Origin of the sequence: Bradyrhizobium neotropicale (assembly GCF_001641695.1) — a bacterium.
Classification (GTDB): Bacteria; Pseudomonadota; Alphaproteobacteria; order Rhizobiales; family Xanthobacteraceae; genus Bradyrhizobium; species Bradyrhizobium neotropicale.
Genome location: NZ_LSEF01000091.1, coordinates 1 through 115343, shown reverse-complemented (window position 1 = coordinate 115343; position 115343 = coordinate 1). Strand labels below are relative to the sequence as shown.

General features: G+C 64.5%; 97 protein-coding genes (1 of these 97 running past the window's edge). 43 read left to right on the top strand and 54 right to left on the bottom strand.

Annotated features, from left to right (window positions below; translation table 11 throughout):
• The 5 genes in view from AXW67_RS31495 to AXW67_RS31475 are tightly spaced (at most 33 nt apart) and all read left to right on the top strand, a layout consistent with a single transcriptional unit that may run on beyond the window.
• Nucleotides 1-270, top strand: partial view of a TRAP transporter small permease gene (locus AXW67_RS31495; protein ID WP_027556705.1) — the 3' portion only. It extends 285 nt beyond the left edge of the window; the window shows 270 of its 555 coding nt (coding positions 286-555); the start codon falls outside the window, past its left edge; its stop codon occupies nt 268-270.
• A gap of 12 nt (nt 271-282) precedes the next feature.
• A complete protein-coding gene (locus AXW67_RS31490; RefSeq protein ID WP_063681056.1) occupies nt 283-1572 on the top strand; it encodes a TRAP transporter large permease in 1290 nt (429 codons plus the stop codon).
• Between the two features lie 33 nt (nt 1573-1605).
• Nucleotides 1606-2772 carry an acyl-CoA dehydrogenase family protein gene (locus AXW67_RS31485; protein WP_063681055.1) on the top strand — a complete coding sequence of 389 codons (1167 nt, stop codon included), beginning with the start codon at nt 1606-1608 and terminating at the stop codon, nt 2770-2772.
• Between the two features lie 31 nt (nt 2773-2803).
• On the top strand, nt 2804-4357 hold the full coding sequence (locus tag AXW67_RS31480; protein WP_063681054.1) for a class I adenylate-forming enzyme family protein: 1554 nt from the start codon (nt 2804-2806) through the stop codon (nt 4355-4357).
• Nucleotides 4358-4363: 6 nt separating this feature from the next.
• Nucleotides 4364-5608 carry an acetyl-CoA hydrolase/transferase family protein gene (locus AXW67_RS31475; RefSeq protein ID WP_063681053.1) on the top strand — a complete coding sequence of 415 codons (1245 nt, stop codon included), beginning with the start codon at nt 4364-4366 and terminating at the stop codon, nt 5606-5608.
• Here the strand turns inward: AXW67_RS31475 and AXW67_RS31470 are convergent.
• The 3 genes from AXW67_RS31470 to AXW67_RS31460 form a co-directional block, all read right to left on the bottom strand.
• The gene (locus tag AXW67_RS31470; RefSeq protein ID WP_063681052.1) at nt 5588-6124 is read right to left on the bottom strand and encodes a hypothetical protein; all 537 of its coding nucleotides are present in this window, start codon (nt 6122-6124) and stop codon (nt 5588-5590) included. The genes AXW67_RS31475 and AXW67_RS31470 overlap by 21 nt on opposite strands.
• Before the next feature lie 13 nt (nt 6125-6137).
• Complete coding sequence (locus AXW67_RS31465) at nt 6138-7457, bottom strand: hypothetical protein (protein ID WP_063681051.1); 1320 nt, start codon at nt 7455-7457, stop codon at nt 6138-6140.
• A gap of 83 nt (nt 7458-7540) precedes the next feature.
• Entirely contained in the window at nt 7541-9955 is a 2415-nt protein-coding gene (locus tag AXW67_RS31460; RefSeq protein ID WP_063681050.1) for a hypothetical protein, read from the bottom strand.
• Nucleotides 9956-10466: 511 nt separating this feature from the next.
• Between AXW67_RS31460 and AXW67_RS31455 the strand changes: the two genes are divergently transcribed.
• The gene (locus tag AXW67_RS31455) at nt 10467-11150 is read left to right on the top strand and encodes an RNA polymerase sigma factor (RefSeq protein ID WP_063681049.1); all 684 of its coding nucleotides are present in this window, start codon (nt 10467-10469) and stop codon (nt 11148-11150) included.
• Nucleotides 11151-11291: 141 nt separating this feature from the next.
• Nucleotides 11292-12116 (top strand): flagellin, encoded by an 825-nt coding sequence (locus AXW67_RS31450; protein ID WP_027556714.1) that lies wholly within the window; start codon nt 11292-11294, stop codon nt 12114-12116.
• A 53-nt stretch (nt 12117-12169) separates the two neighbouring features.
• On the opposite strand, the gene AXW67_RS44480 is transcribed toward AXW67_RS31450, so the two are convergent.
• Complete coding sequence (locus AXW67_RS44480; RefSeq protein ID WP_245315784.1) at nt 12170-12337, bottom strand: hypothetical protein; 168 nt, start codon at nt 12335-12337, stop codon at nt 12170-12172.
• Between AXW67_RS44480 and fliD the strand changes: the two genes are divergently transcribed.
• The 9 genes from fliD to AXW67_RS31405 all read left to right on the top strand — a co-directional run bounded on the left by fliD (nt 12264) and on the right by AXW67_RS31405 (nt 20409).
• Nucleotides 12264-13898, top strand: coding sequence for a flagellar filament capping protein FliD (gene fliD / locus AXW67_RS31445; protein ID WP_245315781.1), 1635 nt, complete (start codon nt 12264-12266; stop codon nt 13896-13898). The two genes, AXW67_RS44480 and fliD, sit on opposite strands and share 74 nt — an antisense overlap.
• Nucleotides 13898-14326, top strand: a complete 429-nt coding sequence (locus AXW67_RS31440) for a flagellar export chaperone FliS (protein ID WP_063681047.1) — start codon at nt 13898-13900, stop codon at nt 14324-14326. Before fliD ends, AXW67_RS31440 begins: the two co-directional genes overlap by 1 nt.
• A gap of 159 nt (nt 14327-14485) precedes the next feature.
• Nucleotides 14486-14758: a hypothetical protein gene (locus AXW67_RS31435; RefSeq protein WP_063681046.1), complete on the top strand. Its 273-nt coding sequence runs from the start codon at nt 14486-14488 to the stop codon at nt 14756-14758.
• Nucleotides 14759-14990: 232 nt separating this feature from the next.
• Nucleotides 14991-15656: a flagellar hook assembly protein FlgD gene (locus AXW67_RS31430; RefSeq protein WP_063681045.1), complete on the top strand. Its 666-nt coding sequence runs from the start codon at nt 14991-14993 to the stop codon at nt 15654-15656.
• A gap of 31 nt (nt 15657-15687) precedes the next feature.
• Complete coding sequence (gene flgE, locus AXW67_RS31425) at nt 15688-16956, top strand: flagellar hook protein FlgE (RefSeq protein WP_063681044.1); 1269 nt, start codon at nt 15688-15690, stop codon at nt 16954-16956.
• A gap of 3 nt (nt 16957-16959) precedes the next feature.
• On the top strand, nt 16960-17220 hold the full coding sequence (locus tag AXW67_RS31420) for a hypothetical protein (protein ID WP_027556719.1): 261 nt from the start codon (nt 16960-16962) through the stop codon (nt 17218-17220).
• Between the two features lie 15 nt (nt 17221-17235).
• The gene (locus AXW67_RS31415) at nt 17236-17691 is read left to right on the top strand and encodes a flagellar protein FlgN (protein WP_430648740.1); all 456 of its coding nucleotides are present in this window, start codon (nt 17236-17238) and stop codon (nt 17689-17691) included.
• Nucleotides 17692-17710: 19 nt separating this feature from the next.
• Nucleotides 17711-19486, top strand: a complete 1776-nt coding sequence (flgK, locus tag AXW67_RS31410) for a flagellar hook-associated protein FlgK (protein ID WP_063681042.1) — start codon at nt 17711-17713, stop codon at nt 19484-19486.
• Between the two features lie 11 nt (nt 19487-19497).
• Nucleotides 19498-20409, top strand: coding sequence for a flagellin (locus AXW67_RS31405; protein ID WP_082908109.1), 912 nt, complete (start codon nt 19498-19500; stop codon nt 20407-20409).
• Nucleotides 20410-20411: 2 nt separating this feature from the next.
• Here the strand turns inward: AXW67_RS31405 and AXW67_RS31400 are convergent, their stop codons facing one another.
• The 10 genes from AXW67_RS31400 to AXW67_RS31360 all read right to left on the bottom strand — a co-directional run bounded on the left by AXW67_RS31400 (nt 20412) and on the right by AXW67_RS31360 (nt 26282).
• Complete coding sequence (locus AXW67_RS31400) at nt 20412-21986, bottom strand: AMP-binding protein (RefSeq protein ID WP_063681041.1); 1575 nt, start codon at nt 21984-21986, stop codon at nt 20412-20414.
• A gap of 33 nt (nt 21987-22019) precedes the next feature.
• Nucleotides 22020-22655 (bottom strand): uracil phosphoribosyltransferase, encoded by a 636-nt coding sequence (gene upp, locus AXW67_RS31395; RefSeq protein WP_027556724.1) that lies wholly within the window; start codon nt 22653-22655, stop codon nt 22020-22022.
• 150 nt (nt 22656-22805) lie between these two features.
• Nucleotides 22806-22934, bottom strand: a complete 129-nt coding sequence (locus AXW67_RS44805; protein WP_283806473.1) for a hypothetical protein — start codon at nt 22932-22934, stop codon at nt 22806-22808.
• A gap of 101 nt (nt 22935-23035) precedes the next feature.
• A complete protein-coding gene (locus tag AXW67_RS31390) occupies nt 23036-23440 on the bottom strand; it encodes a hypothetical protein (RefSeq protein ID WP_063681040.1) in 405 nt (134 codons plus the stop codon).
• A gap of 18 nt (nt 23441-23458) precedes the next feature.
• Entirely contained in the window at nt 23459-23650 is a 192-nt protein-coding gene (locus AXW67_RS31385; protein WP_063681039.1) for a hypothetical protein, read from the bottom strand.
• A gap of 114 nt (nt 23651-23764) precedes the next feature.
• Entirely contained in the window at nt 23765-24163 is a 399-nt protein-coding gene (locus AXW67_RS31380) for a hypothetical protein (protein WP_027556727.1), read from the bottom strand.
• Nucleotides 24164-24183: 20 nt separating this feature from the next.
• Nucleotides 24184-25101 carry a 4-hydroxy-tetrahydrodipicolinate synthase gene (gene dapA / locus AXW67_RS31375; protein ID WP_063681038.1) on the bottom strand — a complete coding sequence of 306 codons (918 nt, stop codon included), beginning with the start codon at nt 25099-25101 and terminating at the stop codon, nt 24184-24186.
• A gap of 21 nt (nt 25102-25122) precedes the next feature.
• Entirely contained in the window at nt 25123-25377 is a 255-nt protein-coding gene (locus AXW67_RS31370) for a hypothetical protein (RefSeq protein WP_035688247.1), read from the bottom strand.
• A gap of 135 nt (nt 25378-25512) precedes the next feature.
• On the bottom strand, nt 25513-25791 hold the full coding sequence (locus AXW67_RS31365; RefSeq protein WP_063681037.1) for a hypothetical protein: 279 nt from the start codon (nt 25789-25791) through the stop codon (nt 25513-25515).
• A gap of 23 nt (nt 25792-25814) precedes the next feature.
• Nucleotides 25815-26282 carry a hypothetical protein gene (locus tag AXW67_RS31360; RefSeq protein ID WP_063681036.1) on the bottom strand — a complete coding sequence of 156 codons (468 nt, stop codon included), beginning with the start codon at nt 26280-26282 and terminating at the stop codon, nt 25815-25817.
• A gap of 642 nt (nt 26283-26924) precedes the next feature.
• Here AXW67_RS31360 and AXW67_RS31355 point away from each other — a divergent pair.
• The 6 genes from AXW67_RS31355 to AXW67_RS31330 all read left to right on the top strand — a co-directional run bounded on the left by AXW67_RS31355 (nt 26925) and on the right by AXW67_RS31330 (nt 35220).
• A complete protein-coding gene (locus AXW67_RS31355) occupies nt 26925-27014 on the top strand; it encodes a K(+)-transporting ATPase subunit F (protein WP_063681035.1) in 90 nt (29 codons plus the stop codon).
• Between the two features lie 111 nt (nt 27015-27125).
• Entirely contained in the window at nt 27126-28829 is a 1704-nt protein-coding gene (gene kdpA, locus AXW67_RS31350) for a potassium-transporting ATPase subunit KdpA (protein ID WP_063681034.1), read from the top strand.
• Between the two features lie 24 nt (nt 28830-28853).
• Complete coding sequence (gene kdpB, locus AXW67_RS31345) at nt 28854-30968, top strand: potassium-transporting ATPase subunit KdpB (RefSeq protein WP_063681033.1); 2115 nt, start codon at nt 28854-28856, stop codon at nt 30966-30968.
• Nucleotides 30969-31164: 196 nt separating this feature from the next.
• Nucleotides 31165-31770: a K(+)-transporting ATPase subunit C gene (locus tag AXW67_RS31340; protein WP_063681032.1), complete on the top strand. Its 606-nt coding sequence runs from the start codon at nt 31165-31167 to the stop codon at nt 31768-31770.
• 40 nt (nt 31771-31810) lie between these two features.
• Entirely contained in the window at nt 31811-34534 is a 2724-nt protein-coding gene (locus AXW67_RS31335) for a sensor histidine kinase (RefSeq protein WP_063681031.1), read from the top strand.
• On the top strand, nt 34531-35220 hold the full coding sequence (locus AXW67_RS31330) for a response regulator (protein WP_027556736.1): 690 nt from the start codon (nt 34531-34533) through the stop codon (nt 35218-35220). Before AXW67_RS31335 ends, AXW67_RS31330 begins: the two co-directional genes overlap by 4 nt.
• Before the next feature lie 106 nt (nt 35221-35326).
• On the opposite strand, the gene ku is transcribed toward AXW67_RS31330, so the two are convergent.
• Nucleotides 35327-36211 carry a non-homologous end joining protein Ku gene (gene ku, locus AXW67_RS31325; protein ID WP_063681030.1) on the bottom strand — a complete coding sequence of 295 codons (885 nt, stop codon included), beginning with the start codon at nt 36209-36211 and terminating at the stop codon, nt 35327-35329.
• A 119-nt stretch (nt 36212-36330) separates the two neighbouring features.
• Between ku and ligD the strand changes: the two genes are divergently transcribed.
• On the top strand, nt 36331-39003 hold the full coding sequence (gene ligD, locus AXW67_RS31320; RefSeq protein WP_063681029.1) for a DNA ligase D: 2673 nt from the start codon (nt 36331-36333) through the stop codon (nt 39001-39003).
• 141 nt (nt 39004-39144) lie between these two features.
• Here the strand turns inward: ligD and AXW67_RS41085 are convergent, their stop codons facing one another.
• Complete coding sequence (locus tag AXW67_RS41085) at nt 39145-39309, bottom strand: DUF3309 family protein (RefSeq protein WP_082908108.1); 165 nt, start codon at nt 39307-39309, stop codon at nt 39145-39147.
• Nucleotides 39310-39490: 181 nt separating this feature from the next.
• On the opposite strand from AXW67_RS41085, the gene AXW67_RS31315 reads away from it, so the two are divergent.
• Nucleotides 39491-39808, top strand: a complete 318-nt coding sequence (locus tag AXW67_RS31315) for a polyhydroxyalkanoic acid system family protein (protein ID WP_063681028.1) — start codon at nt 39491-39493, stop codon at nt 39806-39808.
• A gap of 3 nt (nt 39809-39811) precedes the next feature.
• On the opposite strand, the gene treY is transcribed toward AXW67_RS31315, so the two are convergent.
• Genes treY through AXW67_RS31285 form a run of 6 tightly spaced genes read right to left on the bottom strand, consistent with a single transcriptional unit; the run spans nt 39812 to nt 53824 of the window.
• The gene (gene treY / locus AXW67_RS31310; RefSeq protein ID WP_063681027.1) at nt 39812-42595 is read right to left on the bottom strand and encodes a malto-oligosyltrehalose synthase; all 2784 of its coding nucleotides are present in this window, start codon (nt 42593-42595) and stop codon (nt 39812-39814) included.
• 1 nt (nt 42596) lies between these two features.
• Entirely contained in the window at nt 42597-44351 is a 1755-nt protein-coding gene (gene treZ, locus AXW67_RS31305; protein ID WP_063681026.1) for a malto-oligosyltrehalose trehalohydrolase, read from the bottom strand.
• Nucleotides 44348-46426 (bottom strand): glycogen debranching protein GlgX, encoded by a 2079-nt coding sequence (gene glgX, locus AXW67_RS31300; RefSeq protein WP_063681025.1) that lies wholly within the window; start codon nt 46424-46426, stop codon nt 44348-44350. The genes treZ and glgX overlap by 4 nt, the downstream gene beginning before the upstream one ends.
• A gap of 3 nt (nt 46427-46429) precedes the next feature.
• Entirely contained in the window at nt 46430-48577 is a 2148-nt protein-coding gene (glgB, locus tag AXW67_RS31295; protein WP_063681024.1) for a 1,4-alpha-glucan branching protein GlgB, read from the bottom strand.
• Nucleotides 48570-51866 carry a maltose alpha-D-glucosyltransferase gene (gene treS / locus AXW67_RS31290; RefSeq protein ID WP_063681023.1) on the bottom strand — a complete coding sequence of 1099 codons (3297 nt, stop codon included), beginning with the start codon at nt 51864-51866 and terminating at the stop codon, nt 48570-48572. The genes glgB and treS overlap by 8 nt, the downstream gene beginning before the upstream one ends.
• Before the next feature lie 11 nt (nt 51867-51877).
• Nucleotides 51878-53824 (bottom strand): maltotransferase domain-containing protein, encoded by a 1947-nt coding sequence (locus AXW67_RS31285; protein ID WP_063681022.1) that lies wholly within the window; start codon nt 53822-53824, stop codon nt 51878-51880.
• A gap of 205 nt (nt 53825-54029) precedes the next feature.
• On the opposite strand from AXW67_RS31285, the gene malQ reads away from it, so the two are divergent.
• Nucleotides 54030-55991 (top strand): 4-alpha-glucanotransferase, encoded by a 1962-nt coding sequence (malQ, locus tag AXW67_RS31280; RefSeq protein WP_063681021.1) that lies wholly within the window; start codon nt 54030-54032, stop codon nt 55989-55991.
• A gap of 30 nt (nt 55992-56021) precedes the next feature.
• A complete protein-coding gene (locus tag AXW67_RS31275) occupies nt 56022-57824 on the top strand; it encodes a glycoside hydrolase family 15 protein (protein WP_063681020.1) in 1803 nt (600 codons plus the stop codon).
• A gap of 5 nt (nt 57825-57829) precedes the next feature.
• Here AXW67_RS31275 and AXW67_RS31270 read toward each other — a convergent pair whose 3' ends face one another.
• The 6 genes from AXW67_RS31270 to AXW67_RS31245 are packed head-to-tail and all read right to left on the bottom strand — an operon-like array spanning nt 57830 to nt 65344.
• On the bottom strand, nt 57830-58642 hold the full coding sequence (locus tag AXW67_RS31270; protein WP_063681019.1) for a Cof-type HAD-IIB family hydrolase: 813 nt from the start codon (nt 58640-58642) through the stop codon (nt 57830-57832).
• Nucleotides 58639-59196 (bottom strand): gluconokinase, encoded by a 558-nt coding sequence (locus AXW67_RS31265; RefSeq protein ID WP_063681018.1) that lies wholly within the window; start codon nt 59194-59196, stop codon nt 58639-58641. The genes AXW67_RS31270 and AXW67_RS31265 overlap by 4 nt, the downstream gene beginning before the upstream one ends.
• Entirely contained in the window at nt 59183-59932 is a 750-nt protein-coding gene (gene pgl, locus AXW67_RS31260) for a 6-phosphogluconolactonase (protein ID WP_063681017.1), read from the bottom strand. The genes AXW67_RS31265 and pgl overlap by 14 nt, the downstream gene beginning before the upstream one ends.
• Nucleotides 59932-61443 carry a glucose-6-phosphate dehydrogenase gene (zwf, locus tag AXW67_RS31255; RefSeq protein ID WP_063681016.1) on the bottom strand — a complete coding sequence of 504 codons (1512 nt, stop codon included), beginning with the start codon at nt 61441-61443 and terminating at the stop codon, nt 59932-59934. The genes pgl and zwf overlap by 1 nt, the downstream gene beginning before the upstream one ends.
• Before the next feature lie 40 nt (nt 61444-61483).
• Nucleotides 61484-62482: a phosphogluconate dehydrogenase (NAD(+)-dependent, decarboxylating) gene (gnd, locus tag AXW67_RS31250; protein WP_063681015.1), complete on the bottom strand. Its 999-nt coding sequence runs from the start codon at nt 62480-62482 to the stop codon at nt 61484-61486.
• A gap of 12 nt (nt 62483-62494) precedes the next feature.
• Nucleotides 62495-65344, bottom strand: a complete 2850-nt coding sequence (locus AXW67_RS31245) for a bifunctional transaldolase/phosoglucose isomerase (protein ID WP_063681014.1) — start codon at nt 65342-65344, stop codon at nt 62495-62497.
• Between the two features lie 1036 nt (nt 65345-66380).
• Between AXW67_RS31245 and AXW67_RS31235 the strand changes: the two genes are divergently transcribed.
• The 3 genes from AXW67_RS31235 to AXW67_RS31225 are packed head-to-tail and all read left to right on the top strand — an operon-like array spanning nt 66381 to nt 71149.
• On the top strand, nt 66381-68324 hold the full coding sequence (locus tag AXW67_RS31235; protein ID WP_027556755.1) for a PrkA family serine protein kinase: 1944 nt from the start codon (nt 66381-66383) through the stop codon (nt 68322-68324).
• A gap of 18 nt (nt 68325-68342) precedes the next feature.
• Nucleotides 68343-69617: a YeaH/YhbH family protein gene (locus tag AXW67_RS31230; protein ID WP_201723740.1), complete on the top strand. Its 1275-nt coding sequence runs from the start codon at nt 68343-68345 to the stop codon at nt 69615-69617.
• Nucleotides 69614-71149: a SpoVR family protein gene (locus AXW67_RS31225; protein ID WP_027556757.1), complete on the top strand. Its 1536-nt coding sequence runs from the start codon at nt 69614-69616 to the stop codon at nt 71147-71149. The genes AXW67_RS31230 and AXW67_RS31225 overlap by 4 nt, the downstream gene beginning before the upstream one ends.
• Before the next feature lie 16 nt (nt 71150-71165).
• Here the strand turns inward: AXW67_RS31225 and AXW67_RS31220 are convergent, their stop codons facing one another.
• From AXW67_RS31220 to AXW67_RS31195, 6 genes are all read right to left on the bottom strand, one after another.
• Nucleotides 71166-71648, bottom strand: coding sequence for a DUF1801 domain-containing protein (locus tag AXW67_RS31220; RefSeq protein WP_063681075.1), 483 nt, complete (start codon nt 71646-71648; stop codon nt 71166-71168).
• Between the two features lie 34 nt (nt 71649-71682).
• On the bottom strand, nt 71683-71904 hold the full coding sequence (locus AXW67_RS31215; RefSeq protein WP_027556759.1) for a hypothetical protein: 222 nt from the start codon (nt 71902-71904) through the stop codon (nt 71683-71685).
• A gap of 46 nt (nt 71905-71950) precedes the next feature.
• A complete protein-coding gene (locus AXW67_RS31210; RefSeq protein WP_027556760.1) occupies nt 71951-72382 on the bottom strand; it encodes an SRPBCC family protein in 432 nt (143 codons plus the stop codon).
• Complete coding sequence (locus AXW67_RS31205) at nt 72379-72702, bottom strand: ArsR/SmtB family transcription factor (protein ID WP_063681011.1); 324 nt, start codon at nt 72700-72702, stop codon at nt 72379-72381. The genes AXW67_RS31210 and AXW67_RS31205 overlap by 4 nt, the downstream gene beginning before the upstream one ends.
• Before the next feature lie 254 nt (nt 72703-72956).
• A complete protein-coding gene (locus AXW67_RS31200; protein WP_063681010.1) occupies nt 72957-73406 on the bottom strand; it encodes a DsrE family protein in 450 nt (149 codons plus the stop codon).
• Nucleotides 73407-73479: 73 nt separating this feature from the next.
• Nucleotides 73480-74103, bottom strand: a complete 624-nt coding sequence (locus AXW67_RS31195; RefSeq protein ID WP_063681009.1) for a hypothetical protein — start codon at nt 74101-74103, stop codon at nt 73480-73482.
• 320 nt (nt 74104-74423) lie between these two features.
• Between AXW67_RS31195 and AXW67_RS31190 the strand changes: the two genes are divergently transcribed.
• Entirely contained in the window at nt 74424-75980 is a 1557-nt protein-coding gene (locus tag AXW67_RS31190) for an SUMF1/EgtB/PvdO family nonheme iron enzyme (protein ID WP_063681008.1), read from the top strand.
• A gap of 17 nt (nt 75981-75997) precedes the next feature.
• The gene (locus AXW67_RS31185; protein WP_063681007.1) at nt 75998-76441 is read left to right on the top strand and encodes a DUF4399 domain-containing protein; all 444 of its coding nucleotides are present in this window, start codon (nt 75998-76000) and stop codon (nt 76439-76441) included.
• Nucleotides 76442-76659: 218 nt separating this feature from the next.
• On the opposite strand, the gene AXW67_RS31180 is transcribed toward AXW67_RS31185, so the two are convergent.
• The 10 genes from AXW67_RS31180 to pqqA all read right to left on the bottom strand — a co-directional run bounded on the left by AXW67_RS31180 (nt 76660) and on the right by pqqA (nt 86805).
• Nucleotides 76660-77715, bottom strand: coding sequence for a 2-oxoacid:ferredoxin oxidoreductase subunit beta (locus AXW67_RS31180; RefSeq protein ID WP_063681006.1), 1056 nt, complete (start codon nt 77713-77715; stop codon nt 76660-76662).
• Nucleotides 77712-79559, bottom strand: a complete 1848-nt coding sequence (locus AXW67_RS31175; protein ID WP_063681005.1) for a 2-oxoacid:acceptor oxidoreductase subunit alpha — start codon at nt 79557-79559, stop codon at nt 77712-77714. Before AXW67_RS31175 ends, AXW67_RS31180 begins: the two co-directional genes overlap by 4 nt.
• On the bottom strand, nt 79529-81328 hold the full coding sequence (locus AXW67_RS31170; protein ID WP_063681004.1) for an FAD-dependent oxidoreductase: 1800 nt from the start codon (nt 81326-81328) through the stop codon (nt 79529-79531). The genes AXW67_RS31175 and AXW67_RS31170 overlap by 31 nt, the downstream gene beginning before the upstream one ends.
• Nucleotides 81329-81562: 234 nt before the next feature.
• Nucleotides 81563-82240 (bottom strand): DUF4286 family protein, encoded by a 678-nt coding sequence (locus tag AXW67_RS31165; protein ID WP_063681003.1) that lies wholly within the window; start codon nt 82238-82240, stop codon nt 81563-81565.
• 148 nt (nt 82241-82388) lie between these two features.
• A complete protein-coding gene (pip, locus tag AXW67_RS31160; RefSeq protein ID WP_063681002.1) occupies nt 82389-83375 on the bottom strand; it encodes a prolyl aminopeptidase in 987 nt (328 codons plus the stop codon).
• Nucleotides 83365-84582: a pyrroloquinoline quinone biosynthesis protein PqqE gene (gene pqqE, locus AXW67_RS31155; protein WP_063681001.1), complete on the bottom strand. Its 1218-nt coding sequence runs from the start codon at nt 84580-84582 to the stop codon at nt 83365-83367. The genes pip and pqqE overlap by 11 nt, the downstream gene beginning before the upstream one ends.
• Nucleotides 84579-84890: a pyrroloquinoline quinone biosynthesis peptide chaperone PqqD gene (gene pqqD / locus AXW67_RS31150; RefSeq protein ID WP_027556771.1), complete on the bottom strand. Its 312-nt coding sequence runs from the start codon at nt 84888-84890 to the stop codon at nt 84579-84581. Before pqqD ends, pqqE begins: the two co-directional genes overlap by 4 nt.
• A gap of 12 nt (nt 84891-84902) precedes the next feature.
• Nucleotides 84903-85682, bottom strand: a complete 780-nt coding sequence (gene pqqC, locus AXW67_RS31145; protein WP_063681000.1) for a pyrroloquinoline-quinone synthase PqqC — start codon at nt 85680-85682, stop codon at nt 84903-84905.
• Entirely contained in the window at nt 85679-86608 is a 930-nt protein-coding gene (pqqB, locus tag AXW67_RS31140) for a pyrroloquinoline quinone biosynthesis protein PqqB (protein WP_063680999.1), read from the bottom strand. The genes pqqC and pqqB overlap by 4 nt, the downstream gene beginning before the upstream one ends.
• 116 nt (nt 86609-86724) lie before the next feature.
• On the bottom strand, nt 86725-86805 hold the full coding sequence (gene pqqA / locus AXW67_RS41075; RefSeq protein ID WP_007595659.1) for a pyrroloquinoline quinone precursor peptide PqqA: 81 nt from the start codon (nt 86803-86805) through the stop codon (nt 86725-86727).
• A 262-nt stretch (nt 86806-87067) separates the two neighbouring features.
• On the opposite strand from pqqA, the gene AXW67_RS31135 reads away from it, so the two are divergent.
• The 4 genes from AXW67_RS31135 to AXW67_RS31120 all read left to right on the top strand — a co-directional run bounded on the left by AXW67_RS31135 (nt 87068) and on the right by AXW67_RS31120 (nt 89658).
• A complete protein-coding gene (locus tag AXW67_RS31135; protein WP_027556774.1) occupies nt 87068-87325 on the top strand; it encodes a DUF6894 family protein in 258 nt (85 codons plus the stop codon).
• 199 nt (nt 87326-87524) lie between these two features.
• Entirely contained in the window at nt 87525-88925 is a 1401-nt protein-coding gene (locus AXW67_RS31130; protein ID WP_063680998.1) for an amidase family protein, read from the top strand.
• A 2-nt stretch (nt 88926-88927) separates the two neighbouring features.
• Complete coding sequence (locus AXW67_RS31125) at nt 88928-89404, top strand: glutathione peroxidase (protein WP_027556776.1); 477 nt, start codon at nt 88928-88930, stop codon at nt 89402-89404.
• Between the two features lie 11 nt (nt 89405-89415).
• Nucleotides 89416-89658: a DUF3297 family protein gene (locus AXW67_RS31120; RefSeq protein ID WP_035688291.1), complete on the top strand. Its 243-nt coding sequence runs from the start codon at nt 89416-89418 to the stop codon at nt 89656-89658.
• An 88-nt stretch (nt 89659-89746) separates the two neighbouring features.
• On the opposite strand, the gene AXW67_RS31115 is transcribed toward AXW67_RS31120, so the two are convergent.
• Together AXW67_RS31115 and AXW67_RS31110 are read right to left on the bottom strand one after the other, a co-directional pair.
• The gene (locus AXW67_RS31115; protein WP_063680997.1) at nt 89747-91099 is read right to left on the bottom strand and encodes a malonyl-CoA decarboxylase; all 1353 of its coding nucleotides are present in this window, start codon (nt 91097-91099) and stop codon (nt 89747-89749) included.
• Nucleotides 91100-91517: 418 nt separating this feature from the next.
• Nucleotides 91518-92315 (bottom strand): AraC family transcriptional regulator, encoded by a 798-nt coding sequence (locus AXW67_RS31110; protein WP_063680996.1) that lies wholly within the window; start codon nt 92313-92315, stop codon nt 91518-91520.
• A 61-nt stretch (nt 92316-92376) separates the two neighbouring features.
• On the opposite strand from AXW67_RS31110, the gene AXW67_RS31105 reads away from it, so the two are divergent.
• A complete protein-coding gene (locus AXW67_RS31105; RefSeq protein ID WP_063680995.1) occupies nt 92377-93549 on the top strand; it encodes an MFS transporter in 1173 nt (390 codons plus the stop codon).
• A gap of 429 nt (nt 93550-93978) precedes the next feature.
• Nucleotides 93979-96246 carry a cation:proton antiporter domain-containing protein gene (locus tag AXW67_RS31100; protein WP_063680994.1) on the top strand — a complete coding sequence of 756 codons (2268 nt, stop codon included), beginning with the start codon at nt 93979-93981 and terminating at the stop codon, nt 96244-96246.
• Between the two features lie 57 nt (nt 96247-96303).
• On the opposite strand, the gene AXW67_RS31095 is transcribed toward AXW67_RS31100, so the two are convergent.
• Nucleotides 96304-99462 (bottom strand): efflux RND transporter permease subunit, encoded by a 3159-nt coding sequence (locus tag AXW67_RS31095; protein WP_063680993.1) that lies wholly within the window; start codon nt 99460-99462, stop codon nt 96304-96306.
• A gap of 12 nt (nt 99463-99474) precedes the next feature.
• A complete protein-coding gene (locus AXW67_RS31090) occupies nt 99475-100668 on the bottom strand; it encodes an efflux RND transporter periplasmic adaptor subunit (RefSeq protein ID WP_063680992.1) in 1194 nt (397 codons plus the stop codon).
• A 249-nt stretch (nt 100669-100917) separates the two neighbouring features.
• Here AXW67_RS31090 and AXW67_RS31085 point away from each other — a divergent pair, with 249 nt between their 5' ends.
• The 3 genes from AXW67_RS31085 (at nt 100918) to AXW67_RS31075 (ending at nt 104968) form a co-directional block, all read left to right on the top strand.
• The gene (locus tag AXW67_RS31085) at nt 100918-101709 is read left to right on the top strand and encodes an ABC transporter substrate-binding protein (protein ID WP_063680991.1); all 792 of its coding nucleotides are present in this window, start codon (nt 100918-100920) and stop codon (nt 101707-101709) included.
• Between the two features lie 183 nt (nt 101710-101892).
• Nucleotides 101893-103611 carry a phospholipase C gene (locus AXW67_RS31080; protein WP_063680990.1) on the top strand — a complete coding sequence of 573 codons (1719 nt, stop codon included), beginning with the start codon at nt 101893-101895 and terminating at the stop codon, nt 103609-103611.
• 13 nt (nt 103612-103624) lie between these two features.
• Complete coding sequence (locus AXW67_RS31075; protein WP_063680989.1) at nt 103625-104968, top strand: cytochrome-c peroxidase; 1344 nt, start codon at nt 103625-103627, stop codon at nt 104966-104968.
• Nucleotides 104969-105053: 85 nt separating this feature from the next.
• Here the strand turns inward: AXW67_RS31075 and AXW67_RS31070 are convergent, their stop codons facing one another.
• From AXW67_RS31070 to AXW67_RS31055, 4 genes are all read right to left on the bottom strand, one after another.
• Nucleotides 105054-106037, bottom strand: coding sequence for an NAD-dependent epimerase/dehydratase family protein (locus AXW67_RS31070; protein WP_063680988.1), 984 nt, complete (start codon nt 106035-106037; stop codon nt 105054-105056).
• A 121-nt stretch (nt 106038-106158) separates the two neighbouring features.
• Nucleotides 106159-107232: a hypothetical protein gene (locus AXW67_RS31065; RefSeq protein ID WP_063680987.1), complete on the bottom strand. Its 1074-nt coding sequence runs from the start codon at nt 107230-107232 to the stop codon at nt 106159-106161.
• A gap of 96 nt (nt 107233-107328) precedes the next feature.
• On the bottom strand, nt 107329-108822 hold the full coding sequence (locus tag AXW67_RS31060; protein ID WP_063680986.1) for a flavin-containing monooxygenase: 1494 nt from the start codon (nt 108820-108822) through the stop codon (nt 107329-107331).
• 122 nt (nt 108823-108944) lie between these two features.
• Complete coding sequence (locus AXW67_RS31055; RefSeq protein WP_027556789.1) at nt 108945-109394, bottom strand: cupin domain-containing protein; 450 nt, start codon at nt 109392-109394, stop codon at nt 108945-108947.
• 199 nt (nt 109395-109593) lie between these two features.
• Between AXW67_RS31055 and AXW67_RS31050 the strand changes: the two genes are divergently transcribed.
• Nucleotides 109594-110619 carry an AraC family transcriptional regulator gene (locus AXW67_RS31050; protein ID WP_063680985.1) on the top strand — a complete coding sequence of 342 codons (1026 nt, stop codon included), beginning with the start codon at nt 109594-109596 and terminating at the stop codon, nt 110617-110619.
• Nucleotides 110620-110629: 10 nt separating this feature from the next.
• Here the strand turns inward: AXW67_RS31050 and AXW67_RS31045 are convergent, their stop codons facing one another.
• A complete protein-coding gene (locus tag AXW67_RS31045; protein WP_063680984.1) occupies nt 110630-112516 on the bottom strand; it encodes an ATP-binding protein in 1887 nt (628 codons plus the stop codon).
• A gap of 833 nt (nt 112517-113349) precedes the next feature.
• Between AXW67_RS31045 and AXW67_RS31035 the strand changes: the two genes are divergently transcribed.
• Complete coding sequence (locus tag AXW67_RS31035) at nt 113350-113874, top strand: DUF305 domain-containing protein (protein WP_063680982.1); 525 nt, start codon at nt 113350-113352, stop codon at nt 113872-113874.
• 7 nt (nt 113875-113881) lie between these two features.
• Here AXW67_RS31035 and AXW67_RS31030 read toward each other — a convergent pair whose 3' ends face one another.
• Nucleotides 113882-114163: a LexA family protein gene (locus tag AXW67_RS31030; protein WP_063675745.1), complete on the bottom strand. Its 282-nt coding sequence runs from the start codon at nt 114161-114163 to the stop codon at nt 113882-113884.
• Between the two features lie 38 nt (nt 114164-114201).
• On the opposite strand from AXW67_RS31030, the gene AXW67_RS31025 reads away from it, so the two are divergent.
• Nucleotides 114202-115332, top strand: a complete 1131-nt coding sequence (locus tag AXW67_RS31025) for an IS630 family transposase (RefSeq protein WP_063675747.1) — start codon at nt 114202-114204, stop codon at nt 115330-115332.
• The last annotated feature ends 11 nt before the right edge of the window (nt 115333-115343 follow it).

Here is a 115343-nt window from a genome sequence, read left to right as displayed (position 1 = left end):
ACCGCGCTGACCGGTCTGTTCGTGTTCGTCCTGATCTGCAAGGTCGGCTTCGAGCGCGCGCTGGAGAACTACGAGCAGCACGACGTTCTCTCGGGCGCGATTCCCTGGCCGACCTGGATCTCTGCGGCCTTGGTGCCGTTCGGCTGTGGCGTGCTGGTGCTGCGGCTGGCGCTGCAGCTCATCGGCAATGTGCTGAGCCTCTTCAGCGGGCGCGATCTCTATCCGTTGCCGCCGGTCACCGGCGTCGGCGAAGCGCGAACCTTCGAATAGCGGCGGGCACTCATGACTCCTCTGATCGTTCTCGCCCTTCTCTTTGCCCTGCTCGCGCTCGGCACGCCCGTCGGCTTCGCGATGGCCTTCGCAGGCTCGGTCGGCCTCGTCATGGTCGGCGGCTTTGCGACCTTGTCAGGCATTTTGCAGACAGCGCCGCTGTCGACCGTCTCCTCCTACGAGCTCATCACCATCCCGATGTTCCTGCTGATGGCGGACCTCGTGCTGCTGTCGGGCGTCGCGGATGATCTGTTTAAGACGGCATCCGCCTGGGTCGGCCGCGTTCCCGGCGGCCTTGGCATGGCTACGGCGCTCGCCGGCGCCGGCTTTGGCGCGATCTGCGGCACCTCGACGGCCTCGGCCGCGACGCTGTCCTCTACCAGCCTGCCGGCGATGATCCGCCAGGGCTACGAGCCGAAGATGGCGGCTGGTGTCGTCGCGATCTCCGGCACGCTGTCGATGCTGCTGCCGACCAGCGTGGCGCTGGTCATCTTCGGCCTGCTGGCCGAGGTGAACATCGGCAAGCTCCTGATCAGCGGCATCATCCCCGCGATCCTCGTCACCATCACCATCATGGCCACGATCTACTTCCTGGTCTGGCAGGATCCCTCGCGCGCCCCGGCCGCGAAGTCGGTGCCGTGGCGCGAGAAGTTTGCGCTGCTGTGGCAGGTCTCGCCGATGGTGGTGCTGTTCTCGATCGTGACGGGTACGATCTATCTCGGCGTGGCGACGCCGACGGAAGCCTCGGCCTTCGGCGCCTTCGGCGCCTTCCTGCTCGCGATCGTCAAGGGCAAGATCACGCCGAGCACGCTCTACAAGACGCTGCTGCGCGCCTGTCACGGCACCTGCATGATCATCATGATCCTGGTCGGAGCCTCGATCTTCGGTTACTTCTTCACGCTTACCCATGTGACGCAGGACCTTGTCGCCTGGATCGGTAGCTTGCCGACCTCGCGCTGGGTGATCATCACCCTGATCCTGTGCGGCTACATCGTACTCGGCTCCTTCATGGACCAGATCGCGATCCTGGTGCTGACGGTGCCGATCGTGCTGCCGCTGATCAAGACGCTCGGCTTCGATCCGATCTGGTTCGGCGTGATCAAGATCGTCACCGCCGAGGTCGGCATGATCACGCCGCCGGTCGGGCTCAATTGCTTCATCGTCGCCCGCTATGCCAAGCGGCCGGTGGCGGAGGTGTTCCACGGCACCTTCCCGCATTTCATCGCACACCTGATCGCGATCGCGATCCTGGTGGCGTTTCCCTCGATCATTCTCTGGCTGCCCTCGCAGATGGGGCGCTAGCGCTCAACGAGCCTCCAGAAAAGGAGACCAATCATGGATTTCGCGCTCACCGATCAGCAGGAGGCCATTCGCGACGCCATCGCCAAGATCTGCGAAGGCTTTCCCGATGCCTACTGGCTGAAGAAGGACCACGACGGCGGCTTCCCGCACGACTTTCACAAGGCGCTGGCCGATGCCGGCTGGCTCGGCATCTGTGTGCCGGAGGAATATGGCGGCTCCGGGCTTGGCATCACCGAGGCCGCGATCATGATGCGCACGATTGCGGAGTCCGGTGCGGGCATGTCCGGCGCCTCCGCCGTGCACATCAACGTGTTCGGGCTCAACCCGGTCGTCGTGTTCGGCACCGAGGAGCAACGCAAGCGCATGCTGCCGCCGATGGTCGAGGGCCGCGAGAAGGCGTGCTTCGCCGTCACCGAGCCCAACACCGGACTCAACACTACCCAGCTCAAGACCCGCGCGGTCGCCAAGAACGACCGCTACATCGTCAACGGTCAGAAGGTGTGGATCTCTACCGCGCAGGTCGCGCACAAAATCCTGCTGCTGGCGCGTACCACGCCGCTGGAAGAGGTGCGCTCGCCCACCCACGGCCTCAGCCTGTTCTACACCGATTTCGACCGCAACAAGATCAAGGTCCACGAGATCGAGAAGATGGGCCGCAAGATCGTCGATTCCAACGAGCTGTTCTTCGAGGATTTCGAGATCCCGATGGAAGACCGCATTGGCGAAGAAGGCCGCGGGTTCGAATACATCCTGGAAGGCATGAACCCCGAGCGCATCCTGATCGCGGCCGAGGCGGTGGGGCTCGGCAAGCTCGCGCTCTCGCGCGCGACCGAGTACGCCAAGACGCGCGTGGTGTTCAATCGTCCGATCGGCAAGAACCAGGGCATCCAGCATCCGCTCGCGGTCAACTGGGTCGAGCTCGAGGCCGCCTGGCTGATGGTGATGTCGGCGGCCTGGCAGTACGACAAGGGCATGTCCTGTGGGGCTGCCGCCAATGCCGCAAAATATCTCGCGGGCGAGGCCGGCTTCTCGGCCTGCGAGCAGGCGGTGATGACCCATGGCGGCTTCGGCTATGCCAAGGAATTTCACGTCGAGCGTTATCTGCGCGAGATCCTGATCCCGCGCATCGCGCCGGTCAGCCCGCAGCTCGCACTCAGCTTCATCGCAGAAAAAGTGCTCGGGCTGGCCAAGTCGTACTAATCTTGCCCGCGCACTGTTTGGCCGGATCGCCATGAACCTTGCTCAACATCTGCTGCGTGCCGCCAAAGCCGACCCATACGCGCCGGCGCTGCTCAAAGGATTGACGCCGGTTGCCGATTACGGCCGGCTCGCCGTGACGGTGGCCTCGCTGGCCGCCTCGCTGCAACAGCGTCTTGGTCTTGCCAAGGGCGATCGCGTCGCGCTGCTGATGAAGAACGCGCCGGACTATGTCGCCTGCCTCTATGCGTGCTGGCATGCCGGGCTGGTTGCCGTTCCCATCAATGCAAAGCTGCATCCGCGCGAGGTCGCGTTCATTCTGGACAATTCGGGCGTCGCGGTCGTGTTCGTGACCGAGGACATGGCAGGCGTCGCGTCGGAGGCCTTGGCGCTTGGCGCAGGCAAGCCACGCATCATCGAGATCGGCTCAGCCGAGCATCGCGGCCTTGAGAGGACCGATGGCATTGCGATTGCCGATGTCGCGATCACCGACCCTGCCTGGATCTTCTACACCAGCGGCACCACCGGGCGGCCGAAGGGCGCGGTGCTGAGCCACCGCAACCTGCTGGCCATGGCGCTGAACTATCTCGCCGAGATCAACCCGATTGTGCCCGGCGAGGCGCTGCTGCATGCGGCGCCGATGTCGCACGGCTCCGGCCTCTATATGGTGCCGCATGTGTTCGGCATGGGGGCACAGATCATTCCCGAGAGCGGCCGCTTCGAACCGGACGAGATCCTCGAGCTGACGGCAAAGCGCGACGGCATCTCCTTCTTCGCTGCACCCACCATGGTGCGGCGCCTGACGGTTGCCGCGAAAGCGGCGGGCGCGAGCGCGCCGGGGCTGAAGACCATCATCTATGGCGGTGGTCCCATGTATGTCGCCGATTGCAAGGCCGCGCTCTCGGCGTTCGGACCAAAACTTGCGCAGATCTATGGTCAGGGCGAGACGCCGATGACCATCACCTATCTGCCCAAGTCGAAGCATGTCGATTCCGGGCATCCGCGCCATGAGGAGCACCTAGCATCGGTCGGCATTGCGCAGGGCGTGGTGCAGGTCCGCACCGTGGACGAAGCCGGGCGGGACGTCGCGCCGGGCGAGATCGGCGAGATCATCGTGCGCGGCGATACCGTGATGTCCGGCTATTGGCAGAATCCGGAGGCCACCGCGAATACGCTGCGTGACGGCTGGCTCTATACTGGCGACATGGGCGCGTTCGACGCCGACGGCTTCCTCACACTGAAGGACCGCTCCAAGGACGTCATCATCTCCGGCGGCACCAACATCTATCCGCGCGAGGTCGAGGAAGTATTGCTGCGGCACGAGGCCGTCGCCGAAGTTTCGGTGATCGGCCGTCCGCATCCGGAATGGGGCGAGGAGGTCGTGGCCGTCGTCGTTCCCGTCGCTGGCAAGACCGTGACGCGCGACGAGTTGGACCAGATCTGCAACGCCTGGATCGCGCGCTTCAAGCGGCCGAAGCACTATTATCTCACCGGTGAGCTGCCGAAGAACAGCTACGGCAAGATCGTGAAGACGGAGCTGCGCACGCTGTTGAGTGAGTCCTCCACGCACCTTGCGCCGATGGACTAGCCCACGATGCCAGGTGACGCAGCGCCGATCGATTTCACCGGCCTGATCCGGGACGGCGGTCTCGTCGTGTGCGGGCAGGCGACCGCGGAGCCGGTCACGCTGACCGAAACGCTGGTGACGCAGGCGGCGCATCTGCCGCCCTTCTGCATGATGGTCGGGCCGCTGTTCTCGGAGACGTTCTCCACTTGCGCGCCCAACGTCTCGTTCCAAAGCTATGGCGTGATCGGCAATGCGCGGCGGCTCGCGAAAGCCGGGCGGCTGGAGGTCATTCCGAGCAACTACAGCGCCTTCTGCGCCGACTTCGCCGCGCGCCGCCACCGCGCCGACGTGGTGCTCGTGCAGCTCGCAGAAGCCGCCGACGGCCGGCTGAGCGCGAGCCTCTCCAACGACTATGTCATCGATGCCGCGCGCGGCGCGCGCCTCGTCATCGCCGAGATCAATCCGGATGCACCCTTTACATTCGGCGCGGAATGGCCCGCGGACGTGCCGATCCATATGCGGGTGGCGGCCCGGCGTGTGCCGGTCGAGTTGCCGTCGACGCCGCTCGACGACGTCTCGCGGCAGATCGCGGCGCATGCGGCGAGCCTGATTGCCGACGGCAGCACGCTCCAGTTCGGGGTGGGGCGGGTCCCGGACGCGATCCTGTCCTCGCTCTCCCACGCGCGCAACCTCGGTATCCATTCCGGCCTGATCAACGACGCCGTGGTCGATCTGATCGAGCGCGGCGCGGTGACCAATGCGGACAAGGGCATCGACGCCGGGATCACCGTCACCAACCAAGTGATCGGCACGCAGCGGCTCTACCGCTTCGTGCATCAGAACCGGGCGGTCGCGGTGCGGCCGACGTCCTACACGCACGGTCAAAATGTGCTGGCGCGGATCAACCGGTTGGTTGCGATCAACTCGGCACTCCAGGTCGGGCTCGATGGCGCCGTCAATTCCGAGACGCTCAATGGCGTCGCGATTGGTGCGATCGGCGGGCAGCTCGATTTCGTGCGCGGCGCCAATGCATCCAATGGGGGCAGGGCGATCATCGCGCTGCCGGCGACTGCGTCCGACGGCACCAGCCGCATCGTCGTCAATGTCGAGACCGTGACGACGCCGCGCGCCGACGTCGATGCTATCGTCACCGAATGGGGCGTCGCGGAGCTGCGCAGCTGCGGCCTTGCCGAGCGTGCGCGCCGCATGATCGCGATCGCGGCGCCCGAGCACCGCGATGCGCTGGCGGCGTCAGTTCATCATCGCAAGTGAAGGACGCTGGCTCTCATCGGATTCGATGATGCCAGGCAGATCCGCAGCGTCGCCCGCGATCATGCCGGACATCCGCCAGAACAGATGGGCGAGCCGCGAAAACACCAGCCGGTCGCGCTCGGCGACGGCCGTTCCTTCCGGAATCGTCAGGGTCTCGAGCCCGACTACCTTCCTGAAATCCGGCCAGATCGTCATCGACTGCGCGACCACGGAGACGCAGCGCGGATCGTCGTCGTTCTCGTCGGGCGCTGGCGGCAGGCCCGGATATTGCGTCGGTGCGGTGTAGAACTTGTAGGCACCATGGCCGAGCTGGAGCAGGAATTTCTCGGAGACGGCGATGTCGTTGGCAAAGGACACCAGGCGGGCATCGCGCAGCACCTCTGGGGAGATCGCGGCGAGGTCCTGGGCGCGGAGCGCCGAGCAGAAGGCCAGATCGCGATTGTGCTCCCGGAGCAGGTTGGCCAGCGGCTGCTGCTGTTGCACAGTGTCGGTAAGCAGGATGATGGTTTTCAGCATCGTGTGTCGTCCGTCAGGGGAAAAGATGGCGCGCGGTCATGACCGCATCGTCGGATGCGTGCGCGGCGAAGAAATCGTTGGCGATCTTCTGCCCCGGGGCGATCTCCAGGATGCGGTAGCGCGCCAGGGCGGCGGCTTCGCGCGCGGCGCCGACATCCTCCTGCCAGGCGCACAGCGACAGCTCGAACCGGCCGTACCCGCCGCAGTCGGCGGCATAGGCGCCGGTCACGGCTTCGACCGTCGCCGCAACCGCGGTCGCGTCGCTGGCCGCGATGTCGCGCAAGATCACGGCGATGCCGTTGCCAGTCGTAGCTTTCGAGGTCATCACCATGAAGGCGTCGCGAGCGCCGGTGCGGCCGGCGCGGCGGGCGGTGCGCACGAGGCCGGCGAAACCGGGATCGGGCCCGAGCTCCAGCGTCGTCGTTTGCTGATCGTGCAGGATCACGGCGCGGCTCGCGCCGAGATCGCCTTTCAGCGCGTGATAGGATCGCGGCAGCCATACGGTGTCGAGCGGCACCTGCGACGAGGTCAGGCTCCAGGCCTGGTCGAGCAGATAGCCCTCCCAGACCGCGGGATAGGACGCGGCGAGCTGCTGCCAGGCGCGCAGCAGCAGTTCGGCGTGCGCGGTGCGGCCGAGATAGAGCGTACGCGCCGACATCTCCCAGCGGTTCCACTTGTGGAGCGCGACGTCGCAACGGAGGAAGGACGGCAGCAGCGGCAGCTCGCGCAACACGGCGCCGGCTTCGACGAAAAGCAGCGGTTCGCGATATTTGTTCCACATCCGCACCATGAACTCGGCCTTCTCGAAGCAGAGGATGCGGTCGTCAAACTGGGTCCCGATTGCCTCGATATGGCTGTCGAGGCGCAGGCGCTCGAGCGATTGCCTCAAGCCTGAGGAAATATTCTCGCCGCCGCCGCGCGGATAACAGGAGACGATGCGCGGCCGGGCGGCGGAGGCATCAGCGGCGGTCAGGAATTTCGACCAGCCGATACCGCCCCACCATATTTCATGCGGGCCGTCCGCGCCGCAGGGGCCGACGGTGCCGAACTCGGTCAGCTTGGACTTGAGGAAATCGAAGCCGGGACTCTCGCTCCCGGGAATGACGACGGCGCTGGCAGGGGTAAGCGCGCGGTACAACAACTCGGCCGCGGCGCCGCTCGGCAGTTCCTTCAGGAGGATGAGGCCGCCGTGCCGTCCCTCAAGGTTGGCGTCGAGCGTCGGCGCACCGTATTGCCCGACCAGCCAGGTCAGGCGATCGCGCTGGGCCCGGCCAAGCTGGATGCCGCCGGCTTGCAGCAGGCGATCAAGATTTGCGTGCGTCTCGTCCGTCAATTCCGTGTCCCCTCGCGCCGGGTCGGATCGGCGCTTTTCTTAGCCCATGGACTTCAACGACCGGGGCGGCGCGATCAGGCGGACTATTTGGAGCTGGTGCCGAGCGGCGCGATCGCCACGGAATAGACCGCGATGTCCTTCGTCATCGGAGCGACCGGGATCAGCAGGCAGCCGTCCTCGGTCTCGGCGCGATAATGCTCGCCGGTCCGCTGGATGCCGGCGTAGACCAGGCTGGCGTCGGCGATGCCGATCACGTCCTGGCTCTCGGCGGCGTCGCGAACATCCTCGCCTTGCTGGACAGTCACGCGATGGAGAAGGCCTTGGGGCGCGAATTTCGCCAGCGGCAAGGCAATCATGCTGATTGCCATGGTGCGAGACAGGGGAATGCGCAAACGCAGCTCGCCGAGTCCGGTGCGATAGATGGTGACTGTCTCAAGTGCCGCATCGCCGCCGGCGCGGAACAATCCGACCTGAACCGAGCCACAGGGGCGTTCCTCGAAGACGTCGGCGGGCAGGCGATTGGCGCCGAACAGCACATAGAGATAGCCGTAGGACGGCGACAGGCGCGCGAAGCTGCCCGCGAGCCACATCGGCGGCGCGGCCGACGCGCAGGCGGCCGAGAGGCCGCGCGCGGTGATCTGGTCGCAGACGAAGCGGCTGTCGAGCATCGGCGCCAGCGCATGTGTGCCGAGGTTGACGTCGTGCTTCAATCCGCCGAGCAGCGCCAGTTCGTCCTCATCGGGCAGCAGCAGGAGCCGCGCCAGCGTCGCCGCGCTCCAGCGCGCGGCGACGTCGGGTGCGGCGTAGGGATGCAGACCGTAATTGGCCGCGACGCCCACGGCGCTCTCCGCAAAGGCCAGTGCGCCGGCCTGAATCTCCGCGGCAAGCGCGATCTGGCTTGCGGGACGCGGATTGATCTCACGCAGCACCGTGCCGCCCTCGTAGTCCCGCACCGAGCCGTCGGCCGAGCAGCAGGCCTGCTCCAGCAGTGCGACGTTGCGGCTCAGCATGCGCTTGGCATGCGGCGTGATTACGAGGTCGGAGATGAAGCCTTCCACACTGTCCTCTTCGGCGATATCGTCAAAGGCGTCGTCGAGGGAGATCAGATAGGCGCCGTGCAGGCGGACCTTGATGCCCTCCTGGTCGAAGACGCGGCGCAGCGCCTTCTGCACGCTGCCGGAATAGCCGAGATCGGCGAGCACGAGATCGGTGCAGTCGTCAAAGCCCGGGATTGCGTAACGGAGATAAGCGAGCAAGCGCCTGCGCAAGGCCCCGGCGAGCGCGACGATTTCACCGGCGTCCATCAGGTCGGGAAGGGCGGCTGCGAGCTCTTCGCCAGTAGCGATTCCGCCGGGAAACCTCGCAAAGAACGCGACGACTTCCGGCGACGTGATCTTCATCATGTCGTGGAACGTCGTCGCATCGATCTTGAAGACCTTGCTGAGGAGATCGACGAGCGGGTCGATCGTGTCGGCCGAGGCGATCAGGCTGACGCGGCGATTGATCTCGAGATAGGCCGAGGCCGTGCCGTTCAGGCCCTGCCAGATCCGGTGCGACAGGAAGCCGTCGCGGCCGAGGAAGCCGAGGGCAACCTGCCGGGCCGGGCCCCCGACCTCCTTGCATCGTCTCGCCACAAAGGCGTCGAAAGCCGTCATCACCGGGCCGAGGATGGTGAGTCCCAGATGGAATGCGGGAGACTTCTCGGCGCTGCCCGCTGCCACCATGCGTCGCAAGGTACGCGCGCCATCATCGAGCCGCGACGGCGCGTTCTGGCAGAGCAATTCGAACAGCGCGGTCTCGCGTTGAAAGATCGACGCCAGCCGCGGCGTGGCCTGTGGATAGTAGCGCGGACGAATGCCGTGGCGCCGCGCGCCCCTGATGTCGGCCTTCTCGTTGTCGCCGACGTGAAAGGAGGCGGCTGCATCGATGCCTTGCTCGGACAGGTATTTCGCGAACAGGGCTTCGCTCTTGCTGCTGCCATGGTCGCAGGAGGCGTAGAGGAAATCCCAGGTCAGGCCGGGCCAGCAAGCCCGCAACAGCTGCGCCAGCCGTTCGGAATCCCAATAGGTGTCGGAGATGAATCCGACGCAATGGCCGGCGCGCTTCATGTCCAGATATTGCCGCAGCATGTCGGGATTGGCACGGCAGAGCGCGAGCTCCGCGTCGAACTCGGCATCGACCAGATCGTTCAGGTCACGGCGTTCGAGGCCGAACAGCCTGAACGGAAAATAGGAATAGATCTCGGTGACGTGAACTTCGCTCGCTCCGCGCTTGTCCTTTGCAGCCTTGCGTGCGCGCGCTTCGGCCTGGATTCGATGCTGAACGAAACTCGCGGAAACACCCGGAGAAGAGCGCGAAACGCCGGATAGCTCGTAAGTCCTTTCAAATACGCCATCTGGCGTCGTGCAGGCGCGAACGAGAAACGTATCGAAAACATCGAATGACCAAGCAGAAACATTTTGCGTCCGACATTTTGCGCCGACTGTCGCGATCGTCATGTCAAGAATCCCCTTCCAACACGCGATTAACGTGCGCGTGAGTGAACTCAGGCGGCACGACGACGAAAAAAGTTCACGCGCGATTCAAAATCGCGCTCGTCGCGACTGACAGATTCAAAAAAATCGCTAGGTTCGAAAAAGGTGATTCGGAAAAAATTGCCGAGTGAAGAAGCGGTCTCGCGGCCGTTTACACTCAGACACAATTGATCCTCAGGCGCGCGATGCGCGTGCCGTTCGATCACCTGGTGCCGCGTAATCTAAGCGTTTTTCGAGAACACATCTGTTTGGGATCGATGATCCGCAATGGTGCGAGACGATGTCGATGATTGCAGGACGAACGCGCGACATTTGCGTGCTGTCGGCAATTATTGCCTGTTGCCCGGCAAAAGATTCCGGATAACATCTTGAAAAAACTCAGAAAATCTCCGCCTGGATTGTTCTGGTGTCGCGTTCAACGCGTGGAAGCTGCGTGGCATGTGCGCCGCCGGCATTGCGGGTTGGAGATTGCGGGATGAGTTACGCTGCTGATGTCTGGGGTCCCGCCGAGGCGACGGTGTCGGCTGATGCGACCGTGCCGGTGATGCCCTCAGTGGCGCTCGCGCCCGACAATCCGCCGGTCGCCGACGTTGTCTTCGACGAGGACAGCGAGCTCCTGGACAGGCTTGCCACCGGTGATGAAGCTGCATTCCGGATGCTGGTCGAGCGGCATATCGATCGTGCCTACGCGATCGCGCTGCGCATCATCGGCAACGCGGCGGATGCCGAGGACGTGGTGCAGGACACCATGCTCAAGATCTGGACTCATCGCGGGCGTTGGCAGCACGGCCGCGCAAAATTCTCGACCTGGCTTTACCGCGTCATCTCCAACCGCTGCATCGACCTGCGCCGCAAGCCGCGCACCGAGAATGTCGAGACGGTGCCGGAAGTTGCCGACGGCCAGCCGGATGCTGCTGAAATCATCGAGCGCAACGAGCTGAACGACATGCTGGAGCTCGCGATGCAGCGCCTGCCAGAGCAGCAGCGCATCGCAGTGATCCTCTCCTACCACGAGAACATGAGCAACGGCGAGATCGCGCAGGTGATGGACACGACGGTCGCCGCGGTGGAGTCGCTGCTCAAGCGCGGCCGCCAGCAGCTTCGCCAGCTCCTGCGCAAGCACGAACGCGACATCCGAACCGCGTTTACCGACTACTAACCATAAAATTCCGCTCTCGGAGAATTTCCCGCCTGATCTCCTTGCGCTCCGTCGTTTGAGCGAACGGACGGGGCTGCGGTCCGCGTCGTCAATCGTCTTCCACGATGCGGCACGCCATGCCCATCAGCACAGGAGCCTTCAATGCCTGCAATTAACACCAACACTGCCGCGAACTCCGCGGTGCGCTACCTCAATATCAACTCCGCGCAGGAGAGCAGCTCGCTCTCCAAGCTGTCGAGCGGTTCGCGCATCACTTCTGCCTCCGACGACGCTGCCGGCCTTGCGATCTCCACCCGCATCTCGTCGGACGTCACCACGCTGCAGCAGGCCGCGACCAACGCGTCGCAGGCGACTGCGATCCTGCAGACCGCGGACGGCGGCGCTTCGAACATCTCCGACATCCTGGCCCGCATGAAGTCGCTGGCCTCGGAGTCCGCGTCGGGCACCACCACCGATTCAAGCCGGGCCTATATCAACTCGGAATTCACGCAGCTCACGAGCGAAATCGATTCGATCGCGAGCGGCACCCGCTATTCCAGCCAGAGTCTGCTCGATGGCTCCAGCGTGTTCTCCTCCGGCGTCTCGGTCCTGGTCGGCTCTTCGGGCTCGGACACCATCACGATCAAGCTGACGAGTCTCACGGCGTCTTCGCTCAGCGTCTCTTCGCTCGACGTCAGCTCGCTGTCGGATGCGACCTCGGCACTGACCGTGCTGGACACCGCGATCGATACGGTTTCCGCGGCTCGCGCCAGCATCGGCGCGCAGGAGTCGCGGTTCAACTTCTCCTCCGACTCGATCTCGACCCAGACCCAGAACCTGCAGGCTGCGAACTCCGCGATCAAGGACGTCGACATCGCGGCCGAGCAGGCCAAGCTGTCCTCGGCCGAAGTGAAGACGCAGGCCGCGGTGTCGGCCGAATCCGCGGCGAACCAGATGCCGCAATACCTGCTCAAGCTGCTCGGCTAAGACGCCTGACCTAACGACCGTCATGCCGGGTCGGCTTGATGCCGGCCCGGCTCTTACCGGGATGGAGCGGGCAGCAAAGTGACCAGCGTCAGTTCGAGCACCAGCAGCACGTCGACGACCAGTTCGGCCAGTTCGAGCGCCTCCTCGGTGACCACGACCGGTACGACGACGTCGACCAGCATCGACTGGAGCGCGCTGATCACCGCGGCGGTGAACGCCAAGCTCGAGCTGGCGACCACGATCTCGACCACGATCACCAGCAACGAGGCCAAGGTCACCGCCTACCAGACGCTCCAGACCGACCTTTCCACGCTCTACGGCGGGCTCTCCTCGCTCGCGACCTCCGTCGTCAATTCGCTGGCGACCAACGCCTTTGCCACCCGTTCGGCGACCCTCAGCTCGACCGGCGACGTGAGCGCGTCATCCGCGCTGTCGATGTCGGTCAGCAACGGCGCGGCGACCGGCGGCCACACGCTGACGATCAGCCAGATCGCCACCGCGCAGAAGGTGGTCGGCACCTCGCAATCGAGCCAGACCGCCGCGCTCGGCTATTCCGGCACCTTCTCGCTCGGTCTTGGGAGCGGCAGCACCGCCGACATCACCGTCACCAGCACGATGTCGCTCCAGGACGTCGTCGACGCCGTCAACGCCCAGACCTCGACCACCAATGTGCAGGCCTCGATCGTCCAGGTGTCGAGCGGATCCTACGAGATGGTGCTGACCGGAACCGAGGATGCGGCCGACATCACCTATTCCAGCACCTCCGGCGACGACATCCTGAACAAGCTCGGGGTGACCGACAGCTCCGGCGCCTTCACCGACGCCCTGCAGAAGGCACAGGCGGCCGAGTTCTCCCTCGACGGCATCTCGATGACCCGGGATACCAACGACATCACCGACGTTCTCAGCGGTGTGACGTTCAACCTGCTCCAGGCGACGCCCGACGGAGCAACGCTGAACATCAGCATCGGGGCCGACACCAGCCAGATCGAATCCGCGGTCGAGACGTTCGTCACCAACTACAACACCTTCCGCGACGCGGTGATGGCCCAGCAGGCGACCGCTTCGGACGGCACGGCGTCGTCGAGCGCGGTTCTGTTCGGCGATGGCACAATGCGCGACATCATGGATGCGCTGCAGAACGCGCTCAGCAGCACCGTGGGCGGGCTCACCATGGCCGACCTCGGCCTGTCCTTCAACGAGAACAACGAGCTCGAGCTCGACACCTCGACGCTGTCCGGAATCCTCAGCACCAATTTGAGCGGGGTCACCACGCTGTTGTCGGCGCAGACCAAGGCTTCGTCGAGCCAGCTCAGCGTCGTCAACACCGGAACCTCGCCGCAATCCTTCACGCTCGACCTGACCGTGGATTCCTCCGGCAATCTCACGTCGGCCTCGGTCGGCGGCGACTCCTCGCTGTTCACGATCAGCGGCACCACCATCATCGGCAATGCCGGGACGGCCTATGCCGGCATGGCCTTCACCTATTCGGGGACAACGTCGCAATCGATCACGGTGACCTCGACGTCCGGCATTGCCACGCAGCTCTACCAGATCGCCAAGACCTACTCTTCGAGCTCGGGTGCATTGCAGACCTTGATCACAAACCTGCAGGATCGCGACAACGTGCTTCAGCAGAAGGTCGACGACATCGAGAGCGCCGCGACCGCCTATCAGACGCAGCTCCAGACCCAATATGCGAACTACCAGGCCGCGATCGAGAGCGCCAACAACACGCTCACCTATCTCAAGGCCTTGCTCAACTCCAGCTCGAGTAACTGATGATGCATAATCCGATGGCGTACATGGCCAATCAGGCCTATCGGGGAATCGCGACCACCGTCCCGCCGCTGAAGGCGGTATCGATGCTGCTCGGCGGCGCGATCACCTTCCTGCAGAAGTCGCTTGCGGCGCAGGAAGCGCGGCGCTTCGAGGAGGGACACGAGCACCTGATGAAGGCGACCGCGATCCTGCGCGGGCTCAGCCACAATCTCGATTTCACCAAGGGCGGGGCGGTCGCCGAACGGCTGTTCCAGACCTACAATGCCCTCATCCTGGCGAGCCTGAAGGCCTATGGCCGGCCGCATGCGCGCGAGAGTTTTCGGCGCATCATTGCCGGCTTGACCGAGCTGCGTGAGGCCTGGGAGCAGGTCGACGCGACGGTGCGGGGGGGCAAGGCTGCCTCGGCCGATTCGGCCGGCAAGCGTTGAGCGAACTCATCTCGCCGGCCCGGCAGTCGTTCGGACCACGGTTTCGAGCGCATTCCGTAGTGCGTCGGGCGCCTTTGGCGCCTGAACTCGCGGAAATCCGGTTTCCGCCGCGCTCGCAATGCTTTATGACGGGCCCGGGGAAGACGGGACCGGCAGGCGATGGACGTCACCGAGTTTGAAGATCTGATCGATCGGCTGGGCGAGGACCTTTCGCGCTGGCCCGATGATCGGCGCCTGCTCGCCGAAGAGCTGCTCGCCCGCTCCGCCGCCGCGCAGTCGCTCCTGGAGGAGGCGCGCACCTTGCGTAGCGCGCTTGAAGCGCCCCCGGTGCGGGCGCCGGGAGGCCTCGCCGACCGCATCGCCGCCGCGGCCAAGAAATTGAACAGCGACGCCGCCGAGCCGCGCACCGAAGGCGAGACGGCCGGGAGCTGAGAGTTTCCTTCGATCTACTTACGCTTTTCGTAAATCGGAGTTGGGCCTGCTTGCGTTGATGCAGCGTGCCGAACGCGGCGCGTGCGCACGGCAGATCTTGCCGCGTCGAAAGCCGCATTCGCGCGGGCAAATCCGCGCCTGAATTCGCACGCTCACGCGTTTCATCAGCACAGAGATTTCAAGCCGCCCGCCGACATCGTCACGGCCGGCGGCACGAGAACCGGAGTGTTTGATGACCGTTTCCGCGACGAGCTCCGTCTCGACAGCATCAACCACGACGTCCTCGTCGAGCACGTCGTCTTCGTCGTCGCTGACGTCGAGCGACTTCCTGAGCCTGCTCGTCAGCGAGCTCCAGAACCAGGATCCGCTGAATGCGACCTCGACCACCGACTTCATCAATCAGCTCACGTCCTACGCGAATTTCAGCCAGCAGCAGTCGATCAACTCCAATCTCTCTTCGCTGTCGAGCTCTTTCTCGAGCCTCGTGACGCTCAACTCGGTGAACTATATCGGCCACACCGTCGAGGCGAAGACTGATACGTCGACGCTGAGCAACGGCTCGGCGACGTTCGGCTACTCGCTGTCGTCGTCCGCCTCGAACGTCTCGATCAGCGTCAAGGATTCTTCCGGCAACACGGTGTGGACCGGCACCGGAACGGGGAGCGCCGGATCCAACACCTTCACCTGGGACGGCAAGGACTCCAGCGGCAACCAGCTCTCCGACGGCGGCAAGTACACCATCTCGGTAACTGCCACAGATTCCGCCGGCAACTCCGTCCTCAACTATACGACCGTCACCGGCACGGTGACCGGCATCGACACCTCGACCTCGACGCCCTCGCTCACCGTGAACGGCGTCTCGGTCAGCGCCGCCGACATCATCGGCGTCACGTCCTGATTTCACGTCCTGATTTCCCTGGAGCTTCCTCATGAGTCTAACCGGTGCTCTGTCCTCGGCGATCTCGGCGCTCAGCGCGCAGAGCCAGTCCCTGTCGATGATCAGCGACAACATCGCCAACTCCGATACGACGGGCTACAAGACCACGTCGGCGATGTTCGACGACCTCGTCACTGCCTCGAGCAACGCGACCTCCTATGCCTCGGGCGGCGTCACGGTCTCCGGCCGCGCCAACATCACTCAGCAGGGCCTTCTTGCCGCGACCTCTAACGCCACCGACGTTGCGATCCAGGGCTCGGGCTTCTTCGTGGTGACCAGCGCCACTTCGGGTGGCACCACGTCCTACACCCGCAACGGCGCCTTCACGATCGACAATGCCGGCTATCTCGAGAACAACGGCAGCTACCTCGAGGGCTGGCGCACCGATGCGGATGGCAACGTCGTCGGCAGCGAGTCCGCGAGCAACCTCTCGGCCATCAACACCCAGATCGCCTCGACCAGCGGCAGCGCCACCACCAAGACCACGATCGCGGCCAACCTGCCGTCCGATGCCGCCACCGGCAACACCTATACCAGTTCGATGACGGTCTACGATTCGCTGGGCGCGGCGAATACGATGCAGATCACCTGGACCAAGACCGGCACTAACACCTGGAGCGCAAGCTTTGCCAAGCCGACCTCGGCGTCGGGCACCAGCACCTCAACCGCAACCGGCGTCAGCGGTACGGTTGACATCAGCTTCAACACCGACGGCTCGCTGAAGAGTACCAGCCCGAGCCCCGCGACCGTCGCGGTGACGGGCTGGACCGACGGCGCCGCTGACAGCTCGATCACGCTCGACCTCGGCACTGCCGGCAAGACCGACGGGCTGACGCAGTACGCTTCCGGCGAGACGACGCCGTCCGTCAACGTCACCAGCATCAATTCGGACGGCCTGTCCTACGGCAAGCTGTCCAGCGTGTCGATTGGCAAGAACGGCGTGGTCGACGCCACCTATTCGAACGGCGAGACGATTGCGATCTACAAGATCGCCGTGGCGACGTTCGCTGATCCGAATGGCCTGTCGGCGGCTAGCGACGGCCTCTACTCGGCGACCGTGACGTCGGGGAACGCCGCGTTGCAGGCTTCCGGCGAGAACGGCGCGGGCACGGTCTACGGCAGCGAGCTGGAATCCTCGACCACCGACACCAGCAGCCAGTTCTCGAGCATGATCTCGGCGCAGCAGGCCTATTCCGCCGCCTCGCAGGTCATCTCGACCGTGAACAAGATGTACGACACCCTGATCTCGGCGATGAGGTGAGCGATGCGCGGTGAGACGGCAAAGGCCGCGGGCGAAGCCTTGCTGCGGCGGCTGCGCAGGCTGGTGGCGCGCGCCGCTACCGTCGAGCGCAGCGACCGCAAGCAGCTGCTCGCGCTGATCGACGATATCGAGACGACCCGCCACGGTCTCCTGCGGGAATGCGCGGCGATCGAGGGCGAGATGAAGCAGGCAACCACCCGAGCGACGGCGATCGGTGCCTACTTGCGCAACTCGCAAGCCGGCCGCGGCCGGCGGCACAATTAGAAGAAGGCGATGACCATGACTGTAGCTCAAGCCAAGAGGACGAGCGCCGCGGAAGGTGACGCACGGATCAAATCCTTGATCGCGCTCATCGACAACCTGACCGCGCTGGTCGCGGAGGAGAATGCGGAGCTCGCCAAGGGCCTGCCGGCCTCGCGGCTGAAGCAGGTCGACGAGAAGAACCGGCTGGCGGAGGTGTTCGAACGCACGGTTGCCGAATGCGCTGCGGGTACGACCAGCCTGCACGTGCGCGACCGGCTGCTGCGCGAACAGTTGATGGAGCGGATACTGAAGCTGCGCGTAGCGATGGACGAAAACTTGGTGCGCCTGCGCGCGGCGATCGAGGCCAGCAATCGCCGGATCGAGGCGGTCATGCAGGCGATCCGTGAGCAGATCGCGGCGGTGTCGCCCTACGGCGCGTCCGGTCGCGTCGCGGCGCGCGCCGTCTCCAGCGGCACCAGCCGCAGCGCCTGACCAGCCGAGGAGCCGCGCCGTGTCGCTCGACATCGCACGTTTGGTCGCCTTCAGCGGGCTTTCGGCCACGTCTGTGCAGATCAGCGTGACGTCGTCGAACATCTCGAACGCCGACACGACCGGCTATACCAAGAAGACCGCGGCCCAGTCGAGCACCGTCACCAACGGCGTCGGTACGGGCGTCACGGTGACGGGCATTACCTCGACGGTCGACAAGCTGCTCCTGAAGTCGCTGACCGGCGCGACCTCCGATCTCGGCGCTGCCGACACCACCAACACCTATCTGACGTCGCTGGAGAAGCTCTACGGCTCGACCTCGAGTTCCTCCAGCTCCTCGACCGGAACGTCGCTCGCCAACAGCATCGCCTCGCTGGAATCGGCGCTGTCGTCGCTGGCGAGCACGCCGAGCAGCGCCTCGCTGCAATCCAACGCCATCAGCGCGCTCGACGACGTCGCGAGCCAGCTGCGGGAGACCTCAAGCGGCATCCAGAAGCTTCGCGCCAACGCCGACCAGGACATCGCGTCCTCGATCGACGGCGTCAACGACGATTTGCAGCAGATCGCGAACCTCAACGCCGAGATCAAGCAGACGGCGGCGGCCGGCCAGTCGACCGCCGACCTGGAGGATCAGCGCAACACTGCGCTCCAAGACATCGCCTCGAAGATGAATATCAGCTATTTCACGGCATCGAACGGCGATCTCCAGATCTACACCACCTCTGGCCAGGCGCTGGTCGACAGCACCGCACACACGATCAGCTACACGGCGGCGGCCAACGTCACGGCATCCACGACCTACACGGCCGGCTCATCATCGAGCGGCTTCAGCGCGATCACCGTGAACGGCGTCGATATCACCTCCCAGATCACCGGCGGTGATATCGGCGCGCTGATCACGCTGCGTGACAAGACGCTGCCGGCGGCGCAATCGCAACTCGACCAGCTCGCGCAGCAGCTCGCGTCGGCAATGAACGGCGTCTCCAACAGCGCCTCCTCGGTGCCAGCGCCGACCGGCCTGACCGGGACGACGTCAGTCACCAGCTCAACGGCGCTCTCCGCCACCGGCACGGTGCGCGTTGCAGTCACCGACCAGAGCGGCAACCTCGTCTCCTATGGCGATCTCGATCTGTCGTCTTACTCCACGGTCGGCGATCTCGTCACCGCCATCAACGGCATCTCGGGCCTGTCGGCCTCGGTCGATGCGGACGGCCATCTCTCGATCACAGCGACCGGCTCCGGCAACGGCGTCGCCATCAATGAGATGACGAGCTCGGTCGGCAGCTCGGGCGAGGGATTTTCGCGGTATTTCGGCCTCAACGACCTCGTGACCGGAACGAGCGCGTCCGACATCGCGGTCAACAGCAGCATCCTGTCCGGCACCAAAGAGTTGCAACTCGCGACGCTGGACGCCTCGTCCAGCCTGACCGTTGGCAGCACAGTGCTGTCGTCGGGCTCGGCCACCGTCGTCAACGCCTTCTACAACGCGCTGACGGACTCCCGGACGTTCGCCTCGACCGGCGGGCTCGCCGCAACCACCGGCTCATTTGCCGACTATGCCTCGGCCATCGTGGCCGACGTCGCCAGCAAATCCTCGCAGGCCTCCTCCAGTTACACGGCGAAGGAGACGGCGCAGTCGACCTATGCGAGCTCGCTGTCCTCGCAATCCGGCGTCAACCTCGACGAGGAATCGGCGAAGCTGAGCACGCTCCAGAACAAGTATTCGGCGGCCTCCGCGCTGATCCAGGCCATCAACTCCATGTACTCGGCGCTGCTCACCGCCGTGCAGTCGACATAAGGAGCCGCGCCTTGGTCGCGATGCGTGTGGCCACCTTCGCCCAGTCGAACGCGATGATCGCCGACGCGCTGCGCGTGCAGTCGGTGATGGCCAACGAGCAAATCCAGGAATCCTCCGGCGTCATCTCCACCGATTTCGGCGGCTACGGCTCGACTGCACAGCATGTCGTCAACCTTCAGGTCTCGGTGACGCGGGCGCAATCCTATATCGACGCCGCGACGCTTGCCGACAGCAAGGTGCAGGTGATGTATTCGGCCGTCGGCTCGATGACCGACATCATCACGCAGCTCCGTTCCCAGCTCAGTGCCGCCTCGACCGGCAGCACCACTGAGACGAATTCGGTGATCTCGTCGGCGCAGCAGATGCTGCAGGAGATGGGCTCGCTGATGAACACGCAGTATGACGGCCAGTACGTCTTTGCCGGCGGCAAGTCGGACACGGCACCGGTCGATCTCACGGGCTTCTCGTCCGGCACGGGGTCCACGACCACGGCGGACACGAGCTATTATAAAGGCGATGACGAGATCGCCTCGGTACGCGTCGCCGCGGACGAGACCGTGTCCTATGGCGTGACCGCGGACAACTCCGCGTTCGAGGAGGTGATGCGCGTCCTGAAATTCGTCGCGAACAGCACCTCGCTGTCCTCCTCCGATATTTCCAGCGCGCTCGATCTCGCCAGCACGGCGCTCGACGATACCGCAGCGGTGCAGGCAAAGCTGTCGAGCGCGGCGTCCTCGATCGAGACGGCGAGCGCGCGCCAGACCGACTACAAGAGCTATGCGGAGACGCTGTCGAGCGATCTCACCAGCGTTGATGTCGCGGCCATCACGGCGCAGCTCTCGACCTACCAGGCGCAGCTCACCGCGTCCTATTCGGCCATCTCCAAGATCCTGGGCATGAATCTCGCGAGCTATCTGAAATAAGCCTATTCGGCCGCGATCCGTTCCATCGCCATGGTGCGGAGCCGGGCGCGCTGGATTTTCACGCCGTTGGCGCTGTCGGTGACGGGAAAGGCTTCGACGACATAGATCCGCGCCGGGACCTTGTAGCCGGCGAGCCGTTCGCGCAACCGCGCGACCAGTGCCTCCTGCTGCGGGGGCTCTCCGGTCGGGATCACGAAAGCGACGCAGCGCGCCTGGCCCTTCAGGTCGACCGCGACGACCTGGGCGTCAGCGATGCCGGCACAGGCCTTGAGCTCGTCCTCGATCTCGCCGGGCGCAACCAGGAAGCCGCCAAGCCGCATGGCATCGCCCGCGCGGGTCTCATAGACGAAGGAGCCGTCGCCGCGCAGCCGGCCGATGTCGCCGGTGCGGAAGAAGCCGTCCGCGGTGATGGCGTCCCGCGTCGCCTCCGGATCGTTGAAATAGCCGAGGAAACGCGACAGCGCGCTGATCTCGATCTCGCCCGAGATTCCGTTTGCCGCGAGCGCGCCGTTCTCGGTATCGCGCACGCGCACCAAAGCTTCCGGCGACATCGGCCAGCCGCCTCCTTCGATGCGGTCGGCGAAGGCGTCGCTTGCGCGGCCGATCGAGAACAGCGCCTGCACCTCGCTCGAGCCGTAGAGGCCGAACAGCGGCAGTCCGCGCGCCTCGGCCTCCGCGGCGAGCTCGCGCCAACCCGGCTGGAATGCGGCGAAGCCGAACACTTCCGCACTCGGAAACGGCCGGCGCACATCCGTGAGCGCGAGTATGCGGCGGAACATCTCGTCGGAGCCGAAGGCATGCGTGATTCCGTGCCCGCCGAGGATTTCTAGCGCCGGCGCCGCCTCGAAGGCGTCGAGCACATGGATGGTCACGCCGGCGGCGAGGAATCCAAGCAGGCTGGTCATGCCAAAAGTGCCACAAAACGGCAGCATCGCCAGCAGCGAATGCCGCTGTGGCGAGAGCGCTAGCGCCTTGGCGACGGAGCGTGCGTGCGTGGCAAGCGTTGCTTGCGAATGCGCCACGAGCTTCGGCCCCTTGGTCGTGCCCGAGGTCGTGTAGAGCAGCACTGGCAGGTCGACATCGTCCTGTAGCGCTGGTGCCGGCGGATAGGGTTTGTCGAAAGCGTCGAACCGGACGCAGGGCCAGTGCGCCGGGATCGCATCCGCGTCGACCACTGCGAGCTTTTGCAGCGCGGGCACGTCGGCCTTGGCGATATCGGCGAGAATGGCGGCGAAGTCGATCGAGCGAAACGCGGCCTCGACGACCATCAGCTTTGCGCCGGACAGGCGGAGGAGGTGGGCGACTTCCGCGCTGCGGTAGCGGGTGTTGACGGCGGCGGCGATCGCCCCAAGCCGGGCAGCCGCGAACAGAAGTGCGACCCATTCGACCCGGTTGACGAGCCAGACCGCGACGACGTCGCCTCTGCCGATACCCTGAGCCGCAAGCCAGGCAGCAGTCTGGTCGACCTTGCTGGACAATTCCGCACGCGACACGGGTGTGCCGTCGAACACGAAGGCGGGATCGGCGGCGGAGCCGGTGCCGATCAGCGATTGCAGTGATCGATCGTTCTTGCGCATGGCTATCGGAGTAAACCGATCGCGCAGACCTGTCTACTTGGTGCCGAACATCCGATCGCCGGCATCGCCGAGGCCCGGCACGATGTAGCCGTGGTCGTTGAGCCGTTCGTCGATCGCGGCGGTCCAGACCGGTACGTCGGGATGCTCCCGCTGGAACTGCGCGATGCCTTCCGGTGCGGCCAGAAGGCACACGAAGCGGATGTCGCGGGCGCCGCGTGCCTTGAGCAGGGAGGCGCCAGCGCAGGCCGAGTTGCCGGTCGCGAGCATCGGGTCCATCAGGATCACGGTACGGTCGGACAGATCCTGCGGCGCCTTGAAGTAATACTCGACCGCCTGCAGGGTCTCGGGGTCGCGGTAGAGCCCGATATGGGCGATGCGCGCTGAAGGCATCAGCGCCAGCATGCCATCGAGGAAGCCGACACCTGCACGCAGGATTGGCGCCAGCGTCAGCTTCTTGCCGGCGATCTTGGGCGCGTGCATCGGTGCGATCGGCGTCTCGATCTCGACCAGCTCCAGCGGCAGGTCGCGCGTCACCTCGTAGCAGAGCAGCATCCCGATCTCGTTCAGGATTTCGCGAAAGCTCTTGGTCGAGCGGTCCTTCTCCCGCATCAGCGAGAGCTTGTGCTGGACCAGGGGGTGGGCGACGACGTTGACGTTGCTGCTGCTCATGGAAACCGCTCTACACGGTTCCGTGAATTTGCGCCAGATCGGCCGGGGCTTTTCCGCCGGATAGCTGGCCTCAAGCCAGCATCGCGACCGCCGTACACGCTCGGTTGCTCGCCTCTTGGGCAGCCATGGTCAAGCGAAGAGGTGAGGGGCCTAGACCCCGAGCCCACGCGCAAGAAGCGTGATCACGAGCGTCAGGATTGCGCCCCAGATCAGGCTCAGCGTCATGGTCAGGATGGTGACCGTGACCGTGTGCTCGAGGTTTCCCTTGAGGAGCTGCATGCTAGCCCTCCGGGGTCGGGGCCGCGGTCATGCGCAGGCCGAGCAGCAATACGCTCATCAACGCGACCAGGACGATGATCTTGAACTCGATCATGGCATCGCTATCCTGCGAAGAAATGCGGCAGGCGCCGCTTCATCTCCACCAGCAGTCGTGCGCCGAGCGCAACCAGCGGATTGCCCTGGTTTTCGATGTCGAGCTCGAAAATCTCGGCCGGAAACACCAGCGCGCATTTTGCCGGCGCGCTCTGCCGGTTGGCGAAATCGACCGCCGAGCTCTTGAACAGGAAGAGACCGCCGACACGTCCATTCGCTTCGCGCGCGACCCACAGGCCGGCGCTGTTGCGGCCGATGAAGAAGGCGGGAAGGGCGGCGCTGACGATATCGGGATCGAGCGGCTTGAGCGCGGCGGCGGCTGCAACCCTGGACGCCGCCTGCTCAGACCGGCGACGGACCTCTTGAAGCGCGATCGCGGCCATGGCGGCCTCCTCACACATTTGCAAGGTCATGATCCTCTCCCATGCCGGTCAGGCGCGAAGGTGCCAGACATAGATTGCGGTCTTCAGAGCAATGAGCGCGGCGAGCACGCTGCCCATCGAAAGCACGGCCAGCGCGCGCAAAGCGATGCGCTTGAGCTGCGCCCTGCGCGCCTTCGAGATTCGCGCCGGGCGTTCGGCCCAATCAAAGGGTCGTTCAAGGTCATGTGTCAGTAGCGACATTTTCAGCAGTCCTTAGTCCGCGGCGCGGCGAGAGGGCCGCTCCAATCTGCCTCGTATGATGTTCATCGCGCCGTTGGATTGCGAGATGGACGCCGAGGCCGCCGCATAGGAATGTCATAAAGATGCCGTTCGTCGCGCCGGCAGGCCTCTGAACAGGTCGTGGTTCCGCTTCGGTCGCGCGGCGGGCGGGGCCCTGTTCGAACGCGCGATCCCGACGGCTGCAGCAAAAGCAAGCCGCAGCCGCGGTTCGTCGATCTGCTCGCAGAAGTGCTCCAGGATCGCCTCGGAATTCTGTTGCTGCCCATCGATCGCCGCGCAGAGCTGCGAGCTGGTTCGCCGGAAGAAATGAAGGGAATCACCGAGCGTGCGGCCGCTCAACCGATCCAGTTCCGCGGCGATCGCCGCGACGTTGAGTTTGTCGCCATCGTCAAGCGTCACGGCAAAGCGCAGCAGCGCCAATTGCCAGGCGCGAAGCAGCCTCTGCGGTTCCTTGGCTGATGACGGCGAACTCATGCGATACGGCCTTCGAAATATCAGGCCCCGACGCTGTCGATCAGCTCCTCGTCGGCGATCGCGGCGAATGCTTTTGTGACCTCCGCTCGGGCTGCGTGGTCCAGCGGAACGATTGGGAGCCTCGTGTCCGGCCGCATCAGGCCGAGCAGACTCAGGGCGCATTTGAGCGCCGCGGGGCTCTCTTTCGAGAGGCTGCAAATGAGAGGAATGAGACGCTTGTACAGGTAGCGGGCGGATTGCAGCCGGCCCTGCCTCACCTGCGAAAAGATCGTCCGGCAGAGATCCGGGGCGATGTTGGCGACCTCCGAGATCGCGCCGTCGCCGCCGCTCGCGAGAAAGCCGAAGGCGGTGGCATCGTCGCCCGACAGCAGCCGGAACCCGGCGGGCAGATGCCGCGAAAGGCGCATCGGACGCGTGACGTCGCCACTGCCGTCGCGCAGGCCCGCGAATTGCCGGGACTCCGCAAGACGCATGATTGTCTCGTCGGCGAGTGGGCGTAGCGTGCGGGACGGCGCGTCGTGCAGGATGATCGGCACGCCGATTGAAGCGGCGATCGCGCGGAAGTGCGCGACCATGCCCTCCTGCATCGGCTTGTTGTAGGAGGGCACCACCGAGAGTACGGCATCCGCGCCCGCCGCCTCGGCTCGGCGCGCCAGCTCAATGGCGTGGCTGGTCGCGTTCGCGACGGCCCCGGCAATGACACGCACCCGGCCGCGGGCGACGTCGACCGCGGTCCGGATGACGAGCTCCTGCTCGGCCGGCGATAGCGTCGGCGCCTCGCCGGCCGTCTCGCAGACCACGAGCGCGGGAGCGCCGGCGGCGACGTGGCGCTCGCAGAGTGAGGCGAGCGCCTTGAGGTCGACCGCATCCGCTGCGTCGAACGGGGTCGGCAGATCCGGAATGAAGCCCGTGAACCAGGCGGAAGGAGGGATGAACATGGTCGTTGCCGGAAGCGCCGGCTAGGCGGCGCGCTGGGTGGCGGCAGTATTGGGCCGCCTGCTCATGTCGAGCTCGATTTCGCGCGGCAGCTCAATAATGGTTTCGGGATGCTGGCCGTTTTCGAACAGCGCATATTTGATTGCCTGCGCGCGGCTGACGAACAGACCGCCATAGAGGCCGTTCTGTTCTTGGGCGACCCACTGACCCCGGCGATTCCTGCCGATGAAGACGATGGTCGAGAGCGAACTGCACGAGGGAGGTTCGACGAGTTTCACGGATCTATTCCTTTTGATCGACGCGAGGCTTTTGGGAGCATGTCCCGGCCTTGCGCGCTCAATATCTTTCGTCGCGGATATGATTTCGAGGGCGGGCGAAGGACGATCTCATAGGAACGTCATAAGCGAGGGCGCTCAGATCAACTGATCGAGAGTATGGACCAGCGCGAACAGCGCGCCGAAGGCAACGGCTTCGTCCCAATGATTGAGCGTTACTCCGAACAGCGGCTCGCGCTTGATCAGGCCGACGACGGCGCAGAGGATGATCGACATCCAGAGCAGGGCGGCGAGGCTGTTGCCGAAGCCGATGCTGCCGAATGCGGCGAAGGTGGCGAGCAATGCGATGCGAACGGCAAAGCGCGCAAGGACGCGCGGCGAGCTTCGGGCGCGCGAGATGTCAGGAGATTGCGACAAGGTTGGTGCCTGTCAGACGTCGCTTAGCCGAAATTGTCGCAAACGACCGGTTCGTAGAGGGAATTGAACGCCGGGCGAACCGAGGGAACGCTGGGGCGCGATACCTCCGCGGCCGACGCCTGTGCCTCGACGAATGTTGACAGCAGCGCGAGCGCGAGGTCCGCGTGGCGGGCTTCGATCGCCGCGTCGAGCCAGTCCGGCAGCTCGCGTTCGCGCGACAAAGCGCAGTACCATTCGCCCTCGTCATAGGCAATGCGGCGGACCTGCCACAGCGGCAGTTCGAGCTCCATCAGTGCCAACGCGGCATCGGCCCAGGCTTCCGCATCGATCAGCCGCGTGACGCGCGCGCTGCGTTCGGTCTGTCCGGCTGAAGGAAAACGCCGGCAGGCATGGTCGATGATGTCGAGCATCAGCGGCCGTGTCATCGCATGGGCATTGCGCAGCCGCTCGCTCAGTGAGAGCGCGTCATAATGTCGGAGAGCGGTGGTCATGTCAGGCCTCCTGGAATTGGTGTCGGTCAGTCGGCCGGCCTCTCCAAGATGGCGGGAAGGGCATTTGAAAACGAGATGAGGACGGGGCGGAAGATATAGGGATTTCATAAGTGTGCGGATCGTGCCGGGTCAGGGGTATAGGCGCTCTCCGGTCTCGACGCTCGTCCCTGCCGGCTGGCGGTGCTCATAGAAACCGGCCTTTTGAAAAGACTTGGCGACTGTTTGGAAAGACCGGGTCACCGTCTGCCGTGACAATTGGCAGAGATGGTCATGGTGAATTGCGCCGGTGCGCTGCCCGAAGCGAGAGCGTGGAGCACGTTGCCGATGCTGCATGGCCGTCCCCGATGGCGCGCTGGCCTTTATGAGATTCCTATAATGTCGCCATAGGCCCCATCTCGAAAACCTATGTGCCGCGATGGCATTTCAGCGCGGTGAAAGTCCCGGCCGGCCGCCGGGGGGACACGCGTTGCATTCGCGCGCAGCAAGCGGTCCACCGGGATCCAGAGACGGGTTACGCCGGATATCGTCGCGCAACGAGGAGTAACTCCATGATGGACATCCTGATGCTGGCGCTGGCTGCCGCCTTCTTCGCGTTGGCGATCGTCTACACCTACGCCTGCGAACGGCTGTAGGGAGCGGACCATGATCTTCGATTACACGCTTGCCGGCGTCGTCTCGTTCGGCCTCCTGATCTATCTCACTTACGCGCTGCTGCGGCCTGAGCGTTTCTGACCGTGCTGCTTCTTCTCAAATTATTGCTGGCGGACGCGGTGCTCGTCACCTGCCTGCTTGCGGTGCTCCTGCCGCTGCTATGCCGGGCACCAAGCCTGAAGGGTTGATTCCATGACTATGGTCGGTTGGCTCCAGATCATTCTGTTTTGCGTCATCATCGTCGCGCTGACCAAGCCGCTCGGCTGGTACATGACGCGGGTGTTCAGCGGCGAGCGGACATTCCTGTCGCCGGTGCTGCGCCCGATCGAGGCTGGGCTCTACTGGATCTCCGGCGTTGACGAGAGGCGTGAGCAGCACTGGCTGACCTATACGGTCGCCATGCTGCTGTTCCATGTCGGCGGCTTTCTCATCATCTACGGCGTGATGCGGCTCCAGGCCATCCTGCCGTTCAATCCGGCCGGGCAGGGCGCGGTCGCCGAGGACCTGTCCTTCAATACGGCGATCTCCTTCATCACCAACACCAACTGGCAGAACTACGGCGGCGAGAGCACGTTGTCCTATCTCGTGCAGATGCTCGGCCTGACGCACCAGAACTTCCTGTCGGCGGCGACCGGCATCGCGCTAGCGGTGGCCCTGATCCGCGGCTTCTCGCGTGCCTCGATGCGCACGGTCGGCAATTTCTGGGTCGACGTCACCCGCACCACGCTCTACGTGCTGCTGCCGATCTGCGTCGTCTACACGCTGTTCCTGGTCTGGCAGGGCATCCCGCAGACGCTCGGCAACTATGTCGAGGCGACCACGCTCGAGGGCGCCAAGCAGACCATCGCGGTCGGCCCGGTCGCCTCGCAGGTGGCGATCAAGATGCTCGGCACCAATGGCGGCGGCTTCTTCAACGCCAATGCGGCGCATCCGTTCGAGAATCCCACCGCGCTGTCGAATTTCGTGCAGATGCTGTCGATCTTCCTGATCGGAGCAGCCATGACCAACGTGTTCGGCCGCATGGTCGGCAACCAGCGCCAGGGCTGGGCCATCCTGGCCGTGATGGGCGTGCTGTTCGTCGCCGGCGTTGCCGTCACCTATTGGGCGGAAGCCAATGGCACCGCGACCCTGCATGCGTTGGGCTTGACCGGCGGCAACATGGAAGGCAAGGAAGTCCGCTTCGGCATCGTTGCCTCATCGCTGTTCGCCGTGATCACGACGGCGGCCTCCTGCGGTGCGGTCAACGCCATGCATGACAGCTTCACCGCGCTTGGCGGCATGATCCCGCTGATCAACATGCAGCTCGGCGAGATCATCATCGGCGGCGTCGGAGCCGGTCTCTACGGCATGCTGCTGTTCGTGGTGATCGCGATCTTCGTCGCAGGGCTCATGGTTGGCCGCACGCCGGAATATGTCGGCAAGAAGATCGAGGCGCGCGAGGTCAAGATGGCGATGCTTGCGATCCTGGTGCTGCCGTTGATGTATCTCGGCTGGACTGCGGTCGGCGTGGTCTATCCGGCGGCGGTCGCCTCGATGGCGAACGCCGGTCCGCATGGCTTCACCGAGGTGCTCTATGCCTTCACGTCGGCGACAGGTAACAACGGTTCCGCCTTTGCGGGCCTGACCGGCAACACGTTCTTCTACAACCTGACACTTGCCAGCGCGATGTTCGTTGGCCGGTTCTTCATGATCATCCCTGCGATGGCGATTGCCGGTTCCCTGGCGGGCAAGAAGACGCATCCGCCGTCAGCCGGCACCTTCCCGACCACGGGTGGCCTGTTCGTCGGCCTGGTCGTGGGCGTGATCCTGATCATCGGCGGCCTGACCTTCTTCCCGGCGCTCGCGCTCGGACCGATCGTCGAGCAGCTCGCAATGAACGCCGGCAACGTCTTCTGATCGAATCTGTCTGGAGTGACCTCCATGGAAACCATGAAACTGCAAAAACGCGCTTCCGTCTCGGCGATGCTCGATCCGAAGATCATGATGCCCGCCATTCGCGCATCCTTCACCAAGCTGGATCCGCGGGTCATGATCAAGAACCCCGTGATGTTCGTAGTCGAGATCGTCGCCGCGCTCACCACGGTGATCTTTCTGCGCGACCTCGTCACGGGCGGCGCGAACCTCGCCTTCACCTTTCAGATCATCCTCTGGCTCTGGTTCACGGTGCTGTTCGCGAATTTCGCCGAGGCGGTGGCCGAAGGCCGAGGCAAGGCGCAGGCCGACTCGCTGCGCAAGACCCGCACCGAGAGCCAGGCCAAGCTTCTGACCGGCATCGATCGCACCTTCAAGCTCGTGCCGGGCACGAGCCTGAAGGTTGGCGACATCGTGCTGGTCGAGGCCGGCGACACCATCCCTTCCGATGGTGAGGTGATCGAGGGCGTCGCCTCCGTCAACGAGGCCGCCATCACCGGCGAATCCGCGCCGGTCATCCGCGAATCCGGCGGCGACCGTTCGGCGGTGACCGGCGGCACGCAGGTGCTGTCCGACTGGGTCCGCGTCCGCATCACGGCCGCGCAGGGCTCGACCTTCATCGACCGCATGATCAAGCTGGTCGAAGGCGCGGAGCGGCAGAAGACGCCGAACGAGATCGCGCTCAACATCCTGCTCGCAGGATTGACCATCATCTTCGTGTTCGCCACCGTCACCATCCCGAGCTATGCGGCCTATGCCGGCGGCTCGATCTCGGTGATCGTGCTGGTCGCGCTGTTCGTGACGTTGATCCCGACCACGATCGGCGCGCTCTTGTCGGCCATCGGCATCGCCGGCATGGACCGGCTGGTGCGCTTCAACGTGCTGGCGATGTCGGGCCGCGCGGTCGAGGCGGCCGGCGACGTCGATACATTGCTGCTCGACAAGACCGGCACGATCACCCTCGGCAACCGGCAGGCAACGGCGTTCCGTCCGGTGCGCGGCGTGACCGAGCAGGAGCTCGCCGACGCCGCCCAGCTCGCCTCGCTTGCCGACGAAACGCCGGAGGGCCGCTCCATCGTCGTGCTGGCGAAGGAGAAATACGGCATCCGCGGTCGCGACATGGCGGAGCTGGGCGCCACCTTCATCCCGTTTACGGCGCAGACCCGCATGAGCGGCGTCGATGCCGGCGGCTCGTCGGTGCGCAAGGGCGCGGTCGATGCCATGCTCAACTACGTCGGCGGCGGTGCGCCGCTGGCGGTTGCCTCAGGCAACGCGGCGCGTGCAATCCAGCCTGCTGCACTTTCCGACATCGGCCGCGAGATCCAGGCGATTGCCGACGAGGTGTCGAAGTCGGGCGGCACGCCGCTGGCGGTCGCCAAGGACGGCAAGCTACTTGGCGTCATCCAGCTCAAGGACATCGTCAAGGGCGGCATCCGGGAGCGTTTTGCGGAGCTGCGCCGCATGGGCATCCGCACCATCATGATCACCGGCGACAACCCGATGACGGCCGCCGCTATCGCGGCGGAGGCCGGCGTCGACGACTTCCTGGCGCAGGCAACTCCCGAGGACAAGCTCAAGCTGATCCGCGACGAGCAGGCCAAAGGCAAGCTGGTTGCCATGTGCGGCGACGGCACCAACGACGCGCCGGCGCTTGCCCAGGCCGACGTCGGTGTCGCCATGAATACCGGCACCCAGGCCGCCCGGGAGGCTGGCAACATGGTCGACCTCGATTCCAACCCGACCAAGCTGATCGAGGTGGTCGAGATCGGCAAGCAGCTCCTGATGACGCGCGGAGCGCTGACGACGTTCTCGATCGCCAACGACGTCGCAAAGTATTTTGCGATCATTCCGGCGATATTCCTGGCGTTCTACCCGCAGCTCAACGCGCTCAACATCATGAACCTGACGAGCCCGCAGAGCGCCATCCTGTCGGCGATCATTTTCAACGCGCTGATCATCATCGCATTGATTCCGCTCGCACTGAAGGGGGTCGCGTACCGCGCGGTCGGCGCTGGCGCGCTCTTGAGGCGCAACCTGCTGATCTACGGCGTTGGCGGCATCGTCATTCCCTTCATCGGCATCAAGGCGATCGACCTCGTCGTGACCGCCTTGCACCTGGCTTGAGATGTCAATGCGAGTGATGAGGCGATCCAGACTGCTAGTTCCTCATCCTCACGAGCGCGGAACGCGCGTCTCGAAGGATGAAGGCCCGGCCGGTGGCCTCGCCCTTCGAGACGCCGGGCAAGCGCGCCTCCTCAGGGTGAGGGTCTGACTTCTGGATTGCTTCGCTCGCAATGACGAAAGAAATAGGAGACGTAACATGCTCAGAGAAATCCGCCCGGCCATCGTCCTTCTGCTGGCGCTGACCGCCATTACCGGCCTCGCTTATCCGCTCGCGATGACCGGCATCGCCGGCGCGCTCTTCCCCGCGCAGGCGCAGGGCAGCCTGATCGAGGAGGACGGCAAGGTGGTCGGCTCCGCCCTGATCGGGCAGGAGTTCAAGGACGACAAATATTTCCACGGCCGTCCCTCGGCAACGCTGGCACCGGACCCGAATGATTCGACCAAGACGGTGCCGGCGCCCTACAACGCCGCCAACTCCGGCGGCTCCAACCTCGGTCCGACCAGCAAGGCGCTGGCCGACCGGCTGAAGGAAGATGTGGACAAGCTGAAAGCGGAGAATCCGTCTGCGCCGGTGCCGGTCGACTTGGTGACCACCTCGGCCAGCGGACTCGATCCGAACATCTCGCCGGAGGCGGCGCAATTCCAGGTGCCGCGGGTGGCGAAGGCACGGAATATGTCTGAGGATCAGGTCAAGCAGCTCGTGACCTCCCACACCGAGGGACGCCTGCTCGGCCTGCTCGGTGAGCCCCGGGTTAACGTATTGGCGCTGAATCTCTCGCTGGATCGTGCTGCCGCGAAGTAGTGGACTAGGCTCGCGGCGCGCGGATGATTATATTGGTAAAATGGTCCGAGAGCGCCGCGATCCCGAACAACGTCCTTCGCCCGAGGCGCTGCTGGAAGCAGCGCGCCGGGAAGAGAGTGCGAGCGGCAAGCTGAAGATCTTCGTCGGCGCTGCCCCCGGCGTCGGCAAGACCTACGAGATGCTGCAAAGCGCCCACGCCAAGCGCAAGGCGGGCATCGACGTCGTGGTCGGTTTCGTCGAGACCCATGGCCGCGCCGAGACCGAGGCGCTGTTGCGCGGGCTCGAGGTGATCCCGCGCAAGAAGCTCGATTACCGCGGCCAGATGGTCGAGGAGATGGATCTCGACGCCGTGATCGCGCGGCGGCCGCAGCTCGCCTTGGTCGACGAGCTCGCGCATACCAACGCCGCCGGCAGCCGACATCCCAAACGCTATCTCGACGTCGAGGAATTGCTGTCCCACGGCATCGACGTCTACACCGCAGTCAACATCCAGCACATCGAGAGTCTGAACGACGTCGTTGCCCAGATCACCCATGTGCGGGTGCGGGAGACGGTGCCTGATTCGGTGTTCGATCGCGCCGACGCGATCGAGCTGATCGACCTCACGCCCGACGACCTGATCCAGCGGCTGAAGGAGGGCAAGGTCTATGTGCCCAAGCAGGCCGAGCGGGCGCTGGAGCACTATTTTTCGCCGGGCAATCTCACCGCGCTGCGCGAGCTGGCGCTGCGACGCACGGCCGAGCGGGTCGACGAGCAGTTGCTCACCCACATGCAGGCGAACGCAATCGCCGGGCCCTGGGCTGCTGGCGAACGCATTATCGTCTGCGTCAGCGAGGATCCGCGCGCGGCCGGGCTCGTGCGCTATACCAAGCGGCTGGCCGACCGGTTGCACGCGCCGTTCACCGCGATCTCGATCGAGACGCGGCGCTCGCTTCAGCTATCCGACGAGGAGCGCGATCGGCTGGCCGATACGCTGCGGCTCGCCGAATCGCTCGGCGGCGAGGCCCTGACCATTCCGGCCGTCGGCCGTCGCATTGCCGACGATGTCATCAACTTCGCGCAAGGCAACAACGTCACCCAGATCGTGATCGGCAAGTCGACGCGCTCGCGCTGGTTCGAGATGACGCGTGGCTCCGTCGTGCATGATCTGGTCCGCCGGGCCGGCAATATCAGCGTTCACGTCATTCCCGGCGACGAGCTCGCTGATCAGCCGGCTCCGAAGACGACGGTGCAGACCGCAGCGCGGTCGGAGCAGTTCGATGCGCTGCCTTATCTCAAGGCACTCGGGATCACCGCGGTCGGCCTCGCCGCGGCTGCCGTCATCAAGCCTCGGTTCGGCATCGAGAACGTCGACCTCGTGTTCCTGACCGCCGTCGTGGCGGTCGCGGTGCGCTACGGGCTGTGGCCGTCGCTGCTTGCGAGCATCGCGGCCTCGCTCGCCTACAATTTCTTCTTTCTGCCGCCGGTCTACACCTTCACCATCACCGACCCGACCAATGTCGCGGCGTTCTTCTTCTTCATGCTGATCGCGATCCTGGTGTCGAACGTTGCCGGACGGGTTCGCACGCAGGCCGACACGGCGATCGGCCGGATCAGGACGACCGAGCAGCTCTATGCGTTCAGCCGCAAGCTCGCCGGTACCGGAACGCTCGACGACGTGCTGTGGGCGACCGCCTATCAGACCGCGCTGATGCTGAAGGTCCGCGTCGTGCTGCTGCTGCCGGAGGATGGCCTGCTCACGGTGAAATCCGGCTATCCGCCCGAGGATCAACTCGACCAGGCCGATCTCGCCGCCGCCAACTGGGCCTGGAGCAACGATCGTCCCGCTGGCCGTGGCTCCGACACGTTGCCGGGCGCCAAGCGGCTGTTCCTGCCGATGCGCACGGGACGCGGCCCGATCGGCGTCATCGGCATCGACAATGACCGCACCGGCCCGCTGCTGACGCCGGATCAGCGACGCCTGCTCGACGCGCTGGTCGACCAGGGCGCACTCGCGATCGAGCGCGTGCTGCTGGTGGAGGACATGGATCGCGTCAAGCGCACCATCGAATCCGAGCGGCTGCGCTCGGCGCTCTTGACCTCGATCTCGCATGATCTGAAGACACCGCTCGCCTCGGTGCTGGGCGCGGCTTCGACCATGCGCGATCTCGCCGGGGCACTGTCGGACACCGAGAAGCGCGACCTGCTCGCGACCGTGATCGACGAGTCCGAACGACTCAATCGCTTCATCGCGAACTTGCTTGATATGACCAAGCTTGAATCCGGCGCCATCGTGCCGAACACGGCGCTGCACGATCTCGGCGAGATCGTCGGCAGCGCGCTGAGACGGGCAGCCAAAATTCTCACCGCCCACAAGGTCGAGCTGGTGCTGGCCGCCGATCTGCCGATGCTCGAGCTCGACGCGGTGCTGTTCGAGCAGGTGCTGTTCAACCTGCTCGACAACGCCGCGAAATATTCGCCGCTGGACACCACGATCTCGATCAGGAGCCAGCGGGACAAGGATCGGGTCGTGCTCCAGGTTGCCGACGAGGGCGACGGCATCCCGCCTGACGAACTCGAGAGCGTCTTCGACAAGTTCTACCGCGTGCAGAAGGGTGACCATGTCCGTCCCGGCACCGGGCTCGGGCTCGCCATCTCGCGCGGCTTCGTCGAGGCGATGCGCGGCACAATCTCGGCCGCCAACCGCAGCGACCGAAGCGGCGCCCTCCTGACCATTCGTCTGCCCGTTCCGGCACAGACCCGCGCATTGGATACCGCCGCATGAGTGCCGCCCCGATCAAGGTCCTGGTCATCGACGACGAGCCGCCGATCCGCAAATTGTTGCGGATGGGGCTCACGACGCAGGGCTACGAGATTCTGGAGGCTTCGAACGGGAAGACCGCGCTGGAGAAGCTCACGGAAGGGCCCGCCCTGATCATCCTCGATCTCGGCCTGCCCGACATCCAGGGGCATGATCTGCTGCGAACTATCCGCGCCCGCAATGAAGGCGTCCCGATCGTGGTGCTGTCGAGCCGCGGCGACGAGGCCGGCAAGGTGCAGGCGCTCGATCTCGGCGCCGACGACTACCTGACAAAGCCGTTCGGCATGGACGAGCTGCTGGCACGCCTGCGCGCCGCGCTGCGCCACCAGCTCCAGGTCAAGGGCGAACGCCCGGTGTTCCGCACCGGTGACCTCTCCGTTGATCTCGTGCGCCGCATCGTCAAGGTGGGCGAGCGTGAGATAAAACTGTCGCCGAAGGAATATGACCTCCTGCGCGTGCTGGTGCAGCACGCCGGCAAGGTGCTCACCCATCGCTTTTTACTCAAGGAGCTCTGGGACGAGCTGACGGATGCGCAATATCTGCGCGTCTATGTCCGTCAGCTCCGGCAGAAGATCGAAGCCGATCCGGAACGGCCGCAATTTGTGCTGACGGAGACCGGGATCGGGTATCGGTTGAAGGCGGGGGATTGAGCCAAGCCGTCATTCCGGGGCGCGCGTCAGCGTGGCGCCATGTTCACAATCGTCACGATGGATTCCGGGCTCGATGCTTCGCATCGCCCCGGAATGACGACTTCAGTCAACCCGCCTTGCGATGCCGCGCCGTGGACCGCTGTGTCTTCTTCGTGTTGCGATGACTCCCGGTCGCGCGGCGTGCATGCGACTTGGTCGCCGTCTTCCTTCCCCCGCGCCCCTTCAGGCTCTGCTTCAGCGCGTCCATGAGACTGACGACATTGCTCGGCCGCTCCTCGGGCTCGGGCAGCTCGATCTTCTTGCCGCTGGCTTTCCGCTTCACCAGCGCCTTCAGCGCGTCCTCATACTCGTCCTTGAATTTCGACGGATTGAAATGCGCGGCCTTGGTGTGGAGGATGTGCCCGGCGAGCTCGACCATGTCCTTGGTGATCTTCGGGCTCTTGATGTCGTCGAAGAACTGGTCCTCATCGCGTAGCTCGTAAGGGTAGCGCAATGTGGTGCCGAGCAGGCCTTTGCCGAGCGGCTCGATCGCCATGACATGCTCGCGGTTGGTGAGCACGATCTTGGCGAGCGCAACGCGCTCCTGATCCTTCATGGCGTCGCGGATCACCGCGAAGGCGTCGGTCGCGGCCCTGCCGTCGGGCGCGATGTAATAGGGGTGGTTGAGGTAGCGCTGGTCGATCTCCTCGCTCGGCACGAAACTCTCGATGTCGATGGTATGGTTGCTCTCGATCTGGACCGCCTCGAGCTCTTCCTTTTCGATCTCGACATACTTGCCCTTGCGCAGCTCGTAGCCACGGGCCTTCTCGCCGTCCTCGACGACGTCGCCGGTCTCGGAATCAACCATCTGCTGCTTCAGCCGGTGGCCGGTCTCGCGGTTGATCATGTGAAACCGCGTCTTCTCGGCCGCGGTGGTCGCTGGGTAGAGTACGACCGGGCAACCGACCAGCGACAGCTTCAACGTTCCCTTCCAATAGGCGCGCGGAGCCATTCCATTCTCCAGTGTTTTCAAGACGTTTTAGGAACCCCAACCAGCCTGTTGGGTTTTGGTTCCGGGTAGGACTTTTGCCGTGATAGGCTTCAACGTGAGACGAACATGCGGGACCGGCCGTGCTGAGAAAGCTCTCCACCTATCGACAGAAACGCGATTTCGAGAAGACGCCGGAGCCCTCCGGCGAGTTTGCGGTCGCGCCTTCGAAGCAGCGGCGCTTCGTGATCCAGAAGCATGATGCGAGCCGGCTGCATTATGATTTTCGGCTCGAGTTCGACGGCGTCTTCAAGTCCTGGGCGGTGACGAAGGGGCCCTCACTCGATCCGCACGACAAGCGGCTGGCGGTCGAGGTCGAGGATCACCCGCTCGACTATGGCGATTTCGAAGGCACGATTCCCGAAGGCCAGTATGGTGGCGGCACGGTCATGCTGTGGGACCGCGGCTACTGGGAATCAGATGATCCCGAGCGCGGCTTTGCGAAGGGCGACCTCAAGTTCACGCTCCACGGTGACAAGCTGAACGGCAGTTGGGTGCTCGTCCGCATGCGAAACGATCGCACTGGCGGAAAACGCACCAACTGGCTCCTGATCAAGCACCGCGACGACCATGCGCGTGAGGGAGCGGACAACGACATCCTCGACCAGGACAAGTCGGTCGCCTCCGGCCGTGCCATGGAGCAGATCACGCAAGGCAGGGGCCGCGCGCCAAAACCCTTCATGCTGGCGAAGGGTGCCAAAGGCAGGGCAGACGCGGTTTGGCAGTCCAACCGCACCGAGGAAACGAAAGGGCGCACGGTCAAGCCGGCGCCGCGCACGGCGTTGAAGGGCGGCAAGACGACAAAGAAGGCGACGACGGCAACGAACGCCAAGGAAGTCTCGAAGTTGCCGGACTTCGTCGCGCCGCAGCTCTGCACGCCGGTCGAGCGTCCGCCGGCCGGCGACGGCTGGTGTCACGAGATCAAGTTCGACGGCTATCGCGTGCAGCTTCGGGTCGAGGACCGCGAGGCGACGCTGAAGACCCGCAAGGGCCTGGACTGGAGCGACAAGTTCCGTTCGATCGTCAAGGAGGCCGGCGCGCTGCCGGACGTGATGATCGACGGCGAGGTCGTCGCCCTCGACCACAATGGCGCGCCGAATTTCTCCTCGCTTCAGGCCGCGCTCTCGGACGGCAAGACCGAAGGTCTCATCTTTTTCGCCTTCGATCTCCTGTTCGCAGAAGGTCTCGATCTCCGCCGGTTGCCGCTTGGCGAGCGCAAGGCGCGGCTCAAGGAGCTTCTGGAGGCGCGCAGGAAGACGTCGAGCCAGATCCGCTTCGTCGAGCATTTCGAGAGCGGAGGCGATGCGGTGCTGCAGTCGGCCTGCAAGCTCGAGCTCGAAGGCGTGGTGTCGAAGAAGCTCGACGCGGCCTATCGATCCGGTCGCACCGAGAGCTGGACCAAGGCGAAATGCCGCGCCGGACATGAGGTCGTGATCGGTGGCTGGAAGACGACTAACGGCAAATTCCGCTCGCTGATGGCGGGCGTGCATCGGGGCGATCACCTTACCTTTGTCGGCATGGTCGGCACCGGATTCGGCGCCGACAAGGTCAAGCGCATCATGCCGCTTTTGAAGCAGGCGGCATCAAACGAAAGTCCCTTCGGCGGCAAGAACGCGCCGAAGAAGGACCGTGACGTGCACTGGCTGAAGCCGGAGCTCGTCGCCGAGATCGAATTCGCCGGCTTCACCGCCGACGGCAATATCCGGCAGGCCGCGTTCAAGGGGCTGCGGCAGGACAAGCCGGCCGAGGAGGTCGAGGCGGAAACGCCAGTCGATACCGAGCTCGCCCAACCTTCCGCCAGGAAGACAGGCGCGGCGAAACGGGTCGCGCGGCCGAAAGACGCCGGCACCGCCGAGGTCATGAGTGTCGTGATCTCGAAGCCGGACAAGGAGCTGTGGCCGGACGGCGGAGACGGCGAGGGCGTGACCAAGCTCGATCTCGCGCGCTATTTCGAGGCGGTCGGTGTCTGGATGATCGAACATCTGAAGGGGCGGCCCTGCTCGATCCTGCGCGCGCCCGATGGCATTGGCGGTGAGAAGTTCTTCCAGCGCCATGCCATGCAGGGCACCTCGAACCTGCTCGAGCTGGCAAAGGTCGCCGGCGACCGCAAGCCGTATTTGCAAATCGATCGCGTCGAGGGGCTCGCCGCAGTGGCGCAGATCGGCGGCGTCGAGCTGCATCCCTGGAATTGCGCGCCGGATGCCCACGACACGCCGGGGCGGCTGGTGTTCGATCTCGATCCCGCGCCGGACGTCGATTTTGCAGACGTCGTCGAGGCGGCGAAGGAGATGCGGCAGCGGCTCGCCGATGTCGGCATGGAGAGCTTTTGCAAGACCACCGGCGGCAAGGGCCTGCATGTGGTCGTGCCGCTGCTCTATGGGGCGCGGGACAAGGTGAGCTGGAAGGAGGCCAAGGCCTTCGCGCAAGGGGTCTGCCAGTGGACGGCCAATGACGATCCCGCGCGCTACCTGCTCAACATGTCGAAGAAGCTGCGCAACGGAAAGATCTTCCTCGATTACCTACGCAATGACCGCATGTCGACGGCGGTGGCTCCGCTATCGCCGCGTGCGCGCGCCGGTGCCACGATCTCGATGCCGCTGACTTGGGCGCAGGTGAAGAGCGATCTCGATCCGAAGCGATATACAGTGCGAACTGTGCCGGGCCTGCTGGCGCGATCGAAAGCGTGGGAGGGATACGACGACGCAGCTACGTCGATCAAGGCTGCGATGAAAAAGCTTGCGGGGAAGATGAAGTAGGGTTCGTCGCACGTCACTCTTCTGGTGGTGTTGGCGAAATTCGTAGGGTGGGTTAGCGAAGCGTAACCCACCACTTCTCCCGAGGTGATAAAAGTGGTGGGTTACGCTTCGCTAACCCACCCTACGAGATCGAGCGTGCGGCTAGATTCGTCCCAGCAACAGCAATATCAGCAGGATGACGATGACGAGGCCGAGGCCGCCGCCGCCGTAGTAGCCGGTGCCGTAGAACGGGCCGCCGCCGATGCCGCTGAAGCCGCCGAGCAGAGCGATGATCAAAATGATCAGAATGATTGTACCGATAGACATACCAAATCTCCTCCCGCCCTTTGTCCAAAGGGTTGCTTGAATTTGTCCTCTTGCTGAGGGCAACTTGCCGCAACTTTGTTGGTTCCGGTTGCGAAACGTGATCGAGGCGCCGGTTTCCACGGAACCTTTGCCGTTCGGGGCGGCATGATTAATTGTGGATCGATCAACACGGGGCAGGGCCATGTCTCAACCGCTCATCGTTTCAATTCCGCACCGTCTCGGCCGCGAGGAGGCGGTGCGCCGGCTCAAATCCGGGCTTGGCCGTGCGGCCGCCAGCATTCCCGTGATACAGGTCGAGGAGGAGCGCTGGAGCGGCGACAGCATGAACTTCCGCATCCGCGCGCTCGGGCAGATCGCGAGCGGCCAGGTCGATGTTGCCGACGACCACGTGCGGGTCGAGGTGGTGCTGCCGTGGCTGTTGCAGCGCTTTGCCGAGATGGCGCAGGCCACTATCCGCAAGCGCGGCCAGTTGCTGCTGACCAAGGACGAGAAGAAATAGGCCTCAGGCGTGGACGCGCTGCCGTGCGGGCTTCGCGATGCCGGCGGCGCGAGCCCCGATGACGGCCGCGGGAAAATCGCGGAAGGCCTGGGCTAGCGGCAACTGGTTGCCGGTGAGGTGCGGTGCGGTGTAGCCCGTCATGTCGACGGTGGCGTCGAGCTCTTCAAACACAGGCCATGCGCGTCCTGCCTGCGTGAAGGGCGACAACAGCCGCCCAACGACGATGATAGCCGCGGCACGTCCGCGCCGGCGGGCGAACGCGACGAGATGGCCGGCGTGCGCGCCGTGGACCTCGAGCGGCTGGTAGTCGCCGCGGGTGAAGACGTCGGCGAGTTCAGTGCGCAGCCTGAGCAGGTGCCGCGTCCAGGCGAGCTTGAGTTGACCGTCCGGCCAGGTCTTGATCAGGTGGCTCCAGTCCGGAGCTTCGAGGGACGCCAGCGCTGCATGCCGGCCGGCAAAGTCCACCGGACGGCGGTTGTCGGGGTCGACCAGCGACAGGTCCCAGAATTCGGTGCCTTGATAGAAGTCCGGGACGCCCGGCAGCGTCGCCTTCAGCGTGAGCTGGCTCAGCGAATTCAGCGCGCCGAGCAGTGCCAGGCGCCGTGCCAGGGTTTGCAGCGCCTCGAGAAATTCCCCGGATTGCGCGGGATCGAGGATCTTTGCGACGAAGCTCTTTACACCTTGCTCATAGGCCTCGTGCGGGTTGAGCCAGCTCGTCTCCTCCTTGCCTTCACGCGCGGCCTTGACCGCATAGACCTGGATGCGTTCGACGAAGTCGGGGCCTGGCCCCTGAAGCGGCCAGGCGCCGAGCAGGGTCTGGTAGAGCATGTATTCGAATGTCGCCGACGGCGCGCGCATGCTGCCGCGGAGCGCAAGATGCGGCGCGTTCATGACCTTCCAGCGCGCTACCGCGCTGGTCCATTCGCCGGGGATCTCGCTGAGCGCGGCGATCCGTGCGCGGGCGTCCTCGCCGCGTTTGGTGTCATGCGTTGCTGTGGCCGTCATGCCGTGCGGCCATTCCCTGGCGCGCGCCTGCATGGTCTGGTGGAATGCGGGAAGCGCAAGCCCGGTGCTCGCGGGATCGCCGCCGACCTCATTGAGGGCGAGCAACCGGTGGAACTGGTAGAAGGCGGTGTCTTCGAGCGACTTCGCCATCATCGGTCCGGTGAATTGTTGCACCTTCAAGGCGAAGCGGCGCACGCGCGGGGTGCTGTGCTGCGGCCGGTCCGGCCTGAGCAGGTCCATGGTGAGGGCGTCGCGCAGGAACTCGAAAATGCCGTCGTCCGCGGCGAACCACTCCGCGCGGGCACGTTCGATGGTGTCGTCGATCAGCTTGCGATCGTGCTCGGTCGGTGCGCCCGTGGTGAGATAGGTGCGGTAGACCGGGAAATGTAGCACATAGAGCTCGAGCGCCTGTCGCAGGCTGTCGGCGGAGAAGTCGCGGGTCGAATAGTGCCCATTGGCGATGCGCGTGAGCAGCCGCGTCAGCACGGTGAATTCGCTGGTCAGCAGCGTCTCCAGCACGCGCCGCTTGGCCTCCTTGACATAAGGCGCAAGGCGCGGGGCGCGGTTGGAGATCTGCCGCCAGGTCTCGTCCAGCGCCTCCAGCCCCTTGGGGTCGACCAGCACCTGGGTGATCGCGTTCATCCACTCATAGCCGGTGGTGCCTTGGATCCCGGCGAAGCGCGGCAGCCGTTCGTGCTCGCACAGGATTTTTTCGATCACGGTGTAGAACGGCTTTGTGGTGCCTTGTGCGTCGCGCACCAGCCGGCGCAGCCGCTGGCAATATTGCGCGGGATCGCGCAGGCCGTCGATGTGATCGAGGCGCAGGCCCTGCAATTTGCCGTCGGCAACCAGTTGCTTCACCAGCCGGTGCGTGGCTGCGAACGTGCCGGGATCCTCGACGCGCAGGCCGGCGAGCCCGTTGACGTCGAAGAACCGGCGATAGTTGATGTCGCTGGAGGCGAGCCGCCAGTGGCCGAGCTTGTAGTTCTGGCGCTCGAGCAGATGGTGCAACGCCAGCGTCTGCGCCGGGCGATCCTTGCCGGCGCGATAGGCGGCAAGGCCGTGCGCGATGATATCTGCGCCATCAGCGATCTCTTTGAGCTCCAGCTTGAAGGCGGGCGCTTCCTTGCGATTGGGCCGGCGCAACCCGGTGTAGCGGGCGGTGAGCGCGAGCAGGCGCTTGCCGGCCTCTGTTCCGGCAGCGTCCGCCTCCTTCACGACCATCCGAACCACCTCGCCGTAGCGCTCCGGCGCGATCGGCAGGCGATGTTCGTAATACCAGGCCGAAAAGCTGCCTTGGTCGGGATCGTAACGCAATGCGATCTCGCCGTGCTCGAGCGCCTCGCCATAGGACATGCCGAGGATCGGCAGCAGCACACCGCCGCGGGCGCGGTAGGGCAGCTGGTCCCAGTCGATGTCGAAGGAGACCGCCTGCGGCGAAGCCTGTCCCCATTCCAGCACGTCCAGCCAAAACGGATTGTCGGCAAAATGCACGCCGACGTGGTTGGGCACGAAATCGATGATGAGGCCGAGGTCGTGTTTTTGCAGCGCCTCGCTCAGCCGTGCGAAGCCGGCTTCGCCCCCGAGCTCGGGATTGAACTGGCTGTGATCGACGATGTCGTAGCCGTGGGTCGAGCCCTTGCGCGCCTTCATGATCGGCGAGGCGTAGAGATGCGTGATGCCAAGCGCCTTGAGAAAAGGCACCACCTCGGCAGCCCTGTCGAAATCGAAATCCGCGGTGAGCTGGAGCCGATAGGTGGCAAGGGGGATCGCGGGAGGCATGCTAACCTCCGAGACGCCAATGCACCGACCAGGGCGGAAGTCGGCCGCCGGCTGCGCCGCCCCAGATCGGCGTGCCTGCGTTGTCGCTGGAATGCGTGATGTCGTGGTCGGACAGATTGGCGGTCAGGCGCAGCATCGCGCCGTCCCCCATGCGCCAATGCGCGGTCAACAGACCGCCGTCCGTTGCCTCGGCATTGCCGAAGACCGCACCCTTCAGCCGCGGCGCGATCTCCTTGCGCCGAAGCGCGAGCAGCTCTCGCACCAGAGATAGGCGCGTCTCCTGCTCGGGCGTGCGATGCGTCCAGTCGAGCACGGCCGATTGCGGCGTTGCCGGATCGAGCGGGTCGGGGACCTCGTCGCCATATTTCGCGTAGGCCCAGGCGTATTCCTCCCGACGTCCCTTGCGCACGGCGTCTGCAAGGCCACCCCGGAAATCGCAGAAGAACGGGAAGGGGGCTGTCGAGCCCCATTCCTCGCCCATGAACAGCATCGGTATCATGGGAGCGAGAAGCGTGACCGCGAGCGCCGCCTCGATCTTTCGCGGCGATGTCAGGCTCTCGAGCCGGTCGCCGAGCGGCCGGTTGCCGATCTGGTCGTGGTTCTGGAGGAAATTGACGAAGGTCGCCGGCGGCAGCGCGCCGCTCGGCTCGCCGCGCGGCCTGTTGCCCCAGAATTCGGAGATCTCGCCCTGGTAGACGAAGCCCGAGTCCAGCGCGCGCGCAAGATCAAGGCGCGGCGTCTGATAGTCGCCGTAGTAGCCGGCGAGCTCGCCGGTCAGCATCACATGCCAGACGTGATGATAGTCGTCGTTCCACTGCGCGCGATATTTGCCGTTGGGCGGCTCCTGCGCGGCATCGAGCAGGCTGGCGCGATTGTCGCCATTCTCCAGCACGAGATGGATGTGGCGTCCCGTCGCCTTGGCGAGCTCGCCGGCGGCGACGCTGAGATCCTGCAGCATCGAGGTCTCGCCGGCAGGCGCGAGGATGTGGTTGGCGGCATCCAGCCTCAAGCCGTCAAAGCGGTAGTCGCTGAGCCAGGACAGCGCATTCTCGACCGCGAAGGCCCGCACCTGCGGCATGCGATAGTCGATCGCGCTGCCCCAGGGCGTATGCGCGTCGGTGAAGAAGGTCGGCGCGTAGCGCCCGAGGTAATTTCCTTCGGGGCCAAAATGATTGTAGACGACGTCGAGAAACACCATGAGGCCGCGCAGATGCGCCTCGTCGATCAGCGTCTTCAGATCGTCGGGACGGCCATAGGCGCCGTCGGGCGCGTACCACAGCACACCGTCATAGCCCCAGCCGCGACTGCCGGCAAAATCGGCGAGCGGCATCAGCTCCAGCGCGGTGATTCCGGTTGCAACGAGGTGATCGAGCTTGTCGATCATGGCGCGATATGTGCCGTCCGGCGTGAAGGTGCCGACATGGGTCTCGATCAGGACCGTCTCTTCCCAGGGACGGCCGCGCCAGTCCTTTGCACGCCAGTCGAACGCCGCGTGGTCGATCACCTCGCTCGGACCGAACACGTCGTCAGGCTGGAAGGCCGAAGCCGGATCGGGCACGTCGACCTCGTCGTCGATCCTGAATTTGTAACGGCTGCCGGCCGTCAGGCCGAGAATCTCGGCCACATACCAGCCGTCGTCGCGGCGGCGCATGGCATGACGACGATCGAGCAGCAGATCGACGCGTTTGGCGGCGGGCGCCCACAGCCGGAACGACACGCCGTCTTTCGTTGGTCTGGCGCCGAAGGAGGGTCTCATAGCGCGCCCGCGAAGGCGAGCACCGAGCGCGGCGGCGCCTTGCTGTCGCTTCCAGGCGCAAATTCGATCGTGTTCAGTTTGGCCTCAGTCGTGTTCAGGATCTGCTGCCAGCTCGTGTGTTCGGTCATGTTGGGCAATCTGAATGCGATCTCTTCGGGTGCGGCGTTCAGGACAATAAAGATCGCAGGTCCGCCCGGTTCCATCGGCCCCATCACATAGGAGAGAAAGCGCCCATCGGGGAAATCCCAGTCGCTCTCCTTCATCTCCTCGCCGAGAGGCGTCAGCCACAGGACGCCGTACGATGCGCCCTCCGTGGGACGGCCGTCGAGCCAGCGGTGGCTGCGCAGTTGCGAGAAGCGGCGGCGGATGTCCGCGAGATGGGCGACGAAATCGACCATGTCCTCGCCCTCGTGGCCGAGATTGTTCCAGCCGACCCAGCCGACCTCATTGTCCTGGCAATAGGCGTTATTGTTGCCTGACTGCGAGTTGCCGACCTCGTCGCCGGCGAGGAGCAGCGGCACACCCTGCGCCAGCATCAGGCAGGCCAGCACGTTCTTCCGGAGCTGCCTGCGCAGCCCGAGGATTTTTGGGTCGTCGGTCGGACCCTCGACACCGCAATTGTTGCTGTGGTTGTCGTTGGAGCCGTCGCGATTGTCCTCGCCATTGGCCTCGTTGTGCTTCTGGTTGTAGCTGAAGAGGTCGGCGAGTGTGAAGCCGTCATGGACGGTGATGTGATTGATGCTGGCGCGCAGCCGCCGCCCGTCATGGTTGAACAGGTCGGAGGACGCGGTCATACGGCTGGAGATGTCGCCGATCAGGCTGCCTTCGCCGCTCCAGTAACGGCGCATGGCGCTGCGATAGCGGTCGTTCCATTCCGACCATTGCGAAGGGAATGCGCCGACCTGGTAGCCGCCGAGCCCCAGATCCCAGGGCTCGGCGACGAGCTTGACGTTGGCGAGCACCGGGTCCTGGCGGACGGCAGTCAGGAACGAGCTGCCGCGGTCATAGCCGTTCGGGCCACGCGCCAGCGTGGTGGCGAGGTCGAAGCGGAAGCCGTCGACATGGCAGACCTCGACCCAGTAGCGCAGTGAATCCATCACCATCTGCAGCACGCGCGGATGGGTGAGGTTCACCGACGAGCCGCAGCCGGTGAAGTCATCATAGTAGCGAGGGTTCTCGCGGTTCAGCCAGTAATAGGAAGCGTTGTCGATGCCGCGGTAGCACAGCGTCGGCCCCAGATGATTGCCTTCCGCGGTGTGGTTGTAGACGACGTCGAGCATCACCTCGATGCCGGCATCGTGCAGGCGCGCGACCGTGGTGCGGAAGGAGTCGAGTGCATTGTCCTGGGCGTAGCGCGGCTCGGGCGCGAAGAACGACAGCGTGTTGTAGCCCCAGTAATTGGCGAGCTTCTTCTCTACCAATATGCGGTCGTCGACGAAGCTGTGGATCGGCAGCAGCTCGACGGTGGTGACGCCGAGCTTCTTCAGATGCTCGATCATCGCCGGCGACGACAGGCCGCCATAGGTGCCGCGCAGGTTCGGCGGCACATCGTCGCGCTTCTGCGTCAGGCCCTTGACGTGGGCCTCGTAGATGACGGTGTCTTCCCAGGCGATGTGCGGCCGGATCTCGCGCCGGCCCCAGTTGAAGGTCTCGTCGAGCACGACCGCCTTGGGCATGCCGCGTGCGTTGTCGCGCCGGTCGAACGACAGGTCCTCGCGTGGGCTGCCGGTGCGGTATGCGAAATGCGCATCGCTCCAGACCAGCCGTCCGGCGAGCCGTTTGGCATAGGGGTCGAGCAGCAGCTTGTTGGCGTTGAAGCGGTGGCCGTGCTCGGGCTCGTAGGGGCCGTGCACGCGATAGCCGTAGAGCTGACCCGGTGAGACGTCGTTGAGATAGCCGTGCCAGACGTCCTCGGTGCGCTCCGGCAGTTCGATGCGTTCGAGCTCGCGGCGGCCCTGGCTGTCGAACAGGCAAAGCTCGACCTTCTGCGCGTGGGCCGAGAACAGCGCGAAGTTGGTGCCGCGTCCGTCCCAACTTGCGCCGAGGCGTGCGGACGATCCGGCGGTCAGGCGCATGGGTCAGCTTTCCGGAACGAGGAAGATCGCGGCGAGCGGCGGAATGGTGAGGCGGAGCTCTGGCGTCTTGCCGTCAACGGCGAGAACCTCTCCGACGTTCCCGACATTGCTGCCGCCATAATGGGCGGAGTCCGAATTGAACACCTCTTTCCACTTGCCGGCAAAGGGCACGCGAACGCGGTAGTTGCGATAGACGTTGGGTGAGAAGTTGACGATCACGAGACAGCGTGCGTGTTCGTCGAATCCCTTGCGCATCCAGGCGAAGGTGTTGCGGTTGGCATCGTCGGTGATCAGCCATTCGAAGCCGGCATGGTCGCAATCCATCTGGTGCAGCGCCGGTACCGCGCGATACAGCCGGTTGAGATCGCGGATCAGCGCCTGGATGCCGGAATGGTTCCTGTATTCGAGCAGGTGCCAGTCGAGCGACTGGTCGTGATTCCATTCGCGGCCCTGCGCGATCTCCGCGCCCATGAATAGCAGCTTCTTGCCGGGATGGCCGAACATGAAGCTGTAATAGGCGCGCAAGTTCGCGAAGCGCTGCCACTCGTCGCCGGGCATCCGCCCCAGGATCGAGCGCTTGCCGTGCACGACCTCGTCGTGCGACAGCGGCAGGATGAAGTTTTCCGAGAAGGCGTAGTGCAGGCCGAAGAGGATCTCGCCGTGATGATGCTTGCGGTAGATCGGGTCCTTGCTGATGTAGTTCAGCGTGTCGTGCATCCAGCCCATGTTCCACTTGTAGCCGAAGCCGAGCCCGCCGAATTCGACTGGGCGCGAGACCTGCGGCCATGCGGTGGATTCCTCGGCCGCCGTGGTTGCCTGCGGGAAACGCGCAAACACCTCGGTGTTGAAGCGGCGCAGGAACGCGATCGCCTCGATGTTTTCCCGCCCGCCATACTGGTTCGGGATCCAGGCGCCCGCGGGGCGGCTGTAGTCGAGGTAGAGCATGGAGGCCACCGCGTCGACGCGCAGGCCGTCGATCGCGTAGCGCTCCAGCCAGAACAGCGCGTTCGACACCAGGAAGTTCATCACTTCGGTGCGGCCGTAATTGTAGATCAGCGTGCCCCAGTCGAGGTGGCGGCCCTGGAGCGGATTGGCATGCTCGTAGAGCGAGGTGCCGTCGAAATGGCCGAGCCCGTGCGGATCGTCCGGGAAGTGGCCGGGCACCCAGTCGAGCAGCACGGCAATGCCTTCGCGATGGCAGGCATCGACGAGGGCGGCAAAGTCCTCCGGCGGGCCAAAGCGGCTGGTCGGTGCATAGAGGCCGGTCGGCTGATAGCCCCAGGAGCCGTCGAAGGGATGCTCGCTGACAGGCAGGAATTCGACATGCGTGAAGCCCATGTCGCGGACATAGGCCGGCAACTGCTCGGCCAGTTCGCGATAGGTCAGCCATTCATTGTCGTTCTTGCGCCGCCACGAGCCGAGATGGACCTCGTAGATCGACATTGGCGCCGACAGCGCGTTGATGCCGTCGGGCGCCGGGCGCGGCCGCGGCAGATGTTCCTCGTCGAATACGATCGACGCCGTCTTCGGCCGCACCTCGGTCGCGAACGCCAGCGGGTCTGACTTCAACGGGACTTGGTGACCGTGCGGACCGACGATGTCGAACTTGTAGTGATTGCCCGCCTTGGCATGCGGGATGAACAATTCCCAATAGCCGATGCCGCGCACCCGCATGGGATGGCGCCGCGCGTCCCAGAAATTGAAATCGCCGACCACGCTGACGCGCCGTGCATTCGGGGCCAGCACCACGAAGCCGATGCCGTCGACGCCGTCGAGCGTCATCGGATGCGCGCCGAGCTTGTCGTAGAGGCGCTGATGGGTGCCTTCGCCGAGCAGATAGAGGTCGAAGTCGGTCAGGATCGGCGGGAAGCGGTAGGCGTCCTCGAACTCGACGACGCTGTCGCCGAATTTCGCACGCAATTGATAGCGCTTCGAGCCGTTCGGGAGTGCGCCGACGAACAGGCCGGCGTCGTGGACGCGGTCGAGCCTTGCCACCTCGCCGTGTTCGCCGATCGCCTCGACATTGGAGGCCTCGGGCAGGAAGGCGCGCACGACGCTTCTGTTGCCCTCGGGATGCAGCCCGAGATAGTGGAAGGGGTCGGAGTGGCGGCCCTCGATGATCGCATAGGCTTCGGCGGGCAGTTTAGGCATGTGCTTCGCTCTCGGCATTGGACAGAATGCGGAGCAGCCCGGTCAGCGGAGCGTTGAGCCCCTCCGGCCGGTGGGACAGCTCGTACTCCACCTCATCGAATGCGTGATCAAGCATGAAAAACCTTAACAGGCCGTCCGTCGATTGCGGATCATTTGGCCAGAGCTGCCGGTTCGTCATGGCTTCGCGATAGGCGGTCAGGAACGTCGCCGTGGCGCGTTCGCGCCATTCGCCGAGCGCGGCTGCGAGCCGGTCCTGCTCATCGGGGGCGCCGGCGAGGGCGCGATGGAACGCAGCGGACGCAGCAAGCTCGATCGAGCCGATCAGGCCGGCGACGTCGCGGGCGGCCGGCGCCTTGCGCCGCCGGTCGGCGAGCGGCAGGTGCGGATTGCCGTCGAAGTCGATGATGAAGATATCGTCCTTCACGATCAGAGTTTGCCCGAGGCGGAAGTCGCCATGATGACGGATGTTCAACCCGCTGAGACCCGATGGCAATAGTGTCGTCAGCCGGTCGGCGAGGCCCGCACGCATCTCCGAGAGCTGGTCGACCAGTGCGCGATCGGCGTCGCGGAAGGCCTCGCGGCTTTCGGTGAGGCGCTCGCAGATCCGGTCGGCGCGGGCCTTGAGATCGGTGATCCAGCGGTTGACGTGCGCCGGTTCGATCGGCTCGGCGGCGAGGTCGCCAGGCTTTGCTGCGGCCAACGCCATGTGCAACTCGGCGAGGCGCCGGCCGGTCTGCACCAGGTGGTGCAGATAGGACGCGGGCTCCTGGCTGTCGTGAGACATCTGGTGGCTCGCCATCCACAGCCGCTGCTCGTCGATATAACGGTCGAGATGGGACGCGGTCACGGCCCAGCCGTCGCCCTGGTTCTCGACATAGGCGTGCAGGACGCCGAGCGCGCTGCGCTGGTCGCCTTCGACCAGCTCGACGCTGCCGAGCAGCGCCGGCGTGTTGGCAAAGCGGGCGACCTCCGTGAGGTAATGGCCGATCTCGATCTCGGGATTGGTACCGCTTTCGAGTTGCCGGTACATCTTGACGACATACTTGTTGTCGACGAGGGCGGTGCTGTTCGATTGCTCGATCGCGCGGATGCGTTCGGGCTCCTTGACGGCGTAGTCGGCGAAAAGGCTGGTCGACTTGAACTCCAGCCGCAGATTGTTCTCCTCCACCACGAGGTTCTGCGACAGGTTGCGCAGGAACAGGCCGATGAAGATCTGGTCGGTCGCGACGTCCAGCAGAGTGCCCTCGCGCGCCCCCTGGCGCACGGCGGCGAGCGCTTTCGGGTTGAACCGCTCGCGGTCGAAGCGCACCCACTCGATCTGCATCGGCAGCACGTAGCGCGCGGGTGTGTCGTGCTGCGTCGCCTCGAAGAAGGCGATCCAGGGCCGGTTGTCGCCGATGTCGCAGAACGGGACTGCCGAGGTGAGCTGAGGCCGGATCTGCTTGGGGTCATGCTCGGGATACCACCGCGTCCGCGACAGGAACCCTGGCAGCACGTCGCTCTCGAACACGCTGCGTTCGCGGGCGAGCGACACCCAGGTCGAGTTGACCGGCACCACGAGCGTTTCGAATTCCGGCACCGCGCGCGGCACGATCGGCTCGGACTTGTCGCGCTCCAGGAGCTGGAACCAGTAGAAGCCGTACGGCCCGAGCGTGATCATGTAGGGCAGTTCGCCGATCGCCGGGAAGCGGGTGCGACCGAGCATTTCCTGCGGGATGCGGTCCTTCCACGGCGTCAGGTCGAGCTCGGTCGCCTGTGCGGCACGCGAGAGGTTCGCGACGCAGAGGATCACCTCGTCACGGTACTGCCTGACATAGGCGAGCACCGCGCGGTTGGCCGGGCGGATGAAGGTCATGGTGCCGCGGCCGAAGGCGAGCGTTGACTTGCGCACCGAGATCAGCCGCTTGGTGCCGCTCAGCAGCGACGACAGGCTGCGCGACTGCGCCTCCACATTGACCGCCTCATAGCCATAGACGGGATCCATGATCAGCGGGGCGTAGAGGCGGGCGGGATCGCAGCGGGAGAAGCCGCCATTGCGGTCCGGGCTCCACTGCATCGGCGTGCGTACGCCGTTGCGGTCGCCGAGATAGATGTTGTCGCCCATGCCGATCTCGTCGCCATAATAGATGATCGGCGTGCCGGGGAACGACAGCAGCAGCGAATTCATCAGCTCGATCTTGCGGCGGTCGTTGTCCATCAGCGGCGCGAGGCGCCGGCGGATGCCGAGATTGATGCGCGCGCGAGGATCGTTGGCGTAGGTCGACCACAGATAGTCGCGCTCGACGTCCGTGACCATTTCCAGCGTCAGCTCGTCATGGTTGCGCAGGAACAGCGCCCATTGGCAGCTTGCGGGAATGTCCGGCGTCTGGCGCAGGATGTCGGTGATCGGGAAGCGATCCTCCTGCGCGATCGCCATGTAGATGCGCGGCATCAGCGGGAAGTGATAGGCCATGTGGCACTCGTCGCCACGGCCAAAATATTCCTGCACGTCCTCCGGCCATTGATTGGCTTCGGCCAGCAGCAGCTTTCCCTTGGAGTAGGCGTCGAGTTCCTGGCGCAGGCGCTTGATGATCGTATGCGTCTCGGGGAGGTTCTCGTTCGAGGTGCCTTCGCGCTCGCAGAGATAGGGAATGGCGTCCAGCCGGAAGCCGTCGACCCCGGCATCGAGCCAGCGCTTCATCACCTGGATGAGGGCACTGACGACGCGCGGATTGTCGAAATTGAGATCCGGCTGGTGCGAGAAGAAGCGGTGCCAGTAGAAGGCGCCGGCCTCCGTATCCCAGGTCCAGTTGGATTTCTCCGTGTCGGTGAAGATGATCCGCGTGCCCTGGTACTTCTGGTCGGAGTCGCTCCAGACATACCAGTTCCGCGCGCTCGAGCCAGGTTGGCTGCGGCGCGCGCGCTTGAACCATTTGTGCTGGTCCGAGGTGTGGTTGACGACGAGCTCGGTGATCACCCGCAGACCGCGGCGCTGCGCTTCCTGGATGAAGCGCTTGAAATCCTTCATCGTCCCGAAATCGGGATTGACCGATCCGTAGTCGGCGATGTCGTAACCGTCGTCGCGGCCGGGCGAAGGGTAGAACGGCAAGAGCCATAGCGCGGTGACGCCGAGGTCCTGGAGATAGGGCAGCTTCTCGGTCAGCCCGGCGAAGTCGCCGATGCCGTCATTGTTGCTGTCGGCGAAGGCCTTGACGTGGAGCTGGTAGATGATGGCGTCCTTGTACCAGAGCTCGTCCACGATCTCGGCAACCTCAATCTTCTTGGTGTCAACGGAGGAGAGAACATTCATGGCGTGCGCCCTTACGCCAGGCAGCGGAACAGCAGCGCCGGATCGCGGTCGGGATCGATGTGCAACCTGATCCCACCCCATTCGATGCGGGACTGTTCGCCCGTCAGGAGGTTTTCGAGGACCGTGACGTGGTGCCGATCTCCGCCGGCGTCAACCGTGATGTCGCCGAGCGCCAGCCAGAATTCGCGCGCACGGCGCGAGAGGGCGATCACGACCACGACGGTGTTGGCCGGATCGGCCGCCTCCTTTGCGAAGGCGAGCGTTTCGCCGTCCTCGATGGCGAGGAAGCGGAGATTGGCCGTCTGCTGCAGCGCCATGTTCTCGCTGCGGATGCGATTGAGCGCGGCGATGTAGCCCTTGATGTTGCCGGGCCGGTTCCAGTCGCGTGACCGGATCTGGTATTTTTCGGAATCGAGATATTCCTCGCGGCCGGGGATGGCGGAGTGTTCCAGAAGCTCGAACCCGCTGTAGACGCCGTAATTGCCCGAAAGTGTCGCCGCCAGCGCAACCCGCGACTTGAACGCCCAGGCCTCGCCGCCCTGGAGATGATAGGGCAACAGGTCAGGCGTGTTGACGAACAGGTTCGGACGATAGAAGTCCCGTTCGGGATAGTTGGTGAGCTGGCCGAGATATTGCTCCAGCTCCCATTTCTGCGTGCGCCAGGGGAAGTAGCTGAAGGACTGCGCGACACCAAGCTTGGCCAGCCCCTTCATCGGCTTCGGCCGCGTATATGTCTTGGAGAACAGGATCACCTCGGGATGTCGGCGGCGGATGTCGCGGATCAGCCAGTCCCAGAACGGGAGCGGCGCGGTATCGTGATTGTCGACGGCGAAAATGGTCACACCGTGGTCGATCCAGAACAGCATGACGTCGCGGAAAGCGCTCCACAGAGCGGTCCTGTCGATGCAGGCGAAATCGGGGATGACGATATCGGAATAGGGGCGGTCCGCGGCCCTCACCGAGCGGTCCGGCCGCCATTTGAACCATTGCGGATGCTGCGTCAGCCAGGGGTGATCCGGCGAGCACTGCACGGCGAAATCGAGCGCGAGCTCGACGCCGTATTCGAGGCAGGTTGCGACCAACGCGCGGAAATCCTCGATCGTGCCGAGCTCGGGATGCAAGGCATCGTGCCCGCCCTCGGCGCCGCCGATGGCGTAGGGCGAGCCGGGATCGCCTTTGCTGGCGATCGGTGCATTGTTGCGGCCCTTGCGTCGCGTGTGGCCGATCGGATGGATCGGTGTGAAGTAGAGCACGTCAAAGCCCATCGCAGCGATGTCGGGCACGCGCGCGATGCAGTCCCTCAGCGTCCCGTGCCGGCCGGGCACGCCGCTCTGGCTGCGCGGCATCATCTGGTACCAGGCGCTGAAGCGCGCCTTGTCGCGGTCGGCAGTCAGCGGGAAGAGAGGAGAGCGGGTCAGATCCGGCCGTGACTGGCTCTCGGACATGGCCTCGCCGAGCTCGGCGGCGAGCAGCGGCGCGACCTCGCCGGTCTGAAGGTAGTTCTCGCACTGTCTCACGATGACCGCCGCGGCGTTCTGCTCCGCGCCATGCGCCTTGGTCAGAAGGCCGGCGCCCTCGATCGCATCGAGCGTGACGTCGGCGCCGAAGAGCTGTTTCCGCTCCAGCCCGTGACGCCAGGTGGCGAATTCGTCGGTCCAGGCTTCGATGGCATAGACATATTGGCCGGGCTCGGTCGGGACGAACGCGCCGGACCAGCGGTCATTGCTATGGTGGATCATCGGTTCGCGTTGCCAATCCCGGTCCTGCTCGCGGCGCCATACCAGCGTGGCCCCGATCACGGCGTCGCCGTCGCGAAAGATGTCGGCCCAGACCTCGACCCGCTCGCCCGCGATCCGCTTCACGGCAAAGCGGCCGCCGTCAATCATCGGATAGACGTCCTCAATGAGGAAAGCGCTGCCGGCTGCGGCACTCTCGACAGTTTGAATTGTCTTGTTCACGGTGATGCCATTGACAACAAAGCAGGGTCCCGTTTCCCTTGTCGGGAACCGACGCTTGGTACCTATATAGAAAGCCGCTTGTGTGTCATTAGTTCCCCCTGGGAACGGCAGGTGTGGTCTGCGAGTTACCCCTGACTAACGTCTTCCGCCGCCTCCTCAAAATCGACGCCCCCGGCAAAAGGGTGGCCTGCAAGCTGCGTGCCGAATGAATCTCTTAGATCAAGCCGAAATCAAGGGCGTCCAGTCCGAATTCATCGATGCTCTGGGAAAGCTGCGGGTCACCGCGCCCGAGGCCCTGAAATCGATCCTCGACGCCCTGCCGGAGAAGCGGGTCTATCGCTTCGTCAGCGGGCCGGTCGTGGTTCGTGCGCTCGCGAATGCACGCACCCAATTGGCCGCCGCCGGCGCGACGCCGCTTCAGTGGAAGATTACCGGCAGCTTCAACGTGATCGCGCAGGGTGAAACGCGCGAGCCGGTGATTTCCTGGCCGGCCGGCCTGCCACTCGGTTACCACCGGTTGACGTTGACCGATGCCGAGGGCGTTTCGGAGGAGGTGCCGATGATTGTGGCACCCGAGCGGGCCTTTGGCGGCGATTTCGACCGCGGCTGGCTGCTCGCGGTGCAGCTCTACAGCGTCCGCTCCGACCGCAATTGGGGCATCGGCGATTACACCGATCTTGCTGGTCTCGTCCGGCTCGCCCGGCAGCTAGGCGCCGACGGCGTCGGGCTCAATCCGCTGCATGTGCTGTTCGACGACCATCCGGCCGATTGCAGCCCTTATTCGCCGAACAGCCGCCTGTTCCTCAATCCGCTCTACATCGACGTCGAGGCCATCCCCGAATATTCGCCCAAACTCGTCCCCGATGCGGCCGCCATCGCCGCGCGCCTGCGGGAGGGCGATCGCGTCCGCTATCGCGAGATGGCGCCGTTGAAATGGCGAGGCCTGCGCGTCGCCTTTGACAGCTTCGTGACGAAGGCGAGCGAGGCGCGCCGGCAGGAGTTTGCCGCATTCCGCACCGAGCGCGCGCCGCTATTGTCCCGCTTTGCCTGTTTCGAGGTATTGCGGCATCGCTTCGCAGGGCCATGGTGGGAATGGCCGCGGGAATGGCAGCAGCCGGACGAGGCAAAACTCGCCGAACTGCGCGATGGCCCGGACAAGCGCGACGTCGAGTTCGTCGAATTCGTGCAGTGGACCGCCGAGTCGCAATTGCAGGCCGCCAAGGTGCTTGCTGCCCAGCTCGGCATGAAGGTCGGGCTCTATCTCGACGTCGCCGTCGGCGTGCAATCCAACGGCTTCGACGCCTGGAACGAGCAGATGGCGATCTCCCGCCATCTCGCCGTCGGCGCGCCGCCCGACGTGCTCAACACAGTGGGGCAGGATTGGGGCCTCGCCGGCTTCAATGCCGGTGGCCTCGAGGCGCAGTCCTTCGTGCCCTTCGCCGCGATGCTGGCCGCCTCGATGCGCCATGCCGGCGCGATCAGGCTCGATCACGTGCTCGGCCTGAAGCGGCTGTACTTGGTGCCGCGCGGTTTCAAGCCCGACAATGGCGCCTATGTGCAGATGCCGTTCGAGGCGCTGCTTGCGGCGGTCGCGCGCGAGAGCGCCAAGCACAAATGCATCGTGATCGGTGAGGACCTCGGCACCGTGCCGGAAGGTTTCCGCGAGACCATGCAGGATTTCGGCATCTGGTCCTATCTCGTCATGATGTTCGAGCGCGATGATGCCGGCCGTTTCCGCAACATCGATCACTACCGGCCCAACGCGCTGGTCACGCTCAACACGCACGATCTCTGCACCTATGCCGGCTGGCGCTCCTTCAGCGATCTGAAGATGAAGCTTTCGCTGGGGATCGATCCCGGCGAGAACGACGAGGCGCGGTGGCACGCACTCGGCATGCTCGACGAGATCCTGCGCTTCAACGGCATCACGGCCAACGATCTCTATTCGGTGCTCACCTTCCTGTCGCGCACGCCGTCGCGACTTCTGGCGGTCTCGCTGGAGGACCTGCTCGGCGTGATCGACCAGCCCAACATTCCCGGCACGATCGATGAGCATCCGAACTGGCGCCAGCGGCTGCCGGTCGCGCTTGACAAGATTGCCTCGCGCGTCGATCTCGCGGCCTTGAAGGCCGCGACGCGGGAACGTTCGTCAGCCGGCGGGGGTTGAGTTCCCGCCGCTTCGCAGGGTAGCAACGAAGTGTCAGTGAGGATCGAGGACCACGCACTGATCGGCGACTGCGAGACGGCGGCGCTGGTCGGCCGCGACGGCTCGATCGACTGGCTGTGCTGGCCGGCCTTTGATTCCGACGCCTGCTTTGCCGCGATTCTCGGCACCGACAGGAACGGGCGCTGGCTGATCGCGCCGAGTGATTCCGTCACGAGCACGTCGCGCCATTATCTCGGCAACACGCTGATCCTCGAGACACGCTTCGAGACCGAGAGCGGCACCGTCGCGCTGGTCGATTTCATGCCGCCGCGCGGCAAGGCGTCCGACATCGTGCGGCTGGTGCGCGGCGTCAGCGGCACGGTGAAGATGCGGATGGAGCTCGTGATCCGTTTCGGCTTCGGCGCCGACATTCCCTGGGTGCGGCGAACCGAGGACGGCGCGCTGTTTGCGATCTGCGGCCAGGACATGACGGTGCTGCGCACGCCTGTCGAGACACAGGGCAAGGATCTCACGACGGTCGCTGAGTTCGAGGTGAAGGCCGGCGTGACCGTGCCCTTCGTGCTGACCTATGGCCCCTCGCATCTCCCGCCGCCCGAGCCGATCGATCCCGAGATCGCACTTCAGGAAACCGAGACGTTCTGGAAGGGCTGGTGCAGCCAATGCACCCGGGACGGCAACTATCACGATCTCATCGTGCGCTCGCTGATCACGCTAAAGGCGCTGACTTTCGATCCGACCGGCGGCATCGTGGCGGCGCCGACCACGTCATTGCCGGAAAAGCTCGGCGGGACGCGAAATTGGGACTACCGCTTCTGCTGGCTGCGCGATGCCACCTTCACGCTGCTCGCGCTGATGAACTCGGGCTATACCGAGGAAGCGCTGGCCTGGCACAACTGGCTCTTGCGCGCGGCGGCCGGCTCGCCCTCGCACATGCAGATCATGTATGGAATCTGGGGGCAGCGCCGGCTGCTCGAATGGGAGGCCGGCTGGCTCGACGGCTACGAGGGTGCAAAGCCGGTGCGGGTCGGCAATGCCGCACATGCGCAGCTCCAGCTTGATGTCTACGGCGAGCTGATCGACGCGTTCCACCAGTCACGCATGGCCAAGCTGAAGCTCGACGAGGAGAGCTGGGCGCTGGAATGTGCCGTGATCAATCACCTCGCCGAGGTCTGGGACCAACCCGATCACGGCATCTGGGAGCGCCGCGGACAGCCCAGGCACTATGTCTTCTCCAAGGTAATGACCTGGGTCGCCTTCGACCGCGGCATCAAGAGCGCCGAGACGTTCGGCTTCAAGGCGCCGCTTCTGCACTGGCGTGCCTTGCGCGAAGCCATCCATCGCGACGTCTGCAACAAGGGCTTCGATGCCGCAGAGAATGCCTTCGTCGAGTCCTATGGCTCGAAGCTGCTCGATGCCAGCGTGCTGCTGCTGCCCGCGGTCGGCTTTCTGCCGCCGTCGGATCCGCGCGTTCGCGGCACCATCGCGGCCGTCGAGAAATGCCTGATGCGCGACGGCTTCGTGCTGCGGCACGATCCGCGCGAAGTGTCCGACGAGAAGCAGCCGATCGAAGGTGCGTTCCTCGCCTGTACCTTGTGGCTCGCCGATGCCTGCGTGCTGTCGGGCGATCTCGACAAGGCGCAAGTGCTGTTCGATCGCGTTGCGGGACTTGCGAACGACGTCGGGCTTCTGGCCGAGGAATACGATCCCGGGGCGCGTCGCCAGACCGGAAATTTCCCGCAGGCGCTGACCCATATCGCGCTGATCAACACCGCGCACAATCTCTCGGCGGCGCGGCAGGAGAGCGAGAAGCCGGCGGTGCAGCGGTCGCAGTGACGACCTCAGTCGATCCCGTTCCGCTTCAAGATCATCTCCATCGCCTCGGCAAAGCCGTCCTGCTCGTTGCTGGCAGTCACGTGCATCGCCTGCTGCTTGACGTTGTCGGCGGCATTGCCCATGGCGACCGAGTAGCCGCTGACCCGGAACATCGCGAGATCGTTCTGCATGTCGCCGATGGTGGCGACCGCGTCGGTCGAAATGCCGAGGCGCTGCGCCATTGCCTGCACGAAGGTGCCCTTGTTGAAGCCGGGCGGGGTGATGTCGAGATAATAGGTCTGCGAGCGCACCGCGGTCGCCTGCGTACTGAGTGCCTCCTGCATCACCTTCTCGCAACGCTCAAGGCCGGCCGCATCGGCGCTCGCGCCGACGATCTTGCAGCCGCTCGCGAGGTACGGCGTGAAGTCCGCAACGACCGTCGGGTCGGCGCGGATCGTGTGCTGCTCATGGGCGACGTAGGCGCCCTTCGGATTGTCGATCAGCCATTTGTCGGCGGTGAAGAGCCAGATGTCGGCGCCGAATTCCCGGAGGATCTGCAGGCAGCGCTCGGCCGCCGCCTGCGGGATCAGATGCTGCACAACCGGCTTCATCGAGGGATCGATGATCGAGGAGCCGTTGAAGGGGCCGACCGGCAGGGTGATCGACAGCGGCTCGATCAGAAAGCGCATGCCGATGGCGGGGCGGCTCGAGGTGATGGTGAAGCCGATGCCGGCTTTGTGCACCCGCTGCACCGCCGCCCGGGCGCGGTCGGTCAGCGTCTTGTCCTTGGTCAGCAGCGTGCCGTCGACGTCGGAGACAACGAGTGAGATCGGCGTCATGACATAGCCTTGGGTTTTTCGGCCTTGCGTTTGGCGCCGCCGAATTTGAGCTGCCGTACGACGCCGTCCACGATCGCTTCGACGGTCTCGTCGATCGAGACGGTGATCACATGCTCGCTCGTCTCCGGCGGCTCCAGCGTGCTGAACTGGCTGGTCAAGAGCTCGGGTGGCATGAAATGACCCTTGCGATGGGCCAGCCGCTCGGCGATCAGCTCCTTCGTGCCTCTGAGAAAGACGAAGCGGACGTCATCGCGGCCACGTAAGAGTACGTCACGATAGGTGTGCTTCAGCGCCGAGCAGGCGATGATGACGTGCTCGCCGGCCTCGCAGACCCGCGCGATCTCGTCGGCGATGGCGTTGAGCCAGGGCCAGCGGTCTTCATCGGTGAGCGGCTGGCCGGCACTCATCTTCGCGACGTTGCTCGGCGGATGGAAGCTGTCGCCGTCCTCGAATCGCCAGCCAAGCCGCTGGCCGAGCGCTTCCGCAATCGTGCTCTTGCCCGAGCCCGACACGCCCATCACGATCAATGCACAAGGTGCTTCAGCGCCCGCCACGAATCCCCTCCGGAAGCGCGGCCTGGTCGACCAGCCAGACGGTCTCACCATTCGAGCGCGCGCGTACGGCAGGCAGATTCTCGCTATTGAGGAGGCGCGTCAAGATCGCCTGCTTGTCGTGCCCGGCGATCTCAAACAGCATTTCGCGGCACGAGGCCAGAGCGGGCAGGGTGAGCGAGACCCTCGGCACGAACGGCGCGACATTGGCCTTGGGCACGCCGACGACCCAGCGTACGGCCTCTTCAATTGCGGGATAGCCGGGAAACAGCGAAGCGGTGTGGCCGTCCGGCCCCGCGCCCATCAGGACCAGGTCGAACAGCGGGCGCGACGGATCGAGCCGGTCGGCGCCATAGAAGGACTGCAGCTCGCGCTGATAGGCCTCGGCGCTTTTGTCGGGATTTTCGATCGCGGTCGGGATCGGATGGATGTGGCCGGGCGGTGCGCTGCGATCGAGGAAGATCGCGCGGGCGACCGTCATGTTGTTGAGAGGATCGCTCTCGGGCACGAAGCGCTCGTCGCCGATGAACCAGTGCACCCGTTCCCAGGGAATCTTGCCGCGCCAGGCGTCGCTGTCGAGCAATTGATAGAGCTTCTTCGGGCTCGATCCGCCGGTGAGGCAGATCGCGATCCGACTGGGGTTGGCCGCGATTCGTGCCATCACGCGTTCGGCTGCGGCGTGCGCCAGCGCTTCGGCATCAGTCTCGACGATCAATTCCGGCTGGTCGGCCGCAGCCATCACGAATATTTCCGCCAGCTTCGCCCGTCGCGCTTCAGGAGCTCGTCGGCGCAAGCCGGGCCATCGCTGCCGGCACGATAAGTCTCGATGCCGTTGGTGCCTGCGTTCTTCCAGGCATCGAGGAACGGCTGCACCGCCTGCCATCCGGCCTCGACGCCGTCGGCGCGCTGGAACAGGATGTTGTCGCCGATCATGCAGTCGTAGATCAGCGTCTCGTAGCCGGTGCTGGGATCGGCCTTGAAATAATCGCCGTAGCGGAACTTCATCTCGACGCCGTCGATCGTCACGCTCGGTCCCGGGATCTTGGCGTTGAATTGCAGCTCGATGGTTTCGGTCGGCGCAATGCCGATGGTGAGAAAGTTCTGCGAGAGGCGATCGACCGCGGTGCCCGTGAACATCGACAGCGGCGCCTGCTTGAACTTGATCGCGACCTCGGTGCGCTTGTGGGCCAGCGCCTTGCCGGAGCGAAGATAGAACGGCACGCCTGCCCAGCGCCAATTGTCGATCATGAGCTTGAGCGCGACAAAGGTCTCGGTGGTGCTGCCGGCCTTGACGTCCTCGGTCTTGCGATAGTCCGGAATATCCTCGTTGTCGATCCGCCCCGCCAGATATTGCGCCCGAACCGAGCTTCTCAGCGCCTCTTCCTCGCTCGGCATCTGGATCGCGGAGAGCACCTCCGCCTTTTCAGAGCGCACGGAATGGGCGTCGAAACGGGTTGGGGGCCCCATCGCGACCAGCGACATGAGCTGGAACAAATGGTTCGGCACCATGTCGCGCAGCGCGCCAGTGGCGTCGTAGAAGCCGCCGCGATGGCCGACACTGAGCTTTTCCTCGACCGTGATCTGGACGTGGTCGATATGGTTGCGATTCCAGATCGGCTCGAACATGCCGTTGGCAAAGCGCAGCACCATGATGTTCTGCACCGTCTCCTTGCCGAGATAGTGATCGATCCGGTAGATCTGGTGCTCGTCCATGATGTTCAGGAGCTCGGCGTTCAAGGCGCGGGCCGAGGCGAGATCGGTGCCGAACGGCTTCTCGATCACCAGCCGGCGCCAGGCGCCGTTCTCCTTCATCAATCCGGTGCGGCCGAGCTCGCGTGCGGTCGGCGCGAATGCGGCCGGCGGCGTCGCCAGATAGAACAGCCGGTTGCCTCCGGTGCCGCGCGAGCATTCGAGCGCATCGAGGTGCTCGCGCAGGGTGTCGAAGGACGGCGGATCCTTCGCATCGGCTTCGACGAAGGTGACGCAGTGCAGGAGCTGCCGGGCGACGACATCGTCCACGGGGCGGGTTGCGTACTGGCGCAGGCCCTTCAGCAGGCTGTCGCGCAATTCGTCATTCGACATGCCCCTGCGGGCCACGCCGACCACGCAGAATTTTTCCGGCAACAGGTTCTCGGCGGCGAGATTGTACAGCGACGGCATCACCAGCCGATGGGTGAGATCACCGGTGACGCCGAAGATGACGAAGGCGCAGTTTTCCGGCTTGCGTTTTGGCTGCGGATCTTTTGTCACGAACGATTGCCTTCGTTTTGTTACTTCTTATTTGGGCTTCTTACTTGGGCTTCGACGCGTCCGGCTGCTTCGGCTCCTTGTGGCCGCCGAAGCCCGCGCGCATCGCAGAAAGAATTTTTTCGGCGAAGGTATGTTCCTTGCGGGAACGGAAACGTGCGAAGAGGGCCGCGGTCAGAACCTCGGCCGGCACCGCCTCGTCGATCGCCGCATTCACGGTCCAGCGGCCCTCGCCGGAATCCTCTACGAAACCGGAATATTCCGACAGCGCCGGACTGTCTGCGAGCGCCGTCGAGGTGAGGTCGAGCAGCCAGGACGGGATCACGCTGCCGCGACGCCAGACCTCGGCAATATCGGCAAGATCGAAGTCGTAGCGGTGATCCGCCGGGAGCGCCTCGATGCTGGCGTTCTTGAGGATTTCGAAGCCTTCGGCATAGGCCTGCATCAGGCCGTATTCGATGCCGTTGTGGATCATCTTCACGAAGTGCCCGGCGCCGACCGGGCCGGCGTGGATGTAGCCCTGCTCGATGCGGGGATCGCGGCCCTCGCGTCCCGGCGTGCGCGGGATGTCGCCGGGGCCGGGCGCGAGCGCGGCGAAGATCGGATCGAGCCGGTCGACGACGGCCTTGTCGCCGCCGATCATCATGCAATAGCCGCGGTCAAGCCCCCAGACTCCACCGGAGGTACCGACGTCGACATAGTGGATGCCGCGCGCCTTCAGCGCCTTGCCGCGACGGACGTCGTCCTGCCAGAACGTGTTGCCGCCGTCGATGATGACGTCGCCGGCCTGCATCACGTTCGCGATCGTGTCGATCGTCGTCTCGGTGATGTGGCCGGCCGGCAGCATCACCCAGGCCGTGCGCGGCCGTTCGAGTTTCGCGACGAACTCTTCCAGCGTGGAGGCGCCTTGCGCGCCGTCTGCGGCAAGGCCGGCGACGGCCTTGGCGTCCTTGTCATAGACCACGGTCGAATGGCCGTTGCGCATCAGGCGGCGAACGATGTTGCCGCCCATCCTGCCGAGGCCGATCATGCCGAGTTGCATCGCGATATTCCTCTAGTTCAGCGCATCCGAGAGCGCGGCGTTGAGCGCCGCGAGACCCTTCTTGAGCCCGCCCTTCAGGTGCACGCGAAGCGCGCGACGGCCGCGCTCGGTGAGCACGTCGAAGTCACCGCGCGCCTGTGCCGCCTTGATGATGCCGAAGCTCGCCTTCTGGCCGGGGACGGCGAGGTCCTTGGCGTCGTCGACCGTGATCTGGAGGAACACGCCGCTGTCGGGGCCGCCTTTGTAGGCCTGTCCGGTCGAGTGCAGGAAGCGCGGGCCGAACTCGGCGCAGGTCGCGACATGACGCTTCTCGCGCACGTCGAGGCGCATCGCCTGGAGCGCGTCGATGGTGGCCTTGTCGCGCGCGATGTAGCCGAGCAGGGCGACATAGTCGCCATGGTTGGAGCGGGAGAGGTGCGCCTTCAGCCAGGAGGTGAGGTCGCCGTTCGCACCCGCAGCACGCAGCGCCGCGGCGTTGGCCTCGTCGGTGTAGAGATCGGCTTCATCAGTGCTGACCACCGGCTGTTCGGCCGGCAGTGCGCCGGTCTTCTCGAACGCCGCGGTGAGCTCCCGCGTCTTGATCTTGGCCGCTTCCACGTCCGGCTGGTCGAACGGGTTGATGCCGAGGATGCTGCCTGCCACCGCCGTCGCCATCTCGAAGCGGAAGAACTCCTGGCCGAGATGCTCGATCGACTTCATGACGATGCGCACCACGGGATGGCCGGCCGCTTCGACCGCGGCAAGCTTCGAGTCATGCGCGGCGTCCGCCTCGCCCTCGGTGCGGATGTCGATGAAGAAGCGGTCGTTGCCATAAAGCGACGGATCGCCCAGCGGCTCGCCGTCGATCGGGATCAGGCCCTTGCCTTCCTTGCCGGTCGATTCCGCGATGAGCTGCTCGGCCCAGGCGCCGAAATCGGCGATCTTCCTCGACGACAGGATCGTCACCTTGTCGCGGCCTTCGAGACCGGCGAGACCCATCGCGAGACCAAGCTGCACACCGGGATTTTCCTGCGGCGGCACGTCCGGCCCGCACGAGCGGGCCATCGAGAGCGCGTGCTTGATCAGGGTCTTGACGTCGATGCCCGCGGTCGCCGCCGGCACGAGGCCGAAGGGCGAGAGCACCGAATAGCGTCCGCCAATCGAGGGTTCGCCGTGGAAGATGCGGGCGTAGCCGAGCTGCTTGGCCGCCTTCTCCAGCGACGAGCCGGGATCGGTCACGGCGATGAAACGATGGCCGGTCTTGACCGATGAACCGACGGCCTCAGCGACGCGTGCGTGGAAATAATCCTTCATCGCGTTCGGCTCGGTGGTGCCGCCGGACTTGCTGGAGACGATGAAGACGGTGCTGGCGATGTCGATCTTCGCTTCCATCGCCCGCACCTGCGCCGGATCGGTGGAGTCCAGCACGTGCAGCTTCGGGAAGCCGGGCTTCCTTGCGAATGTTTCGGCGAGAACCTCCGGTCCGAGGCTCGAGCCGCCCATGCCGAGCACGACGGCGTCGGAGAATTTCTGGCCCTTCACGCGGCTCGCATAGTCCTCATAGTCGGCGACGTCGGCCTTCGCCGCGCTGTCGAGCCAGCCGAGCCATTTGTCCTCATCCGTGCCGGTCCAGACCGATTTGTCGCGCTGCCACAACCGACGGATCTTGGCGGATGCGCGCCACTCCTCGGTGCTCTTGGCCACCGCCTTGCCGAGTCCGTCGCCGAGCGACAGCTGCTGGCGATCGATCGCGGGCCCGAGCACGGTGACGCGCTTGTGGGCGACCGCGCCATAGAGCTTGTCGGCGGCATCGGCAAACTGCTTGACGCCGTCCTTGACGAGCTCCTCGGTGATCGCATCGAGCGAGACGCCCGAGCGCTCCAGCTCCTCCAGCACGCGCCTCGCGTCGTCGACGTTCTCCTCAAGGCTGTCGCGCAGCTTGCCATGGTCGCGGAACGCATCCAGCGTGGCCGGCGGCACCGTGTTGATGGTGTTCGGGCCGATCAGCTCCTCGACATAGAGGACGTCGCTGTAGTCCTTGTTCTTGGTGCCGGTCGATGCCCACAGCATTCGCTGCGGTCTCGCGCCCTTGGCCGCAAGCTTCTCCCAGCGCGGGCCCGAGAACAGGCGCTTGTAATCCTGATAGGCGACCTTGGCGTTGGCGATCGCGACCTTGCCCTTCAGCGCGGCGAGCCGCTCCTTCTCGCTGGGGTCGTTGGCGCGGGCGATCTTCTCGTCGAGCTGCTTGTCGACCATGGTATCGATCCGGCTGACGAAGAAGCTTGCGACGCTCGCCACATGCGACGGATTGCCGCCGCCGGCGACATATTTTTCGAGGCCGGCGAGATAGGCCTCTGCGACCTCGAGATAGACCGCCTTTGAGAACAGCAGCGTGATATTGATGCTGATGCCTTCGCTGGTGAGCTGCTCGATGGCCGGCAGGCCCTCCGGCGTCGCCGGCACCTTCACCATCAAGTTTTTGCGATTGACGTCCTTCCACAGCCGCCGTGCCTCGGCGACCGTGCCGGCGGTATCCATCGCGAGATAGGGCGAGACCTCGAGGCTGACATAGCCGTCATGGCCCTTGAGGCTGTCATAGACCGGCCGGAGCACGTCGGCGGCGTTCTGGATGTCCTCGACCGCGACGGTCTCGAACAGCTCGGCCACCGTCCGGTCGCCGCGCTTCAGCGCCTTGCCGATCGGGGCGTCGTACTCGTCCGAGCTGCCGATCGCCTTCTCGAAGATCGACGGGTTGGAGGTCACTCCCTTGACGCCGTCGGTGTCGATCAGCCGCTTCAGGTCGCCGTTGGCGATGAAGCCGCGGGCCAGAAAGTCCAGCCAGACGGCTTGTCCGTGCTTTTCCAGTTCTTTGACGGGATTCATGGTGTCTATTTCTCTCCAAGCCTGCGGGCGAGGGGTTCCCGCGGCGGTCCTGACGCGCTATTCTCTAGCTCACATGCTCCCGGGAGGGAACCAATCAAGGGTGTGGGTGTCATACTCTGGGTAAACTCCGTTGAGATCATGGCGATCCGGACGGGTTGCTCGGTTGCGTAAAAGTGCTTGGCCGGCATTGTTCGGTCGAAGTCTTGTTGCGTAGCGTCGGCCGGGTGCTGAGCGGAGTGTCGTCAGCGGGGCTTTGCCCGCGAGGCGTGCCGTGTTGGCTCGGCCACGAACGACCGTGCTGGGGTAAAGTATCCGCGCGCATTCAGACGACTGTCGCTGGCCGTTCGTAATTGGCCGGCGCGGCCGGCGTGGATGGATTTGTGCGATTTCAAAATCGGTCCATGTGCGTCCGACCATGTGCGTCCGACGTCGGCTGCTTGTCGCGGCAGACGTGGCGGTCATCTCGCTCGGCGCGGCTCGCCGTCGATTTGCGGACGGCATCGGCGACCTCCGCATCGGCAATGAATTTCTGCTCTTGGACTCGATCGCGGATGTTTCGGCTGAGGAATGCCGCGGCCGCAAGCTGGTTGTGCTGACGCTCTTGTCATCGCCCCGGAAGCGCTGACGACCGATTTTGATACAGAGCTGCGCGCCGACGCTGCGAGCGATTCATGCGCCGCGTTGCGGCGAGCGCGCAATTGTGGAGCGCATGGCTTCGCCGCAGGAGCGTCACAAAGCTGCCGTTGGTCGACCTCTATGCTGCGGTGCCGGATGAATGATCCCCGGTAATGCCCGGATGTTGCGGTGAGGCGACATTTGCTGGAAATTAGCGAGTACAGGTATAGATTCGCATAAATAACAGGCAAGTGCCTGTTCGTAACCCACCCGAATGCCTACGTTGTGCGTTGCATGGAGAAGGGGCCAGGGTGTCCAATGATCGTCATGTGCTCACGCTGATTCGAAACGGGCGTTGAGGAACGGTCCGGCAACTGCTTTCGTTTCAGCTTGTGTAGCGGAACTCATGCGGAGAGGGATCATGTACAACGATTCTCTATTCAACGCTTTCGCTCGGTCGTTCGAGGCGAGAAGCCAGCACGACATGTCGATGGCGGAATATCTGGAATCGTGTCGAAGCGATCCCATGAAATACGCGAATGCGGCCGAACGACTACTAGCTGCGATTGGTGAACCACAGACGATCGATACGGCCAAGGACCCACGCCTTGGCCGTATCTTTTTGAATCGTACGATACGCACCTATCCGGCCTTCGCCGGCTTCTACGGAATGGAGGAAACGATCGAGCGCATCGTTGGTTTCTTCCGCCATGCTGCGCAAGGTCTCGAAGAGCGCAAGCAGATCCTCTATCTGCTCGGCCCGGTCGGCGGCGGCAAGTCCTCGCTCGCCGAGCGGCTCAAGTCGCTGATGGAAGTGCAGCCGATCTACGTGCTCAAGGCGGGCGACGAGTTGAGCCCGGTGTTCGAAAGTCCGCTCAGCCTGTTCGACCCCGATCAACTCGGGCCGATCCTGGAAGAGAAATACGGTATTCCGCGCCGCCGCCTCACCGGCCTGATGAGCCCGTGGTGCTTCAAGCGGCTCGAAGCCTTCGGCGGCGACATCTCGCAGTTCCGCGTCGCCAAGATCCAGCCGTCGCGGTTGCGGCAGATTGCAGTCTCGAAGACCGAACCCGGTGACGAAAACAATCAGGACATTTCATCCCTCGTTGGCAAGGTCGACATCCGCAAGCTCGAGACCTACGCGCAGAACGATCCTGACGCCTACAGCTATTCGGGCGGCCTCAATCGCTCGAACCAGGGCATTCTCGAATTCGTCGAGATGTTCAAGGCGCCGATCAAGATGCTGCACCCGTTACTCACGGCAACGCAGGAGGGCAACTATATAGGCACGGAAAATATCGGCGCGATTCCCTTCGCTGGCATCATCCTCGCGCATTCAAACGAGGCTGAATGGCAGAGCTTCAAGTCCAACAAGAACAACGAAGCCTTCATCGATCGCGTCTGCGTCATCAAGGTGCCGTACGTGCTGCGGGTCACCGAAGAGCAGAAGATCTACGAGAAGCTGATCCAAGGCTCCGAGCTGGCGTCGGCGCCGTGCGCGCCGTCGACCTTGGAGACGATGGCGCGGTTCTCGGTGATGTCGCGTTTGCGCAGGCACGAGAACTCCACCCTGTTCGGCAAGATGCGGGTCTATGACGGCGAAAGCCTGAAGGAGTCCGATCCGAAGGCGCGCAGCGTCCAGGAGTATCGCGATGCCGCCGGCGTCGACGAGGGCATGGACGGCGTCTCCACACGCTTCGCCTTCAAGATCCTGGCTGCGACCTTCAACCACGATCCGCAGGAGGTCGCTGCCGACGCCGTTCACCTGATGTACGCGCTCGAACAGGCGATCCGCCGCGAGCAGCTGCCGGAGGAGACCGAGAAGCGTTATCTCGAATTCATCAAGGCGGAACTCGCGCCGCGCTACGCCGAATTCATCGGCAACGAGATCCAGAAGGCCTATCTGGAGTCCTACACCGACTACGGCCAGAACCTGTTCGACCGTTACGTCGACTACGCAGATGCGTGGATCGAGGATCAGGACTTCAAGGATCCCGACACCGGCCAGCTGCTGGATCGCGAACTGTTGAACCAGGAATTGACCAAGATCGAGAAGCCGGCCGGCATCGCCAATCCGAAGGATTTCCGGAACGAGGTGGTCAAGTTCTCGTTACGGGCAAGGGCCCAGAACAGCGGCAAAAATCCGACCTGGACCTCCTACGAGAAGATTCGCGACGTGATCGAAAAGCGGATATTCTCCCAGGTCGAGGACCTGCTTCCGGTCATCTCGTTCGGATCGAAAAAGGACGGCGAGACGGAGAAGAAGCACGGCGAGTTCGTCGCACGCATGGTGGAGCGTGGCTACACCGAGCGTCAGGTTCGCCGGCTGGTCGAATGGTACATGCGTGTGAAGCAAGCCGGTTAGGCGGATGAGAAAGTGGCCATTCACATCATTGACAGGCGCCTGAATCCAGGCGGCAAGAGTCTTGAGAACCGTCAGCGGTTCTTGCGTCGGGCCAAATCGCTGGTGCAGGGCGCCGTCAAGAAGACCTCGCAGGAACGCGACATCAAGGACGTCCTGGAGGGTGGTGAGGTCTCGATCCCGCTGGACGGCATGCACGAGCCGCGTTTCCGCCGCGAGGGCGGCACGCGCGACATGGTGCTGCCCGGCAACAAGAAGTTCATCGAGGGCGACTACCTCCCTCGATCCGGCCAGGGCAGCGCCAAGGATTCCGGTCCCGGCGAAGGCGACAGCGAAGACGCCTTCCGCTTCGTGCTGAGCCGCGACGAGTTCGTCGATCTTTTCCTCGACGACCTCGAGCTTCCCGATCTCGCCAAGCGCAAGATCGCGGAGACCGAGAGCGAAGGCGTCCAGCGCGCCGGCTACACCACCTCGGGCTCGCCCGCCAACATCTCGATCAGCCGAACCGTTCAGCTTGCGCTCGCACGCCGCATCGCACTCAGGCGTCCGCGCAAGAGCGAGATGGACGAGCTGGAGGCCCAGATCGCCGAATGCATCGATGAGGAGAAGCGCGCGGAGCTCGTCGCCGAGTTCGAAAAGCTGAAGGCCAAATCCAAGCGCATTCCCTTCATCGATCCGCTCGACATCCGCTACCGCCGCTTCGAGACGGTGCCGAAGCCCGTCGCGCAGGCCGTGATGTTCTGCCTGATGGACGTCTCCGGCTCGATGTCCGAGCACATGAAGGACCTCGCCAAGCGCTTCTACATGCTGCTCTACGTCTTCCTGAAGCGCCGCTACAAGCATGTCGAGATCGTCTTCATCCGCCACACCGACCGCGCCGAGGAGGTCGACGAGCAGACCTTCTTCTACGGTCCGGCCTCCGGCGGCACGCTGGTGTCGAGCGCGCTCCAGGCCATGAGCGACATCGTGCGCGAGCGCTTCAATCCGTCGGACTGGAACATCTACGCGGCCCAGGCTTCCGACGGTGACAACTCCTATTCCGACGGCGAGCTTGCCGGCATGCTCTTGACGGAGAAGATCCTGCCGGTCTGCCAGTTCTTTGCCTATCTCGAGGTCGGCGAGTCCGGCGGCAGCGCCTTCGATCTGTCCGACTCCTCGCTCTGGACGCTCTACGATCGCCTGCGCAACAGCGGCGCGCCGCTGTCGATGCGCAAGGTCAGCGAGCGCAGCGAGATTTTTCCGGTGTTCCACGACCTGTTCCAGCGCCGCGAAACCCAGGAGAAGGCCGCTCCATGACGGAACGTTTGTTCGAAGGCGCTGATTGGGACTTCCGCACCCTGCAGCGCATTCACGATGCCTGCGAGGAGGTGGCGACGAAGGATCTCGGGCTCGACGTCTATCCGAACCAGATCGAGGTCATCACTGCCGAGCAGATGCTGGACGCCTATTCGTCGGTGGGCATGCCGCTGTTCTACAAGCACTGGTCGTTCGGCAAGCACTTCGCGTTCCACGAGGCCTCCTATCGCAAGGGCCTGATGGGGCTCGCCTATGAGATCGTGATCAACTCCTCGCCCTGCATCTCCTACCTGATGGAGGAGAACACGGCGACCATGCAGACGCTGGTGATCGCGCACGCGGCCTTCGGCCACAACCATTTCTTCAAGAACAATTATCTGTTCAAGCAGTGGACCGACGCCGAGGGCATTCTGGATTATCTCGACTTCGCCAAGAACTATGTGGCGAGCTGCGAGGAGCGCTTCGGCCGCGTCGAGGTCGAACGCACGCTGGATGCCGCGCATGCGCTGATGTCGCACGGCATCGACCGCTACCCGGGCAAGAAGAAGCTGGACCTGCGCGCCGAGGAGAAGCGGGCAGGGCGGCGCCGCCAGCACGAGGAGGAGGTCTTCAACGACCTCTGGCGCACCGTGCCCAAGGGAGCGGCCAAGAGCCGGTCTGCACTCTCTATCGAACGGCGGCGCAAGCTGCTCGGCCTGCCGCAGGAAAACCTGCTCTACTTCCTGGAGAAGAGCGCACCAAGGCTGGCGCCGTGGCAGCGCGAGCTGCTGCGCATCGTCCGCCATATCGCGCAATATTTCTACCCGCAGAGCCAGACCAAGGTGATGAACGAGGGGACGGCGACCTACGTCCACTATCGCATCATGAGCACGCTGCACCGGCAGGGCCGCATCACCGACGGCAATTTCCTCGAATTCCTGCAATCGCACACCAACGTGGTGTTCCAGCCCGAATTCGACGATCAGCGCTTCTCCGGCTTCAACCCCTATGCGCTCGGCTTCGCCATGATGCAGGACATCGAGCGCATCGTCACCAGGCCGGAGGACGAGGACCGCGAATGGTTCCCGGACATCGCCGGCAAGAACGATGTGATGGGCGTGCTGCGCGACGTCTGGGCCAACTACCGTGACGAGAGCTTCATCGGCCAGTTCCTGAGCCCCAAGCTGATGCGGCACTTCCGCATGTTCCACCTGCACGATGACCCTGAGGAGCGCGCCGGCATTCGTGTCGATGCCATCCACGACGAACGTGGCTTCCGCCGGGTCCGGCGTGAGCTGGCGCGGCAGCATGATGTCGGCTTCATCGACGCCAATATCGAGGTGGTCGACGTCGATCTGTCCGGCGATCGCCGGTTGATCCTTCATCATCACGTCATCAAGGGCTCGCAGCTCAACGAGACCGACGCCAAACGGGTGCTCCAGCATCTCGCCGACCTCTGGACCTATGACGTCTCGCTGATCGAGGTCGATGCCAACGACAAGGTCATGCGGGAATATGTCGTGAGCCCGCGACCGCTGCCGGCGGCGGCCTGAGGTCGCCGCAAGCGCCTCAAGCCGAGGCCTTGACGGATTTGGCTTTGGTCTTGTCTTTGGCCTTGGCTTTGGTCTTGGCTGGGGTCCTGGACGTGTTCAGGGCCACCGCGGCGCGAATGAGCGCCTTCAGCGCCTTTTCGTCGATCTTCGCGCCCTCGTGGAAATCGATGGCGCGCCGCACATTCCCTTCGAGGCTGGAATTGAAGAGGCCCGTGGGATCCTCCAGCGCGGCGCCCTTGGCGAACGTCATCTTCACGGCGGCCTTGTAGGTCTCGCCCGTGCAGATGATTCCGTCGTGCGACCACACCGGAACGCCGCGCCACTTCACTTCCTCGACGACGTCAGGATCGGCCTCCCGGATCAAGGCCCGGAGCCGGGCGAGCATCTTGCCGCGCCAGTCGCCGAGCTCCTGGATTTTGGCGTCGATCAAATGGGAGGCTGAGGTTGCGTCCGTTTTCTGCGCGCTGGTTTTCTTCACGGCTGTTGCGGCCTTCTTCATGATCCCGTTTGCCTCCACTTCCCGTTCGCCCAACTCACCGGCTGGTTTCACCCGCCGTGCGTCGGCTGGTCACATACGGTAGCGCAAAGAGATAGAGGCCGCTCGCGAGCAGCAGGATCAGCGGCACCAGCGCCAGGAGGCCGACCCAGAGCGCCTGCACCTGTTGAGTCATGGCGATGATGTTCGCGATCACCGCGAGCGTGAACGCAATCGAAAGCCAGCGATGGATCTGTCGAATCCACATATTCCAGGTCAATGGGACCTCCTCTGAAGTTGGTGAGAAAGATGCTGTGCGGTGGAGCTTACTCCGTCCGTGCCAGCACCTCCTCGAGCTTTGCGAAGAACTGCTTCCAGCCGGCATGGGCGCCGCCATAAGCCTGCTTCTGGGTCGGGCTGAAGCCGGCCTGCTCGACGCGCAGATGGGTCCCCGCGCCCTTCGGCGTGAGCGTGAAGGTCACGACGCTTCTGAGATCGAACGCTGCGTCCTCATGCGTGAAATTCCAGGTGTAGGCGAGGCTCCTTTGCGGCTCGATGGTGAGAACTTCGCAATCCAGCACGCCACCCCACTCGCCGCGAAGGTTGAACTTGTGACCGACGACCGGCTTGAAGTCGTTCTTCATCAGCCACTCCTCGATCAGATGCGGCTGCGTCAGCGCGCGCCAGACCCGTTCCGGCGGAAACGCCATCTCGCGTTCGATGATCACGGATCGCATTTCGGTCGCAGCTTCTGTCATTGGTCCATCCTCTTCAGGAGATCTTCCAGCGCGTCGAGCCGGTTCTGCCAGAATCCGGCCATCTGGCTGGTCCAGTCGATCAGTGGATTCAACGCGCCGGGCTGCGCGCTGTAGTGGGTCTGGCGGCCCTCATGGCGGTCGCGCACGAGCCCGGCCAGCTTCAGCGCGCCGAGATGCTTTGAGACCGCCGGCTGGGAAACGCCGGACCGGGCCGTGAGTGCCCCGACCGTCTGCTCCCCGTCGCGGCACAACCGCTCGAAGATCGCCCGCCGGGTCGGGTCGGCGAGCGTCTTGAACAGCAGGTCGGCCGTGCTCGACATCCAAAATCCATAACCAGTCAGTTATGGATAATTCATAACCGCAGAGTTATGGATAAGTCAAGCGGGATGGAGACGTCGGCGGCTTGGAGCGGAAGGCATGCACGGGCTCGTTCATCTCTCCCGCTTGCGCGAGAGATCGGCGCGAAGCGCCGGTGCTCTCTCTTCTTGGGGGTTCTCGATTGCGGAGACACCCTCTCCCCAACCCTCCCCCGCAAGCGGGGGAGGGGGCCATTTTTCGTGGCAACTGTAATCCTCTACGGCCGCAAGTAGAGATATCCCTGCGACTGCAGCTCGGCGAGACGAACCACGCCGCCCTTCGCCGCGCTGACGAAGCCGGGCAGCAGATCTTTCAGCGTGACGTTCTGCGCCTTCATCGTGTTGCCGCAGGCGGCGAGCTCGACGCCGTCCTTGGAGAAATCGCCGATCCGCTTGCTGATATCGGGATTGGCCTGCGCCGCGTGAAACGCCTTCAGCGCCGGCCCGTGGATCACCAGCGCGATCGTCACATGCTCCGAACCGCCGACGCCGTCGATGTGGTTCTGGATGTTGCCAAGCACGAAGTTGACCTTCTCGGCGTCGCTTAAGTGATAAACCACCTTGAGCTTGTCGCTCGTAGTCGCCTCCGTTGCAGCCTTCGCGCCTCGGGCAGCGAATATCGCGCCAAGAGCTGAGACTGTGCTCCATAAGATGCTGCGCCGGTTCATGACCGTCTCCCTCGACTGCGCGCGTCTGTTCGCGTGCTCCGCGTATCGTGCGCCTGACATGGCCGGACGGATATCACTTGTGGCGGAGCGCGGCGAGTTCCTTGCGATCGGTCACGAGCGAAGCGCATTCGCCGGTGTCGGCACGGTCGAGTCGGAAAATCTTGTCGTCGGCGCCGGCGACCAGCGATTGCTCAGCCTCATCATCCGGCTTGTTGTTCTGCCAGACCCGGATCTGCACGAGCCGGACGATGGCCGATTTGTCGTCCTTCGACAGAGCCACCTCGATCCCGCCTCCTTCGCAATCGACGCCGCAGCCGAGCCGGACTTCACCGTCGTGGTTCTGAAGCAGCACGTGGCTGCCGCACGAGCCGCTGGAGTCGAAATCACCGGGGCGGTGCCGGTATTTGAAGCCGAACCGGAACGAATCATGGAGCTGCTTGTCCTCGTTGTCGGACTCCGCCGAAATCAGGAGCCTCATGGCGGCGACCTTCTGCTTCGGATGCCGCGCCAGGTGCTCGGCATCGTAGCGACGGACGAAGCAGGCATAGGCTTTGTCGCCAGGGGGCCCCGCATAGATCCGCGCATTGAAGGCGTCGGTCTCGGCCTTGGTGGCTTCCCGCACTTTGCCGGCGTCGTGGGCGTGAGCAGCGCCGGTCAGCGCAGCCAGGGTGAGGGCAGCAAACAGAGAGAGCTTCATGACGGCCTCGCGGGCGTGACATCCTTACAGCAGGACAGAGCTGTTGGCCGTTAGACGCGGGCCAGGTGCGGCGCGTTCAACGCTCGCAAGCCCTCTGGCATGTCGTCGCCGGGCGGCGTGATCCGGCTGGTTCCACCCAGCGCCTTAGTCGGCGACAGGGACAAGAAAGTTCAATCGGCGGAGAGCTTTCGCCCTGGGGAACTTGATGTCCAAGGTTCCTTCAACTTTGTCCCGGTTCGTCAATGTGATAGCCTTCACAGACGATTGCTTTTCGGAAGCGTAAGCTCGCGCCGCCTTTGCAAGTTTGTGGAGTCCCCGCAATGGGCGAAATTCGCAACTTCAAATCCGGAAATCAGGGTGGGCCGCCCCCGCACGGCGCGATGCCTCGTCGTCTCGCTGCGATCATTGTCGGCGACATCGCGTCCTATAGCCGCCTGATGCAGGCCGATGAGGAGGGCACGCATGTCCGCGTCAAGCGGATCGAGCGGGATCTCATCGAGCCCAGCATCGTCGAGCACCATGGAACGCTGGTGAAGACGACGGGCGACGGCTTCATCGCCATTTTCGACAGTCCCGTCGAGGCTGTCAGATGCAGCATCGTCATCCAGCAGAACCTCATCGGCCGCAACGCCTCGCTTCCGAAGCATTCCCGGATCGAATACCGGATCGGCGTCAATCTCGGTGACGTCATCGTGGAGCCGGACGATGTTTACGGCGACGGCGTCAACATCGCCACCCGCCTCGAAGGCATCGCCGAGCCCGGTCAGGTCTACATCTCCGGCGCGATCTACGAGCAGATCAAGCACAAGGTGGTATGCGGCTATGAATCGCTCGGGGACCGCAAGGTCAAGAACATCACCGATCCCGTGCGCGTCTATCGCGTGCTGCCCGACGCAGATGCGGTCGGCAGGACGCGAAGCCGGCGCGAGAACGCCCTGATCTTTTTCCTGGGCATCACGCTGCTGATCATCGCCGCCGGCGTGCTCTGGTATCTGCTGGCGCAGCCGTCCGGCAAGGTGGGCGAGCAGGCTGCCGCGCCGACCGCGTCTCCGGCCGCCACGCCGAGCCCTTCGCCGGCCGCGCCTCCGAGCCCGCATCCCCTGTCGCGCGAAGCGGCAACGCAGACGCCGCAACCGTCTCCCTCATTGGCGTCGGCACCTCCGTCGCCCGCACCGCCGCCCGGCCAACCGGCGGCGCCATCGGTTCGCGAACCCCAGATGATCGCCATTCGCGGCGGCAGCTTCGCGATGGGAAGCAATGACGATCCGACCGAACGTCCCGTTCACCAGGCCACGATCAAGCCGTTCTCGATCGGCAAATATCCGGTGACGGTGCAGGAGTGGAACGAATGTGCCGTTGCCAAGGCGTGCTCCTTCACCGCCACCGGCAAGGACGATGCGCCGGTCGCCAATGTGAGCTGGACCGACGCGCAGCAATATGCCGCCTGGCTCGCGCAGGCGACGAACAAGTCCTATCGGCTTCCGAGCGAAGCCGAATGGGAATATGCGGCGCGCGGCGGCACGCAGACCAAATATTGGTGGGGCGACAAGCTCCAGCTCGGCATGGCCGGATGCAAGGATTGCGGTGACCTTGCGGCCGAGCAGCCGGCGAAGGTCGGCAGCTTCAAGCCCAATCCGTTCGGGCTCTACGACATGGGCGGCAGCGTCGATCAGTGGGTCGGGGATTGCTGGCACAGGACCTATCAGGGGGCGCCCGGCGACGGCTCGGCATGGACCGGCGGCGACTGCTCATCGCACGTCTTGCGCTCGGGCTCCTGGAAGAACGATTCGAGATATGTGCGTCCATCCAACCGCGATGGCTACGATACCAATGTTCGTTATCCAACGCATGGATTCCGCGTCGCGCTCAGTCCTTAGGTGCCGGAGTAGGTTTCATGAAAATCATTCACTGCGTCGCGCTGGCGACGGCGCTCGCATTGCTCCCGGGCGCAGCCTATTCGCAGGGCAAGACCGCTCCCAAGGACGCAAAGCTCTATTTCATCACCCCGCGTGACGGACAGAAGGTTCGCGGCGGGTTCTGGGTCCGGTTCGGCCTGCGCAACATGGGCGTGACGCATGCGGGCGACGACTATCAGAACGCCGGTCATCATCACCTGTTGGTCGACGTCAACGACCCCATCGATCCCAAGGAGCCGATCCCGCAGGACAAGTCGCATCTGCACTTCGGGGCAGGGCAGACCGAGACCATGCTCGATCTTCCGCCCGGGACGCACACGCTGCAGCTGGTGCTGGGCGATGCCAAGCACTATCCGTTCGACCCGCCTGTCGTGTCGGACAAGATCACCGTGCGCGTCAGGCCGCTGGCTTCAGCGCGGTAGAGCGCGATGGGATTAGGCTTCGTTGCCGACACGAAGGCGGTGCGCTCCCTCTCCCGCTTGCGGGGGAGGGTTGGGGTGGGGGTGCCTCCGCAATCGAGACTCCCGACGTGGAGGGAGCCCCCACCCGGCGCTCCGCGCCGACCTCCCCCGCAAGCGGGAGAGGTTGAGCGAGCCCGCGGCCCGGTCAATTCAATCTAAAGCCACTTCGCCCCGCGTGATCACCGCAGGCTGGCGTTGATCTTGTCCAGCACCGCCGAGCCCGGGCAGAGCGTGTCCGCTTCCAGCGTGTTGAGTGGCGTCTCGACCGTGTTGAGATGCTCGTGCAGGTCTTCCGCCTCGGGATCGACATAGAGCAGTCCGGTGACGATCTGACCCTTGGCGGCGTGCTTCTGCAGGAAGGTCATCGCGCCGAGCCGATCGTGCGGATCGTAGTCGGCATCGATCTTGCGCAGCGCGATCCTGCTGCCGTCATGCTGCTCGACCAACTGCACGGTGCCCGGCGCATAATCGACCGCGATCGGGTCACGGCCGACCAGCACGTCGAGCCGGTTCACCGCGTCATTGTGCTCTCGGACATAGTCGAAGCTCTTGGTCGACCCGGCGTGGTTGTTGAAGGCGATGCAGGGGCTGATGACGTCGATGAAGGACGCGCCCTTGTGACGGATCGCGGCCGCGATCAGCGGCACGAGCTGGGTCTTGTCGCCGGAGAAGCTGCGCGCCACGAAGGTGGCCCCGAGCTGCAGCGCGATCGCGACGAGGTCGATGGCGTTGTCGGTGTTGGTGACGCCCTTCTTGGACTTCGAGCCGCGGTCGGCGGTCGCCGAGAACTGGCCCTTGGTCAGGCCGTAGACGCCGTTGTTCTCGACGATATAGGTCATGTTGACGCCGCGCCGGATCGAATGCGCGAACTGGCCGAAGCCGATCGATGCGGAGTCCCCGTCGCCGGAAACGCCGAGATAGATCAGGTCGCGATTGGCGAGATTGGCACCGGTCAAAACCGACGGCATGCGACCGTGCACCGAGTTGAAGCCGTGCGAATTGCCGAGGAAGTAATCCGGCGTCTTCGACGAGCAACCGATGCCGGAGATCTTCGCCACCCGGTGCGGCTCGATCGAGAGCTCGTAGCAGGCCTCGATGATCGAGGCCGTGATCGAGTCATGACCGCAGCCGGCGCACAGCGTCGAGATCTTGCCCTCGTAGTCGCGATGCGTGTAGCCGAGCTCGTTCTTCTTCAGGCCCGGGTGATGAAATTTCGGCTTTGCAATGTAGGTCATGACACGGCCTTGCGGAGCGGGGTCACCTTGAGGTGATCCTGGTGGTCGCCAATGGCTTTTGCGATGAAACGGGCGGTGATCGGCGAGCCGTCATAATGCACGATCGGCACGAGGCGCACCGGATCGATGCCGTTCTCGTTGACGATGAGCTGGCGCAGCTGGCTGTCGCGGTTCTGCTCGACCACATAGACGAAGTCGTGCTCGGCGAGGAAGCTCGCCACGCTCGAGTGGAACGGGAAGGCGCGGATGCGCAGGCGATCGAGCTGATGGCCGCGCGCTTCCAGGAGCCCGATCGCCTCGTCCATCGCCGGCGAGGTCGAGCCGAAATAGATCACGCCGTATTTGGTCGGCCGTTCCGCATTGGCCTGCAGCGGGCGCGGCACGAGGTCCTGTGCGGTCTCGAACTTGCGCACCAGGCGTTGCATGTTGTCGGCGTAGACCGGGCCTTCCTCGGAGTAGCGCGCATAGCGGTCGCGCGAGGTGCCGCGGGTGAAGTAGGAGCCCTTGGTCGGATGCGTGCCGGGATAGGTGCGGTAGGGGATGCCGTCGCCGTCGACATCGAGATAGCGGCCGAAGTCGCGGCCTTCCTCCAGCATCTCCGCGGTCATGATCTTGCCGCGGTCATATTGCCGCGCGTCGTCCCACTTCAGCGGACGGCAGAGGCGATGGTTCATGCCGATGTCGAGGTCGAGCATCAGGAAGATCGTGGTCTGAAGCCGCTCGGCGAGATCGAACGCGGCCGCCGCGAACTCGAACGCTTCCGCCGGATCTTCCGGGAACAGCAGCACATGCTTGGTGTCGCCATGCGAGGCATAGGCGCAGGCGATGATGTCGCATTGCTGGGTGCGCGTCGGCATGCCGGTCGAGGGGCCGGCGCGCTGGATGTTCATGATCACGGCCGGGATCTCGGCGAAGTAGGACAGGCCGATGAACTCCGTCATCAGCGAGATGCCGGGACCGGAGGTCGCGGTGAAGGCGCGGGCGCCGTTCCAGGAGGCGCCGATCACGATGCCGATCGAGGCGAGCTCGTCTTCGCCCTGCACGATCGCGTATTTCGCCTTGCCGGTCTCGGGATCGTGCCGGTACTTCTTGCAGTGGCTGGTGAAGGCCTCCGCCACCGACGAGGACGGCGTGATCGGATACCAGGCGCACACGGTGGCGCCGCCATAGACGGCGCCGAGCGCGGCTGCGCTGTTGCCCTCGATGAAGATGCGGTCGCCGACCTTGTCGGACTTCTTCACGCGCAGTCCGATCGGGCATTTCAGGTTCTGCAGCGCCCAGTCGCGGCCGAGATGCAGCGCGTGGACGTTGGAGGAGAGCAGCTTCTCCTTGCCCTTGTACTGCTCGCCGATCAGCTGCTCGATCACCTTCGGATCCATGTCGAGCAGCGCCGCGAGCGCGCCGAGATAGATGATGTTCTTGAACAGCTGGCGCTGGCGCGGATCGGTATAGGTCGAGTTGGCGATCGCGGTCAGGGGAACGCCGATCACGGTGATGTCGTCACGGAATTTGGTCGACGGCATCGGCTTGGTGGAATCGTAGAACAGATAGCCCCCGGGCTCGATGCCGGCGACGTCCTTGTCCCAGGTCTGCGGATTCATCGCCACCATCATGTCGACGCCGCCGCGGGCGCCGAGATGGCCGGCTTCCGTCACCCGCACCTCGTACCAGGTCGGCAGGCCCTGGATGTTGGAGGGGAAGATGTTGCGCGGGGACACCGGTACGCCGTGGCGCAGGATCGCGCGGGCGAACAGTTCGTTGGCGCTCGCCGACCCCGAGCCGTTGACATTGGCGAAGCGGACGACGAAGTCGTTTACGCTGCTGATCGGCTTCTTGTCGGACATGATGATCCTGCGTAGGTCATTTCGATGAAATATTTCTGCATGTCCCAGGCGCCAGTGGGACAACGCTCGGCGCACAGCCCGCAATGCAGGCAGACGTCCTCGTCCTTGACCATGACACGGCCGGTCTTGAGGTCGGAGGAGACGTAGAGGTCCTGGTCCGCATGCGGCGCGGGCGCCTTCAGACGCTGACGCAAATCGCTTTCCTCGCCGTTCGCGGTGAAGGTGATGCAGTCCATCGGGCAGATGTCGGCGCAGGCATCGCACTCGATGCAGAGCGCGGTCGAGAACACGGTCTGGACGTCGCAGTTCAGGCAGCGATGCGCCTCGCCGAGCGCGAGCTTGACGTCGTAGCCGAGCTCGACCTCGGCGCGGATGTCCTTCAGCGCGACGATCTTGTCGCGATGCGGCACCTTGAAGCGCTTGTCGATGGAGATATCGTTGTCATAGCTCCATTCGTGGATGCCCATCTTCTGCGAGGACACCTGCACGTCCGGCAGCGGGCGCTCGGTGATGTCCTCGCCCGAGAGCAGCCTGTGGATCGACAGCGCGGCGTCGTGGCCGTGCGCCACCGCCCAGATGATGTTCTTCGGGCCGAAGGCGGCGTCGCCGCCGAAGAACACTTTTGGATTGGTCGAAACGAAAGTCTTCTGATCGACCGTGGGCATGTGCCACTTGTCGAACTCGATGCCGCAGTCCTGCTCGATCCAGGGGAAGGCGTTCTCCTGGCCGACCGCGACCAGCACGTCGTCGCATTCGATGGTCTGGTCGGGCTCACCCGACGGGACGAGACTGCGGCGGCCCTTGGCGTCGTACTCCGCCTTCACCTTCTGGAAGGTGACGCCGGTGAGCTTGCCGTTGTCGTGGATGAAGGCGACGGGAACGAGGAAGTTGAGGATCGGGATGTCCTCGTGGATCGCGTCTTCCTTCTCCCAGGGCGAGGCCTTCATCTCCTCGAAGCCGGAGCGGACGATCACCTTGACGCTCTCGCCGCCGAGTCTGCGCGCGGTGCGACAGCAGTCCATCGCGGTGTTGCCGCCGCCGAGCACGATCACGCGCTTGCCGATCTTGTCGGTATGGCCGAACGAGACGGAGGACAGCCAGTCGATACCGATGTGGATGTTCGCCGCTGCTTCCTTGCGGCCGGGAATGTCGAGCTCGCGGCCGCGCGGCGCGCCCGAGCCGACGAAGATCGCGTCGTATTTCTCCGCGAGCAGGGCCTTCATGCTCTCGATGCGATGACCGCCCTTGAATTCGACGCCGAGGCCCAGGATGTAGCCGGTCTCCTCGTCGATGACGGAATTCGGCAGGCGGAACTTGGGGATCTGCGTGCGCATCATGCCGCCGGCTTCGGGGTCGGCATCGAACACGGTGCAGTGGTAGCCGAGCGGCGCCAGATCGCGCGCCACCGTCAGCGAGGCTGGACCGCCGCCGACCAGCGCGATGCGCTTGCCGTTCTTCGCGGCGGGATGCGGCAGGCGCTGCTTGATGTCGTCCTTGAAATCGGCGGCGACGCGCTTGAGGCGGCAGATCGCCACCGGCGTCTCCTCGACGCGTCCGCGGCGGCACGCCGGCTCGCATGGACGATCGCAAGTGCGTCCCAGGATACCTGGGAACACGTTCGATTTCCAATTGATCATGTAGGCGTCGCTGTAGCGGCCTTGTGCGATCAGTCGGATGTATTCGGGAACTGGGGTGTGCGCAGGACAGGCCCACTGGCAATCGACTACCTTGTGAAAGTAGTCGGGGGCCGCGATATCGGTCGGTTTCATTCCTACCCTGTCCGCACAGGCTCAGAGACCCGGCGGCCTTCTTGAGCTTGGCGAACGCTTAATGCGCGTCGATCTGGTTTTTAAATTGGATCATACGGTTAGCTTATTAGAACCATTCCGAAGCACAACGGCAAATTTCCGCGATCTCCAGCTTTCATAGGAGCTACGCGCGGACAGCATTAACGGCCGCGCGCGAATGCGGCGGTGCAACATGTCGCGATGCGTGTGACGGCATCAGCCGTGCGAGATATCGCTCTTGGCGAGGTCCCACATCAGGCAGTAGGTGCCGACGGAGACGGGAAGCGGTAAGGGCGACGCAGCAGGCCCGGTGAAGCGCTCGGCGATGATGGTCGAGACAGCGCTGACCTGCGTGCCGTCGATCAGCACGAACCAGTCGCGCGCGCCTTCGTTGCGCGTGGCCGGAATCTGCGCTGTCGCGCCGGAAAGCTCCGGCTCGCTTTCGAGCAGATGCATGGAGATGATGCCGTCGTACTTCTCCGGCGCCAATTTCTCCCGCAGTGCATCACGCCATTCGCCGGCGTTGTCGGGCACTGGGCGCAGCCGCACCACGCCGAGCGCCGATCCGCGTCCCGCACCGTTGCTGATCGTGATGCGCGCCACCACGCGCAGCATGTTCTTGAAACGCGCCATGCTTTGGCGCGACCAATCGGTTGGGTTGGCGAGCCGCGCCCGATAGGCCGGGCTGTCCAGCACGTCGAGCGTCGCGGTCGAATAGAGGCAGAGATATTTGGGATGGGCGGCGTGCGCGACATAGCGCCGCGCTTCCAGAAAACCCTCGATCGCAACGCGCTCTTCCAGATGTTCGCGATCGTACCAGCGGTTGAAATCGGCTTCATCTGCTGCGTCGATATCCATCGACGTCAGCAGCATGCCTTTCCCGGCGAGCGGCATTTTCTTGTTGTCCCTTCCGAACTCTCGATCCTCATGGTGAGGAGCCGCGAAGCGGCGTCTCGAACCATGAAGGCCCCCGCTGCTTCGTCTCGGCCTTCATCCTTCGAGACGCGCTCTCGGAGCGCTCCTCAGGATGAGGGGACAGTTCTTATCGCGCGGCTTTCGATGCAAGATCGGCGATCGACTTCATGACCGCGTCCCTCACGCCGGCATCATAGAGCGAATGGCCAGCTTCTTCCACGATGCGAATCTCGGAACCCGGCCAGACTTTCGCGAGCGCCTGCGATGTCTCAGGCGGGCACAGCAAATCGTAGCGGCCCTGGATGATGATGCCGGGAATGCCGGCGAGCTTGCCGGCGTTCCGCAACAACTGGTCCTCGGTCATGAAGCTGTCGTTGACGAAGTAATGCGCTTCCATGAACGGCGTCGCGGGCAGCGTACGCCAGACGTTCAGCGAGGCGAGGTCGAGCCGCGTCTTTGCGGGCTTGTGTTCCGACAGAATGCGCTCGGTGTCGTGCCAGGCCCGCGCGGCGGGGCCATGCACGGCCGGGTCGGTATCGAGGATGCGGCGCCAATAGGCATCCACCGGCCGCGCGCGCTCCTCCGGCGGCAGCACGCTCAGAAAATCCTGGTGGAGCGCGGGATAGAATTGCGACAGGCGGGTCGTGAAGCCGGTCTCGACCTCGGCCCGCGTGCCCAGAAAGGTCGCGCGCAGCGCGATGCCACAGACGCGCTCGGGATGCGCCTCGGCATAAGCCAGCGCCAGCGTCGCGCCCCAGGAGCCGCCGACCACCATCCAGCGCGTAAAGCCGAACTTCTCGCGGATCTTCTCCATGTCCGCGATCAGATGCGCCGTCGTGTTGTCGGCGCGCGATCCCTTGGGACGGCTGCGGCCGCAGCCGCGCTGGTCGAACAGCACGGCGCAGAATCGCTCGGGATCAAAGAGCCGGCGATGATCGGGCTGGCAACCGCTGCCGGGGCCGCCATGGAGATAGACGGCGGGAATGCCGTCGGTGCGGCCGACGCTTTCGACGTAGAGCTCGTGGCCGTCGCCGACGTCGAGCATCTCGGAGGTCAGCGGCGCGAAGGGATCGGCGCGCTTGACCGAACTGGCCGCGTCGGCGTCAGGCGCCATTCTCGCCGTTCTCCGAAGTCTCTGCTTCCAACGTGCCTCCGGCGAAGTTGCGGTAGAGGAAGCGGTTGGTCTCGCCCTCGGCCTCGCGCTCGGCCTGCTTGAAGATTGTCTCGTGCAGCGGCGACAGCACGCAGGCGGGATCGGTGTTGGCGGCATCGCCGGTCAGCGCGAACGCCTGGCAGCGGCAGCCGCCGAAATCGATCTCGCGGAACTCACACGTCTTGCAAGGCTCCTTCATCCAGCCGGTGCCGCGATAGCGGTTGAAGGCGTCGGAGTTCTGCCAGATCCAGGCGATCGAATGGTTGGAGCGCACGGATTCGAAGTCGAGCCCGGTGATGCTCTCGGCGGCGTGGCAGGGCAGCACCTTTCCGGCCGGCGAGATGTTGAAGAACTGCCGGCCCCAGCCGCCCATGCACTTCTTCGGCCGCAGCGCGTAATAGTCCGGCACAACATAGTCGATTGCGAGCGTGCCCTTGAGCCGCTCGCGCGCCTCCTCGACGATGCGCGTGGTCTCATCGAGCTGCGCCACCGTCGGCATCAGCGCGGCGCGGTTCTTCAGCGCCCAGCCGTAATACTGCACATTTGCGACCTCGAGCCGGTCGGCGTCGAGATCGACCGCCATCTGGATGATGTCGGGGAGCTGGTGCAGGTTCTGGCGATGCATCACCGCATTCACGGTGAGCGGCAGGTCGAGCTCGCGCGTCCACTTCGCGACCTCGAGCTTCTTGTAATGCGCGCCCTTGTAGCCGGCGACGCGATCGGAGAGACCATCTTCCGTGCCCTGGAAGCTGATCTGCACGTGGCAGAGCCCGGCATCAGCGAGCTCGCTCAGCCTGCCGCGCGTCAGCAGTACGGCCGAGGTGATCAGGTTGGTGTAGAGGCCGACGTCGCTCGCATGCTTGACGAGTTCGACGAGGTCCTTCCGCGCCGTCGGCTCGCCGCCGGAAAAGTGGACCTGGAGCACGCCGATCTCGGCGAGCTCGCTCAAGACCTTCTTCCATTCCTCGGTGGTCAGCTCCTTGCCGGCGCGATCGAGCTCGACCGGGTTGGAGCAGTAGGGGCATTGCAGCGGGCAGCGATGCGTGATTTCGAGCAGCACGGCGAGCGGAATGCCGAACGTCTCCGCCGTCGAGCGCTGCTTCTCCAGCACCGCGAGACTATCGCTGGCGTCGGGCGGGATGATGGGGTTGCCGAGCACATCGCTCATGGTGTCTTCTCCCGGACTTCGGTGAGAAAGCCCTTGTCGGCGAGATCCTGCAGCATGGCGATGACGTCGGTGAGGATCGCATCGCGCGGCGCGGCATATTTCGCGGCCAACTGATCGGCGACGTCGCCGACGTTGCGCTCGCCATTGCAGAGCTGCAAAACCTCGACCGCGATCTCGTCCGGCGCCAGCACCCGTTCCGGTGCCAGGATCACCCAGACCTGTCGCGTCTCGTCGTATTTCAGCTTGGCATGCCGCGGCAGCACGGGCCGGCTCGTTTCGCTGACGCTGATATGACGCGGCCCGGCCATCGCTCGTTCCTCTTAGCTCGCTTTGGGCACGAATGCGCCCGGCGGAATGTGGCCCTCGACATAGGCGTGGTAGAGCGCATCGAGCTGCACCCACAGCACGTTGGTCTTGAAGATCAGCGCGTTGCAGACCGATGCGCGCTGCTCGGGCGTCTTCGCATGCGCCTTGACATAGTCGAGCGCGAAGCCGGCATCGCGCGGCGCCTGCGTCAGGCGACGCTTGAAGTAGCTCATGATGTCCGGATTGACGAAGTCGTAATGCTCCAGCATGCCGGAGATGCGCTCTTCGTGCAGATTCGGCGCGAACAGCTCGGTGAGCGAGGAGGCGATCGCCTCCAGCGGGCTTTTTTCGCGGCAGTAGTGGACATAGGCTTCCACCGCGAAGCGGGTCGCCGGCAAGATGCCTTCGGTCGATTCCACATAGGCGGTGTCGAGGCCGAGGCCCTCGGTCAGCTTGAGCCAGCGCTCGATGCCGCCTTCAGAGCCGACGTCGCCGTCATGGTCCTCGATGCGATGGCGCCATTCCACCCGCGTGGCGCGGTCGCGGAAGCGCGAGATCACGACCGCGTCCTTGATCGGGATCGTGCTCTGGTAATAGTAGCGATTGAGCGCCCAGGCCTGCACCTGGCCCTTGTTCAGCTTGCCGCCGTGCAAGAGTTTATGGAACGGATGCAGGCTGTGATAACGCGTCGCGCCGATATGGCGCAGCGTCGCCTCGAGTTCCTCGGCCGAGTTGAGCGTCAAATCCTTGCCGATCGAGAGGGCGGTCATTCCTGTCAGTGACGCGGCATTCACAGCACGATCTCCGTTCCGTCAGCGGGTATCTGCCAGCCCGCCTGCTCAGCGGCTTTGCGCTCGATTGAGCCGGGCAGCAGCGCCGGATTCGAGTTATTGATATGCAGAAATATCTTCCTGTCGATATTGAGATCAGCGAGCCGCGCGATCGCACCATCGCCGCCGGACATCGCGACATGTCCCATGCTCTTGCCGGTCTTGTGGCCGAGGCCGGCCTTGATCATCTCGTCATCCTGCCAGACCGTGCCGTCGAAGAACACCAGCGCGGCGCCATCGATCTCGGCCTTGAGCGCATCGGTCACCTCGGCGCAGGCGGCGAGGAAATAAAAACTCTTGCCGGTCGACTTGTCCGTGATCTTCAGTCCCAGCGTATCGCCGTCGCCGGTCTCGCCGCCCGGATGCGCCTTGCCTTCCAGATACCAGGCCGACTTGCCGGGCACCGCGAAGGGGAGCACCTCGATACCCGAACGCGCGCCATCTGGCAGTCGCGGCTCGAACGGCTCGCGGATGCCGATCGGCTGGCGCCCCACGTTCTTCTCGTTCACCACGTTGAAGATGCTGTTGGCTTTGAGGATCGCCAGCACCTTCTCATGCGCGTAGATCGTGAAGGGCGAGCCCTCGCGCATCGAGAGCAGGCCCGCGACCGCGTCGACCTCGCCGTTGGTCAGGATTACGCCGGCGATCGGGGTGTGGCGCAATGCGCCCGCCTTGGGATGCAACTGCGGCGTGGCGTTCAATTGCTGTCTGAGGTCGGGCGACGCGTTGATCAGGAACCAGTGCGCGCCATCGCCGCTGAAGGCGACCGATGCCTGGGTTCGTTGCAACTCATGGCCGCTCGCACGGGCCGCCCGGCAGCCCTCGCATCCGCAATTCCATTGCGGGACTCCGCCGCCCGCTGCGGCGCCCAGGACGACGACGCGAAGCATGATCCGTCTCCTGGAGGTAACGTCGCGTGATGGATCTCAGGCCGACACAGATTCTGTCTTCCGGAAACGCATCGTGACCGAAAGATCCACCTCGCTGAACGCGAACTCGCCAGCCCTTACTTGCGGGTGGCGCTCACATACATGTTGATTTCCATACCGCAGGGCACTTCAACGATCTTCGGGGCTTTCCAGGCCATTTTTGGCTCTCCAATTGCGCGAATTTGGACGTATCGTCCCAGAGACTAAATTAGTGAGGGCGGAGAAGTTCGCCAGTTAAATCTTACGGGACCTAGGTAGTAGACGAGGAATTGCTGCGTTGCGAAAGCGACCGCGGAACGCCGCTTCAGGCGAGGCTGCCTTGCAGAAGGCGCATTCGGTCGCGAACCCTGTCCTGATAAAGCAGTTGTGAGTGCACTGCAGCCTTCAATCCGCTACAGCCGACCCAAGTGGACTTCCGTGATGCCCAAATACTTCTTCAACACCCGCATCGGCGACGAATTGATCGTGGATCCTGACGGCGAGGACCTGCGCAACCCCGATCGCGCCTGGGAGGTCGCCCGTCAGATGATCCTGGAAGTGGTGAAATCGGAAGGCGCCCAGCCGGCCCTCCTCGAGGCCGTCATCGAGGTCACCGACGTCGATGGCGAGATCGTGCTGGAGTTTCCCTTCACCGAAGCGCTCCTGGACATGCCGGATCGCACCGCGACCCGGCATTAGGGCTTCTCTCCCCGCCGTCATTGCGAGGAGCCCTTGCGACGGAGCATTCCAGACTATTTCCTCGGACAGACTCTGGATTGCTTCGCTTCGCTCGCAATGACGGAAAATGTGGCAATCCGCCCCACTTTCGCCCCTGCGAAATCCGCATGGCTTTGCCGCGTCGCCGGCGCTAAAACACGCCGGTCAAACGGAGCATGTCATGCAAGACCTCTGGCGCCTGTCGGCCGCCGACCTCGCCACCCTCGTCAAATCCCGGAAGGTTTCGGCCAGGGAGGCTGCGCAGGCGGGGCTGGCCCGGCTCGATGCCGTCAATCCCAGGCTCAATGCCGTGGTCGACCACAGGCCCGACGACGTGCTCAAGCAGGCCGATGTCATTGATGCCGCGATCGCCCGCGGCGAGGACCCGGGCGTGCTCGCCGGCGTACCCGTCACCATCAAGGCCAATGTCGACCAGGTCGGCTTTGCCACCACTAACGGCCTCAAGCTGCAGCGCGACCTGATCGCGCGCGAGGACAATCCGGTGGTCGCCAATTTCCGCAAAGCGGGCGCCATCCTGCTTGGCCGCACCAATTGCCCGGCCTTCTCCTATCGCTGGTTCACCACCAACCTCGTCCATGGCGACACCAAGAACCCCCGTGATGCCTCGCTGACGCCGGGCGGCTCCTCGGGCGGCGCCGGCTCGGCGGTTGCGGCCGGCATCGGCCATATCGCCCATGGCACCGACATCGCCGGCTCGATCCGATATCCCGCCTATGCCTGCGGCGTGCACGGCCTGCGCCCGACCATGGGCCGCATTCCCGCCTTCAACCCGGCGCTGCCGGAGCGCCCGATCGGTCCGCAGATCACCGCGGTGTCGGGCCCCCTGGCGCGCACCGTCAACGACTTGCGGATTTCGCTCGCCGCGATGTCGGCGCGTGACATCCGCGATCCCTGGTGGGTGCCGGCGCCGCTGGAAGGCGCGGCGCGGCCGAAGCGCGCCGCGCTCTGCCTCAACCCGGACGGGCTTGCGACCACGCCGGAGGTGAAGGCAGCCGTGAGCGATGCCGGCAAGCGGCTGGAGCGTGCGGGCTGGAGCGTCGATGTGATCGAGAACACGCCACCGATGCGCGAGGCGGTCGAGTGGCAGACAAAGCTGTGGCTCGGCGACGGCTACGAGGCACAGCTTGAAATGGCCGAGCGCGAGGGCGACCCCGGTGCGCTCGCGTGCCTGCGCGGCAACCGCGCCAAGGTCACGCCGTTCGACCAGGCGGCCTACGCGAAGGCGCTGACCCGCCGCGCCACGCTGACCCGGGAATGGATGCTGTTCCTCGAACAATATGCGGTGGTGCTGACGCCGGTCTCCGGCGAACTGCCATTCCCGGACCATCTTGACCGCAAGGATGACGAGTCCTTCAAGCGCGTCTGGGAGGCGCAGTTGCCGCAGATCGCCATTCCGTTCATGGGACTGCCGGGCCTCGTGGTCTCGACCGGTCTCGTCGGCAAAGTGCCCGTCGGCGTGCATGTCGTGTCCGGACGCTACCGCGAGGACTTGTGCCTGCTTGCGGGCGAGGCGATCGAGGCAGGCGGCGTGCCGCCGTCGCCGATCGACCCCGTGAGCTAGCGATGTCTGCGATCTACGAATTCAAGGCCAACTCGCTCGCCGGCGAGGAAGTGCTGATGCGGCGCTTCGAAGGACAGGTGCTGTTGATCGTCAACACCGCGAGCAAGTGCGGCTTCACACCGCAATATCGCGGCCTCGAGGATCTCTATCGCGACTTCTCTCCCCGCGGCTTCTCGGTGCTCGGCTTTCCCTGCAATCAGTTCGGCGGGCAGGAGCCGGGGCAGGCGGGCGAGATCCAGGCGTTCTGTTCGACGAACTACGACGTCACCTTCCCGCTGTTCGCGAAGATCGACGTCAACGGCGCCAATGCGCATCCTCTGTATGAGTACCTGAAACACCAGCAATCCGGCCTGCTGGGTGCCTCCATCAAATGGAACTTCACGAAGTTCCTGGTGGACCGCGCCGGCAAGGTGATCGCGCGCTATGCGCCGACCGCACGGCCCGAAGGACTGCGGAATCAAATCGAAACACTGTTGTGAGCGAGACAATCATGAGCGACGAATTTCCCGACCGCCTGTCGGTCGATCCGAACAGCCCCTATTACAACGCGGATATCCTGTCGCGCGACGTCGGCATCCGCTTCAAGGGCATCGAGAAGACCAATGTTGAGGAATATTGCATCAGCGAAGGCTGGGTCCGCGTCGCCGCGGGCAACGCCAAGGACCGCTACGGCAACCCTCTGACCATCAAGGTGCATGGGCCTGTGGAGCCGTATTTCAGGGATAAGAAGTAAGCGCGGCGAATCCAGAATCTTTCCGCGGTGACAGCCTGGATTGCTTCGCTGCGCTCGCAATGACGGTGGGGCACGAGAGGGATGCCCCCTACGACAGCCGCATGTCCAGCAGCCTTCGTCCTTCGCCCTTGAGCAGCTTCTTCACCGCGCCGGAGGCCACGACCTCGCCGTCATTGGCGTAGGCCTCGTGGTTCTTCTCGATGTCGTCGAGGCGGTAGAGATAGTTGACCATGACGCCGGCGGACTCGCGCACGCCCTTGGACGAGAGGTCACCGAGCCAGTTGATGCGCTCGAGCCGCGCGCCGTTGCCGAGATGGAAGCGGGCGACCGAGTCGATCAGCCGGCCCTTCGACGTGCGCGCCTTCAGGAAGTAGTGGGCCGCAAGCGGCTCCAGCACGGCGCGGAGCTGCGCGGTCACGTCCGCATTCTCGAACCATTTGGGCTCGTCGAGTTGCTTCAGCAACTCGCGATCATCGTCCGATAGCGGCAGGTCCTCGTCCTGCTTCACCCACTGCATGAAGCCCGGCACCGGCGACAGCGTCACGAAACTGTCGAGCCGCGGCAATTCGCGGCGCAATTCCTCGACCACCTGCTTGATCAGGAAGCTGCCGAAGGAGATGCCGCCGAGGCCGCGCTGGGTGTTGGAGATCGAATAGAACACGGCGGTGCGCGCCCGCTCGATCGGCAGATGCTGGCGGTCGACGGCGAGCAGCGGCGCGATCGCGCCGGGAATGGCTTCGGTCAGCGCCACCTCGACGAAGATCAGGGGCTCGTCGACCATCGCAGGATGGAAGAACGCGTAACAGCGGCGATCGACCGGATCGATGCGGCGGCGCAGATCGTCCCAGTCGCTGATCTCGTGCACGGCTTCATAGCGGATGATCTTTTCGAGGATGTTGGCCGGGGTCGACCAGTCGATCCTGCGCAGCACGAGAAACCCCCTGTTGAACCACGAAGAGAGGAGATGGACGACGTCGCGGTCGAGCGCGGCGAGATCGGTGTGGCCGTTCATCATGCCGAGCAGGTCGGCGCGCATGTTGACGAGATCGCCGGTGCCGCCGGGCGCGCGGTTGAGGCGGCGGATCAATTCCTGCCGGCGCGGCTCCGAGGCGAAATGCACGGAGCTCGCGTCCTCGTCGCCGGATTTGGCGCGCCATTTTTCGACCGCCTTGGCGAGGCGTTCCTTGTCCGGACCGAAGTCGCGCACCAGCGCTTCGAAAAAGGCGCGGCGTCCGGTCGCATCGAGGTCCTGGTAGAGGTCGAGCACTTCGCGCGCCATGGCGGTGCCGGAGGCTTCGCCCCGTCCCGACAGCAGCGCCTCGCAGAGCTCGACGAGGCCGTCGGCGTCATGCTTGGTGTCGGAGGAATCCCCGCGGCGAAGCAGCGTGCGGCCGCGCTCGGAGATCGTGGCGAGCAGGTCGGAGAAGAAGGCGTTGGCCATCTGGGCTTTTCGAATCTGGTTTGTGCGCTGCGATAGCTTTACACGGGATTTAGGCGGAAACCGATCACAATCAAGCGCGAGAGCTTGGCATCTTAAGCTATGTCATGCGTCTCAAGAAAGCCGTCATGAAAGCTGTGCCGTCATCAAGGGCGTCATGTCCCGCGAAGGCGGGCGATGACGGTCGCGAATGTGGATGCGGCGGGCGCTCCCCCAAAGGTAGTCATGCCCCGGCTTGCCGCCTTCGCTGAAGCTTCGGCGGCCGAGCACCCTTGTGGCCCGGCGTAGCCTTGGCGGAGCCGGGACCGGGGCATCCAGTACGCCGCGGCTTGTCCGTATCCCACTGACGTTTCTGGAATACTGGATTGCCCGCCCCAGTGCGCAATTGCGCACAAGGCGGGCAACGACAACGTGCTGGTGGTCAGCTCTTCCCCGCAAACTCCGTCGGCGTCCGTCCGGTCACCTGACGGAAGGCGGCCGAGAAGGCGGGTACGCTGGCATAGCCGAGCTGAGCGGCGAGCTGCTTGACCGAGACGCCGGCATCGGTCGAGAGCCGCTGGATCGCGGCGGCGATCCGGGCGCGCTGACACCAGCTCTTGAAGCTCAGTTGCGTCTCCGTGGAGAACAATCGCGACAGTGTCCGCGCGGAAGTTCCCACTTCGCGCGCGAGCGTGTCGATGTCGTGCAGGCCGGTGGGATCGTCGAGCACGATCATCGCGGCGCGCCGGCAGCGCGGCTCGTGCGGCAGCGGCACGAAGGTCGCGGAATCCTCGGCCTGGTGCAGTTCCAGCATCACCAGGCGGACCAGGAGCTCGGTGTGCTCTGACGTATTGCGGGAATCAAACAGCGCCAGGATCGCCTGGTGCAGCAGCGGCGACACCCGCACCACGAACTCCTTGGTCAGGCCCTCGTCGCGTTGCTCGCGCTTCAGCCAGGGCAGGTCGAAATAGAGCGTGCGCATCTCGATGTCGGCGAGAACGTCGATGGCGTGCTCGAGTCCGGCCGGGACCCATACCGCGCGGTCCGGCGGCACCAGCCAGCGCCCCTTGGGCGTCGTCACCTGCATCGTTCCCTTGGCGGCGTAGACGAGCTGCGCCTCCCGATGCTTGTGCGGGTCGAGCCGCAAGCCCCTGGGATAGTCGCGTGCGACCAGGTGGACGCCCGCGGTCGAGCGGTGGTTGCCGCGGACTTCCTTGATTGGCGTTTCGACGACAGTCATTGGCAGCATCCCGTCATGGCCCCGACATATAACCGATTTCGGAGCAGGAGAGGATTCGTCTATGAACAGCCCCGGCCGGGTGATCGGCTTCGTCAACGGAGCCCATTTCATCGACCATTATTCAATGCTGATCTTTGCCGCCGCGGTGATCATCATGGGGCCGGCGCTCGGCATGGCCTATTCGGAGCTCCTCCCTTACGCGACGCCCGGCTTCGTCGCCTTCGGCGCGGGATCGCTGCTCACCGGCTGGCTCGGGGACCGCTGGAGCCGCCGCCACATGATGCTGATCTTCTTCATCGGCATCGGCGCCTCCATGATCTCGGTCGGTTTCGTGCAGACGCCAACGCAGCTCGGTGCGGCGCTGCTCGCGATCGGCATTTTCGCCTCGATCTACCATCCCGTCGGCACCGCGATGATCGTGTCCTACGCCGACAAGCTCGGCCGCGAGATGGGGCTGAATGGCGTCTGGGGCAATCTCGGCGTTGCATCCTCGGCGCTGGTCACCGGCGTGATCGGCCAATATCTCGGCTGGCGCTGCGCCTTCATCGTTCCGGGCGTGGTCACCGTACTGATCGGCATCGCCTTCGCGATGACCGTCGTGCACGAGGATCGCAAGGGCAGCAAGCAGGCGGCAGCCCAGGCACGGGTGGCGAAGCAGGATATGTGGCGCGTGGCCCTGTCGCTGTTGATTGTCGTGATCGCGATCTCGACGACGTTCAACGCCGTCACCGTCGCGCTGCCAAAGCTGTTCGCGGAGCGGCTCGCCGATCTCACCAAGAGCCCGGCGCTGCTCGGCGTCATCGCGGCCGGCGTCTACGTGTTCGGCGCGATGACGCAGTACACGATCGGCCGGCTGCTCGACCATTACTCGCTGAAAACGGTGGCGCTGCCGCTGTCCTTCATGCTGGCGCCGTTCCTGTATCTGGCGGCGAGCCTCTCCAACCTGCCGCTGATCGTGGTCTCGATCGGCATCGTCATGGGCGCATTCGGGCAGGTCACCGTCAATGACGCCATGGTCGGCAAGTACACCACGGAAGAGTGGCGCTCACGCGCCTATGCGGTGCGCTACTTCGTCGGCTTCACCGCGGCCGGTGCCTCCGTCGGCCTCGTCGCCTGGCTCTACGAGCAGGGCGGTTTCGTCACCATGCTGCATGCCTTTGCCGGTCTCTGCCTGCTGGCGATCGCGGCGGCGATCATCCTGCCCCGCGAGATCAGAACGCCGCAGCCGGCGTGACGCCGCGGAAGGATACTGGGTCGCTTCGCTCCTTTCGTCATTCCGGGGCGCGCCGATAGGCGCGAGCCCGGAATCCATCGGGCCGCAGAGACCGTGGGCAAATGGATTCCGGGCTCGTCGCTGCGCGACGCCCCGGAATGACGGAGGCGCGCGCTCACAATGACAGGGGATGTGGCGGCGCGTCGCTCATGCCGGCCCATGCTGCAATAGTGCTGGTGTTTTGCCCGACATGTCAAACGCGTTCTTGGCGCGCCTTTGGGGTCGCCGCCGGCAGCGTCGTTCTACTTTGCATGGGGTTGTTTTCGCGTTTTTTGATGAGGCGCCCGTACCCCCCGGCGCGGAGGCGGGAACTCCCTTCGCCTCCCGCGGGTTCTATCCCCAGTCGCTACCGGCACGTTGCCGAGGCGGATGAAGGGGAAGGACACCTCCATGCAGTGGAGCCTGCTCCGACCGGTCGGCCTCGTCCCCGCGGCGCTTGCCCTTACGACCGTCGCGGCCAGTGCCGAGGGCGGCAGATCCACAGGTCCGTCCGAATTCCTCCTGGTGGCGCAGATCGTGCTCCTGATTGCCGTGGGCCGCGGTCTCGGCGAGCTCATGCAGCGCATCGGCCAGCCCTCGGTGATCGGCGAACTGCTCGCCGGCATCCTGCTCGGGCCGTCGCTGTTCGGCTGGATCTGGCCGGAGGCGCAACAGGCGATCTTCCCGAAGACGCCCGAGCAGAAGGCGATGATCGACGGCGTGGCCCAGTTCGGCATCCTGCTCCTGTTGCTGCTGACCGGCATGGAGACCGATCTCAAGTTGGTCAGGAAGATCGGCAGGGCGGCGATCGCGATCTCGATCGCCGGCATCGTCGTTCCCTTCGCCTGCGGCTTCGTGCTCGGCGAGTTCCTGCCCGATGCGCTTCTGCCCAATCCGCAGCAGAGGTTGGTGGCCTCGCTGTTCATGGGCACGGCGCTGTCGATTTCGTCGGTGAAGATCGTCGCGGTCGTCGTTCGCGAGATGAACTTCATGCGGCGCAATGTCGGGCAGATCATCGTCGCCACCGCCGTGATCGACGACACCATCGGCTGGATCATCATCGCCGTCATCTTCAGCCTGGCCTCGCAAGGCACGCTGGACGTGGTCTCGGTCGCCAAGGCCGTGCTGGGCACGCTGGCCTTCCTCGTCGTCAGCTTCACCATCGGCCGCCGCCTGGTGTTTCATCTCATCCGCTGGGCCAACGACACCCTGGTCAGCACCGCGCCCGTCATCACCGTGATCCTGCTGCTGATGGGCACCATGGCGCTGATCACGCATCTGATCGGCGTACACACCGTGCTCGGCGCCTTCGTCGCCGGCATCCTGGTCGGCGAGTCCCCGATCCTGACCCGGCAGATCGACGAGCGCCTGCGCGGGCTGATCTCGAGCTTCTTCATGCCGGTGTTCTTCGGTCTTGCCGGGCTCAGCGCCGATCTCTCGGTGCTGCGTGATCCCGATCTCCTGATGCTCACCGGCCTGTTGGTTCTGATCGCCAGCGTCGGCAAGTTCGGCGGCGCCTTCGTCGGTGGCACCGTGGGCGGCCTGAACTACCGGGAGTCGCTGGCGCTCGCGAGCGGCATGAACGCGCGCGGCTCGACCGAAGTGATCATCGCCACCATCGGTCTTTCCATCGGCGTGCTCAGCCAGAACCTGTTCACGATGATCGTGACGATGGCGATCGTGACGACGATGGCGATGCCGCCGATGCTGCGCGCGGCGCTCGCCGAACTGCCGATGAGCAGGGACGAGAAGGAGCGGCTGGAGCGCGAGGAGTTCGAGAGGCGCGGTTTCGTCGCCAATCTCGAGCGGTCCTTATTGGCAGTGGACGACAGCGTCAACGCCACCTTTGCCGCCCACGTCGCGGGCCTGATTGCCGGCATGCGCGGCCTGCCGATCACCGTGCTGCACATCGGCCGGCGCGCGAATGAGCAGGAGAAGGGGCGGGGCCAGGAGGAGAGCCACGAAACCGTGGTGAAGAAGGCGGCTGAAGCGGTGTCGGACCATGGCAAGGCAGATGCCGGCAGTGTCGATGTCATCACCCGTACCGGACGGGCGGAGCTGGGCGAGACGATCGCTGACGAAGCGCGCAAGGGTTTCGATCTCCTGGTCGTCGGCGTCGACAAGGTCACCGCGACCAGGGATCGTTTCGATCGGAGGATCGAGGATATCGCCGCGGAATTCGAAGGGCCGCTTGCGATCGTCGCGGCGAAGGGCAAGCACCTCAAGCAGCCGATGCCCGATACGCTCAACATCCTCGTGCCGGTCTCGGGCAGCGGCGTCTCCAAGCGCGGCGCCGAGGTCGCGGTCGCGCTGGCGCAGGCCGGATCAGGCTCGCTCCGCGTAATCTATGTGGCGACGACACGGGACAAGGGCGCGCAGCGCGGCACGTCGCGCGGCCTGAGCCAGGAGGCGGGCATCCTCAAGGACACCAGCGACCTCGCCGCCCGCTACGAGGTCGAGATCACAACGACCTTGCCCGTCAACCGGGCACCTGAAGCTGCGATCCTGCGCGAGATCGACACCACGGATGTCGATCTCGTGGTCATGGGCGTCGACCGGATCCAGGCCGATCACCTCTCCTTCGGCGGCGTCGCCAACGCCGTGCTCAGACAATCGAAGGCCTCGGTTCTCCTGGTGTCGAGCGGCGAAGCTCGCCCGGCGTCAGCGGAAAAGGCCTGAACTCGGTTCACCTCTCCCCGCTGGGGAGAGGTGAGGAGCGGACGATCTCGCCGTGCTTTAGGACTTCACCTCCGCGGCCGGCTGCGCCAGCGGCGCTTTCTTCTTCGAGGAGCGCCAGTTCTCGAAGCGCTGCACCACCACGAAGAAGGCCGGAACGAACAGCACCGCGAGGCAGGTCGAGGCCAGCATGCCCGAGAACACCGTGATGCCGATCGATTTGCGCGCGCTGGCGCCGGCGCCTGTCGCGAGCACCAGTGGCACCACGCCGAGGATGAAGGCGAACGAGGTCATCAGGATCGGGCGGAAGCGGGCGCGCGCCGCCTCGATCGCCGATTCCAGGAGCGGCTTGCCGTCGCGGACGTGCAGCTCGAGCCCGACCTCGACGATCAGGATGGCGTTCTTGGCCGACAGCGCGATCAGGAGGATCAGGCCGATCTGGCAATAGAGGTTGTTGTCGATCTTCAGGCCGTTGAGGATCAGCATCGGCCCGATCAGCGACAGCGGCACCGCCAGGATCACCGAAATCGGCGCGTACCAGCTCTCGTACTGGCCGGCGAGCACGAGATAGACCAGCAGCATCGCGAGGCCGAACACCCAGTAGATCTGGTTGGAGACGGCTTTCTCCTGATAGGACATCGCGGTCCATTCATAGCCGGTGCCCGGCGGCAGCGTCTTGTCCGCGATCTCTTCCATCAGCTCAAGCGATTGGCCGGAGGAGTAGCCCTGCGCCGGCAGGCCGACGATGGTCGACGACGGATAGAGATTGTAGAGGCTGATCAGCGACGGCCCGGTTGCCGGCGTGATCTGGGCAACGGTGCCGATCGGGATCATGTCGCCGTTCGAGTTGCGCACCTGCATGTTGGCGATGTCGCGCTCGGTGACGCGGAACGCCGGATCGGCCTGCGTATAGACCTGGAACACGCGGCCGAACTTGTTGAACTGGTTGACGTAGGACGAGCCGAGATAGGTCGACAGCGCCGAGAACACCTGGTCCGTCGTCACATGCAGCGTCTGGGTCTTGACACGGTCGATCTCGACATTGAACTGCGGCACCGACGAGCGGAACGAGGACGAGACGCGCTGCAGCGCGCTCTGACTCTGGGCGTTGGAGACCATCGCGCCGGTGATCGCCTGGAGCTTTGCGAAGTCGCTGTTGCCGTCGCGCAGCTCCACCTGCATCGAGAAGCCGGCCGCGTTGCCGATGCCCTGGATCGGCGGCGGCGGCAGCACCAGCGTGCGCGCCTCCATGATGGTCGCCATCTTGTCGTTCAGCCCGTACACCAGCGAGCGCAGATCCTCGCCTTTGCCGCGCGCCTCCCAGTCCTTCAGGATGATGTAGGCGACACCGGCATTGGCAAGGCTCGCGCTGTTGTCGAGCGCGGAGATTCCGGCAATGGTGATGACCTGCTGGACGCCCGGCGTCTGTCTGATGATTTCGCTCGCTTCGTCGAGCACCGTCTGGGTTCGCTCGAGCGAGGCGCCGTCGGGCAGCTGCACGGCGGCGATCAGATAGCCCTGGTCCTCGATCGGCAGGAAGCCGGTCGGCACCCGCGACAGGCCATAGCCGCCGATCCCGATCAGGACCAATGCTACCGCGACCGAGACCGTGGCGTTCCTGACCAGGGCGCCGATCAGCCGGATATAGCCTCGCTCGACGCGGTTATAGACGGCGTTGAAGCCGCGGTAGAAGACATTGCGCTGCTCCGGCGGCACCGCCGGCCGCAGCCAGAGCGCGCACTGCGTCGGCTTCAGCGTCGCTGCGTTGATGGCGCTGAGCAGCGCGGTCGCGGCGATCACCAGCGCGAATTGCGAATAGATGCGCCCTGTGAGGCCGGCGAGGAACGAGGCCGGCAGGAACACCGATATCAGCACCAGCGTGATGCCGACGATCGGAGCGAACAGCTGGTCCATCGCCCTGATCGCGGCGTCGTGGCCGTTCATGCCCTGCTCGATGTTGTGAGCGGCGCCTTCGACCACGACGATCGCGTCGTCGACCACGATGCCGATCGCAAGCACGATCGCAAACAGCGTCGACATGTTGATGGTGAAGCCGAGCGCCGCCATCGCGGCGAAGGCGCCGATGATGGTGACCGGCACCGTCGTCGCCGGCACCAGCATCGCGCGCCAGTCCTGCAGGAACACCAGGATCACGACCAGCACCAGCAGGCCTGCCTCGATCAGCGTCATGTAGACCTCGTGCACCGAGGCCTGCACGAATTTGGTGGTGTCGAACGGCGTGTCGTATTTGATGCCTTCCGGGAATCGCTTGGCGAGCTCCGCCATCTTCTTCTCGACGGCCTGCTCGACCTGGAGCGCGTTGGCGCCGGGCGACTGGAACACGCCGATGCCGGTCGCGGGCTGCTTGTTGAGCGAGAAGATCTGGCTGTAGGTCTGCGCTCCGAGCTCGACCCAGCCGACGTCGCGCACGCGCGTGACGTCGCCGCTCGAGCCGGTCTTGACGATGATGTTCTCGAACTGGGTGGTGTCGTCGAGCCGGCCGTTGACGTTGAGTGTGTACTGGAACGCCTGTCCCGGCGGCGTCGGTGGCGCGCCGACCTGGCCGGCGGAGACCTGCTGGCTCTGCTGCTGGATCGCGTTGATGACGTCCTGCGGCACCAGATCGCGGGCCAGGAGCTTGTTGGGATCGAGCCACACCCGCATCGAATACTGGCCGGCGCCGAACACCGTGACGTTGCCGACGCCGGGCAGGCGCGAAAGCTCGTCGCGGATGTTGATGGTGGCGTAGTTGCTCAAAAAGAGGCTGTCGAACCGGGAGTCCGGCGAGGTCAGCGTCACGAACAGGAGGATCGAGGTCGACCGCTTCTGCACGGTGACGCCCTGGTTCTGCACGGCCTGCGGCAACTGCGACAGCGCGCTCGAGACGCGGTTCTGCACCAACACCTGCGCGAAGTTGAGATCGGTGCCGATCTTGAAGGTGACGGTCAGAGTATAGGTGCCGTCGGAGCCGCTGTAGGACTGCATGTAGAGCATGTCCTCGACGCCGTTGACCTGCTGCTCGATCGGCAGCGCGACGGTGTCGATCACGGTCTTGGCGCTGGCGCCGGGATAGCGCGTCGTGACCTGCACCGTCGGCGGCACCACGTCCGGATATTGCGCGATGGCGAGGTTGAACAGCGCCACACAGCCGATCAGGATCATCAGAAGCGCGATGACGTTCGAGAGGACCGGCCGCTCGATGAAGAATTTTGAGATCATGGCCGGCGGCTCCTACTTGGCAGACGCCTGCGGCTGCTCGATCTTCGTCACTTGAGGATCGATCTTCTGCCCCGGAATCACCCGCAGCAGCCCTGCGATCACCACGCGGTCGTCCGGTTTCAGGCCGCTTTCGATCACGCGCAGTCCGTTGTCCTGCTGACCGATCTGCACCTTGCGCTGTTCGACGATGTTGTCGTTGTTGACCACGAGGAGGTAGCGGCCGCCCTGGTCGCTGCCGAGCGCGGTGTCGGGAACGAGCAGGGCATTCGTGTCCTGGTCGGAGGGAACCCGGACGCGGACGAAATAGCCGGGCAGCAACACCCGCTTGTCGTTCGGCACCAGGCCGCGCACTGCAAGCGTGCCCGTCGATGAATTGAGGGTGGGCGAGACATAGTCGAGCCGGCCCTCATGCGGATAGCCGGTCTCGGTCTGGAGGCCGATCTCGACCGGCAACTGCTTGAGGTCGGCGATGGTCAGCCCGCGGCGGCGCGCTTCGGCACGGATGCGCAGGACGTCCTGCTCGTTGACCGTGAAGTTCACATAGATCGGGTCCATCGCGACGATGGTCGCGAGCTGGGTCGGGGAGGAGACGCCGACGAGCTCGCCGATCGAGACCAGGTGCGCGCTGACGATGCCGTCGAACGGGGCACTGACCTTGGTATAGCCGTAATTGATTTCGGCAAGCCTCGTATTGGCCTGGGCCTGCTGGAGGTTGGCCTGGGCGTTGTCGCGGGTGGATGTCGAGGTGTCGAGGGTGGACTGCGAGACTGCCTGGCGCTGCACGAGCTCGGCCTGCCGCTTGAAATCGGCTTCGGCTTGCTTGAGCGTGGCCTGCGCGCCGATTTCGGCCGCCTGCGCCTGCTCGAGCTTCAGCTTGTAAGTCTCCGGCTCGATCGTGAAGAGCTGGGTGCCCTGCTTGACGAAGGTGCCGTCCTGGTAGTCGATCGATTGCAGAAAGCCCTGCACGCGCGCCACGAGATCGACGCTCTTGATCGGCGCGGTGTTGCCGGTCGCCTCGACATAGCGCGTTACCGAACGCTGCACGGGCGTTGCGACGTCCACCTTGGGCGGCGGCGGCGCCACGAACGTGTTCTTGTCCTCGCAGCCGGCGAGCGCGACCACGGCCACTGCGGCGGCCAGCGCCGGTCCGATATGTCCCCATCGTCCGTTGTGTCGAACGGGACTGGCGGAATTGGCGCGCGTCATTCGGTGGCCCCCGATGGCTGTCTGTCGGTGCGGCAGGCTATCAACAAATGACCAGCCGTGGAACACCATAGCCATGGCAGTCCGCGGCCTTGCACTGCAGCGGGCCGCGTGGCTTCTGACAGATTTGTCATGCGCCAAAATAAAGACAAACGGCTTTTCACCGGGCGGCATGATCGACCAGAATTGTGTCTGAGGCCGTGCGATGATGGACGCGGGCAGAAAAGAAGAAGTGCCGAGGAGAACAATGACATGCCAACGCCACTCTGGTCGGCCTGCGCCGGCCTTGCTCTCGCGGCCGCGATCGCCATGCCCGCGCTAGCCGACGGCCTGAAGGACGAGATTGCACCGACCGGCAAGCTGCGGGTCGCGATCGCGATCAGCCCGGCGGGCGGCGCGTTCTGGTCGACCAAGACCGAGTCCGGCTATGCCGGCGTGCCCGTCGATCTGGGTAAGGAGATGGCCGCTCAGCTCGACGTGCCCGTCGAATTTGTCGTGCACCAGAATTCCGGACAGATCACCGACGCCGCTGCGAGAGGCACCTGGGACGTTACCTTTCTGCCCAAGGATCCCGAGCGCGAGAGTAAGATGATGTTCGGTCCGATCTACGAGGTCGCGGATGCCACCTACATCGTCAGGCCCGGCTCCGATATCACCAGCTTCGCCGCGCTCGACCAGCCCGGCACCAAGGTTGCGGCCGTCAACAACACGACCACGATGCGCGGCGCGATCGCGCATCTGAAGAATGCGAAGGTCACTGGCTATCAGACCTATGATGAGATCTTCGAGCTTCTGAAGAGCGGCGGGGTCGACGCCTTCGCGCTGTCACGCGACCAGCTCAACAAGATGGCGCAGAAGATTCCCGGCACGCGCGTGCTGGACGAGACCTTCAAGAAGACCGTGACGGCCGTCGCCGTGCCCCTCGACCATCCGCAGGCGCTGGCGTTCGTCACCAAGTTCATGACGGAGGCGACGACGAATGGCACGCTGCGCAAGGCCTATGATAATAATGGCTTGAAGGACTCGCCGATCCGCACCGAGTAGCGCTGCCGTTGTCTTGATCCTGTCATCTCTTGATCATGTGGCGCGCCGTCTCATGACGCGCCCGTAAAAAAATTTGTCTGCGCTAGTGCGCAAAGTGTCTCACGCGTCAAACTGACACAGCTCTGTCATTGCTCGTCGTTAGCGTTCCCGACGTCGGCTTCATTCCTTCGGGGCAAAACAGCGATGAAATCCAAACTTCTTTCAACGGCTGCGGTTTTCGCAGCCGCGACGACACTTGCGTGCAGCATTCCGGTCCTCGCGGACGATTTCGGTCGCGATCAAGATCGCGGACACGATCAGGATCGCCACCGCCATCCGCACAACATTCATACGGAAACACCGATCAAGCATCTCGTGATCGTCTTCAACGAGAACCGCTCGTTCGACCACTATTTCGCGACCTATCCGAATGCGGCCAATCCGTCGGGCTCGATCCCCTTCGTGCCGAAGCCGCATACGCCGAAGGTGAACAACCTCGCCAACGCCAACCTGTTGGTGAATAACCCGAACCTCAACGAGGCCAACGGCAACGGTGCGACCGACCCGTTCCGCCTCGACCGCACTCAGGCCAACACGCGCTCGCAGAACCACGCCTACACGCCCGAGCAGGAGGCCGTCGACAACGGCAAGGAAGACCTGTTCCCGAAGTTCACCGGCCGCGGCACCGCCGGCGGCGCCGGCGCCTTCGGTACCAACGGTCAGGTGATGGGCTATTTCGACGGCAACACCGTCACCGCCTTCTGGCATTACGCTCAGCATTTTGCCATGAGCGACAATGCCTGGACCGACACCTTTGGTCCGTCGACGCCCGGCATGCTCGAGGTGATCGCCGGCCAGACCAACGGTGCGAAGAACATCGTCGGCACGTCCACGCAGACCGTTCCCGATGGCCAGGGCGGCCTGACCCTGATCGGCGACACCGATCCGGGCATCGATACCTGCTCGAGCACGACCAGCACGATCCTGATGGACGGCAAGAACATCGGCGACCTGCTCAATGCCGAGCACATCAGCTGGGGCGGCTTCATGGGCGGTTTCGACCTGACGCTCAAGAATGACAACGGCACCACAGGCTGCGGCCGCAGCACCTTCTCGAGCACCGTGAATGGCACCACCGCGGACTACATTCCGCACCACGCCTGGTTCCAGTACTACAAGTCGACCGCCAACCCGACCCATGCGCGGCCGAGCTCGGTGCAGGCGATCGGCCATACCTATGCGATGGACCGCAAGACGGTCGATCCGGCCAACCACAACTACGATCTCGAGGATTTCTACGCAGCGGTGAAGGCCGGCAATCTCCCGGCCGTCTCCTACATCAAGCTGCCGGCCTTCCAGGATGGCCACGCCGGCTACTCCGATCCGCTCGACGAGCAGGTGGGAACGGTCGAGTTGATCAACTTCCTGCAGAAGCAGCCGGAGTGGCGCGAGACCGCCGTCATCATCACCTATGACGACTCCGACGGCTGGTACGATCACCAGTACGTTGCGCCGAAGAGCGCCTCCTACGATCCGACCGCCGATCAGGTCAACGGTCCGGGGCTCTGCGGTCTCGGCGCCGACAAGCAGCCTCAGCCGAAGGGGCTGAACGGCAAGCCCGTGAACGGCCGCTGCGGTCCGGGCACGCGCATTCCCTTCATCGTGGTCTCGCCCTTCGCCAAGAACAACCACGTGAGCAGCACCTACATTTCGCAGGCTTCCGTGGTGCGGTTCATCGAGGACAACTGGCTGCGCGGCGAGCGTCTCGGCGGCGGCTCGTTCGACGCCAGCGCCGGCTCGATCATGGACCTGTTCGACTTCGATCAGGACCATGGCCGCGACCTCCGCGCGGATATGCTGTTCCTCGATCCGGCCTCCGGCACGCCGATCGTCAGCCCGCCGGACGAGCATCACCACCACTAGGACCATTGGTCATATGAACAGCCGCACTTTGTGGCTTCTCGGCGCCGGCCTGCTCGCTCTGGCCGGCGCCGTCTTTGCCGTCGAGACGCAAGGACTTGCAGAGGCGAGCCTGGCGGGCGCGAACCCGAATCCGGTTCATCTCAGGCATCCGCCCACGGCTCCGCTCTCGGCGATGGCGCAGCTCGGCAAGGACATCTTCTACGACGCATCGCTCTCGTCGTCCGGCGCGTTGTCATGCGCATCGTGCCACAGCCCGGATCACGCTTACGGACCGCCCAATGACGGGCCGGTCATGCTCGGTGGCGCCACCTTGGGGCGCCAGGGCGCCCGCGCGGTGCCGTCGCTGACCTATCTCGAGCGTCACCCGAATTTCAGCATCGGCCCCGACAAGGGCGATGACGACAACATCATCGACCTCGCGCAGATGGCCGCGCTCGGCGCGCAGAGCGCACGCGCGACGAAAACCGCAGGCGGCACAGGAGCGGCGGCGAATATCGTGCCGCAAGGCGGGCTGTTCTGGGACGGCCGCGCCGACACGTTGCAGGAGCAGGCGCTGTTTCCGCTGCTCGATCCCAACGAGATGGATGGCGGCAGCGTCGAAGTGGTCGCAGGCAAGCTGCGCCGCGCGCCCTACGTCCAGCGCTTCGTCGAGCTGTTCGGGGCCCGCGTCCTCGACAATCAGCGGCTGCTGGTGGCGGAAGCGATGTTCGCCGTCGCCCGCTATCAGGTCGAAGAAGTGAGCTTTCATCCCTACAGCAGCAAGTATGACCACTGGCTCGAGGGCAAGGCGCGGCTCAGCGAGAGCGAGCTGCGCGGCCTGCAACTCTTCAACAATCCGGACAAGGCCAATTGCGCCGGCTGCCACACTTCGGCGCCGACCCGCGACGGGCTGCCGCCGCTCTTCACTGATCACCAATACGAGGCGCTTGGCGCGCCGCGCAACGCCGCGCTCGAGGGCAATCGCGATCCCGGCCATTTCGACCTCGGCGTCTGCGGCCCGCAGCGCACCGACGTCGCCGAGCAGACGCAATATTGCGGCATGTTCCTGACGCCGACGCTGCGCAATACCGCAACCCGCCACGCCTTCTTCCACAACGGCGTCTTCCGCAGCCTGAAGGACGTGCTCGATTTCTATAACTTTCGCGATACCAATCCGAAAAAGGTCTTCCCGAGCTCCGCCGACGGCACCGTGCAGAAATACGACGACCTGCCGGCGAAGTATCACGCCAATGTCGATGTCAGCGATCCGCCCTTCGATCGCCATCTCGGCGACAAGCCGGCGATGACGGAGCAGGACGAGGAAGACATCATCGCCTTCCTGAAGACGTTGACGGACGGCTACAAGGCGCAGAATTAGAGCATGATCCGGAAAAGTGTGCAGTGCTTTTCCGGAAAGATCATGCTCAAACAACAAGCTAAAGCGCGATGACTTTCATCGCGCTTTAAGTCGCTCTGGCTGCGTGCCATGCGGCGAGCACGGCCTGCTCTTCATCAGCGCTGAGGCCGACGACCGGCCCATGGCTGGTGCGAAGCCAGTCAAGCGTGTCGCGCGCAGTGACCGCGAGCGGCCGCGACGTCAGGCCGGCATCGCGCGCCGGCGAGGTGTCGCGCGTCATGAAGCCGGCGAAGTCGGGCAGAGGAAGCCACAGCGGCAGCGATCGTGGGCCCGCCCAACGTTTGACGTCGTGCGCTTCGAGGAATGTGCGGTCGACCCAGGTGAAGATGCTGGATGACCCCACCGCGGATGCGCAAGCGGCCAGCAGTTCACCGCGGGTGAGGATCGGTCCAATTCCGTCATAGGTGCCGGTCTGGCGGACCGCCGCCGCATGCACGATCCATTGCGCGAGATCGCGCACGTCGACGAACTGAACGGCATCGTCCGGCGTTCCCGGCGCGAGCACCTCGCCGCCGCGGGCGAGCCGTGCCGGCCAATAGGCGAACCGTCCCGTCGGATCCTCCGGCCCGGCGATGAGGCCCGCCCGGCAAATGAAGGCATCGTCGCCGACGGCCTTCTCGCAGGCGACCTTGGCGGCACCATAGGTGGCCTCGGTGCTTTGCTCGACGTCATGCGCGGCGGGCTCGCGCAGCGGCGCCGTGTCGGCGCGCTGCCCCGGCGTGCGGTTGTCCGCATAGACGCTGACGGTGGAGACGAAAGTCCAGTGCACCGCCGGCCGCTTCAACGCCGCGACCGCGCGGCGGACTTGGCCCGGATGCCGCGAGACATCGACCACGGCGTCGAAGTCTTCGCCGGTCAGCGGCGCAAGACCGTCCGCCACATCGCGATCGATCCGAACGAAGCGGGCGCCCGCCGCGATCGGCCCCGCAAGCCCGCGCGACGCGCAGGTGACGTCATGGCCGGCGGCGCAGGCATGGGCGGCGATTGCGCGGCCGAGAAACTGGCTGCCGCCGAGAATAAGCAAGCGCATGAGACTTCCCGTTAGGCTGGCAGCATCTGATGCTCCCAAGACCGCGCCTCGAGAGTTCGGATCACGATCATGCAATTTCCGGTGGCAGATGTCGAATCGGCTCGCTGTGGCCTGTCGATCCTTACCGCGCCTTGATCTCCGCGTATTTCGCCATCGCGCGCTCGAACTTCCGGTTGAACAGCCACATCGCGCCGAGGATATCGCGGAAGCTTGCCGACGTTCGCGCTCTGTCGGCCTGTCCGAAGGCGAAGATGCTGTTGTTGCGCAGATGTCTCATGACCGTGGCATCGGACACCCTGTAGTCCAGCAGGTTGCCCGACCTCAGCGCCGACCGCGTCGGCGTCGGGACGATCTGGATCAGCTCGAACAGCTTCATCTGGTCGATCGGATCCGGCAGCACCTTCACGATCGCGGGGATCTCCGCGAAGAGCTCCGCATGCGCGTTCATGAGCCCGTCGCGCACGTTGGTCCAGTGATTGAAGCGGTGATCGGTGCCGCGGGCCCGCGCCTCTTGCTTGTCATCGCGCGCGCTCAAGTCGGGATCGGCCGCCGCGATCGCCGGCTTGATGGCCTCCCATTTCCTGCGGCCGTTGCGGTCTTCGGACGGACCCGTCTGCAGGCTGCCCATGTAGGTGTTCGAGCGCCCATTGCGGACATTTTGCTTGCCGTTGGTCTCCGCAAAGAACAGCCCCAGGCTGATGCGGCCGGCGGCGTCAGCTTGCGCCGGCGACAGTCCCTTGGCCCGCGCGATCGCAACGGCGAGATCGACGACATCCTTGAACGGCGTCGCCGAGCTCTGCGCGTCGGCCGGCGGCGCCTCCATGATGTCGAACAGCCGCCCATATTCGTCGACCAGCGGCTCGATCTCGGCGTCGAAATAGGCCGGCGGAATCTCGAACTTGTTGGGCTTGCCGATCCTGGACGGGACAGCGTCCGTGAGATTCTTGTAGCTGCTGATTACGGCGACACGCGCGAGATAGAGCGCCTGTCCCGGCAGGTTCGGCAGCGGCTGCTTCGCCTCGATCTGGCCGCGCCGCTCGGCGAGGACTGCTTTGAAACTTGCGAGCGCACGATCATAGGCGGCGAGCGCATCCGATTGCTTGGCGGTCAACGCGGCCTGCTGTCCAATAGCGGGCGCCGCGAAGAGAAAGGCAAGAGCCGCCAACGCTGCGGCGGCAAGACATCTCGGTCCCATGGCGGGTTCCCCAGGGCTTGTCGATTCGATGGCCCAAGGGATCGTAAGCATCAGACACGAGGGCTGGCGAGATGCAAAATCCCCATCAGCCGCAATTCACGCCACTGCCCGGTAATCCGGCGCCGAGGCGAGGTACCTCGCATAGGCATCCGCGTCCGGTGGCAGGAAGCGTTCGGCGAGGCCGCTGCGCTTGTGCTCCTTCGCGCCGATGTCGGCGATCAGTTCGTCGAAATGACGATAGTGATAGGGCGCGACGCAGAGACCGCCATAGACGCCCGCGGCCGGCCGCTCGACGCGCTTGAAGTGCAGCATCATCTCGATGTTGTCGCGCATCTGCTCAGCCGTCGGCTGGCGCGCAAGCTGCCCGTCGGCGTAGCGGACCAGCCAGTTGGCGGCGAGGTCGGCGCAGAGCACGGTGCAGAACGACGAGTTGAAGCCGACGAAGCCGAGCTCCGGCAGATCGGGATTGGCGATCAGGCGATAGAGCCGGTACTGCCCGTCCGCATCGACCAGCTTCTCCTGATACGCGGCGGGCAGGAACGGCACGCCGAGCTTGTAGCCGATCGCGAGCACCGCGACATCGGCCGGCACGCGTTCGCCGCCGCTCATCACGATGGTGTCGCCTTCATAATGATCGAAGCTGCCGAACACGGCCTTGATGCGGCCGTCGGCCACCATCGGATAGAAACCGGGTGTTGCGATCGGCACCGAGCAGTTGACGCCGTCCTCGATGCGCTCCTTCGGCACCATCCCGCATGCCTTGAGCTTGAGCTGCGCCTTCAACAGGCTTTCCAGCCCGCGCCAGTTCGCCCAGACCATGGGCGCGGCGAGACGATGGGCGAGGCGGGCCATCGCGCTCGCGCCCCAGCCCGGAAACATCTGCTCCTGCGCGCGGACGTAGAGGATGCGCTTGAAGTTGACGAGCCCGCCGATGAAATAGGGGATGCGCCAGACCGCCTCGCGCATCACGATGGTCACGTCGCGCGCGCCGGCCTTCACGGCATTCACCGCGATGTCGGTCGCCGATTTCGATCCGCCGAGCACGACGACGCGGCGTCCCTTCGCGAGCTGCGGGTCATTGTATTTCGACGAATGCAGGATCTGTCCGCCCTGGTCCAGGAAGCTGCCTTCGCCGCGACAGTGCAGCTCGCGCGGCTCGTTGAACTGCCCGGTGCAGATTGCGACGAAGTCGAAATCCTCTTTCGTGGTCGCGCCATCCTTGCCGGTCAGCGCGAGGGTCCAGCCCGGCTTGCCGTCGGCGCGCCGCGCCATGCCGGCGACGGCCGTGTTGAGCCGCAGCATGCGGTCGGTGCCAAAGCTCCTCGCGTAGTCGGTGAGATAGGCATGGACTTGCGGTCCGGTCGGCCATTCCGGATAGGCTTCCGGCATGGCGCGGTCGGTGTAGCGATAGAGCTCCTTCGGGCTCTGGGTCTGCACCTCCGGGTAGGAGCGCGCCGGCTCCCAGACGCCACCGAGATCGCCGCTGCGCTCGATGATGGTGACGCGGTGGCCGCGGGTGGAGAACGCCTTTGCGGCGGCAAGGCCGGAGACGCCGGCGCCGATTACGCAGACATGCTTGGGGCTGACCATGGGACTGCTCGCATATCGGGTTTGCTTTCAGGTGTTCCTTGAGGCGCAAGTCCACGTTCGGCGCGCAATGCGCGGCCGGGTGGACCTGCCGTCAAACGAAAAGAGACGCCGGGGCCGGCTACCTAGTCGTTGGCCTCGGGCGGCAGGAAGTCGACCTCGTGCTGGGCCGAGATGCGAACGACCTCGGCGGGGTCGGTCAGATTGTGAAGCTGATTGAACAGCGCCTCCAGCTTCTGCATCGGCGAGACCCAGAACAGCGCGCGGCACGGCTTGTCCGACTTGTTGAAATAGCCGTGCGGGATGCCGCGCGGCATGCGCACGAGGTCGCCGGCCTTGGCCTTGACCCACTGGCCGTCAAGCTTGAGGTCGAGCACGCCCTCCTGCACCAGGATGAACTCGTCCTGGGTCGGATGGATGTGCACCGGCACGAACTGGCCGGGCTCGCTGTTGGTCTCGAACGCGAAGGTGGAGTCGGTGATGGCCTTGGGGAAATAGAGCTGGCCCAGTATGTTCCAGCTCTTGCCGCCATAGCCCGTGCCGTTCGCAGTAATGCCCTTTTCGAGTGCAGTCATGGCTCGCCTCCTCATGGATTCCGGCGGGGGTGGAGCTTCGGCCACGCGCATCCCGCTGTCTATCCGCTAAACGAATCCGGGCATGGCATCGGACTTGGCTGCTGCCGTGCAGCACGACGATTTTGCGACACGGCTCTTTCGGGCGGCCGGGAACTATTATAGGCTTAAAACAATTCCGTGACGGGAAGCGTGGTCGCTGATGTCCGCAGCCGAGCTGGAAATGAGCGCGTGCCGGTCCGGTGCCGAAAGGCTCGCGGCGTTCGCCCGCGTCAGCACGGCCGATGTCGACGAGGCGGCCGAGCAGGTCGGGCGCATTTTCTGTCCGCATGATCTCAAGCCGATGCAGGCGCGGGCGTCCGGCTTCTCGGCGCGACACAATTGCGCGGTCTTCGACGGCTTCTCGATCAGCTATGTCAGCTATGGTGGATCGGTCACAATCGATCCCGGCTGCCTCGAACGCTTCTTCCTGGTTCAGATTCCCTTGCAGGGTACGGCCCGGATACGCGTCGGCGCCGGCGAGATCGCGACCGCGCCGGGACGGGCGGCCTCGCTGTTGTCGCCGACGATCCCGACCCGGATGGTGTGGACCGACTGCGCGCAGGCGATCCTGCTGCTCGACCGCCGCATGGTCGAGCAACGCGCTGCGGCGCTGTCTGGCCGGGCGGCCGCGGCTGTCGAATTCGACTCGGTCATCGACCTCTGCGCACCGGCAGCACATGGCCTCGAGATGAAGGTCGAGGCGTTGATGACGCTGGCCGAACGTCTCGGACCATCCGGCAGGATTTCGCCGGTCGCGATGGCCGACTGGCGCGAGACGCTGCTCGACCGACTTCTCAATCGCCATCGGCATGACCTGTCCGATGCGATCGCGACGTTCTCGGGTCAGGCCGAACGCCTGCCGCGCGCGCTTCGCGCGGCGCGGGACTATCTTGCGGACAATGCCACCGAGCCGCTCGAGCTTGCGCAGCTCGCTTGCGTGTCCGGCATCGGCATCCGCGCGCTGCAGCTCGGCTTCCGCCGGCATTTCGGCCTGTCGATCTCGGAGATGCTGCGCGACATCCGCCTCGCTCATCTCCACGCTCGCCTGTCGCAAGCTGCGCCCGATGCCTCCATCACCGACATCGCCTTCGATCTCGGCTTCACGCATCTGAGCCGCATGGCCGGCGTCTACCGCGCAAAATTCGGCGAGACGCCCTCGGCGACGCTGAGGCGGAGGATGAGCTAGCGGGGAAGGCCTACTTTCGCGATCGCGTCGTGCCGATCTCGTCGGACGTCTGCTTGCGCAGGAAGCGATCAACCTCGGGCTGGACCGAGTAGGGCAGCGGGATCGGATCGCCGACGGAATCGACGGCGGTGTCGAGGCAGCGGCGCAGCATGCGCGCGAGCTCGGCCTTGCGGTAGGGCTTGGTCAGAAGCGGCGCGCCATGCCCGGCGCGTCCCGGCGCATGCAGCGAGTCGTAGGCGTATCCCGAGGTGAGCAGGACCCGCAATGACGGCCGCGCGGCGACCAGACGTTCGGCGAGCTCCTGTCCATTCATGCCGCCGGCCATCACGATGTCGGTGAACAGGAGGTCGAAGGGCGTGCCTTCGGCGGCAATGGCGAGGGCCTCGGCCGCATTGGCGGCGGTGATGACCTTGTAGCCGAGACTCCTGAGCTGAAGCGTCATGTAATTGCGGACGTCGTGGTCGTCCTCGACGCAGAGAACGGTCTCGTGCCCGCCGACCATCCTGTGCGCGCTGTCGCCCGTCGCGCGGTGCGCGCCGGTCTCCGCCTTCGGCAAATAGATCCTGAAAGTCGTGCCCCGGCCCTCCTCGGAGAAGACCTTGATGCCGCCGCCGGACTGCTTGACGAAACCGAACACCATGCTGAGCCCGAGCCCGGTGCCTTTTCCAACCTCCTTCGTCGAAAAGAACGGATCAAAAATCCTGCCGAGGTTGGATTGCGGAATGCCGGTGCCGGTGTCGGTGATGGCGATTTCGACATAGTCGCCGGCATAGCCGACGCCGGCCGCCGCAGCGTCACGCACCCCGAACACGACGTTGCTCGTCGTGATCGTGAGCTTGCCGCCGCCCGCCATCGCGTCGCGGGCATTGAGCGCGAGGTTGAGGAGCGCCGAGCTCAATTGCCCCTTGTCGACGAGCGCCGGCCAGACCTCGTGATCGAGCTTGATCGCTATCTCGATCGTCTTGTCGAAAGTCGCGAGCAGGAGTCTCGCCACCTCCTCGATCAGCTCGTTGACGTCGATCTCGCTCGGCAGCAGCGATTGCTTTCTTGCGAACGAAAGCAGGCTCGAGGTCAGCGCGGCTCCGCGGTCGGCCGCTTCGCTGATCAGCTTGGTGATGGTCGACAGATGCGGATCGTTCTTCACGGCCTCGGCGAGGATCTCGATCGTGCCCGTGATGACGGTGAGCATGTTGTTGAACTCGTGCGCGATGCCGCCGGTGAGCTGGCCGACCGCCTCCATCTTCTGCGCCTGGATCAGCTGCTCCTCGGCGGCGCGCTTGCGGGTGACGTCCCGCGCGAAGGTGTTGACGATGTAGCGCCCGTCGAGGCGCAGGCCGGTGCTGGACGCCTCGACCAGGATCTCGTCGCCGTTCCTGTGGACCATGACCACTTCGAAGCGCATGCCGCCAGGGGCCTCCGACAATTCGGACATGCGCCGCTTCACGCGCAACCTGAACGCATCGCGGAGCGGCTCGGCAATGACGAGGTCGACCACGTCGCGTCCGACCGCCTCCGCGCGCGTCCACCCCGACAGTGCTTCGGCCTGCGGGCTCCACGACACCAAGATACCGTTTTCATCGGTCTGGACGAAGGCGTCGAGCGCGGTTGCGATCACCGCTTGCGTTTGTCGTTCGCTTTCCGCGTGTGCGCGACGTGCCTCTGTGTCGCCGGCCATTTGCCATTCGGCGAGCTTCTTCTGCCGGCTCTCGATCCGGCGCGCGCAGTACAGCGCAAGCAGGAGCGCGATGATGCCGCTTGCGAGCAGCGCGATGAGCTGAGCGGGGCCGAACGCTTGCGGTTCGGCCGTGCGAGGCAAGGCATAGGACGCCAGCAGCGCCGCGGCGGTCACCACAGCCTGCAAGGCCATCGCGAGCGTCAGAACGCCCCTGAGTTTCATTAGCCCAATACCAAGCTCCGGCCGCGGGAGCGGCCGCCCCGCCGACGCAATGTAGCTACAGGCTCAGCTCACCGCCGTCGATGGTCAATCTTCGGCGCTGCCAGGCTGACACGGGGCGGCGCCTTCTGCAGGATCATAGCGCGCACGCGGCGCAGCGAAATCCGGGAATGCGCGGATTGCGCGGGGGCTTGTCATCGGCGGTGCCGAAGGCGCGGCTCCCGCGGCCAGCGTCGGCGCATCTGCATCGCTCGCCCGTAGGCGCTCGGCCGATCACGCGCCTCCCGAACGACTTCACCATCTCGTCAACAGCGGGTGTGCATGCCGGCAACGCTGACGTTCATGTGATCGGATTTCCCGGCGATGCTTAGTGTTTGTAACGCCTGCACTTTTTGCACCCGCGCCCCCGCCCTCCGGAATTTCTGGTCATCCCGACGGAATAGGACGTGGCCCCGGCACGTCTCCCCTTCAAGCAACGCGCTTCGGTGTTGCCAGAGGACGGAGAATCGAAATGACCGTTGGAAAATCACGATGTGCTGTTCTGGTCTTCACGACGCTGGCCCTTGGCGCCAGTGTGCTTTCCGCGCCCGCCGCTGTCGCGGCTACCCCCAGAGATGTCCATGCCAGGGCCGCGGAGCGATCGCAGATCCACAGATCGGCCCCGATTTTTGCGCCGCACGCGTTCAGGCCGCAACCTCAAAACCCGGCCGATGATCCGTTCTCATCCCTGCTGCTGGGATGACCACGATCGGAGCCGGCGAAAATCTCGAAGCCGCGACGGAATAACAGGCGTTGCGAGACGTCCATCCCTCCATGCAACACCCGCGGAGTTCAGAATGCACAGGTCAAATTTTCGCAAGCTCGCGACGGCGCTCGCCGTTCGGCGACCTGGTCTCGCCACAGCCGCATTCGGCGCACGGCTGCTCGTGGCCTTTGCTGTTCCGTCGCTGCTTCTTGCTCACGAAAGCCATCCGGCCGGCCGGCCCGCGGCGCTCAACGCCGATGAGAGCGCGTTCCTCAAGGAGAACGATGCGGCGATGACCAAGATGATGAACGACATGGCGGCGAAGCCGACCGGCGACATCGATCGCGATTTCGTCGCGATGATGACCCCGCATCATCAGGGCGCCATCGACATGGCCGTGATCGAGCTGCGCTACGGCAAGAACGAACAGCTTCGGCGTATCGCGCAGGAGATCATCGTCGACCAGATGCAGGAGATTGCCGCCATGAAGCTTGCGATCGGCGAGCCCGCGACCGATACCACGCCGGCGAAGACCCAGCCGCAGCTCACTCCCCCGCCGGCGCACGATCACCATTCGGGCATGCCAATGAACATGTCCGCCGGAACGAAGCACTAGTGGTTCATCACAGTGATTTTGACGTTTTGATACCGAGCCATCCGAGGATAGGCAACTTTTCGGGTGGCAAGAGGATCTCGATGCTTCGAGCGACGCCGGGCTGGCGACGAATGAACCCGTTGCGTTCGAGGGTGAGGATCATCTGGTGGACTGACGGCGGGCTGACGCGGAAATGCCGCTGGATGTCGGCCTCGGCGGGCGGCTGTCCGAACATGTACGAGTAGGTATGGATGAAAGCGAGATAGTGTCCCTGCTTCTCGGTGAAGTGCGCGCCTGATTTTTGACTCATAGCTGGATTCGTCCCGGCCTCCGACAAGGAGGCGAAGCATGAATGTACGTTATCGGGTCGAATTGAGCCAAGCCGAGCGGGACGAACTGACGGCAATGCTCGGCGGCGGCACGCATTCCGCCCGCAAACTCAAACGGGCTCAGATTGTGCTGGCGGCCGATTCAGGCAGCTGCGACGCGGAGATTGCCCGAACCGTCCGGGTCAGCCTTTCCACCGTCGGCCGGACCAAACGCCGTTTCGTAGAAGGCAATCTGGAGCGGGCCTTGAGTGAGGAGCCGCGTCCGGGCGCGGAACGCAAGCTGACAGGCAAGGAAGAGGCCCTGCTGGTGGCGACGGCATGCGCCAAGCCGCCCGCCGGCCGCAAACGCTGGACGCTGACATTGCTGGCCGACGCGATGGTCAAGCTCACCGATCACGCCAGCCTGTCGGGCGAGACCGTGCGCCGCCGGCTGGCCGACAACGACCTCAAGCCGTGGCGCCGGGATATGTGGTGCATTCCTCATGTCGACGGCGAATACGTCGCCCGGATGGAGGATGTGCTCGATCTCTACGCCGAGGCGCCGGATCCCGAGCGGCCCCTGGTTTGCTTCGACGAGACCCCAGTCCAGCTGATCGGCGAGGTACGCCAGCCGATCCCTGCCCAACCGGGACAGCGCGAGCGCTACGATTACGAATATCGCCGCAACGGTACCGTCAATCTCTTCGTCACCTTCGATCCGCATCGCGGCTGGCGCAATGTCAAGGTTACAGACCACCGCGCCGCGGTCGACTACGCGCACTGCATGCGCGAACTCGTCGACGTCCACTATCCCAATGCCGCCTGCATCCGTGTGGTGCAGGACAATCTGTCGATTCATACGGCCGGCGCGCTATATCAGGCATTTGCGCCTGCCGAGGCCCGTCGCATCCTGCGCCGCCTCGAGTTCCACTACACCCCGAAACACGCCAGCTGGCTCAATATGGTCGAGTGCGAGATCAGCGTGCTGCAGCGCCAGTGTCTCGGCCGTCGCATCGACGATCCCAAAAGGCTTCGAAAAGAAATCGCAGCATGGCAACGGCAGCGAAACAAGGCGCGAGACCGCATCAAATGGATGTTCACAACCGACAAAGCCCGCGCCAAACTCGGTCGCGCCTATCCAGTTGCCGCCAAAGAGTCAAAACCACTGTGATGAACCACTAG

What these genes read in the sequence shown, in the direction of transcription:
- AXW67_RS31490 (WP_063681056.1), top strand. Translation starts at nt 283, where the DNA reads ATGACTCCTCTGATCGTTCTCGCCCTTCTCTTTGCCCTGCTCGCGCTC.
- AXW67_RS31485 (WP_063681055.1), top strand. Translation starts at nt 1,606, where the DNA reads ATGGATTTCGCGCTCACCGATCAGCAGGAGGCCATTCGCGACGCCATC.
- AXW67_RS31480 (WP_063681054.1), top strand. Translation starts at nt 2,804, where the DNA reads ATGAACCTTGCTCAACATCTGCTGCGTGCCGCCAAAGCCGACCCATAC.
- AXW67_RS31475 (WP_063681053.1), top strand. Translation starts at nt 4,364, where the DNA reads ATGCCAGGTGACGCAGCGCCGATCGATTTCACCGGCCTGATCCGGGAC.
- AXW67_RS31470 (WP_063681052.1), bottom strand. Translation starts at nt 6,124, where the DNA reads ATGCTGAAAACCATCATCCTGCTTACCGACACTGTGCAACAGCAGCAG.
- AXW67_RS31460 (WP_063681050.1), bottom strand. Translation starts at nt 9,955, where the DNA reads ATGACGATCGCGACAGTCGGCGCAAAATGTCGGACGCAAAATGTTTCT.
- AXW67_RS31455 (WP_063681049.1), top strand. Translation starts at nt 10,467, where the DNA reads ATGAGTTACGCTGCTGATGTCTGGGGTCCCGCCGAGGCGACGGTGTCG.
- AXW67_RS31450 (WP_027556714.1), top strand. Translation starts at nt 11,292, where the DNA reads ATGCCTGCAATTAACACCAACACTGCCGCGAACTCCGCGGTGCGCTAC.
- AXW67_RS31440 (WP_063681047.1), top strand. Translation starts at nt 13,898, where the DNA reads ATGATGCATAATCCGATGGCGTACATGGCCAATCAGGCCTATCGGGGA.
- AXW67_RS31435 (WP_063681046.1), top strand. Translation starts at nt 14,486, where the DNA reads ATGGACGTCACCGAGTTTGAAGATCTGATCGATCGGCTGGGCGAGGAC.
- AXW67_RS31430 (WP_063681045.1), top strand. Translation starts at nt 14,991, where the DNA reads ATGACCGTTTCCGCGACGAGCTCCGTCTCGACAGCATCAACCACGACG.
- flgE (WP_063681044.1), top strand. Translation starts at nt 15,688, where the DNA reads ATGAGTCTAACCGGTGCTCTGTCCTCGGCGATCTCGGCGCTCAGCGCG.
- AXW67_RS31420 (WP_027556719.1), top strand. Translation starts at nt 16,960, where the DNA reads ATGCGCGGTGAGACGGCAAAGGCCGCGGGCGAAGCCTTGCTGCGGCGG.
- AXW67_RS31415 (WP_430648740.1), top strand. Translation starts at nt 17,236, where the DNA reads ATGACTGTAGCTCAAGCCAAGAGGACGAGCGCCGCGGAAGGTGACGCA.
- AXW67_RS31400 (WP_063681041.1), bottom strand. Translation starts at nt 21,986, where the DNA reads ATGCGCAAGAACGATCGATCACTGCAATCGCTGATCGGCACCGGCTCC.
- upp (WP_027556724.1), bottom strand. Translation starts at nt 22,655, where the DNA reads ATGAGCAGCAGCAACGTCAACGTCGTCGCCCACCCCCTGGTCCAGCAC.
- AXW67_RS44805 (WP_283806473.1), bottom strand. Translation starts at nt 22,934, where the DNA reads ATGCAGCTCCTCAAGGGAAACCTCGAGCACACGGTCACGGTCACCATC.
- AXW67_RS31390 (WP_063681040.1), bottom strand. Translation starts at nt 23,440, where the DNA reads ATGACCTTGCAAATGTGTGAGGAGGCCGCCATGGCCGCGATCGCGCTT.
- AXW67_RS31385 (WP_063681039.1), bottom strand. Translation starts at nt 23,650, where the DNA reads ATGTCGCTACTGACACATGACCTTGAACGACCCTTTGATTGGGCCGAA.
- AXW67_RS31380 (WP_027556727.1), bottom strand. Translation starts at nt 24,163, where the DNA reads ATGAGTTCGCCGTCATCAGCCAAGGAACCGCAGAGGCTGCTTCGCGCC.
- dapA (WP_063681038.1), bottom strand. Translation starts at nt 25,101, where the DNA reads ATGTTCATCCCTCCTTCCGCCTGGTTCACGGGCTTCATTCCGGATCTG.
- AXW67_RS31360 (WP_063681036.1), bottom strand. Translation starts at nt 26,282, where the DNA reads ATGACCACCGCTCTCCGACATTATGACGCGCTCTCACTGAGCGAGCGG.
- AXW67_RS31355 (WP_063681035.1), top strand. Translation starts at nt 26,925, where the DNA reads ATGATCTTCGATTACACGCTTGCCGGCGTCGTCTCGTTCGGCCTCCTG.
- kdpA (WP_063681034.1), top strand. Translation starts at nt 27,126, where the DNA reads ATGACTATGGTCGGTTGGCTCCAGATCATTCTGTTTTGCGTCATCATC.
- kdpB (WP_063681033.1), top strand. Translation starts at nt 28,854, where the DNA reads ATGGAAACCATGAAACTGCAAAAACGCGCTTCCGTCTCGGCGATGCTC.
- AXW67_RS31340 (WP_063681032.1), top strand. Translation starts at nt 31,165, where the DNA reads ATGCTCAGAGAAATCCGCCCGGCCATCGTCCTTCTGCTGGCGCTGACC.
- AXW67_RS31335 (WP_063681031.1), top strand. Translation starts at nt 31,811, where the DNA reads ATGGTCCGAGAGCGCCGCGATCCCGAACAACGTCCTTCGCCCGAGGCG.
- AXW67_RS31330 (WP_027556736.1), top strand. Translation starts at nt 34,531, where the DNA reads ATGAGTGCCGCCCCGATCAAGGTCCTGGTCATCGACGACGAGCCGCCG.
- ku (WP_063681030.1), bottom strand. Translation starts at nt 36,211, where the DNA reads ATGGCTCCGCGCGCCTATTGGAAGGGAACGTTGAAGCTGTCGCTGGTC.
- AXW67_RS41085 (WP_082908108.1), bottom strand. Translation starts at nt 39,309, where the DNA reads ATGTCTATCGGTACAATCATTCTGATCATTTTGATCATCGCTCTGCTC.
- AXW67_RS31315 (WP_063681028.1), top strand. Translation starts at nt 39,491, where the DNA reads ATGTCTCAACCGCTCATCGTTTCAATTCCGCACCGTCTCGGCCGCGAG.
- treY (WP_063681027.1), bottom strand. Translation starts at nt 42,595, where the DNA reads ATGCCTCCCGCGATCCCCCTTGCCACCTATCGGCTCCAGCTCACCGCG.
- treZ (WP_063681026.1), bottom strand. Translation starts at nt 44,351, where the DNA reads ATGAGACCCTCCTTCGGCGCCAGACCAACGAAAGACGGCGTGTCGTTC.
- glgX (WP_063681025.1), bottom strand. Translation starts at nt 46,426, where the DNA reads ATGCGCCTGACCGCCGGATCGTCCGCACGCCTCGGCGCAAGTTGGGAC.
- glgB (WP_063681024.1), bottom strand. Translation starts at nt 48,577, where the DNA reads ATGCCTAAACTGCCCGCCGAAGCCTATGCGATCATCGAGGGCCGCCAC.
- treS (WP_063681023.1), bottom strand. Translation starts at nt 51,866, where the DNA reads ATGAATGTTCTCTCCTCCGTTGACACCAAGAAGATTGAGGTTGCCGAG.
- malQ (WP_063681021.1), top strand. Translation starts at nt 54,030, where the DNA reads ATGAATCTCTTAGATCAAGCCGAAATCAAGGGCGTCCAGTCCGAATTC.
- AXW67_RS31270 (WP_063681019.1), bottom strand. Translation starts at nt 58,642, where the DNA reads ATGACGCCGATCTCACTCGTTGTCTCCGACGTCGACGGCACGCTGCTG.
- pgl (WP_063681017.1), bottom strand. Translation starts at nt 59,932, where the DNA reads ATGGCTGCGGCCGACCAGCCGGAATTGATCGTCGAGACTGATGCCGAA.
- gnd (WP_063681015.1), bottom strand. Translation starts at nt 62,482, where the DNA reads ATGCAACTCGGCATGATCGGCCTCGGCAGGATGGGCGGCAACATCGTT.
- AXW67_RS31245 (WP_063681014.1), bottom strand. Translation starts at nt 65,344, where the DNA reads ATGAATCCCGTCAAAGAACTGGAAAAGCACGGACAAGCCGTCTGGCTG.
- AXW67_RS31235 (WP_027556755.1), top strand. Translation starts at nt 66,381, where the DNA reads ATGTACAACGATTCTCTATTCAACGCTTTCGCTCGGTCGTTCGAGGCG.
- AXW67_RS31225 (WP_027556757.1), top strand. Translation starts at nt 69,614, where the DNA reads ATGACGGAACGTTTGTTCGAAGGCGCTGATTGGGACTTCCGCACCCTG.
- AXW67_RS31220 (WP_063681075.1), bottom strand. Translation starts at nt 71,648, where the DNA reads ATGAAGAAGGCCGCAACAGCCGTGAAGAAAACCAGCGCGCAGAAAACG.
- AXW67_RS31210 (WP_027556760.1), bottom strand. Translation starts at nt 72,382, where the DNA reads ATGACAGAAGCTGCGACCGAAATGCGATCCGTGATCATCGAACGCGAG.
- AXW67_RS31205 (WP_063681011.1), bottom strand. Translation starts at nt 72,702, where the DNA reads ATGTCGAGCACGGCCGACCTGCTGTTCAAGACGCTCGCCGACCCGACC.
- AXW67_RS31200 (WP_063681010.1), bottom strand. Translation starts at nt 73,406, where the DNA reads ATGAACCGGCGCAGCATCTTATGGAGCACAGTCTCAGCTCTTGGCGCG.
- AXW67_RS31195 (WP_063681009.1), bottom strand. Translation starts at nt 74,103, where the DNA reads ATGAAGCTCTCTCTGTTTGCTGCCCTCACCCTGGCTGCGCTGACCGGC.
- AXW67_RS31190 (WP_063681008.1), top strand. Translation starts at nt 74,424, where the DNA reads ATGGGCGAAATTCGCAACTTCAAATCCGGAAATCAGGGTGGGCCGCCC.
- AXW67_RS31185 (WP_063681007.1), top strand. Translation starts at nt 75,998, where the DNA reads ATGAAAATCATTCACTGCGTCGCGCTGGCGACGGCGCTCGCATTGCTC.
- AXW67_RS31180 (WP_063681006.1), bottom strand. Translation starts at nt 77,715, where the DNA reads ATGACCTACATTGCAAAGCCGAAATTTCATCACCCGGGCCTGAAGAAG.
- AXW67_RS31175 (WP_063681005.1), bottom strand. Translation starts at nt 79,559, where the DNA reads ATGTCCGACAAGAAGCCGATCAGCAGCGTAAACGACTTCGTCGTCCGC.
- AXW67_RS31170 (WP_063681004.1), bottom strand. Translation starts at nt 81,328, where the DNA reads ATGAAACCGACCGATATCGCGGCCCCCGACTACTTTCACAAGGTAGTC.
- AXW67_RS31165 (WP_063681003.1), bottom strand. Translation starts at nt 82,240, where the DNA reads ATGCCGCTCGCCGGGAAAGGCATGCTGCTGACGTCGATGGATATCGAC.
- pip (WP_063681002.1), bottom strand. Translation starts at nt 83,375, where the DNA reads ATGGCGCCTGACGCCGACGCGGCCAGTTCGGTCAAGCGCGCCGATCCC.
- pqqE (WP_063681001.1), bottom strand. Translation starts at nt 84,582, where the DNA reads ATGAGCGATGTGCTCGGCAACCCCATCATCCCGCCCGACGCCAGCGAT.
- pqqD (WP_027556771.1), bottom strand. Translation starts at nt 84,890, where the DNA reads ATGGCCGGGCCGCGTCATATCAGCGTCAGCGAAACGAGCCGGCCCGTG.
- pqqB (WP_063680999.1), bottom strand. Translation starts at nt 86,608, where the DNA reads ATGCTTCGCGTCGTCGTCCTGGGCGCCGCAGCGGGCGGCGGAGTCCCG.
- pqqA (WP_007595659.1), bottom strand. Translation starts at nt 86,805, where the DNA reads ATGGCCTGGAAAGCCCCGAAGATCGTTGAAGTGCCCTGCGGTATGGAA.
- AXW67_RS31135 (WP_027556774.1), top strand. Translation starts at nt 87,068, where the DNA reads ATGCCCAAATACTTCTTCAACACCCGCATCGGCGACGAATTGATCGTG.
- AXW67_RS31130 (WP_063680998.1), top strand. Translation starts at nt 87,525, where the DNA reads ATGCAAGACCTCTGGCGCCTGTCGGCCGCCGACCTCGCCACCCTCGTC.
- AXW67_RS31125 (WP_027556776.1), top strand. Translation starts at nt 88,928, where the DNA reads ATGTCTGCGATCTACGAATTCAAGGCCAACTCGCTCGCCGGCGAGGAA.
- AXW67_RS31120 (WP_035688291.1), top strand. Translation starts at nt 89,416, where the DNA reads ATGAGCGACGAATTTCCCGACCGCCTGTCGGTCGATCCGAACAGCCCC.
- AXW67_RS31115 (WP_063680997.1), bottom strand. Translation starts at nt 91,099, where the DNA reads ATGGCCAACGCCTTCTTCTCCGACCTGCTCGCCACGATCTCCGAGCGC.
- AXW67_RS31110 (WP_063680996.1), bottom strand. Translation starts at nt 92,315, where the DNA reads ATGACTGTCGTCGAAACGCCAATCAAGGAAGTCCGCGGCAACCACCGC.
- AXW67_RS31105 (WP_063680995.1), top strand. Translation starts at nt 92,377, where the DNA reads ATGAACAGCCCCGGCCGGGTGATCGGCTTCGTCAACGGAGCCCATTTC.
- AXW67_RS31100 (WP_063680994.1), top strand. Translation starts at nt 93,979, where the DNA reads ATGCAGTGGAGCCTGCTCCGACCGGTCGGCCTCGTCCCCGCGGCGCTT.
- AXW67_RS31095 (WP_063680993.1), bottom strand. Translation starts at nt 99,462, where the DNA reads ATGATCTCAAAATTCTTCATCGAGCGGCCGGTCCTCTCGAACGTCATC.
- AXW67_RS31090 (WP_063680992.1), bottom strand. Translation starts at nt 100,668, where the DNA reads ATGACGCGCGCCAATTCCGCCAGTCCCGTTCGACACAACGGACGATGG.
- AXW67_RS31085 (WP_063680991.1), top strand. Translation starts at nt 100,918, where the DNA reads ATGCCAACGCCACTCTGGTCGGCCTGCGCCGGCCTTGCTCTCGCGGCC.
- AXW67_RS31080 (WP_063680990.1), top strand. Translation starts at nt 101,893, where the DNA reads ATGAAATCCAAACTTCTTTCAACGGCTGCGGTTTTCGCAGCCGCGACG.
- AXW67_RS31075 (WP_063680989.1), top strand. Translation starts at nt 103,625, where the DNA reads ATGAACAGCCGCACTTTGTGGCTTCTCGGCGCCGGCCTGCTCGCTCTG.
- AXW67_RS31070 (WP_063680988.1), bottom strand. Translation starts at nt 106,037, where the DNA reads ATGCGCTTGCTTATTCTCGGCGGCAGCCAGTTTCTCGGCCGCGCAATC.
- AXW67_RS31065 (WP_063680987.1), bottom strand. Translation starts at nt 107,232, where the DNA reads ATGGGACCGAGATGTCTTGCCGCCGCAGCGTTGGCGGCTCTTGCCTTT.
- AXW67_RS31060 (WP_063680986.1), bottom strand. Translation starts at nt 108,822, where the DNA reads ATGGTCAGCCCCAAGCATGTCTGCGTAATCGGCGCCGGCGTCTCCGGC.
- AXW67_RS31055 (WP_027556789.1), bottom strand. Translation starts at nt 109,394, where the DNA reads ATGACTGCACTCGAAAAGGGCATTACTGCGAACGGCACGGGCTATGGC.
- AXW67_RS31050 (WP_063680985.1), top strand. Translation starts at nt 109,594, where the DNA reads ATGTCCGCAGCCGAGCTGGAAATGAGCGCGTGCCGGTCCGGTGCCGAA.
- AXW67_RS31045 (WP_063680984.1), bottom strand. Translation starts at nt 112,516, where the DNA reads ATGAAACTCAGGGGCGTTCTGACGCTCGCGATGGCCTTGCAGGCTGTG.
- AXW67_RS31035 (WP_063680982.1), top strand. Translation starts at nt 113,350, where the DNA reads ATGCACAGGTCAAATTTTCGCAAGCTCGCGACGGCGCTCGCCGTTCGG.
- AXW67_RS31030 (WP_063675745.1), bottom strand. Translation starts at nt 114,163, where the DNA reads ATGAGTCAAAAATCAGGCGCGCACTTCACCGAGAAGCAGGGACACTAT.
- AXW67_RS31025 (WP_063675747.1), top strand. Translation starts at nt 114,202, where the DNA reads ATGAATGTACGTTATCGGGTCGAATTGAGCCAAGCCGAGCGGGACGAA.